General features: G+C 61.0%; 118 protein-coding genes, 1 tRNA gene and 1 riboswitch (2 of these 120 cut by a window edge). Of the genes, 70 read left to right on the plus strand and 49 right to left on the minus strand.

All coding sequences use genetic code 11. The features are described from left to right. Together mqo and ACQZ60_RS03895 are read right to left on the minus strand one after the other, a co-directional pair. Positions 1-1216: the 5' portion of a malate dehydrogenase (quinone) gene (gene mqo, locus ACQZ60_RS03890; RefSeq protein ID WP_448734785.1), read on the minus strand. The gene continues 533 nt to the left of window position 1, outside the view; 1216 of the gene's 1749 nt are visible here — the first part of the coding sequence; its start codon is at positions 1214-1216; its stop codon lies off the left edge, out of view. A 388-nt stretch (positions 1217-1604) separates the two neighbouring features. Beyond that, the gene (locus ACQZ60_RS03895; protein ID WP_080856053.1) at positions 1605-2027 is read right to left on the minus strand and encodes a hypothetical protein; all 423 of its coding nucleotides are present in this window, start codon (positions 2025-2027) and stop codon (positions 1605-1607) included. A 264-nt stretch (positions 2028-2291) separates the two neighbouring features. On the opposite strand from ACQZ60_RS03895, the gene ACQZ60_RS03900 reads away from it, so the two are divergent. After that, positions 2292-2368, plus strand: a tRNA-Pro gene (locus tag ACQZ60_RS03900). A gap of 106 nt (positions 2369-2474) precedes the next feature. On the opposite strand, the gene ACQZ60_RS03905 is transcribed toward ACQZ60_RS03900, so the two are convergent. The 4 genes from ACQZ60_RS03905 to ACQZ60_RS03920 form a co-directional block, all read right to left on the minus strand. Further along, complete coding sequence (locus ACQZ60_RS03905) at positions 2475-2960, minus strand: hypothetical protein (protein ID WP_448734786.1); 486 nt, start codon at positions 2958-2960, stop codon at positions 2475-2477. Positions 2961-3718: 758 nt separating this feature from the next. Next, positions 3719-5203, minus strand: a complete 1485-nt coding sequence (gene cysN, locus ACQZ60_RS03910) for a sulfate adenylyltransferase subunit CysN (protein WP_065654288.1) — start codon at positions 5201-5203, stop codon at positions 3719-3721. Beyond that, entirely contained in the window at positions 5203-6156 is a 954-nt protein-coding gene (cysD, locus tag ACQZ60_RS03915; protein ID WP_003520470.1) for a sulfate adenylyltransferase subunit CysD, read from the minus strand. Before cysD ends, cysN begins: the two co-directional genes overlap by 1 nt. A gap of 27 nt (positions 6157-6183) precedes the next feature. Then, positions 6184-6966 carry a phosphoadenylyl-sulfate reductase gene (locus ACQZ60_RS03920; RefSeq protein WP_161987652.1) on the minus strand — a complete coding sequence of 261 codons (783 nt, stop codon included), beginning with the start codon at positions 6964-6966 and terminating at the stop codon, positions 6184-6186. Positions 6967-7170: 204 nt separating this feature from the next. Here ACQZ60_RS03920 and ACQZ60_RS03925 point away from each other — a divergent pair, with 204 nt between their 5' ends. The 5 genes from ACQZ60_RS03925 to ACQZ60_RS03945 all read left to right on the plus strand — a co-directional run bounded on the left by ACQZ60_RS03925 (position 7171) and on the right by ACQZ60_RS03945 (position 11848). Then, positions 7171-7611: an RrF2 family transcriptional regulator gene (locus ACQZ60_RS03925; protein ID WP_003520468.1), complete on the plus strand. Its 441-nt coding sequence runs from the start codon at positions 7171-7173 to the stop codon at positions 7609-7611. 245 nt (positions 7612-7856) lie between these two features. Then, entirely contained in the window at positions 7857-8882 is a 1026-nt protein-coding gene (locus tag ACQZ60_RS03930) for a sulfate ABC transporter substrate-binding protein (protein ID WP_035262358.1), read from the plus strand. Between the two features lie 191 nt (positions 8883-9073). Continuing rightward, the gene (cysT, locus tag ACQZ60_RS03935; RefSeq protein ID WP_003494311.1) at positions 9074-9931 is read left to right on the plus strand and encodes a sulfate ABC transporter permease subunit CysT; all 858 of its coding nucleotides are present in this window, start codon (positions 9074-9076) and stop codon (positions 9929-9931) included. Next, complete coding sequence (gene cysW, locus ACQZ60_RS03940) at positions 9924-10796, plus strand: sulfate ABC transporter permease subunit CysW (protein ID WP_020812516.1); 873 nt, start codon at positions 9924-9926, stop codon at positions 10794-10796. Before cysT ends, cysW begins: the two co-directional genes overlap by 8 nt. Positions 10797-10807: 11 nt before the next feature. After that, positions 10808-11848: a sulfate/molybdate ABC transporter ATP-binding protein gene (locus ACQZ60_RS03945; protein WP_003520463.1), complete on the plus strand. Its 1041-nt coding sequence runs from the start codon at positions 10808-10810 to the stop codon at positions 11846-11848. Positions 11849-12550: 702 nt separating this feature from the next. On the opposite strand, the gene ACQZ60_RS03950 is transcribed toward ACQZ60_RS03945, so the two are convergent. From ACQZ60_RS03950 to ACQZ60_RS03975, 6 genes are all read right to left on the minus strand, one after another. Then, positions 12551-12916, minus strand: a complete 366-nt coding sequence (locus tag ACQZ60_RS03950) for an HVO_A0114 family putative DNA-binding protein (RefSeq protein ID WP_448734787.1) — start codon at positions 12914-12916, stop codon at positions 12551-12553. Continuing rightward, positions 12913-13194, minus strand: a complete 282-nt coding sequence (locus ACQZ60_RS03955; RefSeq protein ID WP_003520460.1) for a toxin-antitoxin system TumE family protein — start codon at positions 13192-13194, stop codon at positions 12913-12915. The genes ACQZ60_RS03950 and ACQZ60_RS03955 overlap by 4 nt, the downstream gene beginning before the upstream one ends. Before the next feature lie 62 nt (positions 13195-13256). Continuing rightward, entirely contained in the window at positions 13257-14270 is a 1014-nt protein-coding gene (locus ACQZ60_RS03960) for an NAD(P)H-quinone oxidoreductase (RefSeq protein ID WP_448734788.1), read from the minus strand. An 88-nt stretch (positions 14271-14358) separates the two neighbouring features. Next, complete coding sequence (locus ACQZ60_RS03965) at positions 14359-16161, minus strand: GGDEF domain-containing protein (RefSeq protein WP_020812512.1); 1803 nt, start codon at positions 16159-16161, stop codon at positions 14359-14361. A gap of 182 nt (positions 16162-16343) precedes the next feature. Continuing rightward, positions 16344-16580, minus strand: coding sequence for a ribbon-helix-helix domain-containing protein (locus ACQZ60_RS03970; protein WP_080852536.1), 237 nt, complete (start codon positions 16578-16580; stop codon positions 16344-16346). A 242-nt stretch (positions 16581-16822) separates the two neighbouring features. Next, a complete protein-coding gene (locus ACQZ60_RS03975) occupies positions 16823-17371 on the minus strand; it encodes an HdeD family acid-resistance protein (protein WP_168207980.1) in 549 nt (182 codons plus the stop codon). A 221-nt stretch (positions 17372-17592) separates the two neighbouring features. Here ACQZ60_RS03975 and betI point away from each other — a divergent pair, with 221 nt between their 5' ends. From betI to betA, 3 genes are all read left to right on the plus strand, one after another. After that, entirely contained in the window at positions 17593-18213 is a 621-nt protein-coding gene (gene betI / locus ACQZ60_RS03980; protein ID WP_035218469.1) for a transcriptional regulator BetI, read from the plus strand. Between the two features lie 12 nt (positions 18214-18225). Then, positions 18226-19698 carry a betaine-aldehyde dehydrogenase gene (gene betB / locus ACQZ60_RS03985; RefSeq protein ID WP_448734789.1) on the plus strand — a complete coding sequence of 491 codons (1473 nt, stop codon included), beginning with the start codon at positions 18226-18228 and terminating at the stop codon, positions 19696-19698. A 216-nt stretch (positions 19699-19914) separates the two neighbouring features. Beyond that, on the plus strand, positions 19915-21564 hold the full coding sequence (gene betA, locus ACQZ60_RS03990) for a choline dehydrogenase (RefSeq protein ID WP_448734790.1): 1650 nt from the start codon (positions 19915-19917) through the stop codon (positions 21562-21564). Between the two features lie 3 nt (positions 21565-21567). Here betA and ACQZ60_RS03995 read toward each other — a convergent pair whose 3' ends face one another. Further along, on the minus strand, positions 21568-21867 hold the full coding sequence (locus tag ACQZ60_RS03995) for a type II toxin-antitoxin system RelE/ParE family toxin (RefSeq protein ID WP_448734791.1): 300 nt from the start codon (positions 21865-21867) through the stop codon (positions 21568-21570). After that, positions 21864-22136 (minus strand): YlcI/YnfO family protein, encoded by a 273-nt coding sequence (locus ACQZ60_RS04000; protein ID WP_080833754.1) that lies wholly within the window; start codon positions 22134-22136, stop codon positions 21864-21866. Before ACQZ60_RS04000 ends, ACQZ60_RS03995 begins: the two co-directional genes overlap by 4 nt. Before the next feature lie 150 nt (positions 22137-22286). Between ACQZ60_RS04000 and ACQZ60_RS04005 the strand changes: the two genes are divergently transcribed. Beyond that, a complete protein-coding gene (locus ACQZ60_RS04005) occupies positions 22287-23630 on the plus strand; it encodes a chloride channel protein (protein WP_448734792.1) in 1344 nt (447 codons plus the stop codon). A gap of 4 nt (positions 23631-23634) precedes the next feature. Here ACQZ60_RS04005 and ACQZ60_RS04010 read toward each other — a convergent pair whose 3' ends face one another. After that, on the minus strand, positions 23635-24387 hold the full coding sequence (locus ACQZ60_RS04010; RefSeq protein WP_020812503.1) for a DUF3750 domain-containing protein: 753 nt from the start codon (positions 24385-24387) through the stop codon (positions 23635-23637). A 73-nt stretch (positions 24388-24460) separates the two neighbouring features. Here ACQZ60_RS04010 and ACQZ60_RS04015 point away from each other — a divergent pair, with 73 nt between their 5' ends. Both ACQZ60_RS04015 and ACQZ60_RS04020 read left to right on the plus strand, forming a co-directional pair. Then, positions 24461-25459: an asparaginase gene (locus ACQZ60_RS04015; protein ID WP_031234361.1), complete on the plus strand. Its 999-nt coding sequence runs from the start codon at positions 24461-24463 to the stop codon at positions 25457-25459. Between the two features lie 134 nt (positions 25460-25593). Then, positions 25594-26214 (plus strand): glutathione S-transferase family protein, encoded by a 621-nt coding sequence (locus ACQZ60_RS04020; RefSeq protein WP_020812501.1) that lies wholly within the window; start codon positions 25594-25596, stop codon positions 26212-26214. Positions 26215-26393: 179 nt separating this feature from the next. Here ACQZ60_RS04020 and ACQZ60_RS04025 read toward each other — a convergent pair whose 3' ends face one another. Continuing rightward, on the minus strand, positions 26394-27053 hold the full coding sequence (locus ACQZ60_RS04025; protein ID WP_020812500.1) for a glutathione S-transferase family protein: 660 nt from the start codon (positions 27051-27053) through the stop codon (positions 26394-26396). A 182-nt stretch (positions 27054-27235) separates the two neighbouring features. Next, positions 27236-27751: a MarR family winged helix-turn-helix transcriptional regulator gene (locus ACQZ60_RS04030; RefSeq protein WP_020812499.1), complete on the minus strand. Its 516-nt coding sequence runs from the start codon at positions 27749-27751 to the stop codon at positions 27236-27238. Positions 27752-27892: 141 nt separating this feature from the next. On the opposite strand from ACQZ60_RS04030, the gene ACQZ60_RS04035 reads away from it, so the two are divergent. The 4 genes from ACQZ60_RS04035 to ACQZ60_RS04050 all read left to right on the plus strand — a co-directional run bounded on the left by ACQZ60_RS04035 (position 27893) and on the right by ACQZ60_RS04050 (position 33513). Then, entirely contained in the window at positions 27893-29422 is a 1530-nt protein-coding gene (locus ACQZ60_RS04035; RefSeq protein WP_031234360.1) for an MDR family MFS transporter, read from the plus strand. A 309-nt stretch (positions 29423-29731) separates the two neighbouring features. Continuing rightward, positions 29732-30748, plus strand: a complete 1017-nt coding sequence (locus tag ACQZ60_RS04040) for a ligase-associated DNA damage response exonuclease (protein WP_020812497.1) — start codon at positions 29732-29734, stop codon at positions 30746-30748. A 1-nt stretch (position 30749) separates the two neighbouring features. Continuing rightward, the gene (locus ACQZ60_RS04045; RefSeq protein ID WP_031234359.1) at positions 30750-32375 is read left to right on the plus strand and encodes a cisplatin damage response ATP-dependent DNA ligase; all 1626 of its coding nucleotides are present in this window, start codon (positions 30750-30752) and stop codon (positions 32373-32375) included. A 172-nt stretch (positions 32376-32547) separates the two neighbouring features. Next, positions 32548-33513: an alpha/beta hydrolase family protein gene (locus ACQZ60_RS04050; protein WP_020812495.1), complete on the plus strand. Its 966-nt coding sequence runs from the start codon at positions 32548-32550 to the stop codon at positions 33511-33513. 85 nt (positions 33514-33598) lie between these two features. Here ACQZ60_RS04050 and ACQZ60_RS04055 read toward each other — a convergent pair whose 3' ends face one another. Both ACQZ60_RS04055 and ACQZ60_RS04060 read right to left on the minus strand, forming a co-directional pair. After that, the gene (locus ACQZ60_RS04055; RefSeq protein WP_020812494.1) at positions 33599-34381 is read right to left on the minus strand and encodes a glycosyltransferase family 32 protein; all 783 of its coding nucleotides are present in this window, start codon (positions 34379-34381) and stop codon (positions 33599-33601) included. Between the two features lie 153 nt (positions 34382-34534). Next, a complete protein-coding gene (locus ACQZ60_RS04060) occupies positions 34535-37186 on the minus strand; it encodes a heavy metal translocating P-type ATPase (RefSeq protein WP_448734793.1) in 2652 nt (883 codons plus the stop codon). Positions 37187-37353: 167 nt separating this feature from the next. Here ACQZ60_RS04060 and ACQZ60_RS04065 point away from each other — a divergent pair, with 167 nt between their 5' ends. After that, entirely contained in the window at positions 37354-38262 is a 909-nt protein-coding gene (locus ACQZ60_RS04065) for a L,D-transpeptidase (protein ID WP_020812492.1), read from the plus strand. Positions 38263-38417: 155 nt separating this feature from the next. Beyond that, the gene (locus ACQZ60_RS04070) at positions 38418-39143 is read left to right on the plus strand and encodes a L,D-transpeptidase (RefSeq protein ID WP_020812491.1); all 726 of its coding nucleotides are present in this window, start codon (positions 38418-38420) and stop codon (positions 39141-39143) included. Positions 39144-39340: 197 nt separating this feature from the next. Here the strand turns inward: ACQZ60_RS04070 and ACQZ60_RS04075 are convergent, their stop codons facing one another. After that, positions 39341-39799 carry a MarR family winged helix-turn-helix transcriptional regulator gene (locus ACQZ60_RS04075; protein WP_020009598.1) on the minus strand — a complete coding sequence of 153 codons (459 nt, stop codon included), beginning with the start codon at positions 39797-39799 and terminating at the stop codon, positions 39341-39343. Between the two features lie 192 nt (positions 39800-39991). Here ACQZ60_RS04075 and ACQZ60_RS04080 point away from each other — a divergent pair, with 192 nt between their 5' ends. The 3 genes from ACQZ60_RS04080 to ACQZ60_RS04090 all read left to right on the plus strand — a co-directional run bounded on the left by ACQZ60_RS04080 (position 39992) and on the right by ACQZ60_RS04090 (position 41627). Continuing rightward, the gene (locus ACQZ60_RS04080) at positions 39992-40414 is read left to right on the plus strand and encodes an organic hydroperoxide resistance protein (RefSeq protein WP_003509379.1); all 423 of its coding nucleotides are present in this window, start codon (positions 39992-39994) and stop codon (positions 40412-40414) included. Positions 40415-40522: 108 nt separating this feature from the next. After that, positions 40523-40906 (plus strand): MbcA/ParS/Xre antitoxin family protein, encoded by a 384-nt coding sequence (locus ACQZ60_RS04085; RefSeq protein WP_020813119.1) that lies wholly within the window; start codon positions 40523-40525, stop codon positions 40904-40906. After that, entirely contained in the window at positions 40866-41627 is a 762-nt protein-coding gene (locus ACQZ60_RS04090; RefSeq protein ID WP_059754004.1) for an RES family NAD+ phosphorylase, read from the plus strand. The genes ACQZ60_RS04085 and ACQZ60_RS04090 overlap by 41 nt, the downstream gene beginning before the upstream one ends. A gap of 23 nt (positions 41628-41650) precedes the next feature. On the opposite strand, the gene ACQZ60_RS04095 is transcribed toward ACQZ60_RS04090, so the two are convergent. The 3 genes from ACQZ60_RS04095 to ACQZ60_RS04105 all read right to left on the minus strand — a co-directional run bounded on the left by ACQZ60_RS04095 (position 41651) and on the right by ACQZ60_RS04105 (position 44521). Next, positions 41651-43165, minus strand: coding sequence for an ABC-F family ATP-binding cassette domain-containing protein (locus ACQZ60_RS04095; RefSeq protein ID WP_448734794.1), 1515 nt, complete (start codon positions 43163-43165; stop codon positions 41651-41653). A gap of 384 nt (positions 43166-43549) precedes the next feature. Next, complete coding sequence (locus tag ACQZ60_RS04100) at positions 43550-43972, minus strand: YciI family protein (protein ID WP_003522234.1); 423 nt, start codon at positions 43970-43972, stop codon at positions 43550-43552. A 102-nt stretch (positions 43973-44074) separates the two neighbouring features. Then, entirely contained in the window at positions 44075-44521 is a 447-nt protein-coding gene (locus tag ACQZ60_RS04105; protein ID WP_003522235.1) for a MarR family winged helix-turn-helix transcriptional regulator, read from the minus strand. Positions 44522-44670: 149 nt separating this feature from the next. Here ACQZ60_RS04105 and ACQZ60_RS04110 point away from each other — a divergent pair, with 149 nt between their 5' ends. The 3 genes from ACQZ60_RS04110 (at position 44671) to ACQZ60_RS04120 (ending at position 46800) form a co-directional block, all read left to right on the plus strand. Next, positions 44671-45399, plus strand: a complete 729-nt coding sequence (locus tag ACQZ60_RS04110; RefSeq protein WP_059753997.1) for a DUF899 domain-containing protein — start codon at positions 44671-44673, stop codon at positions 45397-45399. A gap of 27 nt (positions 45400-45426) precedes the next feature. After that, the gene (locus ACQZ60_RS04115) at positions 45427-45921 is read left to right on the plus strand and encodes a DUF1579 domain-containing protein (protein WP_020813114.1); all 495 of its coding nucleotides are present in this window, start codon (positions 45427-45429) and stop codon (positions 45919-45921) included. A gap of 99 nt (positions 45922-46020) precedes the next feature. After that, the gene (locus tag ACQZ60_RS04120; protein ID WP_142778864.1) at positions 46021-46800 is read left to right on the plus strand and encodes a VOC family protein; all 780 of its coding nucleotides are present in this window, start codon (positions 46021-46023) and stop codon (positions 46798-46800) included. A gap of 40 nt (positions 46801-46840) precedes the next feature. Here ACQZ60_RS04120 and ACQZ60_RS04125 read toward each other — a convergent pair whose 3' ends face one another. After that, the gene (locus ACQZ60_RS04125) at positions 46841-47737 is read right to left on the minus strand and encodes a LysR family transcriptional regulator (protein WP_448734795.1); all 897 of its coding nucleotides are present in this window, start codon (positions 47735-47737) and stop codon (positions 46841-46843) included. A 121-nt stretch (positions 47738-47858) separates the two neighbouring features. Here ACQZ60_RS04125 and ACQZ60_RS04130 point away from each other — a divergent pair, with 121 nt between their 5' ends. The 3 genes from ACQZ60_RS04130 to ACQZ60_RS04140 are packed head-to-tail and all read left to right on the plus strand — an operon-like array spanning position 47859 to position 49412. Continuing rightward, positions 47859-48581: an SDR family oxidoreductase gene (locus ACQZ60_RS04130; protein WP_142778866.1), complete on the plus strand. Its 723-nt coding sequence runs from the start codon at positions 47859-47861 to the stop codon at positions 48579-48581. 10 nt (positions 48582-48591) lie between these two features. Further along, entirely contained in the window at positions 48592-49065 is a 474-nt protein-coding gene (locus ACQZ60_RS04135; RefSeq protein WP_059753988.1) for a carboxymuconolactone decarboxylase family protein, read from the plus strand. Next, positions 49062-49412, plus strand: coding sequence for an Atu4866 domain-containing protein (locus ACQZ60_RS04140; protein WP_448734796.1), 351 nt, complete (start codon positions 49062-49064; stop codon positions 49410-49412). The genes ACQZ60_RS04135 and ACQZ60_RS04140 overlap by 4 nt, the downstream gene beginning before the upstream one ends. 56 nt (positions 49413-49468) lie before the next feature. Here the strand turns inward: ACQZ60_RS04140 and ACQZ60_RS04145 are convergent, their stop codons facing one another. Next, positions 49469-51040 carry a helicase HerA-like C-terminal domain-containing protein gene (locus ACQZ60_RS04145; protein ID WP_003522243.1) on the minus strand — a complete coding sequence of 524 codons (1572 nt, stop codon included), beginning with the start codon at positions 51038-51040 and terminating at the stop codon, positions 49469-49471. Between the two features lie 313 nt (positions 51041-51353). Between ACQZ60_RS04145 and ACQZ60_RS04150 the strand changes: the two genes are divergently transcribed. Beyond that, a complete protein-coding gene (locus ACQZ60_RS04150; protein ID WP_020813108.1) occupies positions 51354-51746 on the plus strand; it encodes a hypothetical protein in 393 nt (130 codons plus the stop codon). Positions 51747-51753: 7 nt separating this feature from the next. Here the strand turns inward: ACQZ60_RS04150 and ACQZ60_RS04155 are convergent, their stop codons facing one another. Next, positions 51754-52185 carry a winged helix-turn-helix transcriptional regulator gene (locus ACQZ60_RS04155; RefSeq protein WP_020813107.1) on the minus strand — a complete coding sequence of 144 codons (432 nt, stop codon included), beginning with the start codon at positions 52183-52185 and terminating at the stop codon, positions 51754-51756. Positions 52186-52288: 103 nt separating this feature from the next. Here ACQZ60_RS04155 and ACQZ60_RS04160 point away from each other — a divergent pair, with 103 nt between their 5' ends. From ACQZ60_RS04160 to ACQZ60_RS04170, 3 genes are all read left to right on the plus strand, one after another. Then, positions 52289-53047 carry an SDR family oxidoreductase gene (locus tag ACQZ60_RS04160; RefSeq protein WP_020813106.1) on the plus strand — a complete coding sequence of 253 codons (759 nt, stop codon included), beginning with the start codon at positions 52289-52291 and terminating at the stop codon, positions 53045-53047. A 70-nt stretch (positions 53048-53117) separates the two neighbouring features. After that, positions 53118-53924, plus strand: coding sequence for an AraC family transcriptional regulator (locus ACQZ60_RS04165; protein ID WP_020813105.1), 807 nt, complete (start codon positions 53118-53120; stop codon positions 53922-53924). A gap of 266 nt (positions 53925-54190) precedes the next feature. Next, entirely contained in the window at positions 54191-54802 is a 612-nt protein-coding gene (locus ACQZ60_RS04170; protein WP_020813103.1) for a LysE family translocator, read from the plus strand. A 24-nt stretch (positions 54803-54826) separates the two neighbouring features. Here ACQZ60_RS04170 and ACQZ60_RS04175 read toward each other — a convergent pair whose 3' ends face one another. Together ACQZ60_RS04175 and ACQZ60_RS04180 are read right to left on the minus strand one after the other, a co-directional pair. After that, positions 54827-55654: an aldo/keto reductase gene (locus ACQZ60_RS04175; RefSeq protein ID WP_020813102.1), complete on the minus strand. Its 828-nt coding sequence runs from the start codon at positions 55652-55654 to the stop codon at positions 54827-54829. A 111-nt stretch (positions 55655-55765) separates the two neighbouring features. Beyond that, on the minus strand, positions 55766-56692 hold the full coding sequence (locus ACQZ60_RS04180) for a bestrophin family protein (protein WP_020813101.1): 927 nt from the start codon (positions 56690-56692) through the stop codon (positions 55766-55768). Positions 56693-56879: 187 nt separating this feature from the next. Between ACQZ60_RS04180 and ACQZ60_RS04185 the strand changes: the two genes are divergently transcribed. Further along, entirely contained in the window at positions 56880-57587 is a 708-nt protein-coding gene (locus ACQZ60_RS04185; protein ID WP_031234494.1) for a helix-turn-helix transcriptional regulator, read from the plus strand. 48 nt (positions 57588-57635) lie between these two features. Then, the gene (locus ACQZ60_RS04190) at positions 57636-58004 is read left to right on the plus strand and encodes a VOC family protein (RefSeq protein WP_020813099.1); all 369 of its coding nucleotides are present in this window, start codon (positions 57636-57638) and stop codon (positions 58002-58004) included. Positions 58005-58006: 2 nt separating this feature from the next. Here ACQZ60_RS04190 and tam read toward each other — a convergent pair whose 3' ends face one another. After that, on the minus strand, positions 58007-58777 hold the full coding sequence (gene tam, locus ACQZ60_RS04195; RefSeq protein WP_020813098.1) for a trans-aconitate 2-methyltransferase: 771 nt from the start codon (positions 58775-58777) through the stop codon (positions 58007-58009). A gap of 338 nt (positions 58778-59115) precedes the next feature. Between tam and ACQZ60_RS04200 the strand changes: the two genes are divergently transcribed. Together ACQZ60_RS04200 and ACQZ60_RS04205 are read left to right on the plus strand one after the other, a co-directional pair. Further along, positions 59116-59997, plus strand: coding sequence for a branched-chain amino acid aminotransferase (locus ACQZ60_RS04200; protein WP_080856081.1), 882 nt, complete (start codon positions 59116-59118; stop codon positions 59995-59997). A gap of 171 nt (positions 59998-60168) precedes the next feature. Further along, entirely contained in the window at positions 60169-62526 is a 2358-nt protein-coding gene (locus ACQZ60_RS04205; RefSeq protein ID WP_448734797.1) for a methyl-accepting chemotaxis protein, read from the plus strand. 241 nt (positions 62527-62767) lie between these two features. Here the strand turns inward: ACQZ60_RS04205 and ACQZ60_RS04210 are convergent, their stop codons facing one another. Further along, entirely contained in the window at positions 62768-63655 is an 888-nt protein-coding gene (locus tag ACQZ60_RS04210) for a LysR family transcriptional regulator (protein WP_448734798.1), read from the minus strand. Between the two features lie 96 nt (positions 63656-63751). Between ACQZ60_RS04210 and ACQZ60_RS04215 the strand changes: the two genes are divergently transcribed. After that, on the plus strand, positions 63752-64294 hold the full coding sequence (locus tag ACQZ60_RS04215) for a GNAT family N-acetyltransferase (protein ID WP_304982322.1): 543 nt from the start codon (positions 63752-63754) through the stop codon (positions 64292-64294). Between the two features lie 4 nt (positions 64295-64298). On the opposite strand, the gene ACQZ60_RS04220 is transcribed toward ACQZ60_RS04215, so the two are convergent. Continuing rightward, a complete protein-coding gene (locus ACQZ60_RS04220) occupies positions 64299-64661 on the minus strand; it encodes a hypothetical protein (RefSeq protein ID WP_448734799.1) in 363 nt (120 codons plus the stop codon). Positions 64662-64881: 220 nt separating this feature from the next. Here ACQZ60_RS04220 and ACQZ60_RS04225 point away from each other — a divergent pair, with 220 nt between their 5' ends. Both ACQZ60_RS04225 and ACQZ60_RS04230 read left to right on the plus strand, forming a co-directional pair. Then, positions 64882-65484 (plus strand): superoxide dismutase, encoded by a 603-nt coding sequence (locus ACQZ60_RS04225; protein WP_003522258.1) that lies wholly within the window; start codon positions 64882-64884, stop codon positions 65482-65484. A 265-nt stretch (positions 65485-65749) separates the two neighbouring features. After that, positions 65750-66601: a metallophosphoesterase gene (locus ACQZ60_RS04230; RefSeq protein ID WP_448734800.1), complete on the plus strand. Its 852-nt coding sequence runs from the start codon at positions 65750-65752 to the stop codon at positions 66599-66601. Positions 66602-66801: 200 nt separating this feature from the next. On the opposite strand, the gene ACQZ60_RS04235 is transcribed toward ACQZ60_RS04230, so the two are convergent. Then, a complete protein-coding gene (locus ACQZ60_RS04235) occupies positions 66802-67503 on the minus strand; it encodes a helix-turn-helix transcriptional regulator (RefSeq protein ID WP_020810772.1) in 702 nt (233 codons plus the stop codon). A gap of 133 nt (positions 67504-67636) precedes the next feature. On the opposite strand from ACQZ60_RS04235, the gene ACQZ60_RS04240 reads away from it, so the two are divergent. The 6 genes from ACQZ60_RS04240 to ACQZ60_RS04265 all read left to right on the plus strand — a co-directional run bounded on the left by ACQZ60_RS04240 (position 67637) and on the right by ACQZ60_RS04265 (position 71636). Continuing rightward, on the plus strand, positions 67637-68266 hold the full coding sequence (locus ACQZ60_RS04240; protein ID WP_020810771.1) for a LysE family translocator: 630 nt from the start codon (positions 67637-67639) through the stop codon (positions 68264-68266). A gap of 118 nt (positions 68267-68384) precedes the next feature. Next, positions 68385-68819: a c-type cytochrome gene (locus ACQZ60_RS04245; protein ID WP_003522262.1), complete on the plus strand. Its 435-nt coding sequence runs from the start codon at positions 68385-68387 to the stop codon at positions 68817-68819. Between the two features lie 90 nt (positions 68820-68909). After that, positions 68910-69830: a c-type cytochrome gene (locus ACQZ60_RS04250; RefSeq protein ID WP_020810770.1), complete on the plus strand. Its 921-nt coding sequence runs from the start codon at positions 68910-68912 to the stop codon at positions 69828-69830. A 185-nt stretch (positions 69831-70015) separates the two neighbouring features. After that, a riboswitch (cobalamin riboswitch) is annotated at positions 70016-70251 on the plus strand. Between the two features lie 161 nt (positions 70252-70412). Next, entirely contained in the window at positions 70413-70595 is a 183-nt protein-coding gene (locus ACQZ60_RS04255) for a CbtB domain-containing protein (protein ID WP_003522264.1), read from the plus strand. Positions 70596-70606: 11 nt separating this feature from the next. Beyond that, positions 70607-71317 (plus strand): CbtA family protein, encoded by a 711-nt coding sequence (locus tag ACQZ60_RS04260; protein WP_020810769.1) that lies wholly within the window; start codon positions 70607-70609, stop codon positions 71315-71317. A gap of 4 nt (positions 71318-71321) precedes the next feature. Further along, the gene (locus ACQZ60_RS04265; protein WP_020810768.1) at positions 71322-71636 is read left to right on the plus strand and encodes a hypothetical protein; all 315 of its coding nucleotides are present in this window, start codon (positions 71322-71324) and stop codon (positions 71634-71636) included. A 192-nt stretch (positions 71637-71828) separates the two neighbouring features. On the opposite strand, the gene ACQZ60_RS04270 is transcribed toward ACQZ60_RS04265, so the two are convergent. From ACQZ60_RS04270 to ACQZ60_RS04285, 4 genes are all read right to left on the minus strand, one after another. Beyond that, positions 71829-72395, minus strand: a complete 567-nt coding sequence (locus ACQZ60_RS04270; RefSeq protein ID WP_020810767.1) for a type 1 glutamine amidotransferase family protein — start codon at positions 72393-72395, stop codon at positions 71829-71831. Between the two features lie 20 nt (positions 72396-72415). Beyond that, positions 72416-72904, minus strand: a complete 489-nt coding sequence (locus ACQZ60_RS04275) for a GNAT family N-acetyltransferase (RefSeq protein ID WP_003509304.1) — start codon at positions 72902-72904, stop codon at positions 72416-72418. Between the two features lie 204 nt (positions 72905-73108). Further along, positions 73109-73522, minus strand: a complete 414-nt coding sequence (locus ACQZ60_RS04280; protein ID WP_003522268.1) for a MerR family transcriptional regulator — start codon at positions 73520-73522, stop codon at positions 73109-73111. Between the two features lie 112 nt (positions 73523-73634). Next, entirely contained in the window at positions 73635-73997 is a 363-nt protein-coding gene (locus ACQZ60_RS04285) for a hypothetical protein (protein WP_020813181.1), read from the minus strand. Between the two features lie 127 nt (positions 73998-74124). Here ACQZ60_RS04285 and dmeR point away from each other — a divergent pair, with 127 nt between their 5' ends. Both dmeR and dmeF read left to right on the plus strand, forming a co-directional pair. After that, on the plus strand, positions 74125-74397 hold the full coding sequence (dmeR, locus tag ACQZ60_RS04290; protein WP_003509296.1) for a Ni(II)/Co(II)-sensing transcriptional repressor DmeR: 273 nt from the start codon (positions 74125-74127) through the stop codon (positions 74395-74397). A 20-nt stretch (positions 74398-74417) separates the two neighbouring features. Further along, a complete protein-coding gene (gene dmeF / locus ACQZ60_RS04295; RefSeq protein ID WP_080852499.1) occupies positions 74418-75425 on the plus strand; it encodes a CDF family Co(II)/Ni(II) efflux transporter DmeF in 1008 nt (335 codons plus the stop codon). 10 nt (positions 75426-75435) lie between these two features. Here the strand turns inward: dmeF and ACQZ60_RS04300 are convergent, their stop codons facing one another. The 5 genes from ACQZ60_RS04300 to ACQZ60_RS04320 all read right to left on the minus strand — a co-directional run bounded on the left by ACQZ60_RS04300 (position 75436) and on the right by ACQZ60_RS04320 (position 81942). Further along, on the minus strand, positions 75436-75723 hold the full coding sequence (locus tag ACQZ60_RS04300; protein WP_448734801.1) for a hypothetical protein: 288 nt from the start codon (positions 75721-75723) through the stop codon (positions 75436-75438). Positions 75724-76082: 359 nt separating this feature from the next. Continuing rightward, positions 76083-77174, minus strand: coding sequence for a quaternary amine ABC transporter ATP-binding protein (locus ACQZ60_RS04305; protein WP_448734802.1), 1092 nt, complete (start codon positions 77172-77174; stop codon positions 76083-76085). Continuing rightward, positions 77167-78075, minus strand: coding sequence for an ABC transporter permease (locus tag ACQZ60_RS04310; protein WP_003522273.1), 909 nt, complete (start codon positions 78073-78075; stop codon positions 77167-77169). The genes ACQZ60_RS04305 and ACQZ60_RS04310 overlap by 8 nt, the downstream gene beginning before the upstream one ends. Positions 78076-78334: 259 nt before the next feature. Then, on the minus strand, positions 78335-79345 hold the full coding sequence (locus ACQZ60_RS04315) for an ABC transporter substrate-binding protein (RefSeq protein WP_448734803.1): 1011 nt from the start codon (positions 79343-79345) through the stop codon (positions 78335-78337). A 497-nt stretch (positions 79346-79842) separates the two neighbouring features. Beyond that, positions 79843-81942 (minus strand): S9 family peptidase, encoded by a 2100-nt coding sequence (locus tag ACQZ60_RS04320; protein ID WP_448734804.1) that lies wholly within the window; start codon positions 81940-81942, stop codon positions 79843-79845. Between the two features lie 224 nt (positions 81943-82166). Here ACQZ60_RS04320 and ACQZ60_RS04325 point away from each other — a divergent pair, with 224 nt between their 5' ends. The 4 genes from ACQZ60_RS04325 to ACQZ60_RS04340 all read left to right on the plus strand — a co-directional run bounded on the left by ACQZ60_RS04325 (position 82167) and on the right by ACQZ60_RS04340 (position 85952). Continuing rightward, on the plus strand, positions 82167-82568 hold the full coding sequence (locus tag ACQZ60_RS04325; protein ID WP_059753914.1) for a DUF930 domain-containing protein: 402 nt from the start codon (positions 82167-82169) through the stop codon (positions 82566-82568). Between the two features lie 105 nt (positions 82569-82673). Then, positions 82674-83582, plus strand: a complete 909-nt coding sequence (locus ACQZ60_RS04330; protein WP_448734805.1) for a dihydrodipicolinate synthase family protein — start codon at positions 82674-82676, stop codon at positions 83580-83582. Between the two features lie 61 nt (positions 83583-83643). Then, positions 83644-84369, plus strand: coding sequence for a polysaccharide deacetylase family protein (locus ACQZ60_RS04335; RefSeq protein ID WP_448734806.1), 726 nt, complete (start codon positions 83644-83646; stop codon positions 84367-84369). A 491-nt stretch (positions 84370-84860) separates the two neighbouring features. Then, positions 84861-85952 carry a bifunctional transcriptional activator/DNA repair enzyme AdaA gene (locus ACQZ60_RS04340; protein WP_448734807.1) on the plus strand — a complete coding sequence of 364 codons (1092 nt, stop codon included), beginning with the start codon at positions 84861-84863 and terminating at the stop codon, positions 85950-85952. Between the two features lie 255 nt (positions 85953-86207). On the opposite strand, the gene ACQZ60_RS04345 is transcribed toward ACQZ60_RS04340, so the two are convergent. Both ACQZ60_RS04345 and ACQZ60_RS04350 read right to left on the minus strand, forming a co-directional pair. After that, entirely contained in the window at positions 86208-87392 is a 1185-nt protein-coding gene (locus ACQZ60_RS04345; RefSeq protein WP_448734808.1) for an AI-2E family transporter, read from the minus strand. A gap of 143 nt (positions 87393-87535) precedes the next feature. Continuing rightward, on the minus strand, positions 87536-88396 hold the full coding sequence (locus tag ACQZ60_RS04350; RefSeq protein WP_448734809.1) for a VOC family protein: 861 nt from the start codon (positions 88394-88396) through the stop codon (positions 87536-87538). Between ACQZ60_RS04350 and ACQZ60_RS04355 the strand changes: the two genes are divergently transcribed. The 5 genes from ACQZ60_RS04355 to ACQZ60_RS04375 all read left to right on the plus strand — a co-directional run bounded on the left by ACQZ60_RS04355 (position 88379) and on the right by ACQZ60_RS04375 (position 91128). Then, entirely contained in the window at positions 88379-88627 is a 249-nt protein-coding gene (locus tag ACQZ60_RS04355; RefSeq protein ID WP_448734810.1) for a hypothetical protein, read from the plus strand. The genes ACQZ60_RS04350 and ACQZ60_RS04355 overlap by 18 nt on opposite strands. A 47-nt stretch (positions 88628-88674) precedes the next feature. Next, entirely contained in the window at positions 88675-89085 is a 411-nt protein-coding gene (locus ACQZ60_RS04360; protein ID WP_003522284.1) for a universal stress protein, read from the plus strand. Between the two features lie 120 nt (positions 89086-89205). Further along, positions 89206-89526: a TraR/DksA family transcriptional regulator gene (locus ACQZ60_RS04365; RefSeq protein WP_448734811.1), complete on the plus strand. Its 321-nt coding sequence runs from the start codon at positions 89206-89208 to the stop codon at positions 89524-89526. A 319-nt stretch (positions 89527-89845) separates the two neighbouring features. Beyond that, positions 89846-90514: a PAQR family membrane homeostasis protein TrhA gene (gene trhA / locus ACQZ60_RS04370; protein ID WP_003522286.1), complete on the plus strand. Its 669-nt coding sequence runs from the start codon at positions 89846-89848 to the stop codon at positions 90512-90514. Positions 90515-90630: 116 nt separating this feature from the next. Beyond that, positions 90631-91128 carry a GNAT family N-acetyltransferase gene (locus tag ACQZ60_RS04375; protein ID WP_020813168.1) on the plus strand — a complete coding sequence of 166 codons (498 nt, stop codon included), beginning with the start codon at positions 90631-90633 and terminating at the stop codon, positions 91126-91128. 212 nt (positions 91129-91340) lie between these two features. Here the strand turns inward: ACQZ60_RS04375 and msrB are convergent, their stop codons facing one another. Continuing rightward, positions 91341-91748 carry a peptide-methionine (R)-S-oxide reductase MsrB gene (gene msrB, locus ACQZ60_RS04380; RefSeq protein WP_003522288.1) on the minus strand — a complete coding sequence of 136 codons (408 nt, stop codon included), beginning with the start codon at positions 91746-91748 and terminating at the stop codon, positions 91341-91343. 253 nt (positions 91749-92001) lie between these two features. Here msrB and ACQZ60_RS04385 point away from each other — a divergent pair, with 253 nt between their 5' ends. From ACQZ60_RS04385 to ACQZ60_RS04430, 10 genes are all read left to right on the plus strand, one after another. Then, positions 92002-94371, plus strand: coding sequence for a putative monovalent cation/H+ antiporter subunit A (locus tag ACQZ60_RS04385; RefSeq protein WP_448734812.1), 2370 nt, complete (start codon positions 92002-92004; stop codon positions 94369-94371). Continuing rightward, positions 94368-94787, plus strand: a complete 420-nt coding sequence (locus ACQZ60_RS04390; RefSeq protein ID WP_020813166.1) for a Na+/H+ antiporter subunit B — start codon at positions 94368-94370, stop codon at positions 94785-94787. Before ACQZ60_RS04385 ends, ACQZ60_RS04390 begins: the two co-directional genes overlap by 4 nt. After that, positions 94787-95164 carry a Na+/H+ antiporter subunit C gene (locus tag ACQZ60_RS04395; RefSeq protein ID WP_003509263.1) on the plus strand — a complete coding sequence of 126 codons (378 nt, stop codon included), beginning with the start codon at positions 94787-94789 and terminating at the stop codon, positions 95162-95164. Before ACQZ60_RS04390 ends, ACQZ60_RS04395 begins: the two co-directional genes overlap by 1 nt. A gap of 18 nt (positions 95165-95182) precedes the next feature. After that, a complete protein-coding gene (locus ACQZ60_RS04400) occupies positions 95183-96760 on the plus strand; it encodes a Na+/H+ antiporter subunit D (protein ID WP_448734813.1) in 1578 nt (525 codons plus the stop codon). Further along, a complete protein-coding gene (locus tag ACQZ60_RS04405) occupies positions 96757-97236 on the plus strand; it encodes a Na+/H+ antiporter subunit E (protein ID WP_003522293.1) in 480 nt (159 codons plus the stop codon). The genes ACQZ60_RS04400 and ACQZ60_RS04405 overlap by 4 nt, the downstream gene beginning before the upstream one ends. Continuing rightward, positions 97233-97619, plus strand: a complete 387-nt coding sequence (locus ACQZ60_RS04410; RefSeq protein ID WP_448734814.1) for a cation:proton antiporter — start codon at positions 97233-97235, stop codon at positions 97617-97619. The genes ACQZ60_RS04405 and ACQZ60_RS04410 overlap by 4 nt, the downstream gene beginning before the upstream one ends. Then, positions 97616-97948, plus strand: coding sequence for a monovalent cation/H(+) antiporter subunit G (gene mnhG / locus ACQZ60_RS04415; RefSeq protein WP_448734815.1), 333 nt, complete (start codon positions 97616-97618; stop codon positions 97946-97948). Before ACQZ60_RS04410 ends, mnhG begins: the two co-directional genes overlap by 4 nt. Positions 97949-98381: 433 nt before the next feature. Then, positions 98382-98810 (plus strand): MucR family transcriptional regulator Ros, encoded by a 429-nt coding sequence (ros, locus tag ACQZ60_RS04420; RefSeq protein ID WP_003509257.1) that lies wholly within the window; start codon positions 98382-98384, stop codon positions 98808-98810. Between the two features lie 391 nt (positions 98811-99201). Then, positions 99202-99624, plus strand: coding sequence for a helix-turn-helix domain-containing protein (locus tag ACQZ60_RS04425; RefSeq protein ID WP_448734816.1), 423 nt, complete (start codon positions 99202-99204; stop codon positions 99622-99624). Then, positions 99617-100444: a DUF6456 domain-containing protein gene (locus ACQZ60_RS04430; protein ID WP_448733720.1), complete on the plus strand. Its 828-nt coding sequence runs from the start codon at positions 99617-99619 to the stop codon at positions 100442-100444. The genes ACQZ60_RS04425 and ACQZ60_RS04430 overlap by 8 nt, the downstream gene beginning before the upstream one ends. Before the next feature lie 3 nt (positions 100445-100447). On the opposite strand, the gene ACQZ60_RS04435 is transcribed toward ACQZ60_RS04430, so the two are convergent. Together ACQZ60_RS04435 and ACQZ60_RS04440 are read right to left on the minus strand one after the other, a co-directional pair. After that, a complete protein-coding gene (locus tag ACQZ60_RS04435; protein WP_003522298.1) occupies positions 100448-100864 on the minus strand; it encodes a SufE family protein in 417 nt (138 codons plus the stop codon). A gap of 197 nt (positions 100865-101061) precedes the next feature. After that, positions 101062-101487 carry a DUF5330 domain-containing protein gene (locus ACQZ60_RS04440; protein ID WP_003522299.1) on the minus strand — a complete coding sequence of 142 codons (426 nt, stop codon included), beginning with the start codon at positions 101485-101487 and terminating at the stop codon, positions 101062-101064. 488 nt (positions 101488-101975) lie between these two features. Here ACQZ60_RS04440 and ACQZ60_RS04445 point away from each other — a divergent pair, with 488 nt between their 5' ends. From ACQZ60_RS04445 to ACQZ60_RS04455, 3 genes are all read left to right on the plus strand, one after another. Beyond that, positions 101976-103508, plus strand: a complete 1533-nt coding sequence (locus ACQZ60_RS04445) for a sensor histidine kinase (protein ID WP_035261148.1) — start codon at positions 101976-101978, stop codon at positions 103506-103508. Continuing rightward, complete coding sequence (locus ACQZ60_RS04450; protein WP_448734817.1) at positions 103480-104379, plus strand: peptidoglycan-binding domain-containing protein; 900 nt, start codon at positions 103480-103482, stop codon at positions 104377-104379. The genes ACQZ60_RS04445 and ACQZ60_RS04450 overlap by 29 nt, the downstream gene beginning before the upstream one ends. A 264-nt stretch (positions 104380-104643) precedes the next feature. Further along, positions 104644-104997 carry a DUF1491 family protein gene (locus tag ACQZ60_RS04455; RefSeq protein ID WP_448734818.1) on the plus strand — a complete coding sequence of 118 codons (354 nt, stop codon included), beginning with the start codon at positions 104644-104646 and terminating at the stop codon, positions 104995-104997. 56 nt (positions 104998-105053) lie between these two features. On the opposite strand, the gene ACQZ60_RS04460 is transcribed toward ACQZ60_RS04455, so the two are convergent. After that, positions 105054-105989: a DUF2336 domain-containing protein gene (locus ACQZ60_RS04460; RefSeq protein WP_448735313.1), complete on the minus strand. Its 936-nt coding sequence runs from the start codon at positions 105987-105989 to the stop codon at positions 105054-105056. 561 nt (positions 105990-106550) lie between these two features. On the opposite strand from ACQZ60_RS04460, the gene ACQZ60_RS04465 reads away from it, so the two are divergent. Further along, positions 106551-106739: a hypothetical protein gene (locus tag ACQZ60_RS04465; RefSeq protein ID WP_035261156.1), complete on the plus strand. Its 189-nt coding sequence runs from the start codon at positions 106551-106553 to the stop codon at positions 106737-106739. 19 nt (positions 106740-106758) lie between these two features. On the opposite strand, the gene ACQZ60_RS04470 is transcribed toward ACQZ60_RS04465, so the two are convergent. Continuing rightward, positions 106759-107307: a DUF1254 domain-containing protein gene (locus tag ACQZ60_RS04470; protein WP_142778898.1), complete on the minus strand. Its 549-nt coding sequence runs from the start codon at positions 107305-107307 to the stop codon at positions 106759-106761. After that, positions 107300-107887, minus strand: a complete 588-nt coding sequence (locus ACQZ60_RS04475) for a DUF1214 domain-containing protein (RefSeq protein ID WP_003522305.1) — start codon at positions 107885-107887, stop codon at positions 107300-107302. The genes ACQZ60_RS04470 and ACQZ60_RS04475 overlap by 8 nt, the downstream gene beginning before the upstream one ends. Positions 107888-107998: 111 nt before the next feature. Between ACQZ60_RS04475 and ACQZ60_RS04480 the strand changes: the two genes are divergently transcribed. Continuing rightward, positions 107999-109139: the 5' portion of a M20 family metallopeptidase gene (locus ACQZ60_RS04480; RefSeq protein WP_448734819.1), read on the plus strand. The gene runs 248 nt beyond the window's last position; the window shows 1141 of its 1389 coding nt (coding positions 1-1141); it begins with the start codon at positions 107999-108001; its stop codon lies off the right edge, out of view.

Here is a 109139-nt window from a genome sequence, read left to right on the forward strand (position 1 = left end):
CCATCGGCCAGGCATTGCTGGTGGTGACGGAGGAGACGAGATCGAAATAGGAGCCTTCCTTCAGGAACTTGGTGGAGAAGGTAGCGAAAGGCCCGAACAGGATGACGCGCTTGCCGCCCAGCACGCGGGTATCGAGATGCGGCACCGACATGGGCGGCGAGCCGACCGAGGCCTTGCCATAGGCCTTGGCGAGATGCTGCATCGTCACGTCGGGGTTCTCGTTGATGAGGAACGAGCCGCCCACCGGGAAGCCGGCATAATCGTCCGCTTCCGGAATGCCGGACATCTGCAACAGATGCAGCGCGCCGCCGCCTGCGCCGATGAACACGAATTTCGCATCCACCACCTGTTCGGCATCGGTCTTGGTGTTGGTATAGGTCACGCGCCAGCTGCCATCGGCATTGCGCTGGATGTCGGAAACCTCGCTATTGACCTGCAGGTCGAAATTCTGGTCGCCCTGCAGATGCGATACGAATTGCCGGGTGATTTCGCCGAATTCCATGTCGGTGCCGAGCGGCGACCATGTCGCGCCGATCTTCTGGGAAGGATCGCGGCCTTCCATCATCAGCGGCACCCACTTCTTGATCTGCTCGGGATCGGTGGAATATTCCATGCCGGCGAACAGCGGGCTGGCTTTGAGCGCCTGATAGCGCTTTTCCAGATAGGCGACGTTTTCATCACCCCAGACGAAGCTCATATGCGGCGTGTGGTTGATGAAGGAGCGCGGGTTCTTCAAAACGCCGTTGCGCACCTGCCAAGCCCAGAACTGCCGGGAAATCTGGAAGGATTCGTTGATGTTGACGGCCTGGGTGATCTTGATGTTGCCGTTGTCGTCTTCCGGCGTGTAGTTGAGTTCGGCGAGCGCCGAGTGGCCGGTGCCGGCATTGTTCCAGCCGTTCGAGCTTTCAAGCGCCACGCCATCCAGCCGCTCCAGCATCTGCATCGACCAGGTGGGCTCGAGTTCACGCAGCCAAACACCGAGCGTCGCGCTCATGATGCCGCCGCCGATCAAAAGCACGTCGACCTTCTTGGCGGCCGTATTGGCGAGAAGCGGGGAGGAGGGCAGCGCCGCTGCGGCAATGCCGGCGAGCGCACCGCCCAGAACCTGTCGGCGGTTCATCGGAAGCGCGCCGGGGGCAAATGCGTGGGAAAGGGTGGTTTCCTGGGAGAGATCAGTGAGCTGGGATTTGTCTTGATCGATGGGAGTCACGGCCATACCTGATTCTTGTTTTGTGTTAAAAACATTCCTCCCGTTCGCCCCGTTACAGCAAAGCGCAAACCGGCACAACCCGGACTCTTTCACTCCAGTTCAAGCGTTTTTGCAGGGATTTTGCAGGGACATATGGTCGCAACGGCCATTTTTGCGGTTTTGCCGATCGTCATTTTTATGACGGCGAAGATTAGCCGACGCTTTCAAACGGTTGAAAGGGTTCTGTGAGCGGGATATCACGGAAAGGCTCATATGACGCTGTTTCCGGCGCGTTACGGGTCGCAGGGCGCGGCTATAGGCAAAAATTTTTTCAGAAAAATGACAATAATCCCGAAAAAGTGAAAAGGCCCGCCGGTTCGGGCGGGCCTTGCTGCATCTGGCCTGTGGCCGAAGATCAGTCTGCGGCGAGGAATTCCGCGCAGTAGCTCGGGCCGTTGACGCCGGGGCGGTCGGAAACCGTGCGCACGGCGGTAATCTTGTAATCGCTGGAAACGACGAGCTGCACCGTGCAGGAGAGCGAAGCGGTGCGGGCGGGCGAGATCTGGCGACCCTTCTTGCCATCCTTGCCTTCTTCGAACCTGGCCGGAATGGTGGCCTTTCTGTAGCCGCCGCGCCAGTTATAGACGGTGGAGCTGCCGGTTTCCGTATCGCTCAGCGGCGGGCCGAATTTTGCGAAGAAAATGCCTGCGGACTGGCCGACCCAGCGGGTCTCAACGGGGCTCTTCTGGGTGAAAGAGGGAGTGGAGCCGCCCGTGGAAGTGGTGCAGGCCGAGAGCGCAATGGCAAACGCTGCAAGCGTTACGCTGCGAGATAGCATGGTGAAATGTCCTTTGTGCCGTGTCCGGCTTCCCGCCGGTCATTCCGTTCCCCTAGCAGATTTGGAGACCGCGGGCAGGGGAGGTATGCGGCTCGATGAAAATTTCCTGCCACAATTGCTTTTTTGTAACGTTTTGAGGCCTTCCCGCCGGTGCCACAGGCTCCTGGCAGGGTTGTTTCAACAGATGGGAAAAACTTGTCACAAAAAATGCAATAAGCCGCTTGTCGAATGCCGGAGGCTGGTCTATAGAAGCGCCGCTGGTCACGGAGTGTAGCGCAGTCTGGTAGCGCACCACGTTCGGGACGTGGGGGTCGGAGGTTCGAATCCTCTCACTCCGACCAGCTGTAACCTTCGGCAGTCACTGCCGAAAATCAGAGTTACAAATATTCCCCGAAATTTCATATCTAACGAACCTACCGTACTTTCCGGCTGCTGGGCTAAAACAAGCTACTTTGGTACCGGGAGGTCATGAATAATTTCGTCCCACATCTTTGACGCATCTGAGATGGCCTCGATTATGCACCACTTCCTTCCGTGAAACATGATATTGGCAACGTGCCTTTCTTTGCCCGTGACCTGAGATTCAAACGGCTGGTATTCCCGATAAGCCGACCAATCCTTATCTGTCGGTCGGTGCCGAAGTTCAAAATGTCGGACACGATTGGCGATATCTCTGCAAAGTGGCCATACCGGATAGCGAGTAAGTTTTTCAAACAGTATTGCCTTGTCCAGCGCACCGTCCTCGTGAAGCCATTCCGCTAGTGAATGGCACCAAACGAAATAGGTCAATGAAAAGTCAATGGCGTCATGAAAATCAGATTCAGGGAGATTTCGCAGGGCATCCAGACTTCGCTTTTCCCATCGCTGCATGCGCTGATAGTGGTTTCGCCATCCTCCGTTCGTGTCAGCACTTTGACCCCTTCCGAAAACCATGGATGTCTCCGACCATCGTAAAGCCAACTAAAACAGTGGCTTGCAAATTACCCCGAAACCCCCCGAAATTAAAGTTTTGTATCAACAACGGATGGTCGGAAACCTCATCCGGTTGGATGAATGCGCGCCTGCTGCTGAAAATCCGGCCGTGCATGTGAATTAGTCCGTTTCGGTGGCCGCTAAACGCCGTAGCTCATCACCCCAACAAAAGAGGCCCGTCGCTCCGCCAAGCGCCAGGCCTCAATGTCGCGGCCTGTTTCAGGGGACGCGCGACAGGAATCGTCTTAAAAGCCTCAATTCTTCTTCACAATCCAAGAAGTTATCCATCACCGTCATAGGCCCTGAATTTCAGGGGCATCGTCGCGATCAACTTATCGCGATCAAAAAAGAGGCCCGCTGCTTTTTCAAACAACGAGCCTCTGTTGGGCCGCTTGGCGGAGCGACCGCATGCAAATTCGCCTTTCGTGCATGAACGTCGAATGAACAAACAGCTTTTTATGCCGCCGAGAAACAACCCGTAAAAATCAGGAGAGCGGCATGGATCGGAAAGCCGCCTCAGCCGTTATCTAACCATACAACAATGGAGGATAGCATGCTGAAGGGTATCGCATTGTGGGCTATGGGCGTCCCGATCTTCGTGATCATTCTGCTTTATATGTTCGTGTTTTAAGCCACCCGAAGTCTCTGACACGGAAGAAACTCTGAAACGAAAAGGGCGACCGCTTTGACGGTCGCCTTTTGTTTGTTCGAGGGGCGTGTCAGCCCAGGTCGCCGATCAGCCGCGCGGCCGTTGCGCCGTCCGTGCGGCGGATGTCGATCTCGTCGCGGTGCTTGGCGAGCAGCTCGCTGGCCAGCAGCTTTTCGGCAAGATCGGCGGGCAGCGAGAGAATGACCCGGTCGCCCTTTTCTTCCGTCGCACCGACGCTGCGCTTGCCGGCGATCATGCCGCCCGCAACCGTATTGTTGGTGTCGGGGTCGATCAGAATGAAGGAACCGGTCGAGCGGTTCTGTTCATAGGGATCGAAGATCGCCGTCTCGTCGAAGGAAAGCCGCACCTTGCCGATGGCGTTCATCGGCAGCGAGGTTTCATGCGCCTGCCATTCGCCCTCCTTCAGGTTCAGCTGGCTGACAGGCTGCACGCTGACGCGCTGGCGGCGGCTGCCGCTTTTCAGCCAGTAGCGCTTGCCTGCCTCGATACCGCCCGGCTGCAGCGCCACGATCTGGGCGTCGAAGGCAAGGCCGGTCTGCGGCTGCGCCTCGATAGAGACGATCATGTCGCCGCGCGACACATCCACCTGACGGTCGAGGACGAGCGTGACCGCATCGCCCGCGACGGCGGCATTGCGCACCAGATCGAAGGTGACGATCTGCTTGACATTCGCGACCATGCCGGAAGGCAGGACAACGACGCTGTCGCCCGGCTTTACCGAACCGCCGGCAACCGTGCCCTGATAACCACGGAAGCTTTCACCGGGGCGTGAGACGCGCTGCACCGGCAGGCGGAAGCCGCCGGACTGCGCGGAGCGAACGGTGGCAAGCTCCAGCGTCTCCACCAGCGTCGGGCCTTCATACCAGGGCATGGAGGCCTTGCCCGATAGCACGACGTTTTCACCCTTCAGCGCCGACATCGGAATGGCGGTGATCTGCTTGATGCCGAGATTGGATGCGAAATCGCGGAACTCGTGGGCGATCAGCTCGAAACCGGCCTTGTCGTAATGCGTCAGGTCGATCTTGTTGACGGCCAGCACGAATTGGCGGATGCCCATCAGCGCCGCAATGGTGGCGTGACGGCGCGTCTGTTCCAGAATGCCGGTGCGCGCATCGACGAGCAGCACCGCGAGATCGGCGGTGGAAGCGCCTGTCGCCATGTTGCGGGTATATTGCTCATGGCCGGGCGTGTCGGCCACGATGAAGGCGCGCCGGTCGGTGGCGAAATAGCGATAGGCGACATCGATGGTGATGCCCTGTTCGCGCTCCGCCTGAAGACCGTCGAGCAGCAACGCGAAATCGGGCAGGCCGAGATCGTTCTGCTTGCCGCTGTCACGGTGCAGGGTTGCGGCCTGATCTTCCTTGACGGCCTTGGTGTCCCAGAGAAGACGGCCGATCAGGGTCGACTTGCCGTCATCCACGCTGCCGCAGGTGATGAGACGCAGCGGGCGCGTGTCGCGCGCTGCCTTCGAATGCTCGGCAAAGGGCAGAATGGTTGCGGAAGAGGAGGGGGTGTTGGCGGCGGCAGCGCTCATCAGAAATACCCCTCGCGCTTCTTCTTCTCCATCGAGCCGGACTGGTCGCGGTCAATCGCGCGGCCCTGCCGTTCGGAAACGGTGGCGATTTCGAGTTCCGCGATGACTTCCTGAAGCGTCGCCGCCTCGGACCGGATCGCGCCGGTCAGCGGGAAGCAGCCGAGCGTGCGGAAGCGGATCGAGCCATGCTTGATCTCTTCGCCGGGCAGCAGTTCCAGCCGCTCGTCTTCGGCAAGGATCATCATGCCGTCGCGTTCGACATAGGGGCGCTCGGCGGCGTAATAGAGCGGCACCAGCGGAATGTTTTCCGCCTCGATGTAACGCCAGATATCCACTTCGGTCCAGTTGGAGAGCGGGAAGGCGCGCACGCTTTCGCCCTTGCGGACCATGCCGTTATAGATGTTCCACAGTTCCGGGCGCTGGTTGCGCGGGTCCCATTTGTGGTCAGGCGTGCGGAAGGAATAGATGCGTTCCTTGGCGCGGCTCGCCTCCTCATCGCGGCGCGCGCCGCCGAAGGCCGCGTCGAACTGGCCGGCATCGAGCGCCTGGCGCAGCGCTTCGGTCTTCATGATGTCGGTGTAAAGCGCCGAACCGTGGGTGAAGGGCGTTACGTTTTCGCTCGCACCGCGCGGGTTGGTGTAGGAAATCAGGTCGAGATCGTATTCCTTGACGATATTGTCGCGGAATTCGATCATTTCCTTGAACTTCCAGCCGGTATTGACGTGCAGCAGCGGGAAGGGAATGCGGCCGGGGAAAAACGCCTTGCGCGCGAGATGCAGCAGCACGGAACTATCCTTGCCGATGGAATAGAGCATCACGGGCTTGTCGAATTCGGCGGCGACTTCGCGGAAGATGTGAATGGCTTCGTTTTCAAGCGCCTTCAGATGGGGATCGAGCGGCGGCTTGGATGCGACAGTATTCTTGCTGTCCGTCTCGTGGACTGCGTTGGACATTGTGAACTCCGGGAATGTACTGAATGATTATCGTTGCGGGATGGCGGAAACGGCGGATGTCTGCTCCGCACCGGCGACGTGAAGACCGCATTCGCGCTTCTCGTCGTTTTCCCACCACCATCGTCCGGCGCGCTCAGGCTCGCCGGGCTTGATGGCGCGCGTACACGGCTCGCAGCCGATGGAGGGGTAACCGCGCTGATGCAACGGATTGACGGGAATGTTCTCCTGGGCGACATGCGCCCGGATGAGGTCGATATCCCAGTCAGCCAGGGGATTGATCTTGATGAGATTGCGCTCCGCATCGAACTCGGCGAAAGGCGTCGTGGCGCGATTGCCCGACTGGCCGCGTCGGAGGCCGGTGATCCAGAAGGCGGCGCCTTCCAGCGCCTTGCCGAGCGGGATCAGCTTTCTGACATGACAGCAGGCGTGACGGGCTTCGACGCTTTCGTAAAAGCCATTGAGACCGTATTTTTCGGCATAGGCGTCGATATCGTCCTGCTCCGGGCGGAAGCGGCGGATTTCGATGCCGAAACGCTCTTCGGTTTCGTCGATGAGATCGACGGTTTCCTTGAACAGCCGGCCGGTTTCGAGCGTCACGACGTCGATCGGCAGGCGGTGCGTGCCGATGGCGGCCGTAATGACCTGATCCTCGATGCCGAGGCTGGTGGTGAAGACCGCCCGCCCGCCGAGGCCGGCGATAAACGAAAGCCGACCCGCCAGATCGAGCCCGGCAAGCGTGGCGTCGAGGGAAGCGGCATCGGCAGAGGCATTTGCTGAATTGATCGTCATTGTCACGTCCGGGATTTCCATGGCCGATTATTGTTGAAATCCGACCTTTGGAACAGAAATGACAGTCTTTGTGCGCTGCACTTGAGAGCAAAAATGCCTCACGCGCGCAGGGTATGAGCAAAAGATACCCGTTCACCTTCTTCGCAGCTTGGATTTGAATTGTGACAACTTCTGCGCTAAGCCGGAATTGCCGGGTTTCCGGGCTTGTGGTCTACTGGTTTTACGATGATTTCGCAGAAGGCAAAATATGCGCTGAGAGCGCTCCTTTCGCTGGCCAAGGCCGACGGGGCCTGTCCTGTGCAGATTTCCGACATCGCCCGCGAACAGGCCATTCCGAAAAAGTTTCTGGAGCAGATCCTTCTCGAAATGAAGAAGGAACGCCTCGTCGAAAGCCGGCGTGGCAAGCAGGGCGGTTATCTCTTGGCGCGTCCGGCTGCGGATATCACCTTCGGCGAGGTGCTGCGCCTCATCGACGGGCCGCTTGCCCCCTTGCCCTGCCTGTCGCAGACCGCCTATCGCCGCTGCGAGGATTGCGACGGCGAGAAGCAGTGCGAGATCCGCCACGTCTTTGCCCGCGTGGCCGATGCCACCCGCAACATCCTTTTCAACACCACCATCGCCGATGCCGTGGCCGGTGTCGAAGTGCCCGAGCTTTTGACGGCCTGACGAAAAAATCGTCTAAAACCCCATAATATTTTTCGCCGCCAGCGCAAAAAATCGTCAAAAATGTGAAACGGTTTTGCATTCAGCAAAGTTTTACACGACGCTTGTTGCGCCTTTCGCTTATGCTGCGCTGTATTTGTTGCCCGGGAAAACGCTCTCGGGAAACACTTTTTCGATCGTATTCGGCCTCATTGACCAACTCTACTCAACCAGTAGAGTTAAGCCATCGCAATCAGGAGGGAATACCGATGTCCAAGCTTCTGTCCGGTTTGAGCGTTGTTGCGCTTAGCCTCTCACTGGCACTTGGCGGCGCTGGCTCGGCCGCCGCGCAGACCAAGCTGCTCAACGTGTCCTACGATCCGACCCGTGAACTCTACAAGGACTTCAACGAAGCCTTCGCCAAGAAGTGGAAGGCCGACACCGGCGAGGACGTCACGATCCAGCAGTCGCATGGCGGCTCCGGCAAGCAGGCGCGCTCGGTCATCGACGGTCTGGAAGCGGATGTGGTGACGCTGGCGCTGCAGAGCGATATCGACGCCATCGTCCAGAACTCCGGCAAGATCAACAAGGACTGGCGCACCCGCCTGCCGCATAATTCCTCGCCTTACACCTCCACCATCGTCTTCCTGGTCCGCAAGGGCAACCCGAAGGGCATCCATAACTGGGGCGATCTGGTGAAGGGCGACGTGCAGATCGTGACGCCGAACCCGAAAACATCGGGCGGCGCCCGCTGGAACTATCTGGCGGCCTGGGCCTGGGCCAACGAAGAATTCAAGGGCGATCAGGACAAGATCAAGGCCTATGTCGGCGAGCTCTACAAGCGCGCGCCGGTTCTCGACACCGGCGCTCGCGGCTCCACGGTGACCTTCGCCCAGCGCCAGATCGGCGACGTGCTGCTGGCCTGGGAAAACGAAGCCTATCTCGCCGGCCAGGAATTCGGCGCTGACGCCTTCGATATCGTTGTGCCGCCGATCTCGATCCTTGCCGAACCGCCGGTCGCCGTGGTTGACGCCAATGTCGACGCCAAGGGCACCCGCAAGGCGGCGGAAGCCTATCTGCAATATCTCTATTCCGACGAGGGCCAGAATATCGCGGCGAAGCACTTCTACCGCCCGTCCAACCCCGCCGTGGTCTCCAAGGATCTGCTCAAGCAGCTGCCCGACATCAAGCTCGTCACCATCGACGACCCGCAGTTTGGCGGCTGGGCGAAGGCGCAGCCTGAACATTTCGGTGACGGCGGCATCTTCGACCAGATTTACAAGCCCGCAAAGTAAGCGGATGATGGGCTGAAAATCGCCCGTTCGCTGAGACAACAGAAAAAAAGCCTGATCGACCGGACACCGTGCCGGTCGATACTTTATAATAAACGCCGGGGAACACCGGCTCCCAGAGAGCATTTCCAGGAAAAGCGGACTCCGGTTTCCTGTCCGGAAATGCGCCAAACTAAAGATTATCCGGAGCCTTGATGAGCAACAATACTTCCGGAAACAGGTGGAAATGGCGGCAGTCGAGCGTCATACCGGGCTTCGGCCTGACGCTTGGTTACACAGTGACCTATCTGTTTCTCATCATTCTTATTCCGCTTGGCGGCCTTGTCTGGTCCACGGCGAAACTGGGTTTTTCAGATTTCATTGCGATTGCCACGGATAGCCGCACGCTGAATGCGCTGCGTGTCAGTTTCGGAACGGCATTTCTTGCCGCGCTGGTCAACGCGGTCTTCGGCGTCATCGTCGCCTGGGTGCTGACGCGTTACCGTTTTCCCGGCCGCCGCTTCGTCGATGCCATCGTCGATCTGCCTTTCGCCCTGCCGACGGCAGTGGCCGGTATCGCGCTTACTACGCTTTACGCCAATCGCGGCTGGGTCGGTTCGCTGTTCGAACCCTTCGGCATCAAGATCGCCTTTACGCCGACCGGCATCGTCATCGCGCTGATCTTCATCGGCCTGCCATTTGTGGTTCGCACCGTGCAGCCGGTCATGGAAGAAATCGACCGGCAGGTGGAGGAGGTGGCGGCGACGCTTGGCGCCAACCGTTTCCAGACCATCACCCGCGTTCTGCTGCCGAGCCTGACACCCGCGATCCTCACGGGTTTCGCGCTCGCCTTCGCACGCGGCGTCGGGGAATATGGTTCGGTCATCTTCATCGCCGGCAATATTCCTTATGTCTCGGAAATCGCGCCGCTCCTCATCGTCATCCGGCTGGAGGAGTTCAATTATGCGGCCGCGACCGGCATCGCCACAATCATGCTGATCATCTCGTTCGCCATGCTGTTCCTCATCAATCTCATCCAGGCCTGGAGCCGCAAGAGGTACGGTTATGTCTGAGACCGCTTCCCGCACGTCCCCGCGGCCGTTCCGCGACCCCGCCAGCGAGAGTTTTCCCGCCCGGCTGGCGTTGATCGCCATCGCCTTCGTGTTCCTCGCCGCCTTTCTGGTTCTGCCGTTGGTCTCGGTCTTCTTCGAAGCCTTCCGCAAGGGTGCGGAAAGCTTCTGGGAGGCGATTGTCGAGCCGGATGCGCTCTCCGCCATTCGCCTGACGCTGCTCGTCGCCGCCATTTCGGTCCCGCTCAACCTGGTCTTCGGGGTGATGGCCGCCTGGGCGATTGCGAAATTCGAGTTCAAGGGCAAGGCATTCCTGATCACGCTGATCGACCTGCCGTTCTCGATCTCGCCGGTCATATCGGGCCTCGTCTATGTCATCCTGTTCTCATCCCACAGCGTGCTCGGGCCATGGCTGAAGAGCTATGGTATCGAAATCCTCTTTGCCGTGCCGGGCATTGTGCTCGCCACCATCTTCGTCACCTTTCCCTTCGTCGCGCGCGAACTGATCCCGCTGATGCAGGATCAGGGCAATGGCGACGAGGAGGCGGCGATTTCGCTCGGTGCCTCCGGCTGGCAGACCTTCTGGTATGTCACGCTGCCGAATATCAAATGGGGCCTGCTTTACGGGGTGCTGCTCTGCAACGCCCGCGCCATGGGCGAGTTCGGCGCCGTCTCGGTGGTCTCGGGCCATATTCGCGGCGAGACCAACACCATGCCGCTGCATGTCGAGATACTCTATAATGAGTACAATATGGGCGCGGCCTTTGCGGTGGCGACGCTGCTCGCCGGTCTGGCGCTCGTGACGCTCATTCTCAAAACCATTCTCGAAATACGCTTTGGCGCGGGCAACGCAGCCGGCAAGCATTGAAAGGCATCTTCATGGAAGTGAAAGTTTCCGGCATCACCAAGCAGTTCGACCGCTTTCCGGCGCTGAACGATGTGTCGCTCGACATTCGTTCCGGCGAGCTGATCGCGCTGCTCGGTCCTTCCGGTTCCGGCAAGACGACGCTGCTGCGTCTCATCGCCGGTCTCGAACAGCCGACGACCGGCCAGATTTTCTTCGGCAACGAAGATGCCTCGCACCGCACGGTGCAGGAGCGCAATGTCGGTTTCGTGTTCCAGCACTACGCCCTGTTCCGCCATATGACGGTGGCCGACAATATCGCTTTCGGTCTCAAGGTGCGCCCCTCCGCCAAGCGTCCGCCGAAGGCCGAAATCCGCAGGCGGGTCTCCGAACTTCTCGACATGGTGCACCTCTCCGGCCTTGAGAAGCGTTACCCCTCGCAGCTTTCTGGCGGTCAGCGCCAGCGCGTGGCGCTTGCCCGCGCCGTCGCCATCGAGCCGAAGGTGCTGCTTCTCGATGAACCCTTCGGCGCACTGGACGCCAAGGTGCGCAAGGAACTGCGCCGCTGGCTGCGCGAATTCCACGACCGCACCGGCCATACCACCGTCTTCGTCACCCACGATCAGGAAGAGGCGCTGGAACTGGCCGACCGCGTCGTCGTCATGAGCCAGGGCAAGATCGAACAGGTCGGCACGGCGGACGATGTCTACGACACGCCCAACTCGCCCTTCGTCTTCTCCTTTATCGGCGAATCCTCCAGCCTGCCGGTGACGATCCGCGACGGCCACGTGCTGTTCCAGGGCGAAAGCATCGGCATCGACGAGAGCGGCTCTGGCGAGGGCGAGCTTTTCTTCCGTCCGGAAGATGTGGTGCTGACGCAAGAGAAGGACGCGCTTTACGGCAAGGTCACCACCTGTCGCCGCCTCGCAGGCACCCGCATCGCCGAAATCGACATCGCCAATAACGGCCATGAACCCTATCACCTCGAAATCGAGGTGCCGCTCAACGCCGCCGTGGCCGTGGGCGCGGAACTGCGCTTCCGGCCGACGCGATGGAAGGTGTTCGGGAAGAAATAAGGGAGACGTGACCGCAGTTGACGGTCGTTGATTTGTCGCTCTCCCCAGTTCTCCGTCATACCGGCCTCGAGCCGGTATCCTTTCAGCCCAAGTCTTTGGGCTGAAAGGAGTCCTCTCGTCGCGCAGACGCGCACCGGCTGGATGCCGGGTCATCCTCGGGCTTGTTCCGGGGACCGGCATGACGGCAGAGAGGTGCCACGAGCAACACAAGACGCCGAATTTACAGCGCTAGCATATCCCACACCCTCATTCCTGTGCTTGTCACAGGAATCCAGCCGACGCGCGTCTGCGCGGCGAAAAGACTCCTTCCAGCCCAAAGACTTGGTCTGGCTGGATCTCTGTGACAGGCACAGAGATGAGGGAGGAGGATGAGGCACAAAGATGAGGGAAGAAGCTACGCAGAGATGAGCCAAAGCATACGTACTCGCCCACAATCCAAAAAACGGAAAAGGGCCGCCAGAGGCGACCCTTCCATGAGTTTGGTCCTGTTTACAGACCCGGGACTGTTTCTCAACGTTCCGAAGGCAAGAGGTTTACAACGAGGGCTGCCCCGTCGAAAACACACCCTTTCCATTGCCTGCACCAGAGACCGAAATCTCACTAGACATTGGATCACCTCCTTCCGATACGTTGAACATAACTAGAAGGTAGTACGATTCGTCAGTAATGCAAGAGGGATTACTTTGAACGGGCGGCCGGCGCCTATGCCGCATCCGCGGCCTTTACGTCGAATTCGAAGTGGATGCTGTCATAGGGAAACTCGATGCCGGCCTCGTTCCGGTCGATAACGCCCGCATGGAGGAGCGACGTCACATCGCGATGAACGGCCTGTACGTCCCGTCCGACCCGACGGGCAACCTCCCGGATAGAAAGCGGCCCCTGTCCGGCCAGAGCCTTGACGATGGCAAGGCGAAGCGGCGCGAGAATGCGATGCAGGTCCTCATAGCTGGAAAATTCGACGGACGGTTTCGCCTCCACCGGCTTTCCGGACATGGCCAGATGACCGGCGGCAACAAAGCGGCTCTTGATATCCTTGATCGTGCTGAGACGGACGGTGAGTGCGGTCATGACAAAATCCTTTCCATATCCGCCTGAAAAGCATCAAACAGGGCTTCGAGCGTGGTGAAGGCGATGGTGTCTTCACGCCCGTCCATATGACGATGATCGCCTTTGCCGCGCTCATTGTCATAACGCAGAACACATTCCCCTTTGATCACCAGCGCCAGCCGATATTTGAACGGATGGAGACTTCCGGGAACAGGCTCAGGCAGATGCCACAGGACAACCTCGAAGAAGGCCGTCTCGTCGATCACTTTGCGCGTTTTTTCGAGCAGAATGGCCTTCATGTTGTTATTTTTGACAACACGTTGGTGTGTTGTCAATGAAAACAACGATCCAGCTCAAAGCGTCACGACACCCGCATCACGATCTTGCCGATATGATTGCTGCTTTCCATCAGCCGGTGCGCTTCCACGACCTCGTCCAGCGTAAAGACCCGGTTGATGACAGGTGCCAGCTGACCGCTTTCGATGAGCGGCCAGACCTCTGCGACAAGGTCGTCGCGGATGGCGCGTTTTTCGTCGGCCGTGCGGGGGCGCATGGTGGAGCCGGTGACGGTGAGGCGTTTGACCATGATGGGGGTAAGGTTGACCTTTTCGGCCACGGCGCCGCCGAGAAAGGCGATGATGGACAGGCAGCCGTCCTTGGCGAGTGCGGCAAGGTTCTTTTCGAAATAGGCCGCACCGATCATGTCGAGAACGACATCGACGCCCTTGCCGTCGGTTTCGGCCTTGATGACGGCGGCGAAATCTTCCTCACGATAGTTGATCGCCCGTCTGGCGCCGAGCTTCACGCAGGCCTCGCATTTTTCCGCTGAGCCCGCCGTCGCATAGACCTCCGCGCCAAAGGCTTTGGCAAGCTGGATGGCCGTCGTGCCGATGCCGCTGGTGCCGCCATGGATGAGGACGCTTTCCCCTTCGGTGAGGCCCGCCATCTGGAAGAGATTGGCCCAGACGGTGAAGAAGGTTTCCGGCAAAGCCGCCGCTTTGACGGCGTCGTAACCCCTGGGGAAGGGTAGGGCCTGCCCGGCCGGCACGGTGCAATATTGCGCATAACCGCCGCCATTGGCGAGCGCGCAGACCTTGTCGCCCAGCTTGAATTCGGTAACGCCTTCACCCAGCGCAACCACCTCGCCGGCGATTTCAAGGCCGAGGATCGGGCTTGCATCCTTCGGCGGCGGATAGATGCCCTGCCGCTGCGCCACATCCGGCCGGTTGACGCCCGCCGCCTCGACCTGCACCAGAACCTCGCCTTTTGCGGGCTTCGGCAAAGGCGCTTGCGAAAGCCGCATCACCTCCGGGCCGCCATGGGAGGGAAGGTCGATGAAGCGCATTGTTTCGGGCAGGGTCTTGGTGTCGGGCATGGCCAGGGGCAACTCCTCGCGTGTCGGCGTCGCCTGAAGATGTAGGTCAGATGCACCGCTTAGGGAAGGAGGCCGTTTGTCACGAGTGTCAATTTGTCTCGCCGAACACCCGCACCACGAGACCACCTTCGTTTTCCTTCGCAGCCGCCTTCACACCCGCGATCTCGCTGCCGATCCGCTCGGGATTGGCGATGATAAGCCCTTTCGGCAAGGTCAGAACGCCGATGGAGCAGCGCAGCAGTGCGAAGTCCCGCTCGTTGCCGTGGCGGTCCTGGCCTTTCATGCAGCCGGCGGCGCGGTCCTCGTCCGAATAGAGTTCGGCGACGTCGTCGTGAAAATCGCTGAGCAGCCGCTCGAGGATTTCCGTCAGCTCCTCCACCGTCCAGTCGCGCACGCCGATGAAGAAATCGTCGCCACCGATATGGCCGAGGAAACAATCGCCGGCAAAAAAGTAACGACGCATCAGGGCCGAAAACAGGGTGATGGCGTGGTCGCCGGCGTTGAAGCCGTATTTGTCGTTGAAGGGTTTGAAATTATCGAAGTCGCAATAGCAGAAGAAGCGCGCCTCGTCGCCGTCGCTGCAACGGTCGGCAATGAAGCCGCCAATCGCCCGGTTGCCGGGCAGCGCCGTCAGCGGGTTCTGGTCCTGCGCCATCTTCAGCTGTTTTTCGTTGATGACCTTGATGAGCGAAGCGGCGGAAACGATGCCGGCGTAACGCATGTTTTCGGTGAGGATGATGCAGGCGCTGCCGCCCATGCTGGCGAACATGTTCATCAACTGGTCGGCATCGGCATCGAGGCCGACAATCGGCGCGGGATCGACGAAATGGGAAATGGTGCGCTCGTAAATCTTGTTCTTGAGCAGGTCGCGGCCGAAGGGCCGGTAGATATATTCCTTGAGGTGATATTCGTTGATGACGCCGCGCGGTTCGCCATTGGCGTTGAGAACCGGGAAAAACGCCTGCTGCGGATTTCTGCGGAACAGTTCGAAGACGCTGTCGACGCTGTCATGCTCGAAGACGGTGGGAAGACGCTCTATTTCGCGGCGGATGAGAATCTCATCCAGCGTCTGGCTGCTGCGCCGCGCCACGCCGATGCGGTTGATGTGGGGAAAGCTCTCCGGCAGTTCGCTGGTGAAGACCGTGGGCCTCGCGATCAGCCAGCCCTGCACCAGATCGACGCCGAATTCGCGGCAGGTCAGAAATTCCGCTTCGGTTTCGATGCCTTCCGCAATGACCCTGACGCCAAGAACATGGGCGATGTTGACGATGTTGCGCACAAGGTGCTGCTTGCGCGGCAATTGGTCGACGCCGGTGATGAAATGCCGGTCGATCTTCAGGTAATCCAGCGGGAAGTCGCAGAGCAGTTTCATCTCGCCATGGCCGGCGCCGAAATCGTCGATGGCCAGCTTGAAGCCTTCCTTGCGCATGCGGGCAATCAGCGCCGTGAATTCCGGCACGCTGGTATTGTCGAAACGTTCGGAAAGCTCAAAGCAGATGGAGGAGGCGGGAATGCCCGCCCGTGCCAGATGGCCGACGAGCTTGTCGAGAATGGCGTCGCCATGCGGGATCAGCCGCACATCCAGATTGAGGAACAGGGTGGCGGAAGAAAAATCGGGCAGGGTGGAGAATTTCGCCAGCGCCCGGCTCGCCAGCATCTGCTCGAAGGCCTTCAGCTCGCCATCCGCGGCAGCCTGATCGAGAAGCGCCAGCGGATTGGAAAAACCGAGCCGGTCATGGCCGCGCATCAGCGATTCATAACCGAAGATCGTGCCTGTCGTCGCCTCGACAATCGGCTGAAACGCCGTTTCGAGCACCAGTTTCGCCATGGGAAACATGTGCCCGGAGGCAAAACGCCTTATGACATCGTTCTCCAGCGTGACGGCCTGCATTTCTATTCTCCGCTATTGCCGGTCCCTTTGGTGACGCGCCGTGTGGAATGCGCCATCGGGAACCCGTCTCTTTTGCGGCGAACAATCGCAGATTACAGGTCAACAAAAGCTTTCACGACTGTGAAGCTTTGATGAACGTTTTGTTACAACCCTTTCAATATGGAGGGTTGTTACGCCGGGCCTTATGCCCGGCGGATATGCCCGCTGTGTGCGGCATAAAGTTCCGCAACGTTCATGCGTTCCCGGTCCGCTTCGACAGGCTCCGTGGACTTTGCGCCCACGCCATGTTCGGCGGAGGCCGCCCATAGTCTCAGCGCTGCCCTGACGACCTCGCTGCCGGATGCGTAAGCGCCGCAATTCACGGCCTCGCGCATTCTCGCTGCCTGTTCCGGGGAAATCGATACTGTCACCATTGGCATGATATCACTCCCTTCTTTCCATGGCCGCCACGCGAACCCGATAAATGCCCGTTTTACGGACGGGGCGGGGGCGGTCTTTTATGGGCGGTCGTTTTTAAGAGCTTTCGTCTGGGCGCCGCTTCCAGCGAAATTGGTATCATCGCTTATCTTACCACGAAACGCGTTCCATACCCAATTTGCAGTATATTGGGGTTTAGTTTTTCCCTGATCGGCATGGATCCGATACGGGCCGTATACTACCCTCATGATCGCATGGCCATGGCCAGAGCGATCGTTGCAAAACCCTGCATGATAAGGTCTATCGCCAGAAACAGGCCCAGCACCCAGAGGCTGTTGACCGGCCAGCCGGCGGCAATCACCAGACCCGCCAGCGCCGTCACCGCGCCCGCCGTGGCAACCCAGCCCCAGCCCGTCGCCGGTTTCAGCCGGAAGCCGACGACGAGGCGGAAAATGCCGGCGACAATGAGCGAAATCGCCATCAGCAAGGTCAGCACGGCCGCCGTCAGATCGGGGTTCTGGAAAGCGATGACGCCGGCAATGGCGTAAAGCAGGCCGCTCAGCGTCCAGAACAGCGCGCTTTCCCACCCCTTCACCTGAAAGGCATGAAAAAGCTGCAGCACGCCGCCCATCAGCATCATGACCCCGACATAAAAGACGGAGGCGACGGTGGCGACCAGAAGATTGCCGAGCGCGATGATGCCGAAGGCCAGAAGAACGAGGCCAAGCGCCAGCAACCAGCCCCACTTTGCTTTCAGCGGTGAAAATCCAGATGCATTGAGACTCTGCGTCATGTCGCTGTCTCCCTGAACGGTCGGGGGTAACGCTATCACGAATGCACCGTAGCGCAATGCGCCTGTCGAAGATTTGATCCAGATCATGAGCCGGAAGACGGGAAAACCGCTTCGGTTTTCTCCCCCTGCCGCGCAGGCGCCAATCCGCGACATGAAATGGCGCGTTTTTTATTGATTGATCGATCAATCAAGAATATTTTGCCGCCATCAAGGAGACGCTTATGCCCAAGATCGGAATGGAGCCTCTGCGCCGCAAGGCGCTGGTGGACGCGGCGCTTCGCACCATAGGCCACCATGGTTCGCTGAATGTGACAATGTCTGACATCGCCCGGGAAGCGGGCGTGTCGGCCGCCCTTGCGCATCATTATTTCGGCAGCAAGCAGCAGCTTCTTCTCGAAACCATCCGCAGCCTGCTGCGTGACCTGCGGCGCGATGCGGTCGCGGCGCTGACCCGTGCTTCCGGCCCTCGCGCAAGGCTGAGCGCCATCGTCCATGTCTCCTTCCAGAGCGACCAGTTCACGCCCGAAACGGTGGCTGCATGGCTTGCCTTTTATGTCGAGGCGCAGCGTTCGGAAGAAACCCGCCGCCTGCTCGTGCTCTATTCGCGCCGTCTCAGGTCAAACCTCATGGCGAGCCTCAACCGGCTCTGCCCGCCGGACGATGCCGCGCGCATCGCGGAAGGGGCGGCGGCCCTGATCGACGGGCTTTATATTCGCCACAGCCTGCGCTCGGCGCCGCTCGGCCTTGCCTCCGCACCGGCGCTTGTCGAGGATTATTTCGACATGCAGCTCAAATCATTTCCCGATGGACAGCGCCAAAAGCCTTCCATCCGCGTTCTTTAAGGAGACTTCGACATGACCACGCTCAAGGCGCAGCCGAAAGCCTCGCATTTCATCGACGGGGATTATGTCGAAGACACGGCCGGCACGCCGTTCGAGAGCATCTTCCCGGCCACCGGCGAGGTGATCGCGAAGCTGCATGCGGCAACGCCCGCTATCGTCGAGCGCGCCATCGCCGCGGCCAAACGTGCACAGAAGGAATGGGCGGCGATGAGCCCGATGGCGCGCGGCCGCATCCTCAAACGCGCCGCCGATATCATGCGCGAGCGCAACGATGCGCTTTCGACGCTGGAGACGCTGGATACCGGCAAGCCCATTCAGGAAACCATCGTCGCCGACCCGACGTCCGGTGCGGATGCCTTCGAATTTTTCGGCGGTATCGCGCCTTCCGCGCTGAACGGCGATTACATCCCGCTCGGCGGCGATTTCGCCTATACCAAGCGCGTGCCGCTCGGAGTCTGCGTCGGCATCGGCGCCTGGAATTATCCGCAGCAGATCGCCTGCTGGAAGGCCGCTCCCGCGCTGGTCGCCGGCAATGCCATGGTCTTCAAGCCCTCGGAAAACACTCCGCTCGGCGCCTTGAAGATCGCCGAAATCCTGATCGAAGCCGGTCTGCCAAAGGGCCTGTTCAACGTCATTCAGGGCGATCGCGATACCGGGCCGCTGCTGGTCAATCACCCCGATGTGGCCAAGGTCTCGCTGACCGGCTCAGTCCCGACCGGCCGCAAGGTGGCCGCTGCCGCTGCCGGGCATCTGAAGCACGTGACCATGGAACTCGGCGGCAAGTCGCCGCTAATCGTCTTCGACGATGCCGATATCGAAAGCGCTGTCGGCGGGGCCATGCTCGGCAATTTCTATTCCTCCGGCCAAGTCTGCTCCAACGGCACCCGTGTCTTCGTGCAGAAAAAGGCGAAGGAGCGTTTCCTCGAAAACCTGAAGCGCCGCACCGAAGCGATGATCCTCGGCGATCCGCTCGACTACGCCACCCATCTCGGTCCGCTGGTTTCCAAGGCCCAGCAGGAGAAGGTCCTTTTCTATATCGAAAAGGGCAAGGCAGAGGGCGCGACGCTCATCACCGGCGGCGGCATTCCGAACAATGTTTCGGGCGAGGGCGCCTATGTGCAGCCGACCGTCTTCGCCGATGTGACCGACGACATGACCATCGCCCGCGAGGAAATCTTCGGCCCGGTCATGTGCGTGCTGGATTTCGACGATGAGGACGAGGTTCTCGCCCGCGCCAACGCCACCGAATTCGGTCTCGCCGGCGGCGTCTTCACCGCCGATCTCGTCCGCGCTCATCGCGTGGTCGACCGGCTGGAGGCGGGCACGCTGTGGATCAACACCTATAATCTCTGCCCGGTGGAAATTCCCTTCGGCGGCTCGAAACAATCCGGTTTTGGCCGCGAGAATTCGGCGGCCGCGCTGGAGCATTATAGTGAGCTGAAGACGGTTTATGTGAGCACGGGGAAGGTGGACGCGCCTTATTGACGGTCGGTGCGTGGGGCTTACCCCCCCTCTGTCCTGCCGGACATCTCCCCCTCAAGGGGGGAGATCGGCAAGCGGCGGCACCACCACTTCATTCGCTGACGTTGAGATGGGCGCAACCTCGCCGCATATCGATCTCCCCCCTTGAGGGGGAGATGCCCGGCAGGGCAGAGGGGGGTGAGCCACAGGCGCAGATGTTCATTCTGGAGATATTTCGAAATGCAAGCAGATTACGTCATCGTCGGTTCGGGTTCCGCAGGCTCCGCCATCGCCTATCGCCTGTCGGAAGACGGCCGTTATTCGGTGATCGTCATCGAGGCAGGCGGGTCGGATTTCGGCCCTTTCATCCAGATGCCGGCCGCACTCGCATGGCCGATGAGCATGAAGCGCTATAATTGGGGCTATCTCTCCGAGCCCGAGCCGAACCTCGACAATCGCCGCATCACGGCACCGCGCGGCAAGGTTATCGGCGGTTCGTCCTCCATCAACGGCCTCGTTTACGTGCGCGGCCATGCCGAGGATTTTAACCGCTGGGAAGAGCTTGGCGCGCATGGCTGGGCCTATGCGGATGTGCTGCCTTACTTCAAGCGCATGGAACACAGCCATGGCGGCGAGGAAGGCTGGCGCGGCACGGATGGGCCGCTGCATGTGCAGCGCGGCCCGGTCAACAATCCGCTGTTCCACGCCTTCATTCAGGCCGGCGCGCAGGCCGGTTTCGAACTGACTGACGATTACAATGGCTCCAAGCAGGAGGGTTTCGGCCTGATGGAGCAGACCATCCATAATGGCCGCCGCTGGTCCGCCGCCAATGCCTATCTGAAACCGGCGCTGAAGCGCGGCAATGTCACGCTGGTCAACGGCTTCGCCCGCAAGGTCGTCATCGAGAACGGCCGCGCCATTGGCGTTGAGATCGAGCGCAAGGGCGTGGTGGAAACCATCACGGCCAATCGCGAGGTCATCGTCTCGGCATCCTCCTTCAATTCGCCGAAACTGCTGATGCTCTCAGGCATCGGCCCCGCCGCGCATCTCAAAGACATGGGCATCGAGGTGAAGGCGGATCGCCCGGGCGTGGGCGCAAATCTTCAGGACCATATGGAATTTTATTTCCAGCAGGTCTCCACCAAGCCGGTCTCGCTCTATTCCTGGCTGCCATGGTTCTGGCAGGGCGTGGCGGGTGCGCAATGGCTGCTGTCGAAAGGCGGGCTTGGCGCCTCCAACCAGTTCGAGGCCTGCGCCTTCCTGCGCTCAGCACCCGGTCTGAAACAGCCGGATATCCAGTATCATTTCCTGCCGGTCGCTATTTCCTATGATGGCAAAGCGGCGGCGAAAAGTCATGGTTTTCAGGTGCATGTGGGTTACAACCTGTCGAAATCGCGCGGGAATGTTACCTTGCGTTCCGCAGATCCACATGACGACCCGGTCATCCGCTTCAACTATATGAGCCACCCGGAAGACTGGGAAAAATTCCGCCATTGCGTGCGCCTGACGCGCGACATCTTCAGCCAGAAAGCCTTTGACGATTTTCGCGGGCCGGAAATCCAGCCCGGCGAAAACGTGGAGACGGATGAGGAGATCGACGCCTTTTTGCGGGAACATCTGGAAAGCGCCTATCACCCCTGCGGCACCTGCCGCATGGGCGACAGGGACGACCAGATGGCCGTCGTCGATCCCGAATGCCGCGTGATCGGGGTGGAGGGCTTGAGAGTGGCGGACAGCTCGATCTTCCCGCATGTGACCTATGGCAACCTCAACGGCCCGTCGATCATGACCGGCGAAAAGGCGGCGGATCATATTCTCGGCAAGACCCCGCTGCCACGCTCCAATCAGGAACCGTGGGTAAACCCGCGCGCGGCCGTCAGCGACCGGTGAGGGTCAATGGTAATCATCCTCGCGCTGGTGGCGGATCGCGAGGATGGACACGGTTTCCGCATCTTCGATTTGAATGAGGACGATGTAACCGGCAGATCCGAACGGAACGATTAGTTCTCGTAAGAGTACGTTGTCCCCAGGCGCCTTGCGCGTTGCGAAAGGAAACTCGCTCAGTCCCTCAATCGTTGAAATGATGCGGTCCACGGCTTTTTCCGCCGTCGAAAAATCCTTTTCCAGTAAAAAATCATATAGCCGGGTTATGTCCGCTCGGGCCGCAATCGTGTACCGGAGATTGAAGGTCACTCGCCACGCTCAGCTTTCTTGGCGGCGAGCATCGCCCGCAATTCCGCATGCACCTCTTCGGCCGAATAAAAAATCCCCGTCCGTTTGGATTCTTCGAGCGAGGCCAGCCCGCGCGCAATGAACTCTGCCTGTGATTTACGGATTTCCACCTGCCTGCGCACGGAATCCTCAACGAAGGAAGAGAGCGTTTCGCCGTCCTTCAGCACGCTTTCTGCCGCCTCGCGAAAATCCGCCGTTACCCGCAGCGAAGGCAATGTCGCCGTTTTCATATTGCGTCTCCATGCGTTGCAATTGCGATGCGTAGAATGCGCCGATAGGGGCGGTCTGTCAAATGCAAAACCTTGCAATCCCCGCCCGAGAGGCGGATAAACGGGCATCCCGCCCGAGAAACAATACCGAAATCACCGATCTGGACCGCCATGCCCGTCGACTACAAAAAGCTGAAGATGCTCCGCCGTTCCCGTGTCGTGTGGGGCTCCTGGCGGGTGTGGAGGCCGAGGGCGGTTTTCTGGATTGGCGCGATTGCGGTCGGCCTTATCAGCGTTGGCTTTGCGTGGGCGTCGGATCGGGCCCAGCACCTTTTCTTTGCGGCAACCTCATCGGGCGAATGGGCGTTTCTGCTGCCGCTCATCATCACGCCGCTCGGCTTCACGCTCTGCGCATGGCTCGCGATCACGGTTTTCCCCAATGCCGGCGGCAGCGGCATTCCGCAGGCGATCGCCGCGCGGCACCTGCGGGAAGATGCGGACCGTTCGCGGCTTCTGTCGCTGAAACTCGCCTTTGGCAAGGTGGTACTGACGGTGGCCGGGCTTTTGTCGGGTGCCTCCATCGGCCGTGAAGGCCCGACCGTTCAGGTTGGCGCTTCGATCATGCTGCAGGCCGCCCGCTGGGGCGGCATGGCGCAGGCGAAGGGTCTCATCCTCGCTGGCTCGGCGGCGGGCATCGCGGCGGCTTTCAACACGCCGCTCGCCGGCATTGTCTTCGCCATTGAGGAAATGAGCAAGACCTATGAATCCCGCGCCAATGGTCTCGTCCTCACCGCCGTCATCCTGTCGGGCCTCGCTTCGCTGGCGCTGGTCGGCAGCTATACCTATTTCGGCACCAGTTCGGTGATGGCGAAAACGACCATGGACTGGCTGCTGGTTCTGGTCTGCGGCATTGGCGGCGGTGCGTTCGGTGCGCTGTTCAGCGCAGGCGCCTTGCGTCTTTCCGCCCGCATCCGGCGCTTCGCCCAGGCCATGCCGCTGAAGCGGATGCTGGCGATCGCCGCCGCCTGCGGCCTTGCTTCCGCCGTCCTCGGCATCGCAACGGGCGGCGCGACCTTCGGAACCGGTTACGAACAGGCGCGCGCGGCAATCGAGGGCGAGGCCGCGCCGGCATTCTTCTTCATCGAAAAACTGGCGGCGACGTTCCTTGCCATGATGTCGGGCATTCCCGGCGGCATTTTCGCACCGTCGCTGTCAGTAGGCGCGGGTTTCGGCAGCACCATGGCCACCCTGCTCGGCACCAGCATCGGCCTTGGCGCCATCGTCGGCATGGCGGGTTATTTTGCAGGCGTGGTGCAGGCGCCGATGACGGCCTTTGTCATCATCCTTGAAATGACCGGCAATCATGAAGGCGTCATGCCCATCATGGCCGCATCGATGCTGGGATATCTGACGTCGCGGCTTTTCTCGCGCGAGCCGCTTTATCACGGCCTGTCGCGGGTCTTCATCGCCCAGAGCATCCGCGCCAGACGCGCTGCTCAGGCCAGCGAAACCTAACCTTTTATGCGCGGATGCCCGCCACGCCGAAATAACCGAGCCCCGGTATCTTCACGCCGGGCCGGCTGAAATCGATGCCGGCGACAAGACCGAGAAAATTGATCTCGAAACCGCTGCGCGCACCGGCCGAAATGCCGAACAGACCGCCGAGCGAAACGCTCGCGTCCTTCCAGTCGTCGGCGATGTGGTAAAACGCGCCGTCCGGCAGATAATCGCGACCCACGGCATCCGGCGGCAGCACAACGCCGAGTTCCGGCACGCTGCGCAGCACATGGGCGACGAAGGTGTTGGAGTTGGGGCCGGGATAGATGCGGTAGCCGCCCGGCCGGCCATAGGGGTAATCGGCAATCGCCTTTTCGATCTTCGGGATCAGCTTTTCCGCTTCCGCGCCATGAATGGCCACCACCTGGCGCGGTGTGTTGGAATACCAGAAGGCATCCGCCGCATAGCCATTGCGGCGGATCGGCGTGCCCCAACCCACCTTGTCATAGCGGTCATAGGCTTTCGCGCCCGGCTTTTTCAGCACGATCCAGGCATGACTGGCGACAGAGCCCTTGAAGCCGCCCGTCATGGCGGAAAACACATAGACCGCAGCCTGTTCATCGGCGTCCGCCTGGGGAAGGACGCCGGACGAAGACCAGCGGGCATCGCGCCAGCCCTGCGGATGGTCCCGCATGGCCCACAGCCCGGCCGATGCCAGTGCGGGAAGCAGATAGATAACGGCAATCGCCAGCAGCAGACGTTTTGCAAATTTCACTGATAGCCCCGTGCATCGAAAAATCAATTGCGGTATCAACCACATGAAATCAGAATTTTTTGAGGCTGCGAAAATGAACAATTCCGTTACCGTCGAAGTCACCCGCGGCAACCTCGTGGAAAGCCGCCATCATGGCCTTGCCGTGGTGGTGGATGGCGATGGCGGCGTGCTGTTTTCGGCTGGCGATATCGAGCGCGGCATCTTCCCGCGTTCCGCCTGCAAGGCCATGCAGGCGCTGCCGCTGGTGGAAAGCGGTGCTGCGGATGCCTATCAGTTCGGCAACCGCGAACTGGCGCTTGCCTGCTCCTCCCATTCCGGCGAGGACGCGCATGTGGAGCTCGCCGCTTCGATGCTGGCGAAAGCGGGCAGGGATGTGGATACGCTGGAATGCGGCGCGCACTGGTCTTCCGACCAGAAAACCATCATCCATCAGGCCCGCACGCTGGAAAAGCCGACGGCGCTTCACAATAATTGTTCCGGCAAACATTCGGGCTTCATCTGCGCTTGCTGTCACACCGGCACTGACCCCAAGGGCTATGTCGGTTACGATCATCCGCTGCAGCGGGAAATCCGCGCCACGATGGCAAGCCTGACGGGTGCTGCTCTCGGTCAGGCCAATTGCGGCGTGGATGGCTGCTCCATCCCCACCTATGCCGTACCGCTCAAAGGGCTGGCGCATGGTTTCGCGAAAATGGCGACGGGCAGGGGGCTGGAAGCGGGCCGTGCGAAAGCTTCGCGCCGTCTCGTCGAGGCCTGCATGGCGGAGCCCTTTTACGTTGCGGGCACGGGCCGCGCCTGCACGAAACTGATGCAGATCGCGCCGGGAAAAATCTTCGCAAAGACCGGCGCGGAGGGCGTTTTTGTCGCCGCCCTGCCGGAAAAGGGAATTGCCATGGCGGTTAAATGCGAAGACGGCACGACGCGTGCGGCGGAAGCCATGGTCTCGGCACTGCTTGCGCGCTATTTCGATGAAGGCAGCGCCGAGCAGCAGGCTTTGAGCGGCATGGCGAACCGGCAGATGCGCAACTGGAACGGCATCCATGTCGGCGATATCCGCGTCGTCGGGCTTTAAATAACCTTTGACGCGGCCGGTTGCGGGCACGATGATGATGTGCCCTGCGTGTGACGGCCATCCCATGGCCGCCGAGGGGCGGCGTCCGCATGAGGAAGAAACGGGCGCTTCATTGCTTTGGAGGTCGCATATCCATGTTCACACTGTTCTTCTCCCCCGGTTCCTGCTCCCGCGCCAGCCATATCGTGCTTGAGGAAGCCGGCCTGCCTTACAAGGCCCACCGCGTCAATTTCGCGGAGGGCGAGCAACGCTCCGAGGCATTTTTAAAGATCAATCCGAAGGGCCGCGTGCCCGCACTGGCCACGGCAAGCGGCGTGCTGACGGAGACGCCCGCCATCCTCGCCTTCATCGCGCAGATGGCGCCGGAAAAGAAGCTCGCACCGCTCGACGATCCCTTTGAATTCGCGCTGATGCAGTCCTTCAACGCCTTCATTTCCTCCACCGTGCATGTCGCCCACGCGCATGGCCGGCGCGGCAGCCGCTGGGCGAATGAGGATAGTTCGCTGGCCGATATGAAAGCCAAGGTGCCGCAGACCATGGGCGAGTGCTTCGAACTGATCGAGCACGGCATGCTGCACGGTCCCTGGGTTCTTGGTACGGCCTATTCGGTTGCCGATCCCTATCTTTTCGTCATGTCCGGCTGGCTGGAAAGCGATGGCGTGGATATTGCCCGCTTTCCGAAGGTGCACGACCACTTCCGCCGCATGAACGACCGCCCGGCAGTGCAGCGGGCGCTGGAGGGCGAGAGGGGCTGAGAGGCCCCAACTCGGTCTTGTCCTGCTCCCTCATCCCTGTGCTTGTCACAGGGATCCAGCCAGCCCAAGTCCTTGGGCTGAAAGAACTCTCCCCGCCGCGCAGACGCGCGTCGGCTGGATTCCTGTGACAAGCACAGGAATGAGGGTGGAGAAAGAAGGATCGCGGAATGTTCTCCCGCTCAGGCCGCCTCGGCCGCGCGGGTATCCCACATCGTCTTGAACGCCGTGCGGGCCTGGCAACGATCCAGCCAGGCTTTCAGCGCCGGATGGGCATCGAACAGCGGCTTGTGGCCCTGCGCGTAACGAACGATTTCCGCCGCGTTGAGATCGGCGACGGTGAAACGGTCGCCCACCAGATAATCATGGCTGGAAAGATGCTGCTCCAGCACCCGGAAGGGGCGTTTCAGCAGGCGGGCGGCGACATCGATCACGGCCTTGCCGCTATCGCTTTCCGACAGGCCTTCGGCAATGGCGGAGGAAATCTTCAGCGAATTGGTTTCGACTTCGGTGGCGGCAAAGAAGGACCATTGCAGCATCGCCGCATCTTCCTTCAGATCGATGGGAGCCAGCGGTCCGCCATATTTGCGGGCGAGATAAAGATTGATGGCCATGGATTCGTAAAGCACCATGCCGTCATCCTCGATGCAGGGAATGGTGCCCATCGGGTTGACGGCGAGAAAGGCGGGAGACAGCGTGTTGAGCGGCGCATCCGCAGCCAGCGGATCGGCAAGGCGGCGGGCCTGTATGACTGGCACATGCTTGAATTCTATGCCCAGTTCACCCGCAAGCCACAGCGTGCGCGTGGCGCGGGAACGGTAGACACCGTAGATCGTCAACATCGAATTTACCCCCTTGAGAGCATTTCCAGTAAAAACTGCGCCGCAGTTTTACGTCCGGACAATGCGGAAAACAAAAAGCAGAATACGGCCGACGATGTCGGCAAACGGCGTGCTCCGGCCTTTTCGATGCGGCACGTTACGGTTTTGCACTTTTAAAGTGAAGTTGCAGATGACGGGGCCAGCTATGATTTTTTCTGATCCGTCAGAAAGTCCGTATCCGGCGACAACCGGTATTCGAAACGGTCGATGAAACGTTCGAACAGGCGCGCGAATGTCTCCACATCCTCCGCCGGCCATCCATCCATCACGTCCTCGATGACGCTCATCTTGGTCCGGCGCATTTCCTGCAGAAGACTGGTGCCGAGCGGTGTGATTTCGACAATGCTGCGGCGGCCGTCCTCCTGGGAAACGCCGCGTTTCAGCAGGCCGCGCCCCACCATGTCCGCCACCACCCGGCTGCCGCGCGAGGGGTCGATGCGCATGCCCTCGGCAATCGCACCCACGGTAACATCGCCTTCCGCCCGGCGCAGAATATCGAGAACGTCGATATGGGAGAGTTCGAGACCCGGAGCGAGCTTGGCAAGCGCCATGCGGCCGATGATGCGGCGGCCGATCATGATGCGCATGCGCGTCATCGTATTGCCGATCCGCTTGATGTCCTCGGGCAGATCCTCGTTCCAGTTTTCCTCAGTCGCCACGCTTCATCGTCCCTTTCGATGCTGTTTTCCGATCACATTTAGCGGCATTAACACAGATGTCAAAAACTTGCCATTGACATATATATGCTGATAGCACACAAATTGTCGCAGCAAAACTGCCGGAAGCCAACGAGATTTTTCATGGATATGTCCACCGCCCCCGTGGCGCCGCTTGTGTCGGATCATCGGCGCAGGCTTATCGTCTTTCTGTTCCTGATGCTGGCCATGTTCATGGCGACCCTCGATAACCAGATCGTATCGACAGCACTGCCCACCATCGTCGGCGAGTTCGGCGCGCTGGAGCGTTTCGGCTGGATCGGCTCGGCCTATCTTCTGGCGACCAGCGCGGTCATGCCTGTTTATGGTAAGCTCGGCGATCTGTTCGGCCGCAAATATGTGATGATCGCGGCGGTCGTCATCTTCACGCTCGGTTCGCTCGCCTGCGGTCTGGCTTGGTCGATGGATTCGCTGATTGCCGCCCGCGTTCTGCAGGGGCTTGGCGGCGGCGGCATCATGGTGTCGATCTTCTCCGTCAATGCGGATCTGTTCGAACCGCGCGAGCGCGCCCGCTACCAGAGCTATTCCAGCCTCACCATCATGGCGTCAGGCAGCGTCGGCCCGATCCTCGGCGGCACGATGAGCGACCTGTTCGGCTGGCGGTCGATCTTCCTCATCAACCTGCCGCTTGGCATTATCGTCATTGCAGGTCTGGCGCTGATGCTGCCCTATCGCCGCCCGGCGCGCCAGCCGAAGATCGATTATCTCGGCGCGGTCCTCTTGGCGGCCACCATTGCCAGCGTGGTCTTCTGGGCAGACAGCAGCGAATTGTTCGGCTCGCTGATCGCAGGCCCCAGCCTCGGCATCATCGCTTTCGCCGTCATCGCCGCTTTTCTCTGGGTGCAGGTGGAACGCCGCGCGCCGGAACCGGTCGTGCCGCTCAGGCTCTTCAAGGACAGCACCTTTCCGCTGTTGATGATCGTTTCGCTGACCAGCGGCGGCATCGGTATCGGCATGGTCAATTATTATGCCCTGTTCCTGCAGACCACGACCGGGCTTTCGCCCTCCCATGCCGGCCTGTTCTTCATCGCCGTCACCAGCGGCATCGTCATGGGCTCGCTTTCGGCGGGACGGCTGATTTCGATCACCGGTGTTTACAAGCCCTTCTCGGTGGCGGGTCTTTCCATCAACCTCGTCGCCATGTTGCTGTTCACGCAGATGCATGCCGGAACGCCGCTCTGGGTGATTGCGGTCCTCATGTTGGCACAGGGCTTTGCTGTCGGTCTCGGCCAGCAGGCGCCGATCATCGGCGTGCAGAATTCCGCACCCAAGGCGGATATCGGTGCGGCGAGCGGCGCGGTGACCCTGACCCGCATGGGTGGTGCTGCCATTGCCATTTCGGTCTATGGCGCCATCGTATCGTCGAGCCTCAAGGGCGTGGCGGTCGATATTCCCGGTGTCGGCAAGATCGAGGAACTGACGCCGAAAATGCTCTCCGAACTCCCCGCCGCCTCGCAGGCCGCCGTCGCCTCGCTCTATTCTGATGCGTTTACGCCGCTCTTCTTCGCCGCAGCGGCAACCGCCGCCATCGGCCTTGCGGCGGCGCTGATGCTGAAACCGGTGCGACTGCCGGCGGCGGTGCAGGCAAAGCCGGCGGAAGGGGCGGGGGAGTAAGAGCTGTCACCTAAGACGGTGCGATGGGATTGACGCACCTTGTTCACGTTGCTCACCATACCCTCATCCCTGTGCTTGTCACAGGGATCCAGCCAGCCCAAGTCCTTGGGCTGAAAAGACTCTTCCCACCGCGCGGACGCGCGTTGGCTGGATTCCTGTGACGAGCACAGGAATGAGGGAAAGGAGGGGCCGTGCAATGCGTCTCACCACCATGGGTCCCGTAAAACAAAAACACCGACACTGGAAATTTAACGCCCGTTCCGCGTTATTCTCGCAGCACTTTACATTCGCGCGGGCGGCCCTATCTCAATGAATATGAAGCCGGAACAGCTCCTGAATTCCACGCCCAAGGGCCTCTATTGTCCGGCGGGCGATTTTTATATCGATCCCGTGCGCCCGGTGGCGCGGGCGCTCATCACGCATGGCCATTCCGATCACGCCCGCGCCGGCCATGGCGCGGTGCTGGCCACGCGCCAGACGCTGGATATCATGCGTATCCGTTACGGTGAGGATTTTTGCGGCAGCGAGCAGGCGGTGGCATTCGGCGAGAGGGTGGAGGTGAATGGCGTCACCGTCGGTTTCCATCCCGCCGGCCATGTGCTGGGTTCGGCGCAAATCTCGGTGGAAATGAATGGCCTGCGCATCGTGGCATCCGGCGATTACAAGCGCGGCATCGACCCCACCTGCGCGCCCTTCGAGACGGTGCCCTGCGATGTCTTCATCACCGAGGCCACCTTCGGCCTGCCGGTGTTCCACCATCCGCTGCCGCGCGTGGAAATCGGCAAGCTGCTCACCTCCATCAAACAGTTTCCCGAACGGACCCATCTTGTCGGAGCCTATTCGCTCGGCAAGGCGCAGCGCGTCATCCGCTTGCTCCGCGACAACGGTTATTCCGATCCCATCTATATTCACGGCGCGCTGGCGCGGCTTTGCGATTATTACGTCTCGCAGGGCATCGATCTCGGCGATCTGCGCCCCGCAACGCTCGAAAAAAGCGATCCTTCCGCCTTCAAGGGCGCCATCGTCGTCGGTCCACCCTCGGCTTTTCAGGAACGCTGGGCGCGGCGCTTCAACGAACCGCTCATCGCCTTCGCTTCCGGCTGGATGATGGTGCGGCAACGCGCCAAACAGGGCGGCGTGGAGCTGCCGCTGGTGATATCAGATCATTGCGACTGGCCGGAACTTCTGGAGACGATCACGGAAATTTCCCCGCAGGCCGTCTGGGTCACCCATGGCCGTGAGGAGGCGCTGGTGCGCTGGTGTCAATTGCAGGGCATTGCCGCCAAGCCGCTGCATCTTGTCGGCTACGAGGATGAGGGGGATTGAGATGAAAGCCTTCGCCACGCTGCTCGACCGCCTCGTTCTCACTCCCTCGCGTAACGGCAAACTGAAGCTGCTGACCGATTATTTCCGCGATACGCCCGATCCCGACCGGGGTTACGGGCTGGCGGCGATTGCCGGCACGCTGGATTTGAAAAGCGTCAAGCCCGCCCTGCTGCGCGAGCTGGTGCTGGAGCGGATGGACGAGGTGCTGTTTCGCTATTCCTATGACTATGTCGGCGATCTTGCCGAAACCATTTCGCTGGTCTGGGGCAATATCGGCGGCGCGGATGACGCCGAGGCGCAGGACCCGCGCCTCGGCGATGTCGTGACACTGATGAATTCACTCGGCCGCACGGAGGTGCGCAGCGCGGTGCGCGATCTGCTCGACCGGCTCGATACGTCCTCGCGTTTCGCTTTCCTCAAACTCGCCACCGGCAGCCTGCGCATCGGCGTTTCGGCCCGGCTGGCACGGCAGGCGCTGGCGGATTTCGCCGGGAAAGACATCACCGAAATCGAGACCCTCTGGCACGGGCTGACGCCGCCCTATACGCCGCTTTTCGCGTGGCTTGAGGGGAAGTCCGGGCGGCCGGTACTGGCGACGCCCGCCATCTTCCATTCGGTGATGCTGGCGACGCCGGTTTCCGATGGCGATCTCGATGCGCTGGATCCGGCCGACTATGCCGCCGAATGGAAATGGGACGGCATTCGCGTACAATTGTCCCGCGCAGGCGTCACGCGAAAACTCTATTCCCGCTCCGGCGACGATATTTCCGGCGCCTTTCCCGATGTTCTGGAGGCGATCGATTTCGAAGGCGTGATGGACGGCGAATTGCTGATCGGCGGCACTGCGCGGTCCAACAATCTCACCCGCACCTTCTCCGACCTGCAGCAGCGGCTGAACCGCAAGACGGTGACAGCGAAGATGCTGGATGATTATCCCGCCTTCATCCGCGCCTATGACCTGCTGTTCGATGGCGAGAGCGATATTCGCGCCGAAAGCTACATGGAGCGCCGCGTCCGCCTTTCGGATATTATCGAGCACGCCCCGCATGATCGTTTCGACCTCTCGCCGCTGATCGGGTTTTCCAGCTGGCAGGAACTCGACACGCTGCGCGCCGCCCCGCCCGATCCGGTGATCGAGGGTGTGATGATCAAGCGCCGCGACAGCGCCTATCAGGCCGGCCGCGCCAAGGGGCCGTGGTTCAAGTGGAAACGCGATCCCTATAATATCGACGCCGTGATGATGTATGCGCAGCGCGGCCACGGCAAAAGGTCGAGCTATTATTCCGATTTCACCTTCGGTGTCTGGGCGGAAGGTGAGGACGGCGAACAGCTGGTGCCTGTCGGAAAGGCCTATTTCGGCTTCACCGATGCGGAGCTGGAGGTGCTGGACAAGTTCGTGCGCGACAATACGGTCGAGCGTTTCGGCCCGGTGCGGGCGGTGCGCGCCACGCCGGATTTCGGTTTCGTGCTGGAGGTGGCCTTCGAGGGCATCAACCGTTCCACCCGCCACAAATCCGGCGTCGCCATGCGCTTCCCACGTATTGCGCGGCTGCGCGCCGACAAGCTGCCGGCGGAGGCGGACAGGCTCTCGACACTGGTGGCGATGATCGATGGCGTCGAGGGGTAGGGTGCCTTGGCCGCCTCCTCATCCTCCGTGGCAGGCACAGGAACGGGGAAGACGCTGTCCAGAAATTGCCATGATGGCTGCGAATACATTGTTGTCATTCGCGAATCCGTGATTGGACAGCCTCCCGCCGCAGTGTTGAACTGCTGTTACAACCATCCCTTCAGGTGACCATATGGCAGACAAACGCTTTCTTTCCTCAGCCTTCGGACAGGAAGAGAGCGGCACCATCTTGCCGAGCCTGACGCGGCGAAGCCTGCTGGCCGGCGCCATGGGGCTGTCAGCGGCCGCATTTTTACCGCTGCGCGCGAAAGCGGGCGTTGCCGCGCCCGAGGTGTTGCCGCTGGAGCGGCAGGATTATGCGGAGGCACGCAAACGGTTCCACACCCATCTCTTGCGAAAAATGGCTGCGCCGGAAAAATCCTCGGCGCTCGGCACGCCGCCCGGGGCGGAACGTGTCACCTATCCCGGCGGACCGGATGGCTCCATCGAACTTGTCGCCTGGCTCTCCCACTACCAGCCGTCAAAAACGCTGAAACCCGCCGTGCTTTTCCTCCATGGCGGCAACGCCACCGGAGACGGCCATTGGGCGCTGATGAAGCCCTATTGGGAAGCGGGTTATGTCGTGCTTCTGCCGTCCTTCCGTGGTGAAAACGGCCAGAACGGCAATTATTCCGGTTTCTACGACGAAACGGCGGATGCGCTGGCGGCGGCCACCTATCTGGAAAATCTTCCCGGCATCGACAGAAACCGCTTCTTCATCGCCGGCCATTCCAATGGCGGCACGCTGACGCTTCTGGCCGCCATGAGCCGCAGGTTCCGCGCCGCAGCACCCATTTCCGCCGGCGTCAATTCCTGGCGTTATTTCAACCGCTATAGCGACGAGATCTGTTTCGACGAGACCGACGAGCGCGAATTCATCATGCGCTCCTCCGTCTGTTTCGGCCCCAGCCTCAAATGTCCGGCGCTGCTTCTGCGCGGCACGGAGGAGCGGCCTTTCGATGCCGATCACCAGCTTTTCGTGGATCGCGCCCTGACATCCGGCTTCAAGGTCGACAAGAAGCTGTTGCCCGGTACCCATAACGGCGTGGTGCCGCATGCGGTGGAGGAAAGCATCCGCCTTTTCAACGCCTTCGTCTGAAATGCAGACTGTGCCGCTGTTTTGGGGACACGTGAGGTTCAGGAGCGCGTTCGGCTAAAACCGCTTCGCACGTACCGGAGATGCCCTAGTTCTTGACGATGGACGTCTTGGCCTGCTCCGCCCACCATGCGCCGTCTTTTTTATCGGCATATTGGGCGCGCTTGTTGGTGAACTGACCCTGGGTGCACATTTCGCGGTAATTGCGAACCGGCAGGCCGAGCTCCTTGACGACGGCATGCACCACCGTCGGGCCGGTCATGTCGTAGACGCTGGCGAGCGTTCCGTCTTCGATATTCTGGGAAATACGGTCGGCCATCAGCCTGAGCGCCGGGTGGCCGGGCCTGGAGGCCATGAAGTAATTCGTGATCTCGCCGCTTTTCATGGCGATGAAAACGGCCTCTTCCTGCGGGCCGATCACATCCTCGGGGCGGGCCGCAAAATTGGAATCGATATCGAGATAGATGCCGCCTTCCTGCAGCAGCACCAGAATACGCCAGAAATCCGCCTTGGCGGCGCCCACCTGCAGGCGACGGAAGGCGTCGGCGTAACGTCCGGGAAAATGCCGGTCGATATAGGTCTGGCACGCCTCGTCATCATGGTAGCGATATTCGAATTCCGGCGTCAGCCAACGGTTGAACAGGAAATTCGCATAGATCGGCGTCGTTACCCGGTTGGAGTAATTCGTCTGCCAGATGATGCGGGGAATGGCCTTTTCCGATTTCGGGCTGCGTCTGGCAGGCTGATACTGCGGAAGCGTTTTTCTTCTGCCGGGCCGGATGAACAAATCGATGGAAAAGATGACTTTGGCGATGTTTCCACCGATCTTGATCGCGCGGTACGCGATGCGGTTATAGCCATGCTTTGCCAAGTTCAGCGCTCCTGCGCGTGGAATCGATTGTCACGCGCGTGGAAACGGCGGTACGCGGTATTTATTGGACGCAATTAGTTTGTCAATATGCCGTAAATGAGACGGCCGGGCCTCGATTGACGAGACCCGGCCGTCTTGCACGCAAATGGAATGTCAGCCCTTGTTGCGGTTGAAATAGCCGAGCAGCCGCATGGCATTGGCGGTGACCAGAACCGTCGCGCCGGTATCGGCGAAAACGGCGAGCCACAGGCCCGAAACGCCGGTTACAGTGGTGACAAGGAAGACCGCCTTCAGGCCGAGCGCGATGGTCACGTTCTGGCGGATATTCAGCATGGTGGCGCGCGACAGGCCGATCAGGCGGGCGGCGTCGCCGACATTGTTGCGCATCAGCGCCGCATCCGCCGCTTCCATCGCTACATCGGTTCCGGAACCGATGGCGACGCCGACGCTGGCCGCCGCAAGGGCCGGCGCATCGTTGATGCCGTCGCCCACCATCACCACGGTCTTCTTTTCGGCAAGCTTGCGGATTTCCTCGACCTTGTTCTGCGGCAGCAGTTCGCCGCGCGCCTCAAGGCCCAGCTTGTTGCCGATGGCACGCGCCGTGCGGGCATTGTCACCCGACAGCATCAGCGAGGAAATGCCCATTTCCTTCAGCGCTTTCACGCCTTCCGCCGCATCCTTACGTGGCTCATCGCGCATGGCGAAGAGGCCGCTTGCCGCCCCGCCGACTATCACGACAGCCACCGTCTTGCCTTCGCTTTCCAGTGCGGAAATGCGATCGGCCAGTTCCTTCGAGAGGGTGCCGACTTCCGTTGCAAAGCGCGGTGCGCCGATGAACAGGTCTTTCCCGCCGACATTGCCCTGCATGCCGCGACCGGAAATCGCCTTGATGTTGGAGCCGGGCAGGGGCTTCACGCCGCTCTTTTCGGCATGATTGACGATGGCGCGGGCGAGCGGATGGCTCGATTCGTGCTCGATGGTTGCGGCTTGCGCAATCAGCTCGGCCTCGTTGCCGTCAAGCGCCACCACGTCGGTCACGACAGGTTCGCCGAGCGTCAGCGTGCCGGTCTTGTCGAAAGCGACGGTTTCGGTGCGCGCCAGCATTTCGATGACCGCGCCGCCCTTCACCAGCATGCCATGGCGTGCCGCTGCCGAAAGGCTGGAGGCGATGGCCGCGGGAACCGAGATGACCAGCGCGCAGGGGCAACCGATCAGCAGCAGGGCAAGGCCGCGATAAATCCAGGTATCCCAGTCGCCGAGGCCGACAAGCGGCGGCACGATGATGGTCAGCACCGAGATCGCCACGATCAGCGGCATGTAATAACGCGAGAAGCTCTGGATGAAGCGCTCGGTCGGCGCACGCGCATCCTGCGCTTCCTCGACGAGCGTGATGATGCGGGCAATGGTGTTGTCTTCCGGCGCGCGGTCGACGCGGATGCGCAGCGAGCCGTCATGGTTGATCGAGCCGGCAAAGACGCGCGCGCCCTTTTCCTTGGCGACGGGAATGCTCTCTCCGGTCATCGGCGATTCGTCGACGCTCGACTGGCCTTCCATGACAACGCCATCGGCGGCGATACGGTCGCCGGGACGCGCCACGACCACCTGGCCGATGCGCACCTGATCGGCCGCGACCTGTCGCAGCGCGCCGTTTTCCTCCACCAGAGCCGTTTTCGGCAGCAGCGAACCGAGCGCCTTGATGCCCGAGCGGGCGCGGGCGGCGGCGAAACCTTCCAGCAATTCGCCGACGGAGAAGAGCAACACGACGATGGCCGCCTCTTCCGCCTCGCCGATGATGATCGCGCCGATGGCGGCAATCGTCATCAGCATTTCGATGGTGAAGACCGCGCCGAAACGGGCGGCGTTGAAAGCGTTCTTCGCGATGGGGAAGAGCGTGACCAGCGTGGCGATGATGAAGGCGTAACCGCCCCATGCCGGGAAGCTCAGTTCCGCCGCATAGGCGATGGCGACCAAAACGGTGCCTGTGAAGGTGTTGCGCGCCTTTGCGGTGCGCCACCACGCGCCTTTTTCATCCGCACCATGGGCATGTCCTACTTCCGCGCTCTGGGCTGCAGCCGCCGGAGCGGAACCATGCGAATGGCCCGCATGGTCGTGGCCGGAATGGTCATGATCTGAATGGTCATGGTCGTGGTGATGGCCGCTGCATGATCCGTGGTCATGATCGTGATTGTGATCTGCGGCTTTTTCTCGCGCGGTCTTTTCCTGCGGCAGCAGGGCCGGCTTGAAACCGAGCTTGCGCAGCGTGTCCTCGATTTTTTCGACCGGGGTTTTGCTCTCGGCCAGCGAAAGGTTCAGCCTTTCGCGCGCAACGGAAACCTTGACGTCGGCAACGCCGGGCAGGCGGGAGAGCGCCGTCTCGATCTTGGCGGCGCAACTGCCGCAATCCATACCGCCGACCGAAAAGGTCAGCGCATTGCTGTTGTCGGCGCTCGCTCCGGTATCGGCATGGTGGCCGCCGCAGGACGAATGATCGTGGTCATCATGGTCGTGGCCGTGATGATCCGCCTCGACTTTTGCGCGGGAGACTTTTTCCTGCGGCAGCAAGGCGGGTTTGAAACCGAGCTTGCGCAGCGTGTCTTCGATTTTTTCGACCGAGGTTTTGCTTTCGGCCAGCGAAAGGTTCAGCCTTTCGCGCGCAACGGAAACCTTGACGTCGGCAACGCCCGGCAGGCGGGAAAGCGCGGTTTCGATTTTCGCCGCGCAGCTGCCGCAATCCATGCCGCCAACGGAGAAGGTCAGTTGCTCGCCGTCTTTGCCCTTGATGTTTATGCCTGTCGAAATATTCATGGTTTCCGCTCCTGAATTCCAGTCGACGGTCAATCTCGCACCTCTAGCAACTAGAGCTTCAAGAGCAAAAATGCGGTTTTTCGATTTTTTTTGAAAAACCGACGCCAGCTTCGCGCCAGCCGCACGGTTCATCATGCCGTCAGATTGGATTCCATGAAGCGGTTCAGATGATAGCACTCCTTTTGAAAAACGGTCGCCGGGCGGCCTCTCTGGTCGGGCTTGCCCTGCTGCCTCTCATGAGCGGCTGCCTTTTCGTGACGGATACGACCCGGATGGACCCGGGTGTTTTCGTCAGGGAAACGGCGCCGGTATTCAATTTCAACTCCGTCAGCTCCAATCGCCAGCCGGAACTGCCGCCGCAGCCGGGCCAGCTTTCGACGCGCCCGCCGGATCTGTTCAGAACCCGCTTCCATCAGGAATACGGCCCGCCGGTGCGCGGGCAGGGCCTCAATGCGCCGCAGGTGCAGGGTTTTAACGCGCAGCAGCCGCAGGGCCAGGCGATGGCCTATGGCCTGCCTGTCTCCAATCCGCTGCACCGGGTCATGTATGGCCCGATCCGCGATGAGGACCGCTCGCTGCCGGCCATTCCCTATGGCCGCATCGATCCGCGTTATCTCAGGCAGGAAGTGAGCTACCAGACGGCGGAAGCCCCCGGCACCATTATCGTCGATACCAGACAGCATTTTCTCTATCTCGTGCAGTCCGGCGGCAAGGCGATCCGTTACGGCGTTGGGCTGGGGCGCGACGGTTACGCCTGGTCGGGCCGGGGCAAGATCCAGTGGAAGGCGAAATGGCCACGCTGGACGCCGCCCGATGAAATGGTCAAGCGCCAGCCGGAACTCGCCTCCATCTCCGCCGCCAATGGCGGCATGACGCCCGGTCTCAACAACCCGCTCGGGGCGCGTGCGCTTTATATCTTCAAGGATGGCAAGGACACGCTTTACCGCGTGCATGGCACGCCGGACTGGCAATCCGTCGGCAAGGCGACGTCCTCCGGCTGCGTGCGCATGCTCAATCAGGATGTGATCGATCTCTACGAGCGTGTGCCGCAAGGGGCGCAGATTGTGGTTATCTGAACACTTTCTAAAAGAAAGAGATATTGGACCCATTCCGCCAGCGCCTTGTGACTGGCTTTTAGCGGTCGGTTAACTATTTTCGCAATACGCATGACATGGAACAAATGACGTACAACGGCGATATAGCCGTTCGAAATGTGGGACAAACCGGCCTTATGACAAGCACCGACACAGATCTTTCCAGACGCACCTTCCTTTCCCTTCTCGGCATCTCCTCCGCTTCGCTTCTCGCAGGCTGCGCCTCGTCGGGCACGGGAGAAGCCATTCGCCAGCAGGCAAGCGCCATCGGCAGCGATTTCCGGCAGATGTTCTCGCCGGGCGTCAGCGATGCGGAACTGGCCGTCATGTACGGCTCGGTTGAGGATGGCGGTTACGTCATTCCCGCCGTCCCCTATCAGAAAATCGACCGCCGTTATTACCGCCAGCGGGTTGTCGACCCGACCGGCGAACGTCCCGGCACCGTGGTTGTCGACACGCGTTCGCGCTTCCTTTATGTCGTGGAGCAGGGCGGCAGCGCCATGCGTTACGGCGTCGGCATCGGCCGCGAAGGTTTCGCCTGGTCGGGCGAGGGCGTCATCCAGTGGCGTCAGAAGTGGCCGAAATGGACCCCGCCGGACGAAATGGTCGCCCGCCAGCCGGAACTGGTCAAATATTCCTCCAAGAACGGCGGCATGCCGCCGGGCCTGAAGAACCCGCTCGGCGCACGCGCCCTTTATATCTTCCAGAACGGCAAGGACACGCTCTACCGTCTGCACGGTTCGCCGGAATGGAACTCCATCGGCAAGGCCGTCTCTTCCGGCTGCGTGCGCCTGATGAACCAGGACGTCATCGATCTTTACGACCGCGTGCCGCAGAAGGCGCGTGTGGTGGTCTGGCAGTAAGCCGAAAACGCTTCGAATAAAAAGGCGGCCCTGTGCCGCCTTTAATTTAAGGAAAACCTGTCCCCATACTCGACGTCATCCTCGGGCTCGTCCCGAGGATCTAATCACGTCGCACTAAATCAATACGTTGCAGATGCTCGGGACAGGCCCGAGCATGACGGAAGAGAGATTGTCAGCCCTTGTGACTTGCCGGAGGGTTAGGGCCGGCTGAGACTGTCCTTCAGCGCATTCACCCGGTCGCGAATCTGCACCAGCTCTTCCAGCCCGCAGCCAGTCGCGCTGCCGATTGCCGCCATGATTTTCACGCCCTCTTTTTTGAGGTTCGCGCCCTTCGGCGTCAGGGCCACCAGCACCTGCCGCTCATCCACCGTGCCGCGCTTGCGGGTGATCAGCCCCGCATGTTCGAGCCTCTTCAGCAGCGGCGACAGCGTGCCCGAATCGAGGCCCAGCATTTCGCCGAGCGCCTTGACGGTGGATGTCTCTTTTTCCCATAGCGCCATCATCACCAGATATTGCGGATAGGTCAGCCCGATCGGGTCGAGCAGCGGCTTATAGGCGCGTGTGAAGGCGTGTGCCGCGCCATAAAGGGCAAAACATATCTGCTGGTCCAGCCTCAACAGGCTTTCCATCTTCTTCTCGTCGCCCTCTGCGTCCATTTTCCTGCTCCAAAATCAACCGGGAAGGGAACAATCAGCCCCCGCTTTCGGTTCCTGCCGCATGGATGCGCGGCGAAATTTCGTGAAAATTATCGCAAAAAACAAAATTTCATTCAATGCGCAAAACTATATTGCGCACAATTTAATTGTGCGTTATAAGATGCCCAACACCAACCCGAAGGAGTAAATGTCATGCCCATTCTCTACACGACCAAAGCATCCGCCACCGGTGGCCGCGCCGGCAACGCCAAGTCGGAAGACGGCGTTCTCGACGTGACGCTGACCGTTCCGAAGGAGCTGGGCGGCGATGGCGCCCGTGGCACCAATCCGGAGCAGCTTTTCGCAGCCGGTTATTCCGCCTGCTTCCTGGGCGCGCTGAAATTTGTCGCCGGCAAGGAAAAGGTAAAGATTCCTGAAGACACGACTGTGACGGCAACCGTCGGCATCGGCCCGCGCGAAGATGGCGGCGGCTTCGGCATCGAAGTGTCGCTGAAGGCCAATATTCCGGGCGTCGAGCGCGAAGTCGCCGAAAAGCTGGTTGCCGCCGCTCACATCGTCTGCCCTTACAGCCACGCCATGCGTACCTCCACGGAAGTGCCGGTCTCGGTGGCCTGATCCAATTCGCGTGAGTAAGCTATCTGAACAATGAGGTCGGGTTCATCCCGGCCTTCTTGTTTTCAGAAAGAAAAATGCTATATTCTTTCCAAGGAAAGGATATGCGTCATGAATATTCACGCCAAGAGCGCCATGGATCCCGCCTCGCAGGGCAGGGTCGTCACCAAGGCCGTTATCGCCGCCGCCGAGCGGCTGGGCCTGAATGCCGCGCGCACGGCCGATATTCTTGGCGTTTCCGCCCCCACCGTGTCGCGCATGAAACGGCTCGATTTCCTGCTGGAGCCGGGCGCCAAATCCTTCGAGCTTGCGGTGCTGCTGATCCGGGTTTTCCGCTCGCTGGATGCGATTGCCGGCGGCGATGAGGCCGTGGCGAAAAACTGGCTGCGCAATCACAATGTTGCGCTGAACGCCGTGCCTGCCGACAAACTGACCACCATTACCGGATTGATCGATGTCCTCTCCTATCTGGACGCCCGACGCGCTCCTGTCTGAAAAACGCGCCGTATCGGGAAAATACTGGCGGCTGGTGGAGGCGCAGCATCAGGTCTCCACCATGAAACTGGTGGATACGGTGGAGGAGCAATCGCTGCTGGAAGATATTCTGGAGACGAGCAAGCGGCCGTTTCCGCCGGAATGCGCCGGTTTCGATTATCTTCTCGCCACGCCCTTCCGGTATGGAGCCGCCTATCCGCATGGTTCGCGCTTCCGCCGCGCGGGCTATACCGAAGGCGTTTATTACGCCGCCCAGAAGGTGGAGACGGCGCTGGCCGAAATGGCCTTTTATCGGCTGCTGTTTTATGCCGAATCGCCGGGCACGCCGCTGCCCGCCAATCCCGCCGACTATTCCGCCTTCGCCGCCCGTATCGCCACCGATGCGGCGCTCAACCTGACGAAACCGGAACTGAGCCGGGATGCTCGCCTGTGGACCGATCTGCAGAATTACGAGCCGTGCCAGGCGCTGGCCGATCAGGCGCGTCTGGCGAAGATCGAGGCTATCCTCTATCGCTCGGTACGCGACCCCGCCGGCGGCCTCAACATCGCGGTTCTGTCGCCGAAGGCTTTTGCCGCGAAGACGCCGGTGGAACGGATGAGCTGGCGTATCCACCTGTCGAAAACGGGGGTGCAGGCGCTCTGCGAATTTCCGATGCGCAGAACGGGTTTTGCGGTTTTAGATTTCGCCGGCGATCCACGCCTCGCCAGCCTTTTGGGCTGACGGGCGTTTGCTTTTCAAGACCATCAGGCCGAGGCGAAAAACCCTTCGGGATCGTCGACTTCCACCAGCCTGCGCTTGTCGATCAGCCAGAAGCGGGTTCCGACAGCCCGCACGAAACTCCTGTCATGCGAGACGAACACGCAGCTGGCCTCGCGGCCGATGATTTCCGCCTCCAGCGCTTCCTGCCCCTCAATGTCCAGATGGTTGGTGGGCTCGTCCAGCAGGTAGAAATTCGGCTCCGCCAGCCGCAGCGCCAGCATGGCAAGCCGGGCCTTCTGCCCGCCGGAAAGGGCGGCGATGCGGCGCTTCTGCATTTCCATGTCGATTCCAGCGCCCGCGAGCAGGCCGTGGATGCGCTGGTCGCCAATATCGAAGCGGCGGGACAGCAGTGCAACGGGCGTGCTGTCGTCATCGATCTCGGCGAGCGACTGATCGACATATCCGGCCACCAGCGAGGGCGTGGCCTTGATGCCCTCCTGTATCTGGCCTGCACCCGATACAGCCGCCTGCAGAAGCGACATCAGCCGTGTCTTGCCGACGCCGTTGCGGCCGAGAATGACGATGCGGTCCCCCTGACGGATAAATTGCCGGCCGGTGCGAAACAGCACTGTTCCGTCCGGCGTCGAGACCGGTGCATCTTCCAGAGTGACCAGAACCCTGGCATGGGTGCCGCGATTGGCGAGCTGGATCTTGCCGGCGGATCGCTCGATATGGGCGGGCCGCGCCTTTTCTTCAATCTTTTCCGCACGCTCACGCAATTGCTTGGTCTTGACGGTCAGAAGATCGCTGCCGGAATTGATGCCTATATTGTTCAGCTTGGCGGCCTGCCGGCGCAATTGCTGGGCGGTTTTCATGTCGCGCTGGAAACGCCGCTCATCGGCGGCATCCTCTTCTTCCAGCACCGTCCGTGCGTGGCCATAGGGCAGCCGGAACAGCGCCGAATTTTCCGGCCGCAGGAACAGCGTGCTCCTGGTGACATTGTCGAGGAAGGCGCGGTCATGGCTAACGATGATGACAGCCGTATCGCGCGGCAATTCACCGAGCCAGTTTTCCAGCACATTGATCTTTTCGAGGTCGAGATGGTTGGTCGGCTCGTCGAGCAGCAGCACATCCGGCTCGGTAATCCATGCCCGCGCCAGCATGGCAAGCCTCTGCCAGCCGCCGCTCAATTCTTTCAGGCGGCGCTCGCGGAACGGCTCCGGCACCAGCATGGCGTCGAAAATAATGTCGGCGCGCCAGCTCTCGCTGTCGATCGTGTCCGCCGGCAGGGCGGAAAGCACGGCGTTCCGCATCGTCTGTTCCATCAGCGGTGAGGGCAGATGCTGGTGGACGATGGACTGCGTCAGCCCGCGCAGCCGGGTGATATCACCGCTGGTGGGCTCCATGTCACCGGAAAGGCAATGGAGCAGGGTGGATTTGCCGCAGCCATTGGCGGCGACGATGCCGATGCGGTCTCCCGCATTCACCGTGAGGCTGAGATTGGAAAAAAGCGGCTTGCCCAGAATGATTCCGAGGTTTCGAAGCGTGATGATGGTCATGAAGTCGTCTCTGGCAAGACGGACCCGCGACGAACCGTGGTCTGCCGCAGGCAGTACGGGGTTTCGGTTCGGGGTGATCCGTCGTGAAAACATGCGCAACGGCAGACAAGCTGCATTCTGCGCGGCCTTTTGGGCAAACCAGAGTGTTGGTGTTCCGGTCAGCCCTGCAAACGTGTCTGCAGGGCAAAAAGGTGGCAGAGCTGACGATTGCGCCAGAAGCAGGAAATATCCATGCGAAGCCTCCTTTCTTGAAACGGGTTGAACCGCTTCACCATTAACAGCGGCGGTTGTTCGAGGCAACGGCTTTTGCAATGGCAGGCGGTGGGGGAGAGTGCGGCAAGCCCGCACCCTCCCGTTTTAATCCGGCCTTCGCTTGAGCGGCCTTTATTGCTTCGCGACACGCGCGCGCAGTTCTTCCACATGCGCGGCGATTTCCGGCGTTACCGCGTCGCCGAAGTCTTCCATTTCGAACATCGGGCGAATTTCGATTTCGCTGCGCTCCAGCATCGGGTTCGGGCAGCGTTTCACCCAGGCCACGGCCTCGTCCATGTCCTTCACAGTCCAGATCCAGAAGCCGGCGACCAGCTCATTGGTGTGCGGGAAGGGGCCGTCGATCACCGTGCGGCTGTCACCGTCGAACACAACCCTCTTGCCCTTGGAGGAGGGATGCAGGCCGTCGCCGGATTGCATGATGCCGGCATTGACCAGTTCCTCGTTGAATTTTCCCATCGCCTCGATCAGCTCGGTCGTGGGCATGACGCCGTCTTCGCTGCTTTTGGTGGCTTTTACAAAAACGATTGCACGCATGATCATTCCTCCTTGATTGCGCTTTCTTCGTAGTGTCGCTCCCCGGCACGACGGCCGGATGACATTGTCGCCGACAAAAGTGGCGCCATGCCGTCAATCCTGTCAGCCGAGATCGATAAGGTCGCGGCGCAGCCGGTCGGGGTCGCCGCTGCCGATGCGGGCTTCGATTTCGGCATGGGTCTGTTCCCAGATGGGGAAGGCGGCGGCGAGCACAGCCATGCCGTCCGCCGTCAGCCGCAGCCGTTTGCCGCGCTTGTCCTTCGGGTCCTGCTCGATGCTGACCAGCCCGCGCCGCTCCAGCGGCTTCAGCGCTGCCGTCAGCGTCGTGCGGTCCATGGCCAGAAGATTGGCGACCGGTCCCATCGGCGGCGGCTCCGGCCGGTTGAGCGACATCAGCAGCGAAAATTGTCCATTGGTGATGCCGACCGGCTTCAGCGCATTGTCGAACAACCGCGCCAATGCCCGTGCGGCGCGCTGCGCATGCAGGCACAGACAGGCATCCCGCACGAAAAGAGTTGTCGAAAAAGGAATCACGCTGGCGTTTGACATGGGATAAATATGTTGATATCAACCTAATTAGTCAAGCGGAACTTGATGCCCCGCAGACTGTTTATTGACTTTCAGCACAGAAATAGCCGGCGCCCACCGTTAAAGCGGGGCGGTGTCGTGGTGAAAGACGGATCCAAGGAGGAAAGATCATGTCTCATCCCGTCGTTTCGAAAGAGGAGTGGCTTGCGGCCCGCCGCGATCTGCTGGTGAAGGAAAAGGAAATGACCCGCGCCCGCGACAGGCTGAACGAGGCCCGGCGTGCGCTGCCCTGGGAGGAGGTGACGAAGGATTATATCTTCGATGCCCCTTCCGGCCCCAAATCGTTGAAGGAACTGTTCGGCACCTGCAGCCAGCTCATCGTCTATCACTTCATGCTGGCGCCCGACTGGGAGGAGGGCTGCGTCGGTTGCTCCTTCTTTGCCGACCATGTCGATGGCGCGCTGATCCACCTCAAGCACGGCGATGCGGGTTTCGTTGCGGTTTCGCGCGCGCCGCTTGAGAAGATCGAAAGCTACAGGAACCGCATGGGCTGGAAATTCCCGTGGGTTTCGGCCGAAAGCAGCGATTTCAACTACGATTATCAGGCCTCGTTCCGTGACGAGGACATGGCCAAAGGTGAAATCACATATAATTACCGTGACATGGCGCCCTATGGCGACCTGAAGGACCTGCACGGCATCAGCGTTTTCGCCAGGGGCGATGACGGCAAGATCTACCACACCTATTCCACTTACGCCCGCGGCGCGGAGCAGACGCTCGGCACGCTGATGCTGCTCGATCTGGTGCCAAAAGGCCGTAACGAGGAGGAGGTAATGGATTGGGTGCGCCGCCACGACCAGTACGAGGATGCGCCGAAGGCGGCAGCCTGCTGCCACTGAAAACGGACGGACGAGGAGGAAACAACAATGGAAATGGAAATCGCCAAGCCGCAGAAGGAACATGAGTTCCTGAAGAGGATCGTCGGAGACTGGGTCATGACCTCCAGTTCCGGCCATGAGGGCTACGATGCCGACGACCCGTCGCAGCAATTCACCGAGACCGTCCGCTCCGTCGGCGGCTTGTGGATCATCGGCAACGGCACCGGCAAGATGCCTGACGGCACGGATATGACGGCTGTGATCACGGTCGGCTTCGACCCGGCCAAGGGCAATTTCGTCGGCACCTGGGTAGGGTCGATGATGACCAATCTCTGGGTCTACAAGGGCTGGCTGGAAGAGGACGGCAAGACCCTGACGCTGGAAGCGGAAGGCCCGGCCTTCGACGGTTCCGGCCGCACCGATACCTATCACGACGTGCTGGTGCTGCATGACGACAATCACCGCAGCTTTTCCGGCAGCGTCAGGCAGCCGGACGGCACATTCAAGACCTTCATGACATCGGAATTCCGCCGCAAGGCCTGAAGCCCTGCGAAAATTTCACCCGAAAACCACCGGCGCCGCCGCATCCTGCGGCGGGCGCTTGCCGAAAAACACCCGCCAAACCCTCCATAGGAGACGACAATGTCCGATACACATGGAAAATTCATCTGGGTCGAGCTGATGACGCCCGACATGGAAGCGGCAGCCCGCTTTTATGGTCATGTCGTCGGCTGGCAGACCAAGGATTTCGGCTCGCCGGAAATGCCCTATCTGGTGCTGGAGGCCGATGGCAAGGGCATGGGCGGCGTCATGGAGCTGACCGACGAGCACAAGGGCCAGGGCATTCCCCCGAACTGGACCGCCTATGTCGATGTCGACGATGTGGACGCCACGGCGAAACAATTCGCTGAAAAGGGCGGCGCGGTCAGACGTCCGCCGCAGGATATTCCCGAAATCGGCCGCTTCGCCGTGGTCGCCGATCCCTTCGGTGCGGTGCTGTGCATCATGACGCCGCTGCCGATGGAAACCGGCGGTTTCCCCGAGGATATGCAGGAAAAGCAGGGCCATGTCGGCTGGCACGAGCTCTTCACCGATAATGTCGACGAGGCCATGGCCTTTTACGGCGATGTTTTCGGCTGGACCAAGGACCATGATTTCGACATGGGCGACATGGGCCCGTACCGCATCTTCGCCTACAGGGGCAAGGCTGTCGGCGGCATGATGAAACGCATGCCGCAGGTCCCCGTCTGTCACTGGGGTTATTACTTCAATGTGGACGGTATCGATGACGCCATCACCCGCGTCAGCACTGGCGGCGGCAAGGTCGTCAACGGTCCGATGGAGGTTCCCGGCGAGAGCTGGATCGTCAATTGCGTCGATCCGCAGGGCGCTTATTTCTCGCTGGTTTCGCAGAGGAAATAGCCCTGTTTTCTAACAATCTGCCGGGGCTCGCTCCGGCAGATTACCGCTCTCTTGACAGGCGAACGTGATCGATGAAGGCGCGCAGCTTCGGCGCAAGATTGCGGCGGCTGGGATAATAGAGATAAAATCCCGCAAAGCTCGGGGAGTGGTCTTCCAGCATGGAAACGAGCTGTCCGCTCTCCAGATAGGGGCGGAATGTCTCTTCCATGCCGAATGTGATGCCCGCACCGGCGCAGGCCAGCTTGATCATCAGCTGCATGTCGTTGGTGGTGAAGGCCGGCTCCACCGCCACCGCAAATTCACGGCCGTTTTCCGCAAATTCCCACCTGTATGGCGCCACACCCGGACGGGGTCGCCAGCCGATACACCTGTGTCCTATCAATTCGCGGGGCTGCGTCGGCAGGCCGAAGCGGTCCCGATAGTGCGGCGAGCAGACGGCGAGCTGCCGCTGCGGAGCGGAAACCGGAACCGCAATCATGTCCTGCGCGATCAGTTCTCCAAGACGCACGCCGGCATCGTAGTGCTCGGCGACGATATCGAATTCCTCGTCCGTCACGACGATATCGAGCTGCACTTCGGGATGTATTTCCGCAAAGCGCGCAAGCAATGGCCCGGATAAAAAACGCTCGGCTATCGAGGACACCGCAAGGCGCAACTGCCCGCGCACGGCGCCGCTCAGGGATGACGCGGCATTGGCAGCCTCAACGAGATTGCCGATGGATGGCGAGACATCCGCATAAAGCTGCTGTCCCGCTTCCGTCAGGCTGACGCTGCGTGTCGTGCGTTGCACCAGCGCTATTCCCATCGTTTCTTCAAGCTTGCGGATGGTCTGGCTGACGGCGGAGCGGGTCACGCCGAGCCTGTCTGCGACAGCCCGGAAGTTACGTTCCTCGGCAACCATGCAGAATGTCGAAAGCGCGTTGAGATCGATGTTCATTGGTTAGAAATTCTACCCATTGAGGTTATGATTGAGGCGGTTATCACGACAATGCCCAAGCTTTATCTTGTCTGCAATGGCCGCTTCCAGAAAAACCGGCCGTAACACCAAGGAGAAAGCCATGACATTGAACAAAGTCGTTCTCATCACAGGTGCATCGAGCGGGATCGGTGAGGGTATCGCAAGGGAACTGGCCGCCGCCGGGGCGAAGCTGGTGCTGGGCGCGCGCCGCATGGATCGCTTGCAGGCGCTTGCCGAAGAATTGCGCGGGAAGGGCGCCGAGGTCATCATCCAGCCGCTGAACGTGACGGACAGACAGAGCGTCGAGGCCTTTGCGGAGACGGGGCGCAAGGCCTTCGGGCAGGTCGACGTCATCGTCAACAATGCCGGCATCATGCCGTTGTCGTTAATGTCGTCCCTGAAGGTCGATGAATGGGACCGCATGATCGACGTCAACATCAAGGGCGTGCTTTATGGCGTCGCCGCCGTTCTGCCCGAGATGACCACCCGCGCTTCCGGCCACATCATCAACATCGCCTCCATCGGTGCGCTCGCCGTTTCGCCCACGGCTGCCGTCTATTGCGCGACGAAATTCGCGGTGCGGGCGATTTCGGACGGGCTGCGGCAGGAAAACCGCGACTTGCGTGTCACCTGCATTCACCCCGGCGTGGTGGAAAGCGAACTTGCCCACACCATCACCGATCCCGCCGCTGCGGAACTGATGCAGACCTATCGGGCCATCGCCCTGAAGCCCGACGCCATCGGCCGCGCGGTGCGTTACGCCATTGAGCAGCCCGACGATGTGGACGTCAATGAAATCGTCGTCCGACCCACCGCCGCCTGAGGAGAGCGACATGAAAGCGATTTTTCCGACCGTGCTTGCAATTGCCATGCTTGCGGCAAGTGCCGCCATCGCCAATCCGCAACGACTGGATGACAGGCTGAAGCGTGGCGATGAAGTCGTCCGCAGCCTCAATAATGGCCAGCCCCAGTCCAATCTGGAACGCTTGCGGCAGGAGTTTCCTTTCCTTGCCGATGCGACCGAAGGCTACGCCCTGGGGGAGGTCTGGTCCCGGCCGGGTCTGGATAACCGGACCCGCCAGCTGGCCGCCGTCGCGGTCATGGCGGCCCTTGGCGAGCGTGATCTGATGAAGGTCCATGCCGGTTATGCGCTCAATGTGGGCGCAACCGACGAAGAGCTGAAGGAAATGGTCTATCTGATCACCGTTCCCGCAGGTTTTCCCAAAGCCATCGCCGCATCCCGCACGCTTGCCGAGCTGTTCGAGGAACGCCGCGCCAACGCTGCATCGGGAGGGCAAAAACAATGAACATTGTTTCGACATCCGTTGCGCTTCTGCTCGCAACGGCTTCCGCCGATACGGGTTCCCGCAAAGCGAGCGACGCCATGGACGTGAATATGACCGAAACGTCTCAAACCCGGAACCACCCCTATATCGGCATGTGGGTCACCGGCGATGGCCACATTCGTCAGGAGCTTCTGCCCAATGGCCGGTATGACGAGGCGCGGGGCAACCGCAAAAGCGCCTATCAGGGACGCTATGAGGTGAAGGGAAACCATATCGACTATTGGGACGATACCGGCTTCACCGCCGACGGCGAATTCGTCGACGATGTGCTTTATCACGGCGGCATGATCTTCTATCGCCAGAAGTAACCGGGACGCCAATCAAGCGCCGCCCGCCCCATCGAGGGTGGGCGGCGTATCCGTTTTTATCGCTTCAAACTACCGAGAATCCCGCGCACGATGGCGCGGCCGACCGAGGTGGCAACCGAGCGGGCAGCGCTTTTCATTGCCGCCTCGATCACCGTTTCGCGCTGGTATCCGGTCTTGCGTGCGCCGCCATTGCGCGAGCCGGTGGAGGCCGGTGCGGGTTCTTCATCGCCAAAGCCGGGCAGGCGCCAGCGGCCGGAAGCGCTCTCGGACTGGCTGGCGGCGTTTTCTTCTTCCGCACGTCTGGCGGCTTCTGCATCGGCAGCCTTCTGGGCGCGGGCGGCGAGGATTTCGAAGGCCGATTCCCGGTCGATATCCTTGTCATATTGCCCGGCGACGGGGCTCACATCGATCAGGGACTTGCGCTCCGCATCGGTGAGCGGCCCGACACGGCCCGATGGCGGGCGTACCAGCGTGCGCTCGACGATGGAGGGAGCGCCCTTGTCGTGCAGGGTGGAAATCAGCGCCTCACCGGTGCCGAGCGTGGTAATGGTGTCGGCGGTGTTGAAGGCCGGGTTCTGGCGGAAGGTGTCGGCCGCGGTGCGCACCGCCTTCTGCTCGCGCGGCGTATAGGCGCGAAGCGCGTGCTGCACGCGGTTGCCGAGCTGGGCGAGAACGGTTTCCGGCACGTCGAGCGGGTTCTGCGTCACGAAATAGACGCCCACGCCCTTGGAGCGGATGAGCCGCACAACCTGTTCCACGCGTTCCACCAGCACCCGCGGCGCGTCGTTGAAGAGCAGATGCGCCTCGTCGAAGAAGAACACCAGACGCGGTTTTTCCGGGTCGCCCACTTCCGGCAGCTCCTCGAACAGTTCCGAAAGCATCCAGAGCAGGAAGGTGGCGTAAAGGCGCGGGTTCATCATCAGCCGGTCGGCGGCGAGAACCGAAATCGTGCCAACCCCATCCGTGCCCACACGCATGATGTCGGCGATCTTCAGCGCCGGTTCGCCGAAGAAATTCGCCGCACCCTGCTGTTCGAGAACCAGCAGCCCGCGCTGCAGCGAACCGACCGAGGCCTTGGAAATCAGGCCGAACTGGTTGGAAAGCTCGGTTGCGTTTTCGCCCATATAGTTCAGGAGCGATTGCAGGTCCTTGAGATCGAGCAGCGGCAGCCCGCCCTGATCGGCGATCTTGAAGGCGATGTTGAGCACGCCTTCCTGCGCTTCCGAAGCATCCATCAGCCGGGCGAGCAGCAGCGGCCCCATTTCGGCGATGGTGGCGCGGACGCGATGGCCTTTTTCACCGTAGAGATCCCAGAAGATCACCGGCGATTTGCCATAGGCAAAATCGGTGAAGCCGATCTGTTCGGCGCGTTTCTGCACCCAGTCCTTGGCTTCGCCCTGCGCGGCGATGCCGGAAAGGTCGCCCTTGATATCGGCGCAGAAAACCGGCACGCCGGCCTTGGAAAAACCTTCGGCCAGCACCTGCAACGTCACGGTCTTGCCCGTTCCCGTCGCGCCGGTGATGAGGCCATGGCGGTTGCCGAATTTCAGTTCCAGATATTCGCCCTTGTTCAGGCTGTCGTCCGGATTGCGGCTGGTCCCGATATAGAGCTGTCCGTCCTGCAACATCGACCATTTTCTCCTGCGGCTGGTGCATGACCTTAAAATCGCGGTGGATTTTGCAAAAGTCATGTCCGAATTTAAAGCGTCACTACCATGTTGTGGCCACTTCTGACGATAGCGGCCTTTTCATAGTTTGGTTGTGATGATCTTATAAGGACAGTTTCAAGGCGCAACAACTGCTTGATGGCGATGAAGAAAAACCGCTTGATGAAAGTTGCCGCACCTGACCCTGGCCGCTTGAATGCGGCATGATATTGTTTTACGTTGACGTTAACGTCAGTTATTCGATGTTGGCGTCGTTTTTCAACAGGAGGCAAGAATGAACGAAGTCGTGAGCCAGATCGCCGAGAAGGCGGGAATCAGCCCCGAACTGGCCGAAAAGGCCATTGGTATGATTCTCGGTTTTCTTCAGCGTGAGGCGGAAGACGGCCCGATCGCCCGCATGATCGAAGCCATTCCCGGCGCCAGCGAACTGGTGGCGCAGTATAATGGCGAAGGTGCCGGCGGCGGCGGTCTGCTCGGCGGCCTGATGAGCGCGATCGGCGGCGGCGGCATCATGGGGCTGGGCCAGCAGCTGATGAGCCAGGGCCTCGGCATGAGCGAGATTTCCACGCTCGCCAAGGAAACCATCTCCGTTGCTCGCCAGCATGCGGGCGATGAGGTTGTCGATCAGGTGATCGCCTCGGTTCCGGGCCTCAGCCAGTTCGCCTGAGGCGAAACTACTCCATAGCGGGGCGCGGCGGCTGTTCATTGAACAGGCGCCGCGCCTCTTCTATTTCGGCATGGTGCGTTTCCGCCCATATCCACACGCCGCAAAAGGCGCTGCCCAGCGTGCGGCCGAGGTTCGTCAGGCCGTAATCCACATGCGGCGGGATGACGGGATGCACGGTGCGGCGCACCAGCCCGTCGCTTTCCATCTGCCGCAGCGTTTTCGTCAGCATCTTCTGGCTTATATTGCCGACCAGCCTGCCGATCTGCGTGAAGCGCAGCGTGCCATGCTCTTCCAGCACTTCCAGAATGAGCATCGTCCATTTGTCGGCCACCTTGGCAATGATGTCCTGAACCAGCGCCTCTATTGCCGGATCGGTATCCGCGGGTGGCGGAACCTTGCGCCGGCTTTCGATGGCCGGGTCGGCGGCGTGCCGCTTCATCTTACACTCTCCTTTGGGTAAGTATAAATCTTTTGGGTGCCTACTTTCGATTGGAGAGTATCATAGCTAACTTCCTTTCAGCCAACAAGCAAAGGATGCTCCAATGAAAATCGCTGATAACACCATTCTCATCACCGGCGGCGGTTCCGGCATCGGCCGGGCGCTGGCGGAGGCGTTTCACAAGGCCGGCAACCGGGTCATCATTTCCGGCCGCCGCAAGGCCGTGCTCGACGAGGTGACGGCCGCCAATCCCGGCATGGCCTCGATGGTGATGGACGCGACGGACGCCGCAGGCATCCGCGCGTTTGCCGAAGCTCTGGTAAAGGCCCATCCGACCATCAACGCTGTCATCAACAATGCCGGCATCATGCGGCCGGAAGACATCGCCGCAGCACCGGATTATCTCGACACGGCCGAAGAAACCATCGCCACCAATCTTCTCGCACCCATTCGCCTGACGGCGGCGCTTTTGCCGCATTTCCTCAAGCAACCCGCAGCCACTGTGCTGACGGTTTCCTCCGGCCTCGCCTTCGTGCCCATGGTGCTGACCCCCACCTACAGCGCCACCAAATCGGCCATCCACGCCTATTCGGTCGCGCTGCGCGAGCAACTGAAGGAAACGCCGGTGGATGTCGTCGAAATCGTGCCGCCCTATGTGCAGACGACGTTGATGGGCGAGGGGCAGGCGAGCGACGAAAGGGCCATGCCGCTCGACGCCTTCATTTCCGAGGTGATGGATATTCTTGAAAATCGTCCGGACGAGAAGGAAGTGGTGGTGGAACGCTGCAAGCCGCTGCGTTTCGCCGCGCAGAACGGCAATTTCGATCAGGTCTTCGCCATGATCAACCATATGCATCCGTAAACGGCCGCATCTGTCGCGACTGGGCATCCTGTGATAGCGTCGCGCTCTTATCTGCGGAGCGCGCGCTTTCATGGCCCAAGGCCGGTTCCTGATGCCGAAAACCATTCTGCCCGGTGTCGTCGCCGTGGCGGCGGATAGCGACCGTTCCTTTCCGCGCCACATGCACGATCAGTTCGGCATCGGTCTCATCGAACGCGGGGCGCAGAAATCGCTCTCCGGCCGCGGCATGGTGGAAGCGGGCGCCGGCCATCTCATCACCGTCAATCCGGGCGAGGTGCATGACGGTATTCCGCTCGGGGAGGGCGGCCGCGCCTGGCGGATGCTCTATCTCGACATCGGTATCGTCCGCGACGCCATTGCCGATATCGGCGAGACGGATCGCGGCGCGTTCGAATTCGCCTATCCCGTCGACATCAGGCCGTTGGCGAAGCGGTTCAACGCTGTCTTTGCAGCCATGACGGCAAGAGAACGGCCGGGCGAAACCCTTCGTGGCGACGAGACCCTGCTGACGCTTCTGGCGGGGGCGATGGAGACGGCGGCGAAGCCGGGCGAAATCGCCGCACCCGAGAATATAAAGCGGGCGAAAAGCCGCATCGACGACGAGCCCTCCCGGCCGTTCCGCCTTGCCGATCTCGCCGCGGAAGCCGGCATGAGCCAGTTCCGCTTCCTGCGCGCTTTCGCCCGGGCCACTGGGCTTACGCCGCACAGCTATCTTCTCCAGCGGCGCGTCCATGCGGCGCGCCATGCACTGGCCAGAGGCACGCCGCCCGCCGAGGCGGCCTTCGCAGCCGGTTTTGCCGACCAGAGCCATCTGAACCGGTTCTTCGTGCGGCAATTCGGGGTTACGCCGGCGGTTTACCGGGCGGCGCTTTCGTAGATGTTTTCTCCGCCCTCATTCCTGTGCTTGTCACAGGGATCCAGCCAGCCCAAGTCCTTGGGCTGAAAGGACTCTCCCGCTGCGCAGACGCGCGTCGACTGGATTCCTGTGACAAACACAGGAATGAGGACGGAGTGTGCTGGCCGATACCCTGACCCGCCACTTCGGCGCGCGCCGACGAGCGTCTGCGCTGCAATTTCATCCAAGACACCCACTCCACGCACCCTCATGCTGCTGTCCTCCACCCCACAGGACACACCCGCACCATGACACCCGAATTCCTCATCACATCCTTCATCGTCGCAGCCTCTCCCGGAACCGGCGTGGTCTACACGCTGGCCGCCGGTCTTTCGCAGGGGGCAAGGGCGAGCGTCGTTGCGGCCTTCGGCTGCACGCTTGGCATCGTGCCGCATCTGCTCGCCGCCATCACCGGCCTTGCCGCCATCCTGCACACCAGCGCGCTCGCCTTCGGTGTCGTCAAATATCTGGGGGTCGCCTATCTTCTCTACATGGCGTGGAACACGCTGCGGGAGGACGGTGCGCTGAAGATCGACGATACCAGAGAGCCCCGCAAGGCCGCCCGTATCATCGGCGAGGCGATCCTCATCAATTTGCTGAACCCGAAACTGTCGATCTTCTTTTTCGCTTTCCTGCCGCAGTTCATCGCGCCGGATGAGGCTTTGCCGACATGGCGCATGATCGATCTCGGGCTGATCTTCATGGCCATGACGTTTCTGGTGTTTGCGCTTTATGGCTGTTTCGCCGCCTCGGTCCGGCGGCAGGTGGTGTCGCGCCCGGCGGTCCTCGCCTGGCTGCGGCGCAGCTTCGCGGCCGCTTTCGTGGCGCTGGGTGCGAAGCTGGCCCTGACCGAGCGATGAGACCAGAGCGGAGGGAAGGCCGCCTCAGTCGTCCCAGTCGGGCGCGAGGTGGCCGGGATTGACGATGCGGCCATTCGGCTTTGCAAGCGCGTGGATCGCCCGCATTTCCTCTTCGGTCAGCGCAAAATCGAAAACATCGAAATTCTCTTTCAGGCGGCTTTCCGTCGCCGTCTTGGAGAGCGCCACGATATCCGGCTGCTGCACCGCCCAGCGCAGGGCCACCTGCGCGGCGGTCTTGCCGTGTTTCGCGCCGATATCCTTCAGCACGGGGTCGTTCGGCACCTTGCCATCGGCCATCAGATAATAGGCCGTCACAGACATCCCGTGCTTGCGCGCCGCCGAAATCACCTTCGTCTGGTCGAGATAGGGGTGATATTCGATCTGGTTGGTGGCAAGCGGCGTGTCGGAAAGCTTCACCGCCTCTTCCGTCAGCGCCACATTGAAGTTGGAAATGCCGATATTGCGCGCCTTGCCGGCCTTGCGCACCGCGTTCAACGCGCCCATGCGCTCGGCAAGCGGCACATCGCTCTTCGGCCAGTGCAGCAGCAGCAGATCGACATAGTCGGTCTTCAGCTTCGCAAGGCTTTCATCGACGGAAGCGAGAAAATCGTCGTGGCGGAAGCGGTCCACCCAGACCTTGGTGGTGAGAAATATATCATGCCGGGAAATGCCCGATTGCGCGATGACCTCGCCGACGGCACCTTCGTTCTTGTAGATCTGCGCGGTATCGACATGGCGGAAGCCGAGTTTCAGCGCCTCCGGCAGAATGCGCCTGACATCGTCTTCCGGAATGCGGAAGGTGCCGAAACCGAGGGCGGGAATATTCGCGCCATTCGCGCTGACGTCATACATGGGATGTCTCTCCTGTTTGCTGAAAACATGGCCGGCGCGGGATGCCGGGCGGGGAAGCCGTCTTTCATTAACTGGTGTCCGCGCGATCGGTTTCAACCCGGCGGGACGATATCACATCAGCACGTAGTCCACCGGGCGCGGATCGGCCGGCAGATCGGTCTCGCCCATCGCCTCGCGAAGATTGATCTCGATGGTGGTGGCGAGCGAATTGATCGGCAGCGCATTGAGGCCGGTGCCGAAGGGGTCCTCCAGCTCGTCGGACAGCGCATCGAGACCGAAGAACGTATAGGCGATGAGCGTGGCGGTAAACGGCGTGGCCCAGCCGAGCAGATCGGTGAAACCGAACGGCAGCAGCAGGCAGAACAGATGCGCGGTGCGGTGAAGCAGCAGCGAATAACCGAAGGGAACCGGTGTCTGGCGGATGCGCTCGCACGAAGCCTGCGCCGCCCCCATCTGCTGCACGGTGGCATCCAGCATCTGTAGCTGGATATCGCTGATCTGCCCCTTGCCATGGGCGGAGACGATGGCGCCGGATATTTCGCGCAGCAGCATGTCCGGCCGGTTGCGGCTGCGGTCGTAAATATCCCTGAGATCATCCGGAACGAGGCTGGCCGCAGTGGCGGTCGCATCGCCGGGGCGCAGATGCGAAACCAGCGCGTGGCAGAAGGCGATGGCAAGATCGGTGATCCGCCGGCGGGTGACGGGATCGGCGACATCCTGCCGGCTATCGAGCATGAGGCTCTGGCGTGAAAGCGCGCGGGCGACGGTAATCAGCGCACCCCATTGCTTGCGGGCTTCCCACCAGCGGTCGTAACAGGCATTGGCGCGAAAACCGAGAAACACCGAAAGCGCGATGCCTAGCAGCGAAAAGGGCGCTCCGTTCAGCGCCTGCACCAGATCAGGCCTGTCCTTGTGCGCCCAGACAACCAGCGTCGACAGCAGGAAAACCGCAAGCACCTGCGGAAAGATGCGGACGATGATGGAGCCGCGCACGATGAGGAAAAGCTGCAGCAGGTTCGGTTTTGGACGAACGATCATGGCGGAAACTCGAAATGCCTGTGGCGGATGGGAGGGGCGTGAAAGAGCCTGACCCTATCTACATGCTGGCGACGCCGCCTTGTCCACCCTTTTTTGCATGGTTGCACCCGGCGGCTGGCGGCGCTACGCGTCTATCGCCGAGATCGTCAACGCCACGGTCTGGCTATGCGGTGGAAGGAAATATCGCGTGTCACGCTCACAACGGCTTCTCGATCTGTTGCAGATTCTGCGCTCCCACCGCATGCCGGTCAGCGGCGCGGCCCTTGCCGCGCAAACCGGCGTCAGCCTGCGCACGCTCTACCGCGATATAGCGACGCTTCAGGCGCAGGGCGCGGATATCGAGGGCGAAGCGGGCGTGGGTTATGTGCTTCGCCCCGGTTTCCTGTTGCCGCCGCTGATGTTTTCGCAGCAGGAAATCGAGGCGCTGGTGCTCGGCTCGCGCTGGGTGGCGGGCCGCGCCGATGCGGGGCTGGCCGAGTCTGCCCGGGCCGCTCTCGTGAAGATCGGCGCCGTGCTTCCCGATGCCCTGCGCGAGGAACTCGATCATTCCACCCTGCTTGTCGGGCCGGGGCAGGGCCTTGCCGCCATCCATGTCGATCTGGCCGCCATTCGCGATACGATCCGTAAGGAAAGCAGGGTCCTCATCACCTATCGCGATGAAAAGGGAGAGGTGACGGAACGGGTGATCTGGCCCTTCGCGCTCGCTTTTTTCGATCTGGTGCGGGTGGTGCTGGGCTGGTGCGAGACACGGCAGGACTACCGCAGTTTCCGGGCCGACCGCATCGAAGATTTCCGCCCTCTCGACAGCCGTTATCCGCGCCGACGCCAGGCGCTGCTGAAAGAATGGCGCGAAAGGGAAAAACAGCGGCGGCGGCATCATGCTGACAAAAACTGACAGCAGCAGGGTCTAGAAACCGTTCATCCGCAACACAGGAGAACAGCCATGACCCACCCCGATTTCACCATCCTTTACGTCGACAACCCGCCGGCCAGCACCGAATTTTACAAGGCCCTGCTGGGCGCGGAACCGGTCGAAGCCTCGCCGACATTCTCGCTCTTCGTGCTTCAGAACGGGATGAAGCTCGGCCTCTGGTCGCGGCATACCGTGGAGCCGAAGGCATCGGTCACGGGCGGCGGCGGCGAGCTTGCCTTCCGCGTTGAAAACGATGCGCGGGTGGACGAGATTTTTGCGGATTGGAAGGCGAAGGGTATCGACATGCTGCAGCAGCCGGCGGGCATGGAATTCGGCTACACCTTTACCGCCGCCGACCCCGACAATCACCGTCTCCGGGTCTATGCTTTCGCGGGCTGAAGCTACTTCTTCACCGCCACCACAAAAAGGCGGGGAAAGCGCAGAAGCAGGCGGCCGTCCGCCATCGGCGGATAGGCCGCCGTGATGCGCCGCGTATAGTCGGCGAGGAAGGCTTCGCGGTTTTCCTCGCCGGCGGCGGTGAGATAGGGGCGCAGCCCCGTGCCCTTGACCCATTCGACGATGCTTTCCGCATCCTTCATCGGATGATTATAAATCGTGTGCCACACATCCACCCGCGCGGATTTCGGCGTCAGCGCATCGAAATAATCCGAAGGCGCGGGCAGGGGTTTGCGGCGCAGCCTGCCATCTGCAAACGTGTCCTTCCAGGAACCGTTCGCTCCGGTTTCCTCCATGGCGCGATGCGTCGGCTCCTGCAGATTGTCGGGCATCTGCACGGCCAGAACGCCGCCGCTTTCCAGCTGGTCCATCAGTTGCGAAAGAACGGTGAGATGATCCGGCACCCATTGGAACACGGCATTGGCGTAAAGCAGGTCCGCCTTCTGCGCCGGCTTCCACTGGGAAAGATCGGCCTTGCCGAAGCGCGTGGTCGGCAGCCGGTCCGCCGCCTTTTCCAGCATGTCGTCATCGCTGTCGATGCCGGTAATGACATTGACGCCGTAACGGTCGGTCAGAAGCTCGGTGGAATTGCCGGGGCCGCAGCCGAGGTCATAGCCATTCAGCACCCGCTCCAGCGGCACCTGCGCCAGAAGATCCCGTGCGGGGCGCGTCCGCTCGTCTTCGAATTTCAGATATTGGTGGGCGGACCATGCCATGATTTTCCTCCTGCAAAATGCCGTCAGATCGCCAGCATCGCATGGGGCAAATCGCGCCGCTATCGTCCGATGCATGAATTATTGTGATGAATCTATTCATCAACCTTTTGTTTCGCCTCATAAAACGTGCTTGCGGGGCCGTCGCTTTGTTATTTTCCATCAAAATCAGAAATCGCTGCAATTAAAACTTGACCTCGTCAGGGGAGAGGCATTCACTCCGGCCGATTTCCAGAACATGCCCCGTTGAGAGCGCGCAGCGCTCTTCATCCGGCAATGCATCAGAACAAAAAAGACGGAGCGTTTTTACCGAACGAAAACGCTTGAGACAGGAGACCACCATGAGCGTCGATACCGCACCCCGATCAACCACCTGGACCTATGTTGACGGTCAATGGCTGCCCGGCAATCCGCCGCTCATCGGCCCGACCTCGCATGCCATGTGGCTGGCTTCCACGGTGTTCGACGGTGCGCGCTGGTTCGATGGCGTGGCGCCCGATCTCGATCTGCACTGCCAGCGTATCAATCGCTCCGCCGTCAATATGGGCATGAAGCCGACCATGACGGCCGAGGAGATCGAGTCCCTGGCGCTCGAAGGCGTCAAGAAATTCGACGGCAAGATGGCGATCTACATCAAGCCGATGTACTGGGCCGAACACGGCATGCCCGGCAGCGTCGTGGCGCCCGATGCCGGTTCCACCCGGTTTGCACTCTGCCTTTTCGAAGCGCCGATGGATGCCGGCAAGCCGCTGACGCTAACCGTTTCGCCGCTGCGCCGCCCTTCGCCGGAAACCGCCATGACCGACGCCAAGGCCGGCAGCCTCTATCCCAATAGCGGCCGCGCCATTCTGGAAGCCCGCTCGCGCGGTTTCGACAATGCCCTGATGCGCGACATGAACGGCAATGTCGCCGAATCCGCCTCGGCCAACATCTTCATGGTCAAGGATGGCGTCGTCCTTACCCCGGTTCCGAACCGCACCTTCCTTGCCGGCATCACCCGTTCGCGCGTGATCGGCCTTCTGCGCCAGGCCGGTTTCGACGTGCGCGAAGCGACGCTTTCGGTCGAGGATTTCCGCGAGGCCGATGAAATCTTCTGCTCCGGCAATTATTCCAAGGTTTCGCCCGTCGTGAAGCTCGACGATCGCGAATTGCAGGCAGGCCCCGTCGCCCGCAAGGCGCTCGATCTCTATATGGACTGGGCGCGTCTCGGCGCGGATGTTTAAGGCCGGGTAAACCCCATAGTTTCAAAAGGCCGCGGCAGGCTCATCCCTGCCGCGGCCTTTTGTTTTGAACCGCATTATTTCCCATAAAAATTCAGGGGGAATTTAATCCAATTTTAGAGGACCACAGGCTAGCTTGCGGCAATACCGATCCGGGCTAGTGGGGGCCGCCAAATGTCTTTCAGCATACGCAATATACTTGTGGGATTTTTTCTGCTCGTCGGCATCGCGCTGGCAGGCTTCGTGGGCAACGGCATGTTGCAGTCCGTGCAGCGTGCCCGCAGCTTTTCGGAGGTGGCGCAGCTCGTTTCGCTGGACAGGCTGCTTTTCAACGCCTTGCTGAACTTTCGCAGTGAACGCGGCAACAGCGCCTCGGCGCTGACGGTCGATCCGGCGAAGACGGCCAACACCATCGCCAGCGTGCAGGCGTCGCGCCAGAAGGTGGATGCCGCCATGGGCGCCTTTCTCGAACAGTCCGCCGCGCTCGATCAGGCTGGCCTCAAGGCCCCGCTTGCCCGCGTGAAGGATATCTACACGCAATTCCTGGAGCTGCGCAAAAAGGTTGACGCCAACGTCACCCTGCCGCTCGACCGTCGTGAAAACGGGCTGGACAAGACTGTGCTGGCGCTCGGTCAGGATTTCCTGACGGCGCTCGAAGCGGGCTCGACGGCGGTGGAAGGCGAGGTTCGCTCGCTGGACCAGAGCCTGACCGGCCTCATCCAGTTGCGGTCCTATGGCTGGTCGGCGCGAGCGCTCGGCGGCAGCGCCACCGTTGTCATCAATGCGGTCGTGGCCCAGCAGCGGCCGCTGACCCCGCAGGAAACCCAGCAGCTTGGCAATTTCGATGCCGGCGCGGCCTTTGCCTGGAAAGCCACCGGCGACCTCGTCGCGCACGAATCGACGCCGCAGGCTCTGAAGGATATCTATGCCGTTGCCGACAGGACCTATTTCAAGGGTGATTTCGTCGCGCAGCGCGCAAAGCTGATCGACGATCTGAACAACGGCCGCACGCCTGCCTTCACCATCGATACATGGCGCAATACCGTCACCGAAAGCCTCGATACGGTCGCGAAAATCGCCTCCGAAGCGATGGATGTTCTCAATGCCAATGCCGAAAAGGCCAGACAGGACGCCTTTATCGGCGCGATGATCTATCTCGCCGCGTTCATCCTCACGCTTGGCGTCTGCATTCTCTGCCTTGCCGTCATCGTCGGTCGCGTCACCCGTCCCATCAGCCGCCTGACAAAGGCGATGATGGAATTGTCCATCGGCAACCTGACCATCGATGTGCCCGGCGCAAAACGCGGCGACGAGATCGGCGAGATGGCCCGCGCCGTGGAAATCTTCCGCGAAGCAGCCATCCGCAACCGGCAGCTTGAGGACGAAGCCGTCGGTAACCGCGAGCAGGCCGAGCGTGACCGTATCGAGCTGCAGCAGCGCGCCGAGGCCGAGGCCGAAGAGCGTCTCAATCAGGCCACGGGGTCGCTGGCTGGCGGTCTTCGCCGGCTTGCGTCCGGTGATATGGTCTGCGAGATCGCCACGCCGTTTGCGCCGCAATTCGAGACGCTGCGGCACGATTTCAACAGCTCCGTGCATCAGCTGCGCGAAGCGCTCACCAGCGTTGGCCAGTCCGTGCAGACCGTGAATGGCGGCGCCCACGAGGTATCCTCCGCATCCGACGATCTTTCCCGCCGCACCGAACAGCAGGCCGCTTCCCTGGAGGAAACCGCCGCAGCGCTGGAAGAGATCACCGCCAATGTTTCCGCCACCTCCAAACGGGCGAGCGATGCGCGCGACACGGTGCGCGAGGCAAGGACAAAGGCCGATCTTTCCGGCAAGGTGGTGCGCGATGCCGTCGCCGCCATGGAGCGCATCGAACATTCCTCGCGCCAGATCGGCCAGATCATCGGCGTCATCGACGAAATTGCCTTCCAGACCAACCTTCTGGCGCTGAATGCCGGCGTCGAGGCAGCAAGGGCGGGCGATGCGGGCAAGGGCTTCGCCGTCGTCGCACAGGAAGTGCGCGAACTGGCGCAGCGCTCCGCCAACGCCGCCAAGGAAATCAAGCAGCTCATCACCGCGTCAGCCGTTGCGGTGGGTGAAGGCGTGAAGCTGGTGGCCGATACCGGCGTTGGGCTTTCCGAGATCGAACAACTGGTGCTTTCCGTCAACACCCATATGGATGCCATCGCCACGGCGGCGCAGGAACAGTCGGCCGGTCTTTCCGAGGTCAACACCGCCGTCAACCACATGGATCAGGCCACGCAGCAGAACGCCGCCATGGTCGAGGAAATGAATGCGGCCGGTGCGGGTCTTGCACAGGAATGCACCAACCTCCACGCCCTGCTTGCGCAATTCCAGCTCGGCCAGCAAAGCTCCGCATTGCGGGAGACGGCACGGCATATGCAGCGCGCCGCAAGCCCGGCCCACGCGCCCGCCGCACCGGTCGCACCGGTACCGAAGGCCCGCCCCGTCGCCGCACGCGGCAATGCGGCGCTGGCCGTGAAGGGGGATGAGTGGACGGAGTTTTGAAGACAAATCCAGCGTTGGATGTGGCGAGGAACTAGCATCCGCACTTCGTCACCCCGGACTAGATCCGGGGTCCAGCGCGATCAAGTCCTTGATCGCGAAAGACTCTTCTCACGGCGCAGACGTGCCGTGGCTGGATGCCGGATCATCCTCGGGCTTGTTCCGGGGACCGGCATGACGGAGGAGAGAGTACAGTTCCTTCTCTTCAACAAGTCTAGGCCCGCACCTGAAACCGGCGCGGGCTTCACCGTTTCCGCACATCCGGCAGCGCAGCGGCAAGCGCCCGCAGCGGTGCGGTCATATGTTTGTCGCGCCGCATAGCCAGCGCGATCCGGCGCTCCAGCGGCGGTTCGAGCGAGCGCCATTCGAGCCCGGATGCCGCGCCTTCATGCTCCATCGCCATGCGCGGCACGATGGCAAGGCCAAGGCCCGCGCCTGCGAGCTTCTTGATCGCCTCGACGCTGCCCAGTTCCATGGCGGGCTGCACGGTGCGGCCGCTTGCCGAAAACCATTGATCCACCAGCCGGCGCGTATTGCCGCCCTCGTAAAGCAGCAGCGGCCGCGCCGAAAGCGTCTCGGCGTTGAGCACGGTTGCGTCAGAGACGGAGCCTTGCGGGAAAACCGCGACCAGCTCGTCGAGATGGATGTCGCTGATGTCGAGGCTGCGGCCGCTGGCGGGCAGGGCCACCACCGCCGCATCGATGGTATTGGCCTCCAGAAGCCGGAGGATATCGTGGGTATTGCCGGTCTGCACGACGATCTCGATGCCGGGCATGGCCTGCCGGATTTTCCCCAGCACCGGCGGCAGCAGATAGATGCAGGCGGTGGCGCCGGTGCCGATGCGCAGGCGTCCCGTCACCCCGCTGCGATGCGGCGCTACGGTATCGATGGCATGCGCCACTTCTTCCGCAATCCGCCTTGCATGGATGAGAAAGTCGCGCCCCGCAGCCGTCGGCTGCGCGCGCCTGCCCACCCTTTCGATCAGCCGCACACCGAGCTGTTTTTCGAGCAGCCTTATATGCAGGCTGATGGCCGGCTGCGTCAGCCCCGCCTTGTCGGCGGCGGCGGAAAAACTGCCGAGATCGGCCACATCCATGAAGCTGCGCAGCTGCCGCAGATCGAGGTCCATCATCAAAGAAAACCTTATCGTTTGTATAAGACAGATAATCTTTATTTTGGCTGCGCCGCAATGCACAATGACGGCGTGAATGATCCGCAGGACAAGAGAATGACCCTTTCCACCGTTTCCAGCCTTACGATCCGCCCCTGCGAAGAGGCGGATATTCCAGCCATTGCCGAAATCTACCGGGACGCCGTGCTGCACGGCCGCGCGAGCTTCGAGATCGATCCGCCAAGCGTGGAGACGATGCTGGAGCGCCGCCGCCTTCTGGTGGAAGGCAATTACCCCTATCTCGTCGCCGAATGCGATGGAAAGATAGCCGGATATGCCTATGCCGGCGCCTATCGCCCGCGCCCGGCCTATGGCGCGGCGGTGGAGAATTCCGTCTATATCGATCCGGCCATGAAGGGCATGGGCATCGGTCGCAAGCTGCTCGATGCGTTGATCGAGGCGGCGACGGCAGGCGGCTTCCGGCAGATGATCGCCGTCATCGGCGATTCGGCCAACGCCGCCTCGATCGGCGTGCACCGCGCCGCCGGTTTCGAACATGTCGGCACCTTCAAATCCATCGGCTGGAAACATGGCCAATGGCTGGATACGGTGCTGATGCAGCGTGCGCTGGGCGAGGGAGACACCACGCCGCGCTTTTGAACGATCAGGGCTTGGTGGAGCCGGGGATTTCCACCTTCAGCGTATCGCCGGAAAGCTCGCTGCCCAGCTCCACGGCCTTGGTTTTCTTGTCGTAGACGCAGATATGGCTCACGGTCGCATCCGCGCCGCCACTCTTCCCGGTGAGTTTGGCCTTGCCGGTGAGGATGGCGAGGCCGTAATTCTCGCTGCCGACGGGATCGACCACGGCCTTCGCGTCCTCGATCATGTCTTTGGCGCCGGCAAGACAGGCCGTCTGCACATCCGCCACGAACTCCTTCCAGGCGTCATCCGACGATGCGGCGGCGGGGAAGGTGAGCGACGAGAAGGCCGCAAGGAGGAGGATGGTGCGGGGGATCGGGCGGGTCATGGAATTTCCTTCCTGCAATCTCGGCAAAAGCGAACCGATAGGGTGGAAAACGGTACGCCAAAGGTGTGAAACAAATGTGGTGGCGGCCGCGCGGAGAGGAATTTTCTCTTTTGTCGGAACATTTTGATATTTCGCAGGTTGCCCAAATTGAGGTTCGCTCCTATGGTCCGCTCACACGGTTTCTAGGAGCGGTAACCCGCTGCAAAAAGGAGTAAAAACCATGGCCTTCGAACTTCCCGAACTCCCCTACGACTACGACGCGCTTGCACCCTACATGTCGCGCGAGACGCTCGAGTTCCATCACGACAAGCACCACAAGGCATATGTCGACAACGGCAACAAGCTGGCGGCCGAAGCAGGTCTTTCCGACCTGTCGCTCGAAGAAGTCGTGAAGAAGTCCTTTGGCACCAATGCCGGTCTCTTCAACAATGCTGCCCAGCATTACAACCACGTCCATTTCTGGAAGTGGATGAAGAAGGGCGGCGGCGGCAACAAGCTGCCGGGCAAGCTCGAGCAGGCATTCGCCTCCGATCTCGGCGGCTACGACAAGTTCAAGGCCGATTTCATCGCTGCCGGCACCACGCAGTTCGGCTCCGGCTGGGCATGGCTCTCCGTCAAGAACGGCAAGCTTGAAATCTCCAAGACCCCGAACGGCGAAAACCCGCTGGTTCATGGCGCCGATCCCATCCTCGGCGTCGACGTATGGGAACATTCCTACTACATCGATTACCGCAACCTGCGTCCGAAGTACCTCGAAGCCTTCGTCGACAACCTCATCAACTGGGACTACGTCCTGGAGCGTTACGAAGCCGCCGCCAAGTAAGGCTTGCGGAACGCGTGGTTGCTGATCGAAGCAGCCTCCTCCCGCGCGACGTCATCCTCGGCCTTGTGCCGAGGATCTGCGCCGTCTCTCAAAACGCGACGTGGCAGATGCTCGGGACAGGCCCGAGCATGACGACAGTGGAAATATCCACACACTTGAGACGCCCGGCTTCAAGCCGGGTGTTTTGCATTTGTGATATGGCGATACGGCCTGTCGGATTTTATTGTCACAAGCCTGTCATCCGCCGGGTTTATCGCGGCGCATCATGACTGAAAAAACCACGCCTCTCTTCTCCTTCGGCATCGTCGCCGATCCCCAATATGCCGATGCCGACCCCCGCCCGGAAATGGGCCGTTATTATGCCGAGAGCCCGAAAAAGCTCGCAGACGCGGTCGACGCCTTCAACCGCGAAGACCTCGCCTTCGTGGTGACGCTCGGCGATATCATCGACCGCGGCTTCGACAATTTCGATGCGATCCTTGCCGTTTACGACGGGCTTCGCCATCGCTCGGTCCTGCTGCCGGGCAATCACGATTTCGCCGTCGCCGCCGAGCATTTGCCGGCTATCCACGCCCGCCTCGGCATGTCCGCCCCCTGGCATGATTTTTCCATCGGTGACGTCCGTTTCGTCGTGCTTGACGGCAACGAGGTCAGCCTGTTCGCCCCGCCGCCCGGCGATCCGCGTCGAGCGCTTGCCGCAGACCGGCTGAAGCGCCTGGCGGATGCGGGTGCAATCAATGCGCAGGACTGGAACGCCTCGCTCAGCGACGAGCAGTTCGAATGGCTGCGGGCCGTTCTGCAAAAGGCGGATGCGGCGGGCGAAAAAGTGATCGTTCTCTGCCACTATCCTGTCTACCCGGAAAACGCCCACAACATGTGGGACGCGCCGCGTATCCTTGAGCTCCTCGGCTCCCACCCCTCGGTCGTCGCGTGGTTCAATGGCCATAATCACGAGGGCAATTACGGCCTATTGGGCAATACCCACTTCGTGAACTTCAAGGGCATGGTCGATACGCCTGACCAGAACACCTTCGCCATCGCCGATGTCTTTTCCGACCGGATCGTCATTCGCGGTTTCGGGCGCGAGGAGGATCGCCTGCTGGAGTATTTCCTGTAGGAAATAATGCCTTGCTGTGATGCCGGACCTCTCTCGAAGCCCTCATTCCTGTGCTTGTCACAGGAATCCAGCCAGCCCAAGTCCTTGGGCTGAAAAGAGTCTCCCGCCGCGCAGACGCGCGTCGACTGGATTCCTGTGACAAGCACAGGAATGAGGGCGGAGAGGGGTGCTCCGACACATAACAGAGGCTGCGAGCTGCACTAAATTCTGTTTCCCAACTGGTTGCTCTGCCAGCCGCTCATCCACAATTGCCGCAGCTTCTCGCCTTCCAGCTTGAAGAAGCTGCCGGTCGTTTCGCAGCTCAGCACCCGGTCCGAGCGGAAATTGCGAATCGCCTGCCGCAATTCGCACCAGGCGACGATATTCACCGTCTCCGAATAATAGATCACCGCAATCGGCCGAACCCGCCGCTGCGTTTGCGCGCCGGCTTCATCGCGATAGGTGATCTCCAGCTTCTCCTCGTCGCGCACCGCCCGCCGGACCGTCGCAAGATCGACGCCGGCGGGGGAGGGCGCGATGCTGCCCCAGGCATGTAGGGCATTGGCGGAGAGGGTTTTCGACAGGGGTTCGGGCAGGGAGGCGGCAATCTTGTCGCTGACCTGCCTTGCCGCCTGCCGCAACTCGCTATCGCCGGTGCGGGCCACCATGGCGAGCGCCAGCACGATCGCCTCCGTCTCTTCGATGGAAAACATCAACGGCGGCAGGTTGAAGCCGGGACGCAGGATATAACCAACGCCGCGTTCCCCTTCGATGGGCACGCGCATGGTCTGAAGCGCTGCTATGTCGCGATAGACCGAGCGCACCGTCACTTCCAGCGCCTCGGCAATCGTCTGCGCGGTGACAGGCCTGCGCGCCACCCGCAGGATCTGGATGATCTCGAACAGTCTCGACGCCTTGCGCATTGCCGTTTTCCCGGTGGATTTCCCCACGCAACTGACACAACGCTGTCAGTTGGCTTTTCCTATAAACGAAGAAACACATTGAGAAACATGGGATTTCCCGAATGTGTCGTGAACCGTTTTGGGAGATACTGACATGAGTTACGCCGAAAATCTCTGGCTTTTCTTTCTGGTCCTGTTCGGCATCATCATCCTGCCGGGCATGGATATGCTGTTCGTACTGGCAAGCGCGCTGACGGGGGGAAAGAGAACCGGCCTTTCCGCCGCAAGCGGCATGAGCGCCGGCGGCATTGTGCATTCGCTTTACGGCGCCCTGGGCGTCGGCATGCTTGCCGCCTGGATGCCGTCGCTGTTCCTGCCGCTTCTGGTTTTCGGTGCCGCCTATATGATCTGGATCGGCATCGGCCTGATGCGCAGCGCGATTGTCGTGAACGGCGATGAGGCGCAGGCGAGCGCTTCGGTCAGAAAAGCCTTCTGGCGGGCGGTGCTGACCTGCCTTTCCAATCCGAAGGCCTATCTGTTCATGATGGCGATCTATCCGCAATTCCTCAAACCGGCTTATGGCCCGATCTGGGTGCAGGGGCTGGTGATGGGCGCGATGGTGGCGGTCACGCAGTTTACGGTCTATGGCGCGCTGGCGCTGACGGCGGATAAAAGCCGGGCATGGCTGGTTTCTTCGCCCGCCGCCACGATCTTCATCGGCCGCGCCGCCGGTTTCATGCTGATTGCCGCAGCGCTGCTGACACTGTGGGAGGCCCTGTCTTAGGCTTCTGTTTTCACGATGGAATTCACCGCAATGTGACTTCTTTTCGCCATCCGGAAAGGGCATCCTCGCGCCGTTCCATATAGCGCCCGGTGTCCCGGCCGGAATCAAGGAGAGTTGCATGAAACTGAAAACCATCACCGCGGCCATGCTGTTCGGCTGTCTTTGCGCCGGAGCGGTCTACGCTGCCGGCGAAGTCGAAAAACGTGAAGGCATGATGAAGCAGATCGGTGGGGCGATGGGTTCGCTCGCCGCCATCTCCAAGGGCGAAAAGCCCTTCGACGCCGATACCGTCAAGACTGCCGTAACCACCATCGGCACCAACGCTAAGGCTTTCCCGGACCAGTTCCCCGCCGGCACCGAGACCGGCAGTGCGGCTGCCCCCGCCATCTGGGAAAATTTCGACGACTTCAAGGCCAAGGCTGCCAAGCTCGGCACGGATGCGGACATGGTTCTCGCCAATCTCCCCACCGATCAGGCGGGCGTCGCCACCGCCATGAAGACGCTCGGCGCCGATTGCGGCACCTGCCACCAGACCTATCGTCTGAAGAAATAATCGCAACACTTTGGAAACGCCGCGTACCGGCGGCGTTTTCTCAGGCACGAAAGACATCTGACCGGGTCAGGTGAGAATGGGGAGAGGGGCATGTCCTCCATCTGGACGAAACTCGCGGGCGGGGCCGTCGTCGCGGCCATTGCGGGCTACGGCATATTCGCCTGGGTCACCGCGCCTCAGCGGCAGGCGCCCAGCCACTGGGTCAGCCTGGGCGAACCGGATCTGGCCAACGGCGAAACGCTGTTCTGGGCGGGCGGCTGCGCAAGCTGCCATGCCGCGCCCGATGCGAAAGGTGAGGCGCTGTTGACGCTTTCGGGCGGGCAGGCGCTGAAAAGCCCCTTCGGCACCTTCCATGTCCCCAATATTTCCTCCGATCCGCAGCATGGCATCGGCGGCTGGACGCTGGCGGAATTCGGCGATGCGATGACGCGCGGTGTGGGCAGGAACGGCGAACATCTCTACCCGTCCTTTCCCTATGCCTCCTATGCCCGCATGACGCAGAAGGACATCAACGATCTCTTCGGTTATCTGAAAGCCCTGCCGGCCAGCCAGAACGATGCGCCGGATCACGAGTTGCCGTTTCCCTTCAATCTGCGCATGGCGCTGGGCGGCTGGAAATTCCTTTATTTCGACCCCTCGGCGCGGCCCCGCGTCGAGCTTGCCAATGCCAATGCCGAATTGCTGCGCGGCCAATATCTGGTGGAAGGGCCGGGCCATTGCGGCGAATGCCACACGCCGCGCAACGCGCTTGGCGGTTTCGTGAAAGACAAGTGGCTGGCCGGCGGGCCCAACCCGGAAGGCGAGGGCCGCATTCCCGACATTACCCCCGGCTCGCAAAGCATCGGCAGCTGGGCCGAGGCCGATATTGCCAGCTATCTGGAAAACGGCTTCACCCCGGAATTCGACAGCGTCGGCGGCTCCATGGTCAAGGTGCAGCAGAACATGGCGCATCTGACGCCTGAAGACCGCGATGCGATTGCCGCCTATCTGAAGGCCATACCGTCGCGGTAATCCTCAGCCGTCATGCCGGACTAGATCCGGCATCCAGCCACGGCGCGGCTGCGCCGTGAGAAGAGTCTCTTGCGATCAAGGACTTGATCGCGCTGGACCCCGGATCTAGTCCGGGGTGACGGAGGTGCAGGCGACGGCGTGCAGTTCGAAGTCAGGCCCACCATTGACTCCCGACCCCGCCCATCGGATAACAATCCTGTGATGGTTCCTTCCGGGCGTTCCGGAAGGTGAAAAGGGAACACGATAGGGAGAAATCCTCATTCGTGGCTGCCCCCGCAACTGTGAGCGGAGAGCCTGAAACGAAATGCCACTGGCAAGCCATCTCGCCGGGAACCGAGGGTTTCCAGAGAGGGTGACGCCGGGAAGGTGTTTCAGGTTTTGACCCGTAAGCCAGGAGACCTGCCATCGCGGAAATATCCATGCCGGCGGGGTGTCCGGAAGAGCGGAATTTCAGGGTGGCGGGATCGACGCCTCCCTGTGTCAGTCTCGTATCCCCGTGGTGAAGTGTATCGTAGCGGCTCGACGGCCCTTTGCCGTGCGGCCGCGTCCAAAGGCGCGGGGTCGCGCCGGAGAGGGGTCACCATGTCCATCAACCAGAATACGGCCAACGCCGCCGTTTCCGCAAAAACAACCAGCTTCGCGCAATCGCTGACGGCGATCGTGCTTGGCCTGTTCGTTGTCGGTTTTGTCGGCTTTTCCCATGTGGAGGCCGTTCATAACGCCGCGCATGACACGCGTCATGCCAACGCCTTCCCCTGCCATTGAGGGGAAACGGCATGTCGTCTTTTCGCAATATCGTCTTTACCGCCGTTCTCGTCGGCATTCTCGGCGGTTTCGCCGTTTCGGCCATGCAGGCTTTCGGCACGACGCCGCTCATCCTTCAGGCGGAAACCTATGAAAGCGCCGGCGAAGCGCCCCACAGCCATGATGCGACGGCCCCCGGTGCTGCCGTTCCCGCCCATGAGCACAATGACGAGGCCTGGGCTCCGGCCGATGGCTTCGAGCGCACCGCCTATACCGTCGCCGCTAATGTGCTGACCGCTATCGGTTATGCGTTGGTGCTGACCGGCCTCATTTCGCTGCGTGGCACGAATGGCGGCTGGCGCGAAGGCCTTCTCTGGGGCGTTGCTGGCTTTGCCGCCGTCATGCTGGCCCCGATGATCGGCCTGCCGCCGGAACTGCCGGGCAGCCCGGCCGCCGCACTTGAGGCGCGGCAGATCTGGTGGCTTGCGACGGTTGCCGCAACCGCGGGCGGCATTGCGCTGATCGCGTTCCGCCGCGAACCCTGGGCAATCGTATTGGCGCTGGTGTTGATCGTCGCACCGCATGTGGTCGGCGCACCCTTGCCGCCGGAAGGCGAACATGCGCTGGCGCCGCTGCCGCTGGAGCGTCAGTTCATCGTCGCCGCCACCGTGACCAGCTTCGTTTTCTGGGCTTTGCTCGGAACATTGAGCGCGTTTTTCCTGAAGCGCTTCCAGTCGGCGTAAATCCATGCAGGACGCAGCGGAATGGAGTGAGGAGCTCGATGCGCTGCGTTTTGCCGTCCCCGGTCACGGCGCTTTCTGCGCCGTGCACCGCCTTGCCTTCAAGGCAGTCCTTGGGGCGACCCCGGATCGCGAGGCGGCTCTTGCCTGTTTTCATGAACACGAGGCCGCTTTTATCGCTGCGGCGCTCACCAAGATAAAACGTGCAAATTTACCCGCCGGCCGCAGCCTGCATCTGAACAGCCGCGATATTCGCCGGGCGATTGCCGGGGAGGGTGAGGAGCCAGCGGCGCGCGTATGCCGGGTGCTGGATCGGAGGTGATGAGTGAGGGTGCCAAGACGCTTGTATTTTGCACCACCTCATTCCTGTGCTTGTCACAGGAATCCAGCCGACGCTCGTCCGCGCGGCGGGAAGAGTCCTTTCAGCCCAAGGACTTGGGCTGGCTAGATTCCTGTGACAAGCACAGGAATGAGGGCGGGCGGGCTTACGTGGCCCACAATATCAGCGTCCGCCTCAGCGATGCTCCGCCGCAAAAACCTGAAGTTCCGCCTCGGCTTCCGGACCAAAGAGGCCGAGGTGTTTCAGGATTTCCACAGCGAAACTGACCGGCGCGCTGCCGGCGGCGGTGATGATGCCGCGATCGCTAACCGCTTTCGGCTGGTCGCGGTAGAGCGATTCGCCGCTATAGACGGCATAGGCCTTGTGCGATGCCAGCGAATTGCCGGTATGGGCGACATCGTTCAGCACGCCCGTGCCGCCGAGCGCGCTTGCCGCCGCGCAGATGCCGGCAACCAGCCGGTTCCTGTCGCGAAACCGGTGCACCAGCCCGCCAAGATCGACAGCCGTTCCCTTTTCCCAGCTCAAGCCGCCGGGAATGACGAGCGCATCGATGCCGGCCGGATCAAGCGCGTCATAGGATGTGTCAGGCGTCACGGTCAGCCCGCCCATGGACGTTACCGGCCGGCCATCGGGCGTGGCATAGACGATCTCGACGCCGAGATAGCTGCGGGCTGCCGCAGCAAGCAGCGCCGGTTCCCAGTCCGCAAAATCCTGCGCCAGCGCAATGGCGATCCGTGTCATGGCCGTCTCCGTGGTTTTAATCAGGCGATGGACTGCATGTAGCGCATGCCGGTAACCGGCCGGGGCGCGAAATCCATGTTTTCGTAGAAGCGATGCGCCGCGACATTGCCGGTCGTGGCGCTGACGGAAAGATAGTCGCAACCGAGGCGTTTGGCGATATCGCGGGCGCGGGAAACCAGATGCTGGCCGGTGCCATGGCCGCGATGCCCGTCACGCACGAAGAGATGATGCAGCTCAAGCCCGCGCCGGCCTTCCTGCGCCCTGTAGAGCGGCAGAAGCAGGGCGTAACCGATCAGCGCGCCATCGGCTTCCGCAACCAGCCCATGCACCCAGGGCAGCGGACCGAACAGGTCGCGTTCCAGTTTCGCCGGGGTGATCGCCGCCGCATCGCCGTGGTAGGAGGCAAGCAGCGTGATCATCTCGTTGAGCTCGGGCAAATCCGTCTTGCGTGCGCCACGAATGATGACGACGGGCGGTCTTTCCAGTGTAAGGGAGCTATCTTCGGTCATTTTTTCGGTCCTTTGGTCTTATCGGTGCCGTCAGGACGCTTGAGAAACAACAAAGCCGCCTGACGGCGGCTTGTTGACAATATGATCTGTCGAGCCGCCCTTAGAGGTAGGCCCAAAAGTACGAGCAGGAGATGGGTGCGCGTTCGTTGATCATGGGACATGCAATGCGCCCGAATCCGCAATCTGTCAAGCCCGGTTTTCCGATCAATGTTCACCCTCGCACATGCCGTGATTGGAAAGCGCGCGGATGACGTAGCAATCCTCGATCGAATGGCCGTGGCAATGGGACACGATGCGCTCCAGCTCGTGCTCCAGCTTCTTCAGGCTGGCGATCTTCTCGCGCACATGGGCGAGGTGTTCGGCGGCGATGCGGTCCGCGCCTTCGCAGGGCATCTGCCGGTGCTGGCTAAGCGCGATCAGTTCGCGGATGGCGTCGATGTTCAGCCCGAGATCGCGCGCATGGCGGATGAAGGCCAGCCTTTCGAGGTCGGTCTTTTCGTAACGGCGCTGGTTGCCGTCCGAACGGTCGGCTTCGCGGATGAGGCCCATCTGCTCGTAATAACGGATAGTCGGCACCTTGACGCCGGTGCGTTTGGACAGTTCACCGATGGACAGCATCTCTTTCTCCATATCTCGGGTGCAGCGACGGCAGAACGGATGGCTCGACCGTTCCGGGTGCGATGCTCTAGTCTCTAGAGATATGGCTTTTCAGCCTGCCGTTCAATGGGTCTCAGGCGGCTTCATCCACACCGAGCGCCTGGGCGAGCGCCTTGAGGACATCGTTCTCGATGCTGGATGCGGTTTCCGGCTGTGCCGATGCGGCCATGTCGCCCATGTCCAGAGCGGGTGCGGTCGTCGTGGAAGCGCCGCTGTCGAGGTTCCAGAGCGCTGCGGCAAGGCCGGTCGAAACGCTGGCGGCGGCCGGCGCGACGGCCGTGGCGATGCTTTCGACGCTCGAAATGGTGCGATGCGCGGCGCGCGTCAGCTCCAGCAGGGCTTCGGTGGTGGAGTGGGTTTCCTTGCCCTTTGTCGGCTCAAGGCTCCGGATCGGAGTGGGATGATAGCTGCTGATGGTTGCTGCAATAGTCGTCATGACTGAGTCCCCTAGGTTTCATGAGGTATTTTTAGCGGCCGAAACATTCGCGAGGATTGCGTCGCACGGGGCTTGAACGGAAAAACTCGCTCATATAGTATACCCCCCTATAGTATATGAGGTGCCCATGTCCCATACGATCCGCAACAAGGAGAAGCTTCTGGCCCGCATCCGCCGCCTGAAAGGGCAGATGGAGGCGGTGGAGCGTGCACTGGATGATGCCAAGCCCTGCGGCGAGGTGCTGCAATTGCTCGCTTCGGTGCGCGGCGCGCTTTCCGGCCTGACCGGGGAGGTGATGCAGGAGCATCTGCACGAGCATGTGGTGCATGCCGAAAACGAAGACGAGCGGGCGCGGGCGGCGGAGGAGCTGGCCCAGGTACTGAAGACCTATATCCGGTAAAATCGAACAGGATTAGCGACATGACGACGACATCCGAACACCGTGCAGCAGCCGGTCACGACCATGTTTTCCTTGGCCAGAACCATGAGCGCAACGAAAGGCGTGTCTGGATGGTCATTGCGCTGACCGCGGCCATGATGGTGGCGGAAATCGTTGCCGGCCACTGGTATGGCTCCATGGCACTGACAGCGGATGGCTGGCACATGTCCACCCATGCCGGCGCGATGCTGATTTCGGCGCTCGCCTATCTTTATGCCCGCCGCGAGGCGCGCAATCCGCGCTTCACTTTCGGCACCGGCAAGTTCGGCGATCTGGCGGGTTTTGCCAGCGCCATCGTGCTGGCGGTGGTGGCGCTGCTGATTGCCGTCGAAAGCGCGATGCGCCTCATCAATCCCGTCGAAATCGATTTCAATCAGGCTATCCTCGTCGCCATCATCGGCCTTGCCGTCAATCTTCTCAGCGCCGTGCTTTTGAAGGATGACCATCACCACGATCATGGTCACGGCCACGGCTCGCATGCCCATCATGGCCATGGCAGCCACGCCCATCACGATCACGGCTCCCATGCCGGTCACCATGCGGACCACGGCGCAAAGGGCGGCCGGGACAATAATCTGCGCGCGGCCTATCTGCATGTGCTGGCGGATGCGCTGACTTCGGTTCTCGCCATCGTCGCGCTGCTGCTCGGCAAGTGGAACGGCTGGTCGTTCCTCGATCCGTTGATGGGTATCGTTGGCGGTCTGGTCATCGCCCGCTGGTCATGGGGCCTGATCCGCTCCACGGCGACCACGCTCCTCGATGCGCTGCCGCCGGCGGAGGATTTGCCGCAGGAAATCCGTGAAAGCGTGGAGACGGAAGAGGATCGCATCACCGACCTGCATGTCTGGCAGGTAGGGCCGGGGCATCACGCCGCCATCGTGGCGATCCATTCGCAGGCGCCGAAAGCGCCGGCTTTTTATAAGCAGAAACTTGCCGCCATACATGAACTCTCGCATGTGACGGTGGAAGTCAGCCCGGCAAGGGCCTGATTGGAATCGCCTATTCGGTATATTCCGAATAGGCGCTGCGCACCCATTCCACCTCGGCTTCCGCCTTATCCTCGGGGGAAGCCGCGGCCGTATCCTGATAAGCGGGCGCACTGCCATTGCCGACGGCCCACAGAACATTGGCCAGCGACTGGGAAAGAATGGTGCTGGAAACGGTGGGGTTGCCGGGGCCGCGTTTTACCGCCTGCTCCTCCGGCGCGCTTTGAGTGTTGCCAGCTTTTTCGATGTCGCGGATGCGACCCTGATAGTTATATCCGCCAATATTGCTTTCGATCTGCATGTCGGTGATTCCGCGTTCAAAAGTTAACGAATGGTTAACGGCGGCGACTTGTCCGAAACTTGCGCTTGCTGCGCTGCAGCGACTGCCGAGGGTTGACAGCCGGCGAAGTAGTGCTTCGTTTTTGCATCGGGAGCATGCAGAACTGCACAGGGTGTTTGTTCTTGCGGCGTCATGCCGGTGGCGCCAGAGGCACGCCATTTCCCGTCATTCCGGACTTGATCCGGAATCCAGCCGACGCGCGTCTGCGCGGCGAGAGAGTCCTTTCAGCCCAATGACTTGGGCTGGCTGGATACCGGCTCAAGGCCGGTATGACGGAAAGAGGAAATCTCGCGGATGCGGCCAATCCGTCCAGTGCCGGATTACGCTGTTTCCTTCTCCACCGGCATAACCGTTTCCTGGAGCTTCTCCGGCTCCTCCGCCTCAACCTCCTGCGGCGCGGGCGTCACCATCGCAGCCACCAGCGTATCTAGGCCGATGCTGCCGACCGGCTTGCCGTCCTCGTCCACCACATGGGCGGTGGTCTCGTTGGCTTCCGACATGTCGCGGGCAATCGTTTCCAGCGTCGCGTTTTCCGGCACGGGCATGCCCTCGGGGCGGCTTTCGAGCGGCTCCATCACCGTGGTCGCCTGCAGCACGCGGCCGCGATTGACGTCGCGCACGAATTCGGTGACGTAACCATCCGCCGGGGAGAGGATGATGCTCTGGCCGTCGCCCTGCTGCACCACTTCGCCGTCTTTGAGAATGGCGATATGGTCGCCGAGCCTGAGCGCCTCGTCGAGATCGTGGGTGATGAACACCACGGTCTTCTTCAACTCCTGCTGCAGATCGAGCAGCATGGTCTGCATATCGACACGGATCAGCGGATCGAGCGCCGAATAAGCCTCGTCCATCAGGAGGATATCGGCGTCATTGGCAAGCGCGCGGGCAAGGCCGACACGCTGCTGCATGCCGCCGGAAAGCTGGTTCGGATAATAATCTTCGTAACCGGCAAGGCCGACGCGCTCCAGCCAGTAACGACCCTTTTCCTCGCTTTTGCTGCGCGGCACGCCCTGGATATCGAGGCCGTAGACGCTGTTTTCCAGCACGGTGCGGTGCGGCAGAAGGCCGAATTTCTGGAACACCATCGCCGTCTTGTGGCGGCGGAATTGCCTGAGCGCCGAAGCGCTCATGCCGCAGATGTCCTCGCCATCGTAAAGCACCTCGCCGGCGGTGGGGTCGATCAGCCGGTTGATGTGGCGGATGAGCGTCGACTTGCCGGAGCCGGAAAGGCCCATGACGACGGTGATCTTGCCGCCCGGCATGGTGATGTTGATGTTGTTGAGACCGAGAACGTGGTTGTGTTTGTCGTTCAGTTCGGCCTTGTCCATGCCGGATCGCACCGCTTCGAGGTACTTCTCGGGATGCTTGCCGAAGATCTTGTAAAGGTTGCGGATTTCGATGCTTTTAGCCATGGGAGACCTCGCGGTACTTCTGCAGGCGCTTGCCGAAAGCCTGGCTCGCCCGGTCGAACATGATGGCGATGGCGACCAGAGCGAAACCGTTCAGGAAGCCCACCGTGAAGAACTGGTTGTTGATGGCCTGCAGCACGTTCTTGCCGAGCCCGCCGACGCCGACCATGGAGGCGACGACGACCATGGCGAGCGCCATCATGATGGTCTGGTTGATGCCGGTCATGATGGTGGGCAGCGCCAGCGGCAGCTGCACATTGAACAGCTTCTGGCCATTGGAGGAACCGAAAGCGTCCGCCGCTTCCAGCACCTCCCGGTCCACCAGGCGAATGCCAAGGCTGGTGAGGCGAATGACGGGCGGAATGGCATAGATCACCACTGCGATCAGGCCCGGAACCTTGCCGATGCCGAAAATCACCACCACGGGGATGAGATAAACGAAGCTCGGCAGGGTCTGCATCACGTCGAGCACGGGATTGATGAGGCGTTGCAGGCGTTCCGAACGTCCCATCAGGATGCCGAGCGGCAGGCCGATGACGATGGCGATCAGGGTGGCGATGGCGACGATGGACAGTGTCGTCATGGCATCGCGCCAGAGGCCGACGGCGCCGATCATCAGCAGGGCGAGCGCCGTGCCGCCGGTGATCCTGAAGCTGCGACCGGCCAGATGCACGATGGCGAGAATGATGAGGAGCGTGATGATCCACGGCGTCTGGATGAACAGCCGCTCCGAGGAATTGAGGAAGAGCTGCAGCGGGTGCACGATCACGTCGATCGCATCGCCATAGTTGCGCACGATGTCGCGAAAACCGTCATCGATGGTCTTGCGTGCCACACGCATCGTGGAATTGTCGATGGCCGGGAACTTGCAGAGCATGTCCGGCAGGTAATTGCAGAGGGCCATTATTGTTGTTTTCCCTTTGGGTTTTGGGATGGGGTGGACGGTGTCGGTCGGTGCGTGGGGCACCCCCCTCTGTCCTGCCGGACATCTCCCCCACAAGGGGGGAGATCGATCTGCGGCAAGGTCTCGCCCATCAAACAGGTTGCGGATTTGTGAGAGGGTGCGCCCAGCCGATCTCCCTCCTTGTGGGGGAGATGCCCGGCAGGGCAGAGGGGGGTAAAGCCACGGATACCGACCGAAGCCTTCCTCCCCCACTAACCAATCACATCGAAGCCTTGATCTTCTCCGCTACCTCGGCCGGAACCCACTTGGTCCAGATGTCCTCGTGGTTCTCGAGGAAATACTCCGCGCCGTCCTCGTTGGTGCCCTGGTTCTCATCCATCCAGGCGAGGATTTCGGCGACCGTCTTGTTGTCCCAGTTGCGGGCCTTGATGTAGTCCAGCGTCACGCCGGCCTTGCTTTCGAAGTTCTTGGTGATGACGGTATAGACATCGGCAACCGGATAGGCATTGACCTTGGCATCGGCGCAATCGACCTTGGCCGTGCATTCGTCGAAATGGGCGCGGTCGAGCTCGACACCATCATCCAGCTTCACCATCTCGTATTTGCCGAGAATGGCGGTGGGCGACCAGTAATAGCCGAGCCAGCCCTGCTTCTTTTCAAACGCATTGGCGATGGAGCCGTCGAGGCCGGCGGCCGAGCCGGTGTCGACCAGGGTGAAGCCCTTTTTGTCGCCCTCGCGCGCCTTGTAAAGATTGGCGGTGGTCACCTGGCAGTTCCAGCCGGATGGGCAATTATGCACGGCGCCCTTGCTGGCGTCTTCCGGGGCGGGGAAGAGTTCGGGATGTTTCAGTGCATCCTCGACGGTTTTGATATCAGGGTGTGCGTCGGCGATGAATTTCGGGATCCACCAGCCTTCGATGCCGCCTTCGCTCAAAATCTTGGAAGCCTCGATCATGCGGCCTTCCTTGACGGCGGCGTCGAGCGGCTCGCGCACGGCGTTCACCCACAATTCGGGCGCCATGTCCGGCTGGCCCTTTTCGTTCATGGAGGCGAAGGTCGGCATGGTATCGCCGCTGACGACATTGACCGTGCAGTCATAGCCGTTTTCCATGATGAACTTGTCGACGTAAGCCGCGACACCGGCGGATGCCCAGTTCATTTCGGCGATGGTGATGCTGCCGCACGCTTCGGCGGCATTGGCGGAATTTGCTGCACCGGCAGCGATGGTAAAGCCCGTTACGAGAATGGTCGAGGCCAGGAGTTTCTTCATGGTGTAAGACCCCCAAGTCTGATGCAGTGTTTTCAATTGGCAAAGCGGGAGCACTGCAAAGCCCGGATTGCCAAGGGCGAACTGACATGGCGCGTGGAAAAGCCGAAAAATGACGGCAGGAAGAATATCCGCAGAACACGCTGCGGCATTGCCGCAGGAGATGCGGCGAAAAGGCGCATGAATATGTCAACGACCGGCATAATACGGCCAAAAAGTGATATTGCAACGCGAAATGGCGCATCGCAGCCATGCGTTCGATTCCCGGAACATTTTTCCGTCTGGCGTAATACTGAAAATATATTTGTAATTTACTGAGGTGTATTTTGAATTTCAGTAGTTTGAAATAAAAATCCGTTATGCAGTAAAGTGGTATTTAAAGAAAAAATACGGGCGCGATTTTGTGGAAAAAATATTCAGAAACGGGTTTTCGAAGGGTATTTTTATACTGTTTTCGGAACGGGCGACGGCTCTCCGCCGCCCGTTCCGCCATCAGCGGGTCATGCGGCGTCCTTGCCGGCCACCTTCAGCGCGAAGGCATATTCGAAGGCAATTTCCTCCAGCCGCTGGAAACGGCCCGACTTGCCGCCATGGCCGGCCGCCATGTTGGTTTTCAGCAGGATGGGCGCTTCCCCCGTGGTCTTCTCACGCAGCTTCGCCACCCATTTGGTCGGCTCCCAATAGGTCACGCGCGGATCGGTGAGGCCGGAAAGCGCCAGGATAGGCGGGTAAGGCTTCGCACCCACATTGTCATAGGGGCTGTAGGCGGCGATCCAGCCATATTCCTCTGCCGATTCCAGCGGATTGCCCCATTCCGGCCATTCCGGCGGGGTGAGCGGCAAAGTGTCATCGAGCATGGTGGTGAGCACGTCCACGAAGGGAACGGCGGCGATGATGCCGGCGAATTTTTCCGGCGCCATATTGGCGACAGCCCCCATCAACATGCCGCCGGCCGAGCCGCCTTCGGCGATAATGCCATTATAGGAGGTGAAACCTTCCTGAACCAGATGATCGGCGGCGGCGATGAAATCCTTGAAGGTGTTCTGCTTGGCTTCCATCTTGCCGGTTTCGTACCATTCGAAACCCTTGTCCTTGCCGCCGCGAATATGGGCGATGGCATAGATGAAACCACGGTCGGCGAGCGACAGCGTTGTGGTGGAGAAAGAGGCGGGAATGGAGATGCCGTAAGCGCCATAACCATAAAGCAGGCAGGGGGCGGAACCGTTAAGCGCCACATCCTTGCGATAGAGCAGGGAGACCGGCACCAGCTCGCCATCATGGGCAGGGGCCATGATGCGACGGGTGATGTAGTCATCCGGATTGTGGCCGGAGGGTACTTCCTGCGTCTTCAGCAGCGTGCGCTCGCGCGTCACCATGTCGTAATCGAACAGCTGGCTCGGCGTCGTCATCGAGGAATAGGAGAAGCGGATGACATCGGTGTCATATTCCGCCGCGCCATGCAGGCCGAGCGAATAGGCCTCTTCGGCAAAGGCGATGGAATGTTCCTCGCCGGTGCGGCGGTCACGAATGACGATGCGCGGCAGGCCGTCGCGGCGTTCCAGCCAGATCAGGTGGCGGGCATAGGCGTCGACGGAAAGAATGAGACGGCCCGGCTCATGCGGCACGACTTCTTTCCAGTTTTCCTTGCCGGGCGCTGTCACCGGGGCTTCCACGATGCGGAAATCCTTGGCGTCGCCGTCATTGGTGAGGATGAAGAAGACATCGCCGCCTTCGCACATCGAATATTCGATGCCCTCTTCGCGCTCCGCTACGATAGCAGGCTCGGCGGTCAGGTCTTTGGTGGAGAGAATGCGATATTCGCTGGTCTCATGGTCGTGAATGTCGATGAAGATGAAATCGTCGAGAACCGACGCGCCGACGCCCATGAAGAAGCCGGGATCCTTTTCCTCATAGACCAGACGGTCCGCCGATTGCGGCTCGCCGATAATGTGGTGAAAGACTTTCGAGGGGCGGTGGTTCTCGTCCTGTAGCGTATAGAAGAAGCTCTTGCCATCGGGCGCCCATGCGCCGCCGCCGCCGGTGTTTTCCACGATATCGGCAAGGTCTTCGCCGGTTTCGAGGTTGCGGATGCGCAGGGTGAAATATTCCGAGCCCTTGTCGTCGTAACCCCAGATGCCGTGGCTATGGTCGGAGGACTGGTCGAGACCGGCGAGACGGAAATAATCCTTGCCTTCCGCCTCCTTGTCACCGTTCAGCAGCACATGTTTTTCGCCGCCGCCGCGCGGGGTGCGGAAATAATGCGGCTGCTCGCCGCCGGTCACAAACAGCGTGCCATAGGCATAAGGCCCGTCATTGACCGGCACGGAGGAATCATCCTGCTTGATGCGGCCCTTCATTTCCTCGAACAGCTTTTCCTGAAGTGCCCTGGTGTCACCCATCGCCGCTTCCATATAGGCGTTTTCCGCTTCGAGATGGGCGCGGATCGACGGGTCGAGCAGGGTCGGGTCCTTGAACATGGCCTGCCAGTTATCGGCCCGGAACCATGCGTAATCGTCGGTGCGGGTAATGCCGTGATGCGTATCCAGAACGGGCCGTTTTTCGGCGGTCGGGGCGGCGGGCAGGTTCTTGAAAATCGGCAAGGGAAACTCGCTTTCGTATGAAGAATTCTTGGGCGGCACCAAGATGTAGAGCGGGCCTTGCGGCCGATCAAGTTTCAAATCTCCACAGGCGGAATGCGGCTTGGGCACAATTTCGTCAGCTTTCGATCACATTTTGGCAATATCCGGCAAATCAGCGATGATGGATGCAGGCCGCCCGGCCTGCCGCCCACCACAAGAACAAACGAAAAAACTGACAGGATCCCATGCGAAAGCTTCTTCCCGCTGCCCTTTCTGCCTTTTTCCTTGGCTTGCAGACCTTCACCCCCGCTTTCGCGATCGACGCCAGCGTCATGCGGCAGTTGAACGCGCTTGCCCCCGAAGAGCGGCTGGAACAGCGCTGCGATATCGAGGCGATGGAAAGGATAGCGACCGAGCAGAAGGGCATGCGGCCGGACAAGGTCATCGCTTATACTTTCGGCGATCCGGAGGTCGGCAAGAACTCCATCAAGGCGCCCGGCGCGGTCTTCAGGAGCGCGGGCGAATGGTACAAGCTCAAATACAAGTGCCAGCTGAAGAGCGACAGCCTCAGCATCCAGTCCTTCGATTATCGTGTGGGCGATAAAATTCCCGAGGAGCAGTGGAAGAAGTTGTATCTTTATGACTAACCAAGGATTTTTTCGGTTGCCGGTAGGCGTTTAGCCTCCGGTTTTCTTGCCGCTCCGCCACCGGCTCTGTAACCCTGCTTGCCGATCAAAGCGAGGGAGACGGGCATGGCGACACGATTCAAGGGACTTTCGGCTTTTCCGATCACGCCGGCCGACGAGGCCGGGCAGGTCGACACAGAGGCCTTTTCCGCGCTGATCGAGCGGCTGGATGTGGCGGAGGTCGATTCCGTCGGCATTCTCGGTAGCACCGGCATCTATATGTATCTCACACGGGAAGAGAGACGCCGCGCCATCGAGGCGGCAGCCGCCATCCTCAAGGGCAAGCGCATATTGATGGCCGGCGTCGGCGCATTGCGCACCGATGAGGCGGTGGCACTGGCCAGGGATGCGGAAGCGGCCGGCGCCGATGCGCTGCTGCTCGCACCCGTCTCCTACACGCCGCTGACGCAGGAAGAGGCCTATCACCATTTCGCCGCCGTGGCCGGCGCGACGGCCCTGCCGCTTGCCATCTATAACAACCCGACGACAACCCGCTTTACCTTCAGCGACGAGCTTCTGGTGCGGCTTGCCTATATCCCCAATATCCGCGCCATCAAGATGCCGTTGCCGGCCGATTCCGATTATGCCGGTGAGCTTGCGCGGCTGAGGCCGAAGCTGGGGCAAGATTTCGCCATCGGTTACAGCGGCGACTGGGGCTGCGCCGACGCCACGCTTGCCGGCGGCGACACCTGGTACAGCGTCGTCGCCGGCCTGCTGCCGGTTCCGGCCCTGCGGCTGATGCGGGCGGCTCAGGCCGGCAATGCGGAAGAGGCGAAGAAGATCGATGCGGCCTTCCAGCCGCTCTGGGCGCTGTTTAAGGAATTCGGCAGCATCCGCGTGGTTTATGCCGCCGCCAACATCCTGTCGCTGACGGTCAGCGAACCGCCCCGGCCGATCCTGCCGCTCACCAGCGCCGAACGCCAGCGGGTGGAAGAGGCGCTTGAAGCCCTGTCCGCGCTGGAAACCGCGCCATAATTCGGGCGCTTTGCGGGCGGATTGCCACGGAATGATACTGCATTCACTGCGGAAAATGAAAATGATACGTCGCTTCCTCCTTGCTGCCCTGTTCGCTTCAGCCGCGTCCGCCGCCTTAGCGGGGACTGGCCTTGTCGAACCGACACTAAAAATGTCGCCGCAGCATGACGGCAAGGTGCGGGTGGCGATGACGCTCGATGCCTGCATGGGCAAGACCGACCACCGCATCCTCGATACGCTGGTGCGTGAGCGCATTCCGGCGACGATCTTCGTCACCGCCCGCTGGCTGAAACACAATAGCGAGGCGCTGGCCACGCTCATGGCGCATCCGGATCTGTTCGAGATCGAAAACCATGGCGAAAACCATGTGCCGGCGGTGGACAAGCCGGTTTCCATCTACGGTATCGCCGCCGCCGGTTCGGAAGCGGCGGTCGAGCAGGAAGTGGAGGGGGGCCGTCAGGCCATCGTCGCCGCCACCGGCCTCCAGCCGCAATGGTTCCGGGGTGCCACCGCCAAATATACCAGGTCCTCCATGACCACCATCAACCGGCTCGGCATGCGGGTCGCCGGTTATTCCGTCAATGGCGATGGCGGCTCGCTGCTAGGTGCGGCCGCGACGGCGAAACACATCGCTTCCGCCAGGGATGGCGATGTCATCATCTCCCACATCAACCAGCCCACCCATGAAGCGGGCGAGGGCGTGGTGAAAGGCCTTCTGGCGCTGAAGGCGCGCGGCGTGATTTTCACAAGGCTGGACGACCCGTCCTTCGCTCCGCCGGGGAATTGAGGTGCAAGGTCGCCGCCCTTTCTTCTCCCCGCCGGGGAGAAGATGCCCGAAGGGCAGATGAGGGGCAAGCTCACTGGATATCGCCGGCCTTGCCCCCTCATCCCGCTGCCGCGGACTTCTCCCCGGCGGGGAGAAGAAACAAGCGGTACCGGCTCGCTCATCATCACCAAGCGTGTGGGCGGCGGCGTGCACAGTTTCGAGGTGATCAGGCTGATGAAGTCCAGGATGAATTAACCGCAGACCTTGCGGCCATTTTCTTCTCCCCGCCGGGGAGAAGATGCCCGAAGGGCAGATGAGGGGGCAAGCTCCCCGCATCTTTCCACCGTCGCCCCCTCATCCGGCGCTGCGCGCCACCTTCTCCCCGGCGGGGAGAAGAAATATGCCGCACCGGGTTGGCCGCGAAACGGCGCGGACACGAGCCGACAACATCCCTCACATCCATGCCCGTTTTTCGGCGGCGTGCCGCTTAAATTTGCGCTAGCATCCTCCCCATGATGCTGTTCAAACGCCCCGACACCGAAACACTCTATTCTGCCCTTGTGAACAAGGACCCCGCCTATGAGGGCGTGGCCTATGTGTGTGTGACGTCGACGAAGATTTTCTGTCGCTTCACCTGCACGGCGCGCAAGCCGAAAATCGAAAACTGCCGGTTCCGCGAGACCATCGCCGAATGCCTGGAAGCCGGTTTCCGCCCGTGCAAGCGCTGCAAGCCGATGCTGTCCTATGGCTCCGCCGATGAGACCGTGACGTCGCTGCTGACGGCGCTTGAAAACGAACCGGCGCGGCGCTGGCGCGAGGAGGATGTGGTGGCGATGGGCCATGATCCGTCCACCGTGCGCCGCACCTTCAAGCGTCGTTTCGGCATGAGCTTTCTGGAAATCGCCAGGTTGCGGCGGGTGGGCGGCGCGGCGGAAAGCATCGCTTCCGGCGAAGCGGTGATCGGCGCGCAGATCGATGCCGGTTACGAATCCGGCAGCGGCTTCCGCTCTGCCATCAACCAGTTCTTCGGCTCTTCGCCCGCCGCCATGAAAGGCAAGGGGTTTTTGAAGGGTGACTGGATCGATACGCTGATCGGCCCGATGCTCGCCGTCGTGGACGATCACGCCCTGCATCTCCTCGAATTCGCCGACCGGCCGGCGCTTCCAGCCGAGCTGAAGCGGCTGAAGACGCGCACCGGCGCGGATATGGTGCTCGGCCGGACGGCTGTGACCGGCCAGATCGAAGCGGAACTCAAGGCCTATTTCGCCGGGCATTCGGCCGCCTTTGAAACCCGGCTTGCCGGCCATGGCACACCCTTCGAGCGCGACGTCTGGCGCAACCTGCGGGAAATACCGGCGGGCGAGATCGTCAGCTATTCCTCGCTCGCAACCGCCATGGACCGGTCATCCGCCGTGCGTGCAGTGGCGCGCGCCAATGGCGCGAACCAGATCGCCATCGTCGTGCCGTGCCACCGTGTGCTCGGCGCGGATGGCAGCCTGACCGGTTATGGCGGCGGGCTGTGGCGCAAGAAATGGCTGATCGAGCACGAGCGCCGCATGGCGAGCGCGCAGGGGGAGGCGCAGGGAATGCCGCTCGCTTCCTGAGCGGCCTGGCTGCTGGTTTTCAGGAGGTTGTTCATTGATAGTGGAGCGGGGCGCGTGGGGCTTACCCCCTCTGCCCTGCCGGGCATCTCCCCCTCAAGGGGGGAGATCGGCAGGAGGCGCTACCGCCATTTCATTCTCAACGTTGAGATGGGCGAAACCTCGCCGCAGATCGATCTCCCCCCTTGAGGGGGAGATGCCCGGCAGGGCAGAGGGGGGTAAACCCCACGCGCCCGCGCCTGCCGTTGAAGCCGGTGCTTAATCCGGCAATTTGGGCACCACCCGGCGCGACGGAAACAACTCCCGCGTCACCGTCATGGCGATCAGCGACAGCGGCAGGGCGAGCATCGCCCCGGCAGCCCCCCACATCCACGTCCAGAAGATGATCATCACGAAGACGAGGAAGGGGTTTATCTCCATGTTGCGGCCCACCACCGCCGGAAAGGCGAGGTTTTCCATCAACAGGTGAATGGTGAAGAAGATAGCCGCGGGCAGAAGCGCCAGAATGATGTTGTCATGGGTGATGATGCCCGCCACCGTCAGCGATATCGTCATGGCCGTGATGCCGAGAAACGGCACGAAGCTGGAGAGGAAGGCGAACAGCCCCCACAGAAGCGGCATGGCCAGTCCGCCGAAATAGGCGATGATCACCATCGTCACGCCAAGCCCGGCATAGATCAGCGCCGCCGTGGCGAAATAGGTGCCGAGCACCTCTTCCACCGAACCGATGATGCGGATGGTGCGCAGCCGCTGGTGACGGGCCGGAAAGGCCATGATGATCGCCTTGCGCAGCCGCAGCCGGCTATAGAGAAACATCAGCAGCGCGGCGAGGAAGATCAGGCCCTGAATGACGGCCGGGGTGACGTTGGAGCCGAGCACGGAAATGATTTCGCCGCTGCGCGAAATCAAAGATTCCATCGACATAGAGCCCAGACTGAAGCTCGCCGCCGAAATGTTCAGCCATCTGAGGCTTTGCAGATAGGGCAGGAAACGGTCGATGCTACGCTCCACCAGCGCCGGCCCTTCCGAAGCGAGAAGCGAGAGCGGCTCGGTCAGCGAATTGACCACGAAGAACATCACCGCCGCCACGAGGCTCGACAGAATAAGCGCGACGCCGAAGCCGGGAATGCCGTAGGAACCGAGCTTTTCGGCGGCGATGCCGAGGATCATGCCCACCACGATGGCCATCACCACCGGAATGAGGATGAGCGACAATTCGTGGATGACCGCCATCAGCATGATGAGGAAGATGCCGATCACCGACCAGGCGACGACGACATCCAGCGCTTCGCGGCCAAGCGGCTGCTGGCTGCGCGCATCGTCGCGGCGCGACGTGGATGGCGGGGCCTCCAGCGGGTCCGCCCTCGTGATCGGAACGGTTCCGGTTGTGGCGCCGGCTACGACCGAGTTGCCGGTCTTGTCCGGTCTGGCATTTTCATTCATCGAACGGTCCCCCAATCAGGTGACAAACGTTCGAAAAATGTGGCGGTTCCGGGGCGGCGCAAATTTCCGCCGACCCTTTTTGCAATTGGAGCATGCCGAGCAAAAATGGAGCCCGGTTTCCCGGCCGCAAATGCGGCGATGCTTTAGGCGGAAAGCTTTAGCCCGATGCCCCACGGATCTTTGAGGACAATGCCGTCACTTTGCCTTTCGGTGGCGATTTCCAGCCGGTCGAGCGCGGCAATCGCCGTCTCAAGCGCGGCCGGCTCGTTGAATGTCAGCGAATAGCCGGAAAGGCCGGTCATATTGTCCTTGCGGGCCGCGGCACCCCGGCTGTTCCAGATATTGGCGGCGACGTGGTGGTGATAGGCCCCGGAACCGAAGAAGCTCGCGCCGGGATAACGCGCCATGATCTTCAGCCCCAGCACATCCTGATAAAATTCATCCGCCTGCGGAATATTGCCCACCTGCAGATGGATATGGCCGATGGCTGTTCCTTCCGCCGCACCGGTAAAGGCCGTCTTCGGCGCGCTGTCGTAAAGCGCCTGCAGGTTGAGGCCGAGGGTGGCCATCTCCACCGTGCCGTCCTGCTGGTAGGTCCATTCATCCGGAGAACGGTCGCGATAGACTTCGATGCCGTTGCCTTCCGGGTCGGCAAGATAGATCGCCTCGCTGACCAGATGGTCGGACGCGCCCTGAAACTGGACATTGTTATGGGCGGCATGCGCCAGCCAATGGGCCAGATCGTTCCGGCTCGGCATCAGGAAGGCGGTGTGGAACAGGCCTGCCGCGTTGCGCGGCGCGCGTTCCGCCATGCCGGAGGTGGAGAGTGTGAGCAGCGGCTGGCCGCCGACACCCAGCACTTCACCGCTCGGGTTCTTTTCAAGAACGGAAAGACCGATGATCTTCTGGTAGAAATCCGAAACGCGCGGCAGATCGTGAACGACGAGATGCGCCTGGCCGACATAGGCCGGCCGCGTCAGGGCGAATTGTTTGATTTCACTCATCATGATCTCCATATTGAATCCGAAGCGCCCTGGGGCGGATCGGTCGCCGAAACTATCGGCCGACGCCGCTTTGCGGCGTTTGTCGAAGGCGAATATGGGCTGGTTTCGTCGTTCAGCAAAGATCGTCGTCTGGCGATTGACCGTCCACTATTCGTTGACAATGCCCCGTTCCGGCCCGGCTCCGGCTTTGACTTCGATCAAGGTGAAGGCCGTTCCGAAGGGGAAATATAAGCCTAGCCCGACACGCTAAACGGCGGATCAAGCCAAAGGAGACAGCCATGTACAAGAAGATCATCGTACCGGTAGACCTCAGCGCCACCGACAAGGGGGAAAAGATTCTCGAAAAGGCCAAGGCGCTTCTGGATCCTGATGGCGAGATCGTTCTCATCAATGTTGTCGAGGAACTGCCGGGCTATATGGCGATCGACCTGCCTGTCGACCTGATCGAAAACGCCATCAAGGACGCCAAGACCAAGCTTTCGGACATCAAGACGAGAGCCGGTTTCAAGGGCAGCCAGGAAATCAGAAGCGGCGCGCCCGCGCGTGAAATCATCGCCGCCGCCGAGGAACACAAGGCCGACCTCATCATCATCGCGTCGCACACGCCGGATTTCAGCAATTATTTCATCGGCGCCACCGCCGACCGCGTGGTGCGCCACGCCAAATGCTCGGTGCTGGTGGACCGATAAAAGCCTGACGTTTCAGGGTTGCGGGCGGGTTTTCCGCCCCCAAGCATTCCCAGGAAAAGTGGAATCCGGTTTTCCGTCTGGGAATGCGGCGATACAAGAAGATGGGCTGGAGGAAAAAACATGAATGTCGAAAGTTACGAGAAAATCCTGCGTGACCGCCAGCGCGAGCTTTATCGCCGCGTGCACAAAATCGAAGCCGATTTCGAAGAGCCTCGCAATCCCGATGACGAGGATCGCGCCACCGAACGCAGCAATGACGAGGTGCTGGACGAGCTGGGGCAGGTGGGTCAGGACGAGCTGCGCGCCATCGACGCAGCCCTCGACCGTATCGCCAGCGGCACCTTCGGCACCTGTGTCAAATGCGGCAAGCGGATTTCGGAGGATCGGCTGAAGGCGGTGCCCTATACGCCGTTTTGCCAGGAATGCGCTGCGGCGTTGTGAGGGTAGGGGGAAAGCGTGACTGGGTTTCTTCTCCCCGCCGGGGAGAAGGTGGCCCGAAGGGCCGGATGAGGGGGCAAGCTCTCCGAACACATCCACCCTTGCCCCCTCATCCCGCTGCCGCGGACTTCTCCCCGGCGGGGAGAAGAAACAAGCGTCTACCGCTCGCTCCGCAGGCAATTGTTCTGGCCGCAGGGCAACCTGCACCTCTCCTTTCGCAACAGCCTCGAACGCAATTTGATTGTCGTTAACCGGGCGCTGTCTTGTTCCTGTCTAATATTGTCTCCATGCTTTGAGGACAGCACGCAGACGGGATTGGACTATGAGCGATTTATGGCGGTTCGGGCGCCAGTATGATTTTCATGAGATTGTCGCCGATGGCATCGTCCATGGTGTCGGCATCGTGTTTGCGCTTATCGGCGCCACGGCGCTGATTTTCTACGCGACCGCCTGGGGGACGCTCAGCGCGATCGCCGCTGCGTGGATTTACGGTCTCGGCCTCGTCGCCTGTCTCTCCGTGTCCTTCACCTATAATATCTGGCCGCACTCCAGGGTGAAATGGTTCCTGCGCCGGCTGGATCATTCGGCGATCTTCATCCTCATCGCCGCCACCTATACGCCCTTTCTGATGCGCGGCATCCACGATCCGCTGATCGCCGTCATGCTGGGGCTGATCTGGCTTGCGGCGCTGTGCGGCATCCTTCTCAAATGCCTGTTTCCCGGCCGTTACGACCGGGTCGCCATCGGCCTTTATCTCGCCATGGGCTGGAGCGGCGTCATGGTGGTCGGGCCGCTGTCGTCGCATCTGGCACCCGTCACGCTCTGGCTGATCGTCGCCGGCGGCGTCATCTATTCGCTCGGCGTCATCTTCCATGTCTGGGAAAAACTGCGCTTCCAGAATGCCATCTGGCACGCTTTCGTGGTCGCTGCCGCCGCCGTTCATTATTTCGCCGTGGTCACCTCCTTCAGCCTCGTGCCGCTGGCATCCTGAAGAATGCGCCCCGATGGCGCATGGGTACTGGACAGCCATTCGCATCATCGCCTAATCCTCGTGCAGATGGCGGCTGAAAATTCCGCCGCTGCAAGCAGGAAAAAGGGTGAACGACAATGAGCGTGCAATTGCGCGACGCGACCGTGGACGATCTCTCCGGCATCATGGAGATTTACAATGATGCGGTGCTGAATACGACCGCGATCTGGAACGACGTGCTGGTCGATCTGGAAAACCGCAGGGAATGGTTCGCCGCCCGCAAGTCACGCGGTTTTCCGGTCATCGTCGCAATCCTCGACGGCAAGGTCGCAGGCTATGCGTCCTATGGCGACTGGCGCGCTTTCGACGGTTATCGCCACACCCGCGAACATTCGGTCTATGTGCATAAGGATGCGCGCGGCCACGGCATCGGCAAAAAGCTGATGCAGGCGTTGATCGATCATGCCTCCGGCAACGACGTGCATGTGCTGATCGCCGCCATCGAGGCGGAAAACACCGCCTCCATCCGCCTGCATGAAAGCCTCGGCTTCAGGGTCGTCGGCCGGTTTTCGGAAGTCGGCACCAAGTTCGGCCGCTGGCTGGATTTGACGTGCATGGAGCTGAAGCTGAACTAGTTCCCGGGCGGGTTGCCTAGAGAAAGTGGCCCCGGCGCGGGACGTCCAACCTCTCCTCCGTCATCCTTGGGCTTGTCCCAAGGATCTAACCACGTCGAATTAAATCAATCGGTTGCAGATCCTCGGGACAAGCCCGAGGATGACGCTGAGTGCTTGGGGTGGACGTCCGCAAACCGACGTCGCATGCCATATAGGCGTTACCCATTGCCCAATCAAACCGGCTCGAACACCATCGAATGGCCGTTGATGCAATAACGCAGGCCGGTGGGCTTCGGGCCGTCGGGGAAGACGTGGCCGAGATGGCCGCCGCAATTGGCGCAGCGGATTTCCGTGCGCACCATGCCGTAGCTGGCGTCGCGATGTTCCGTCACGGCGCCCGGCTTTACCGGCTCGAAATAGCTCGGCCATCCGCAGCCGGCATCGAATTTCGTATCGGAGAGGAACAGCGGCTCGTCGCAGGCCGCACAGCGATAGAGGCCTTTCTGGAATGTATCCCAATAGGGCCCGGTGAAGGCGCGCTCGGTGCCGTGTTCGCGCAGGATGCGATATTGCTCCGGCGTCAGCTGCTCACGCCATTCGGCATCGCTTTTTTTGATTTTTGGGGATGTCAGATCGCTCATGGAATGATCCTTTCTGTTCCCGCCTCAAATAGTCATCGCGGAGGCGGATTGAAAGGGGATGGGCGTCATAACGCGTTCGTTATGGGCCGGGAGTACCGATTTGGGTTGAGATGGCTTTGTCTATGCCTTAGAGCATTTCCAGGAAAAGTGGAGCCCGGTTTTCCGTCCGGAAATGCGCTCTAACTGAAAAAACGATTTGAAGAAGAACGCCATTATTGGCGCGCAGGGATGGGGGACATCCCGGGAGATGTGAATGACATCAGATGTCACGCCGTTGACATTCCTGTCGCTGTTTCTGCCGTTTCTGGCAGCGCTTGCCGCACCCGTCCTGGTTAAAAGGTTCGGTCACAATGCGGCGTGGGTCCTGGCGATTGCGCCTGCTCTCGCCTTTGCGCATTTTGCGCTGATGCTGCCCGAGATCGCGGCAGGCGGGGTGGTGACCGGCGGTTATGCCTGGGTGCCGAGTTTCAATCTCAGCTTCTCCTGGTTCATCGACGGCCTGTCGCTGACCTTTGCGCTGCTGATCACCGGCATCGGCCTGCTGATCGTGCTTTATGCGGGCGGTTATATGAAAGGCCATCCGCAACAGGGCCGGTTCCTGTCATTCCTGCTACTCTTCATGGGGGCGATGCTGGGCGTCGTGGTTTCCGACAGCCTGCTGATGCTGTTCGTTTTCTGGGAACTCACCTCCATCACCTCCTTCCTGCTGATCGGCTTCGACCATGAGCGCGCCGCCTCGCGCCGCGCCGCGCTGCAGGCGCTGGTGGTGACGGGCGGCGGCGGTCTGCTGCTGCTCGCCGGGCTGATTTTCATCTGGGACATCAGCGGCGTGACGCAACTGTCGATGCTGGTGCGCGGCGGCGATGTCTTGCGCGACAGCCCGTTTTATCTGGCCGCGCTGCTTCTGGTTCTCGGCGGCGCCTTCACCAAATCGGCGCAGTTTCCCTTCCATTTCTGGCTGCCCAACGCCATGGAAGCGCCAACGCCGGTGTCCGCCTATCTGCATTCGGCAACCATGGTGAAGGCCGGCGTCTATCTGCTGATGCGCCTCAACCCGGTTCTCGGCGATACCGCCGCCTGGCAGATCCTGCTGCCCTTCTTTGGTGGGCTGACCATGCTCACCGGCGCGCTGCTGGCGGTGCGCCAGACCGATCTCAAGCTGATGCTCGCCTATACGACGGTGTCGTCGCTCGGCCTGCTGGTCATGCTGACGGGTTTCGGCTCCGACCATGCCATCGAGGCGGCGGTGCTTTATCTGGTGGCGCATTCGCTGTTCAAGGGCGCGCTGTTCATGGTCGCCGGCATTATCGACCATGAGACCGGCACCCGCGACGTGACGAAGCTCGGCGGCCTGCGAAAAGCCATGCCGATCACTTTTGCGGCGGCGCTGGCGGCCGCGATTTCCATGGCCGGCCTGCCGCCCTTCTTCGGTTTTCTCGCCAAGGAAGAGATTTATTACGCGCTGGCGCATGGCAATCCGCGCGCCGTGCTGTTCACTGGCATCGCTATCCTCGGCAACGGGCTGATGTTCGCCGTCGCCTTTGCGGTGGCGCTGAAACCCTTCCTCGGCAAGCCGGTGAAGACCCCGAAACACGCGCATGAAGGCCCGCTGCTGCTCTGGCTCGGCCCGGCGCTTCTGGCGCTGAAGGGGCTCACGATTGCGCTCTTTTCCGGCATCGCGCATGTCTACATCTCCACCCCGATGGCGAGCGCCATTGCCGGTGAGGCGCGCCCGGTGGAAATCGCGCTCATTCCCCATATCGGCGTGCCGCTCGGCCTGTCGCTGCTCACCATCGCGCTCGGCATCGTCCTTTATACGCAGCTTTCCGCCGTCCGTGGACTGATCGACCGCACCTTCAAGGCGCTGGGGGCAGGGCCGGACAGGGGCTTTGACGTCTTCATCGACATGCTGGTGAAAGTCTCGTTCCACATCACCCGGCTCATTCAGCCGGGCAGGCTGGAATTTTACGTCACCGCCACCTTCGCCGTCATCGCCGCCGTGCTGCTGGTGCCGCTGTTCCTTTATGGCGAATTGCCGTCCATGCCGTCATGGCCGCGCGATATGCCCATCCATGAGCTGACCTTCATCGCCATTGCCGTGGCGGGGCTCATCGCAGTGCTGACGGCGTCGAGCCGGCTCACCGCCATCATCGCGCTCGGCATTCAGGGCTTTGCCGTGGCGGTCATCTTCCTGCTCTTCGGCGCGCCCGATCTGTCCTTCACGCAATTCATGGTCGAGACGCTGTCGGTGGTCATTCTGACGCTGGTGATGACGCGGCTTCGCCTGTCGCCGTCAGACCATCGCGGCCTTGGCCAGAAGCTGCTGGACAGCACCATCGCCATCGCCTGCGGAACCGGCTTCGCTTTGTTCCTGATGCGCGCGACCGAGGCGAGCTTCGACAACCGCCTGACGGACTTCTACAACACCTATTCCAAGGTCATCGCCCACGGCGCCAATGTGGTCAACGTCATCATCGTCGACTTCCGTGGCACGGATACGCTCGGTGAAATCGCTGTCGTGATGATAACGGGTCTCGCCATTCTCGCGCTGATCCGCATCCGCCCGGCTGCTGCCATCAAGGGACCGGCCAAAACCGCGAAGAAGAAAGGAGCGCGCGCATGAACACGCTCATTCTGCGCACCGTCGCCCCTGTCGTCACCAGCCTCATGGTGCTGTTTTCCATCTTCGTGCTGCTGCGCGGCCATAATGAGCCCGGCGGCGGCTTCATCGGCGGCCTGATCGCGGTCTCGGCGCTGGCGATCTATGGCATCGCTTATGGCGTCACCGCAGTCAGGCGCGCCATCATGTTTCATCCGCTGTCGATTGCGGGGGCGGGGCTGCTGCTGTCCATGCTTTCCGGCCTCGTTTCCATCGCCGCCGGCGTGCCCTTCATGACCGGGCTGTGGGTTTATCCGAGCCTGTTCGGTGTCGAAATACCGCTCTCCACCGTCATGTCCTTCGATATCGGTGTCTATCTCGTCGTGGTCGGCGCCATCACCTCCATTGCGCTGGCGCTGGAAGAAAGGGAAAGCGACTGATGGAAGCGGTCTTCTCCATTCTCGTCGGCATCTTCTTTTCGGTGGCGATCTATCTCATGCTGTCGCGCCACAGCATCCGCATGCTGCTCGGCATCGCCATTCTCGGCAATGCGGTGAACCTCTTGCTGTTCACGGCGGGCAGGCTGACGCGCGAAGTGCCGCCGATCATTCCGCCCGGCATGGATACGCTGCCCGCGGGTGCGGCCAATCCGCTGCCGCAGGCGCTCATCCTCACCGCAATCGTCATTTCCTTTTCCTTCTTCTGTTTCCTTCTGGTGCTGACCTGGCGTGCGTTTCAGGAACTGCAGACCGACGACACGGACGAAATGCGCACCGCAGAACCCGCAGGCGAGCCCTTGCCGCCGCTCGGTTATTGAGCGGCGAGGCTGAGACACATGGCATCCTCCACCCCTTCCGCAGTCACCGATCTTTCCGCAGCGCTCGTCACGACGCCCGTGCCGCTGTCCGACTGGCTGATCATTCTCCCCATTGCGCTCTGCATTGGCGCAGGCGCGGTGCTGATGATGATGCGCCACGCCATCCGCCACCACGCGACCGTCGCCATCGCGGCGCTGTTCCTGCTGGTGCTGCTCGATGCCGCGCTTTTGTGGAAGGTCGCCACTCATGGCCCGTTCACCATGGTCATGGGCCGCTGGCTGCCGCCCTTCGGCATTGCCTTTACCGCCGACCTGACGGGCGCGCTGCTGTCGCTTGCCGCCGCCATCGTCGCACTTGCGGGCGCCATCCATGCCGGCGCGGATATCGACGCCAGCGGCAGGCGCTACGGTTTTTATCCCTTCCTGATGCTTTTGATGGCCGGTGTCACCGGCGCTTTCCTGACCGGCGACATCTTCAACCTCTATGTCTGGTTCGAGGTGCTGCTGATCTCATCCTTCGGCCTGATCGTGCTCGGTTCGACGCGCGAGCAGATCGACGGCGCGCTGAAATACGCCATTTTGAACCTCATCGGCACGACGCTGTTCCTGATAACTGTGGGTTATCTCTATGCCATCTTCGGCACGCTCAACATGGCCGATATCGCGCAGAAGGCGACCGGGCTGCGCGGTTCGGCGCCGCTGATGACGCTTGCGAGCCTGTTCGCGCTCGCCTTCGCCATGAAGGCCGCCGCCTTCCCGGTGAACTTCTGGCTGCCCGCTTCCTATCACACGCCGCGCATCGTCGTTTCCGCCCTGTTCGGCGGCTTGCTCACCAAGGTCGGCATCTATTCGCTGCTGCGCGTCATGGTCATGCTGTTTCCGGTCGAGCGGGAAGAACTCAGCATCGTCATCGCCATCTCGGCGGCGTTGACCATGGTGCTCGGGGCCATGGGCGCGCTCGCCCAGAACGATATCCGCCGCATGCTCGGCTATATCGTCATATCGGGCATCGGCTACATGATGGCCGGCATCGCCATCGGCACGCCGTCGGGTGTCACCGGCGCCATTTTTTACGCGCTGCATTCCATGGTGCTGATGACGGCGCTTTATCTCGCCGCCGGCCATGCGGCCCGCCTCGGCGGCGGTTTCAGCCTCACCTCACTCAGAGGCCTTTACCAGCAGGCTCCGTGGTTTTCGGCGCTGGTGCTGGCGCTGTTTTTCGCCGGTTCCGGCCTGCCGCCCTTTTCCGGCTTCTGGCCGAAGGCGGTGCTGGTCAAGTCGGCGATCGATATCGGCGCATGGTGGCTCGCCGGCGCCATTCTCGCCTCCGGCTTCATTGCCACCATCGCTTTCGGGCGGATCTTCCTTTTGTGTTTCTGGCGTCCTGTTGCGGCATCCACCGGTCAGCCTTCTGTGCCGCAGGCGTCGCCCTCGGCAGCGCCGTCTTTCGCGCCGCTGGTGGGGCTGACGGTGCTGGTGGTATTCTTCGGCCTGTTTCCAGAAAGCCTGCTCAATCTCAGCCAGCAGGCGGCCGCAGGCCTCGCTAATCCGCAGGCCTATATCCAGTCGGTCTTTACCGAAGGGGGCAAACCATGAGCCTCTATCTCGTACAATTGCTTTTCGTTGCCGTATGGCTCGCCGTGACGGGCAGTGTCACGCTCGCGAACATCATTTTCGCCCTTGTCGTTTCGACGCTGGCGCTCGGCATTATCCGCCACCAGCTTCCGGGCGGGCGTAACCACTGGCTCAGGCTTGTCCGCGTGCTGTCGCTGGTGCTGCTGTTCTTCAAGGAGCTGGCTCTTTCCGCATGGAAGGTCGCCGTGCTGGTGACCCGGCCGAAGCTCGACGTGCAGCCCGGCATTTTCGCCTATCCGCTGACGGTGACGACGGATTTCGAGATCACGCTGCTCGCCAATCTCATCACGCTCACGCCAGGCACGCTCTCGGTCGATGTTTCGGCGGACAGGAAAACGCTTTACGTGCACGCGATCGATTGCAGTGATATCGAAGCCACGAAAAACGACATCCGTAACGGCTTTGAAAGAAAGATCATGGAGGCGTTTCAGATATGACGCCGGAACAAATAGTTTCATTTGCAACTATACTTGCATCGGTTGTTCTGTCGGCCGCCTTTTTGCTGACAGTATATCGCGTCGTCGTCGGCCCCACCTTGCCGGACCGTATCGTTGCGCTCGACATGCTGGCGGGCATCGCCATCGGCTTTATCGCAGTCATCGCCATCCGCACCGGCTTCAATCTTTACGTCGATATTGCCATTGCGCTCGGCCTGGTCGGTTTTCTGGCAACGGTTGCCTTCGCCCGCTTCGTGCTGTCGCGCGGCCCGGACGGCCGGCGCAGGCCGGCGGCGGTTCTTGATGGTGAAAGGGCATCTGAAGCCATTGAAAAAAATATGGAAAAAGGTGTCGCCAACAGAAAAGGAAAGGGCAGGCGATGATGGCTTGGATCGTGGCTATTCTGGTTGCGGCGCTGTTGATCTCTGGCGCCATTTTCTCGCTGATTGCGTCAATCGGCCTCAATCGGCTGCCTGATGTCTATACCCGCATGCATGCGGCTTCCAAGGCGGGAACGGTGGGGTCCGGCCTGCTGCTTCTGGCGGTCGGCATCCATTCCATGGAAATATCGACGCTGGCGCGGGCGCTCGCCGGTTTCTTCTTCTTTGTGCTTACCGCGCCGGTCTCGGCACATCTTCTTGCCATGGCCGCTCACAAGGCAGGTTATCCGCTTGCCGTTAAATCGGTAGTTGATGACATCAAGAAAATTTGAAGTTGAAAATCCCCCTAATAATTGGGGGTATTCATTTTCAATTACTACTTGGCATAGTATTTTATTACCCGTAATTTTTTGTATTCCGATTAGACTGTTTTGAACTGAAAAATTCACAATAGGAATTTGACTTTTGCTGTTTTGCTGTTATCCAAATTAAGTGTAAAGTTGCTAATCGCGATTTGCATCTAGCCTCTTCATAGTCGGCATAGGCATTTTATTAATGTCTAATCTATGGCCCATCGGACCATTGCTGCCCATGTCGCGGGCCATAAGTTGAATCTCGGACCAATTCGTTTCCGGTTTTCGCTCGAAATCTAGGGGTAGGTTTCATGTTGGTTTCAACAAGGCGAAGGTGGGGCACCGGGTAACTTCACATCGCTCGATGCGGCGTTCGCCCGCGTCAGGGGATCAATAAACAGGAGATACTTAAATGACGGAAACTGCATACGGTAACGCCCAGGATCTGCTGGTCGAACTGACTGCGGATATTGTGGCTGCCTATGTTAGCAACCACGTCGTTCCGGTAACTGAGCTTCCCGGCCTTATTTCGGATGTTCACACGGCACTCAGCGGAACATCGGCACCGGCATCGGTGGCGGTCAATGTCGAAAAACAGAAGCCTGCCGTCTCCGTCCGCAAGTCGGTTCAGGATGACCACATCGTCTGTTTGGAGTGTGGCGGCTCGTTCAAGTCGCTCAAGCGGCATCTCACGACGCATCACAGCATGACGCCGGAAGAATATCGCGAAAAATGGGACCTGCCGGTCGACTATCCGATGGTTGCGCCCGCCTATGCCGAAGCCCGCTCGCGGCTCGCCAAGGAAATGGGTCTCGGTCAGCGCCGCAAGGCCAGCCGCTGATTTTAAAGACGGTCCGGCTGCTGTCCTGACAGATAGCCGGAAGTCGCAAGGCAATACGGCCGGTCCTTTGACCGGCCGATTTCGTTTCTGGGGTTCGAAGACCTCACCTCCGTCCTGCCAGCCCATATCCGGCATCCAGCTACGGCGCGTCTGCGCCGTGAGAGGGGTCTTTCGCGATCGAGAACTGCATCGCACCAGACCCGGGAGCCGTTCCCTCGACCGACTTTTTTGTCGCGCAAAATTTCGATTGAGGAAAAAAATCCTTTATCGCACACATCAATTCTGCAAAAATAAAGCCGTATCAATCGCATAATCCTCCACGTCAAATTTGCACTTCCCCATGCTGGCTCTCAGGTGTATGAATTAATTCCTATTCGTAGAGGAGTTGCATATGCCGTCGGATACTGTGTTTCTGCCTGCCGCCGCGCGGCCTTGCGTGCGGCTCGGTGATCGTCCCTTTCGTCGTTGGCCGTCTGCGGCCGGGCGGGATGAGATTTCCCGTCTTTGCCGTCTGGTACGGCAGCTCACCGGCGAGATGGTGCAATTGACGGGCGACCGAATGCTGGTGCGCCGCGACAGCCGGCGCACGGAATGCCACATCCGCCAGATCGCCATGTATGTTTGCCATGTGCAGCTGGGCATTCCCATGTCGGATATCGGGCCGTGTTTCGGCCGGGACAGGACGACGGTGGGCCATGCCTGCCAGGTGGTGGAGGACCGGCGTGACGAACCGGCATTCGATGAGTTCGTCGCCGCGCTCGAGCGGCTCACCGGCAGTATCTTCAACGCGATGAAAGGCGCCCGGGATGAGTGAGGAAAAAAGCATCCCGGTTGCCTCCCCGAACCCTCATCTCCTGCGGCTGCTGCGCTGCATCGCCGCGGGCGCGGCCGAGATGTCGCAGGAGGGCGGGGATATCGTCCTGCGCCGGGCGCGGGCAGGCCACACGGCGCTGCGGTTTCCGGCCGCGACGGTGCGGTTTGCCATTTCCTCCGGGCTGGTCGAGCAGCGGGACAACACCCTTTCCGCCGCACCGCCGCTCGCCTCCTGCCTGAAACGTGCAATGGCGAAAGACCGGGACGAGGTTTTTCAGGAACAGCACCGGCATATGCAGACGGTTGTTGTGGATGTCGGCGATGCGAAGCAGCAGGCCCGGCGCAATCTCAACACCTCTCCCCTGACCAGCCTTGCAAGGTTGAAGGAACGGGACGGTGCGGCGTTTTTCCCGGCGGATGCTCTGGAGGCGGGCGAGCGCCTCGCCGCCGATTTTCATCGCGGTCACCTCAACCCGAAGGTTACGGCGACATGGGAGCCGAGAATAGCGAACCGCACAAAAGGCGAGGCGGGAGGCGCGCTCGATCTCACCGAGGCGGCAATGGCCGCAAGAACGCGGTTTTCCCGCGCGGCCGATGCGATGGGGCCTGAACTGTCGGGCGTCGCCATCGATATCTGCTGCTTCGAAAAGGGGCTGGAGACGGTGGAGCGCGAAAGGCAATGGCCGGCGCGGTCGGCAAAACTGCTGCTGCGCGCCGCACTGCTGGCGCTTGCCCGCCATTATGCGCCGCCTGCGGCCCGCGCCGGCAGAAAGGAACACCATTGGGGCGATGCAGATTATCGCCCGTCGATGGCGAGGTGAAGGTCAGGCGGCCAGCAGCCGGGCTTCCTCGCGGATGCGCTTGATCATGGAGCGCAGGCCGTTAGCGCGCTGCGACGACAGATGTTCCACCAGCCCGATCCTGTCGAATACCTCAATGGCGTCGAGACCGGCGATTTCGGAGGCTCTCTTGCCGGAATAGACGGCGAGCACGATGGCGACGAGGCCGCGCACGATATGTGCATCCGAATCGCCTTCGAAGGTCAGGAGAGGGTCTTCCGCACCATTGCTGTGGCTGACGAGCCAGACCTGGCTTGCACAGCCATGCACCTTGTTCTCGGCCGTGCGCTTGTCTTCCGGCAGATCGGGAAGCGCCTTGCCGAGTTCGATGACATAACGATAACGATCCTCCCAGTCATCGAGGAAGGCGAAGTCGTCAAGGATCGTTTCGAGAGAGGCCATTTGCGCGCCGTATCATCCATTATTGCAGGTCTTTGTTAGGATATAGGCGAAGTGCGGCCGGTTTTGAACCATGGCCCATGAAAAAGCCCACGGAAAACAGGTTTCCGTGGGCAAGTCAGGCAGGCAATCGGCAGCCGGATATTTTCGGCTGCAAAAGAGGTGCGGCGCGGTGGCCGGCAAGGATCAGGGCAACAGTATCAGGGGGCCGGGCGCTTCTGCGGCAGGGGAATGACGGTGCCGGTCTTCAGCATGTCGGCATCCTTCGGAAATTCGACGCTGACGACCGGGGCTTCGGCCAGTTTTTCGGTCTCGGCCGCGAGTTCAGCGGCGGGGGCGGGCTTGTCACCGGAAGCAAGCTGCTTGTCCAGCAGCTCATAGGCGACCTTTGCGCCTTCCTTTGCCCGCTCGCCGAGCGCATGGAAGGTTTCGGCGCCCTTGACGCAGACATCGGGCTTTTCGATGCAGATGGCGCTGACATAACGATAGGCTTCACCGGCTGCCGAAACGGCGCTGGGAATATCGAAGGCCGAAGGTTCCTTGGCCGGATCGTTGCTGCTGCCGAAATAGGACAGCGCCACCAGCACCAGCGAAAACCAGAATGTTCCCTTGATCAGAAACCACATTGTCAGACTACCCTGCCAGATGATCTTTGTTTTCTAAAGCCCCGCCCGGTTTCGGGTCATCGGCCTTTGTCCCGTTTTTCGGGCTTGTGAAGAAGCTACACGCGACCGGCGAACAGCCGATTGCAAAAAGCGGCGCAATTTAATTCAAATTGTATCTATTCTCCTCGTATCGGTACGCCTGCCATCAATTCATTCGCATTTTAACAGTCCATGTTAAGCATAATTGCGACAGAGGCCGCGCGTTCCGGGCGAAAGCGGCGCAAAGCTTTGCCACAAAAGTTAACGCGATGGCAAAAATGAAGCGAAATCCGTCGCTTACCCGTCATTAACCATGATTGGCAAAGCTTCGAAGAAATGCCCCGTAATGGGACTGCGAGGCATTTGACGGGCCTTTGAGGCCATTCTTTTTATCCATTCCTTAAGCCGCCGCCTTCTATTGTCGGAGCCGTTAGAACCGCCTCAGGGATTCGGTGTTGGTATTGCGTAATATGAGAGAAAAAGCGGTCGCATTGGTCGACCATGCCGCAGGCAGATGGCTTGCGCGCATGGAAGAGGACGCCGAAAGGCGCGCCGGAACCGTTGCGCGCCTGCGCCGGCTGATCGCCTTCAGCGCCGTCGGACTTCTGGTGGTACCAGCCCTTTTCAGCCTCGTTTTCAGCCCCGCCATCGCGCTGCCCATCGGCGCTGCCCTGGTGCTGGCGCTGTTTCTGGCCGCCGCAGCATTGCTGATTGCCTTTTCGCGTCCCGCGCGCGGTGCGTCCTCCTTTTCCGCCTTGTCTGGCGATAACGACCTGATCGCCGCTACGCAGGTGCCGGGCCTCGTGCTCATGATCGGTGATACCGGCTTCGTCGAACACGTCTCCGGCCGCGATCTTACGACCTTCCCGGCCGATCTGCAGGCCAGCAAGGACCATGCCCTCGTTGAATATGTCTATGTCTCGGACCGTATCGAATTGATGCAGGCTTTCGATCTGCTGCGGCAGGGCGAGGACAGGGCAACCGCCGAACTCCGTTTCGAGACCGGTGCAAAGTCGCGTCAGGCGCAGTTCATGCATGCGCGTATCGAGATGACGGCAATCCGCAGCGCCAGCGGCCGGCTGCGCCGCATCGTCGCGCAGCTTTCCGATGTCACCGAGATGGAACGCCTGCGCCGCGATGTCGCCCGCAAGGCGGCCGAGGCGGAATCGGCCAATGATGCGAAATCCCGCTTTCTCGCTGCCGTCAGCCACGAGTTGCGCACGCCGCTCAACGCCGTCCTCGGTTTTTCCGATATTCTGGCCGGCGAATATTTCGGCCGGCTGGAGAACGACCGCCAGCGGGAATATGTCGGCCTGATCCGCCAGTCCGGCGCCCATCTTCTCTCTGTCGTCAACACCATGCTCGATATGAGCAAGCTGGAAGCCGGCCGTTACGAGCTGATGATGGAAAGCTTCCCGATTGCCGAAACCATCTCGTCCTGCGAGGCCATGCTCGGCCTGCAGGCGAAGGAAAAAGGCCTGACTTTGACCAGCCGCATCCAGCGCGGTATCGGCGAAATCTCGGCCGATCAGCGCGCGATCCGGCAGGTTCTGATCAATCTTGCCGGCAACGCCATAAAATTCACCGATGCCGGTGGTGTGGTGTCGATCGACGCCGCGCGTGAGGGTGCGATGCTGAAGCTTACGGTGAGCGATACCGGCATCGGCATCGCTTCCGACAAGATCGAACTCCTGGGCCAGCCTTTCATGCAGGTTCAGAATGAATATACCCGTCGCTATGAGGGCACGGGTCTCGGATTGTCCCTGGTCAAGGGGCTTGTGGCACTGCATGGCGGCACTTTCGCCATCGCCAGCAAGCCCGGCGAGGGAACGGTCGTAACGATCACCCTGCCTGCCGACGGTTCGGGCATGGCGGGTGGCGGCGAAAGCGCCGAAGCCGAAAGCATGGTGGAATTTCCGCCGCGCATCCGGCAGCTCGGCGATATGGCCGCAATGATGAAAAAGGATGGTGACGATGGCCCCGCGAAAGCGAAAATCGCCTAAGAAAACAACGGCCCAGATTGGCGCCGGGATTGTTTCCTTGGTGGTTTCGGCCATCGGGCGCGAAATCCTGCGCCATCCGAAACTGGTCGGCAGTTGCGGCGCCTTCGCGGTCGTCTTCGGTTTTGTCGCCGCCAATGCGCTCTGGTATCAGCCGGGCGTGCACCCGTCGCCTTTCCTGCGCACGCGCGATGCGGAAAACCCGAACGGGATTGCCGGTTATCGCCCGGCCGAGCCGCTCGGCACGCAGGGCAACGTCACCACCTTCCGCATAGAACGACCGGCGGAGACGCAAAACGCGCAGCAGCCGGTGGCCGAAACGCCGGCGCAACCTGTCGCTGAAAACCAGAAACCGCAGCAGATCGTTGCCGATATTCAGGCCGAACTGAAGAAACGCGGGCTTTACGAAGGCGAGGCGGATGGCCGCATGGGCCCACGCACCGCAGCCGCGATCATGTTCTTCGAAGAAACGCTCGGCATGGAACAGACCGGCGAGCCGACGACCCGCGTGCTGGCGGCGCTCAGGATCGATGGCGCGACGGTTGCGGCGATCCCCAGGGACCGGCCTGCCGATACCAGCGGCGGCGTCGAGATCGACCCCGTGGCTGCCGCCATCCGCAAGGCGGAAGCGCCGCGCCCGAAGGCCGAACCGGCCTCCCTCAACAGCGCCGCCAAACCGGCAAGCCGCGATTTGATCGCCAAGATCCAGCAGGGGCTGATCAATATCGCCTATGCCGACGTGAAGGTGGACGGCGTGGCCGGCCAGCAGACCCGCAACGCCATCCGCGCGTTTGAGAAGCACTATCGCCTGCCGGAAACCGGTGAGCCGAGCGAGGCCGTGTTGAAGAAGCTGAAGTCGATCGGGGCGCTTTAGATTTTTACAGCGGCTGAGGTGCGTGGGGCTTACCCCCCTCTGCCCTGCCGGGCATCTCCCCCTCAAGGGGGGAGATCGGCAAGAGGCTCTTTCGCGGCACCATTCTCAAACGTTGAGATGGGCGAGACCTTGCCACAGATCGATCTCCCCCCTTGAGGGGGAGATGCCCGGCAGGGCAGAGGGGGGTAAAGCCCCGCGCACCTTCGTCCGCCTAAAATCAGCATTGCGAAGCCCGCCCCACCATTTCCATTCGAAAGCACCCCCATGCGCCTCAAATCCGAAATGTTCGTCTCAGCCCTCATCCGCCGCGTCTTCGCCGCCGGCGGATTTGCGGCTGTCGAAAAGAAGGGGGCGGAGGAGGCGGGGGCGATTTTCATTCGTCAGCGCTTGCGCGATGGCCGAGAAAATCTCTATGGACCCGCGCCGCAGAGCTTTGCCGATGACGAGGACATCCGCGCCGAGCGCCGTTTCGAAACGCGCCTTGCCGGTGCGGATGGCGAGGAAAGCACCGCTCTTCTTGAGAGGGAACGACGCTTCGACAGCGATCTGTGGGTGGTGGAGATCGAAACCGATGAGATCGGGACTCTGCTGACGCTGGTGGATCAGCCCAGGGCCTAGAATCGTCCGGCAATGGCCCGCTTCTTCAATCCGTGAAGGTGCGAGGCCAGCCGCGCTTACCCTTGCGTCCCGGTTCTCTGCGCAGCCGGTGCGCTGCGGTCCGGCCGTTCGCGGCCATGCGTATAGCTGTCGGCCCGCCGCCAGCTTTCCAGCCGCTCTTCGCATTCCACGATGTCGAGACGGTCGAGCAGGGCTTCGGCACGGCTCATATCGCCTTCGGCGGCGGAAAGATGCGGATAGAAGCATTGCAACACGAAAGCCGCCTCGGAAAATTCCATGCCAAGGCCGGTCAACGTCGTTGCAAGCTGCGCGCCTGATATATCGAGCATGATGCGCTCCGACAGCCAGTAGCTCGACGACAGCGAATCCGCCAGCGCCACCGCGAATTGCCGGGCATTGCGCTCGCGGGCGAAACGCACCAGCAGCGCTTCCTGCACCTCGCTCAACCGGCGAAGGCCGAGAACGTCGCTTTCCGGGCGGTTGAGGTGATGCGCCATCTGCTTGATCCGCTGACGCATTTCCTCTTCGAGTGCGGAAGCGGCGGCGATGGTGTCCGTCTTTTCTTCCGCTTTCGGCTCTTCGGGGCTTTCCGCCGCCTGCGGTTCGGCAGCCGCCGTCTCTCCATCCGGCCGCTTCAGATCTTCGGCGTGACGCAGCCCGACAAGCGCGTCGATGACGGTGGGGGAGAGGTCTTCGCGCCGCACGATGGCGCGCGCATGCGCCGCCCCTTGCGTGCGGGCAATGGTGATCAGCGTGTCGTCATCGAGGCATCTGGAGGAGATGAGGAAGGGCGCCGCAAGCGAAATCGGCTGGCAGGCGATGAAGAAGGCGACAGCCGAAGGCACGCTCGGATGCTGGGAGAGCGCGGCGATGGCCTCCCGCTTGGCTTCGTCGGTGGAGGCGTTGAAAAGCGGCATGAAAAGTTCGGCGAACTGCCGAAGGTCCGTTTTTGACGGATGGGAGACATTCTCGAAATTCGTCACGGTGGCCATCAGCACCACATCTTTCTTCCTCACGGCTCTTGGCCTCTCAAGTTCTCGAAACCGGTCGGTCAACGCACTACCCAACAAACGCAAACACAATATCGGCTCAAATTAGAGCAAATGCGTTGACGTCCTGTTAACTATGGGGGGTGGCAAGAGAGAATCCGCCTCTATCAACAAGGAAATTTTAAAACCTTGATGACGGACGAAATGCCGTGGAACTTTACCGCATCGCCTTTGTTTTCAAGGGGTGCGGCTCCGGCCGGAATAAGTTGGGGTCCGGCAATTAAGGTTAACGGATCATTAACCTCTGTCTGTTTGTAATTTCATGGGCAGTATTAGGATTCCATGTTATTCTTATCGACGGAATAAATGCAAAAATGGCATGCGAAGCCTGAATCTGCGCACGATCCCCTTATAAGAATCGCTTTGGATTTTTGGATCGTGCGAAAACCAGTCTGTGGACTGGCCTATGCGCAATGTGATGGTGATGAAATTCCCGACGCAAGACGAGGCTTGCGCGGTTCCCATGGGCAACATTGACAATCATGTCCCGAAGAGGAGATGAGCATGGCAGAGATTATTCCAATCGGCGACGCCCGACGAAGCCTGCGCCCCGCCGGCGCGGTGGCAACGGTGATCGGCCCGGCGAAAGTCGTGCTGTTTACCGGCGTGCGCTATGAAAAACGCGATACCGAGCCGACCGGCAAAGTCGCGCGCAAAGGCAAATCCGCAGCGGAAACCGCCCTCAAATCCTGACTGCAAAGAATAACCGACGTTATTTCCACGCCGTCGGCTGGCATTTCGCCTCGTTCAGGAACCGTTCCGCCTCTTCGCCGAAACTCGGCTGCGGTACCATGGTCCGCAACACAACATACCCTTCCGTCTGATCCGATTCCGCCAGAATGGCCTGCGAAAGCGCGGGTGGCTGCGCCTTGCGGATGGCGGCGATCTGCACCGCATCCGCCACCAGAATATCCATCACCCCGCCGGCGGATGTGCGGTCATTCATGCTGAACACCTCATTCGAGGCCTTGTCGTAAACCGCGACCGACCAGAAGGGCACGGCCCCGATAGCGGTGAGCCTGACCGGCTTGTCCTCGATATCGAAGGTGCAGACCGCGACCCGCATGAAGGGATCGCCGCTGCCCAGCGTCTTTTTCTCCGTCGTCTCTTCGAGCAGATGAAACAGATGCGGCTTTCCTTCCGCCACCGCGCGCGTATAGGCGTCGCGATTGCTGAAATGCGGTATCGCCAGAAGAATGATGACATGCAGCACGGCTGCGCCGACGAGACCGGTGAGGATGGCGAGCAGGACCCTAAGCATTGCCACACCCCAGCTTGCGGATTTGCGGCATGGAAATATCGATCAGGCCGGAACTGCCCGCGACGGGCGTGTCGAGCAGGGTCATGACCAGCCTGAAGGTCTGGCCCTGCGGCACCGACAGCCAGTTATAGGTCTGGGCGTCAGCGGCGATGGTGATGTCGATGCCGCCATCGGCGCTGCGCAAAAGCGTACGGGAGTTGAGCGCGAATGGCCGCCCCGCATCCTCCGCCAGCACATTGCCCTGCTGGTCGGCGGTGTAAATCGTCCAGAAACGCGCAGGCGGCACGGCGCCGGCCAGCCGGTATCGGCATTCGCCGCTCAGGCGTTGCCCATCGCTGTCGACGGAGGCGGTAAAAGCCAGCCCTTCCGCGGTTCCGTAAAGCAGCTTGCCGGCGTCGGCGCGGTGCGATTTGGCGTAAGGATCGGCCTCGATCGTCTGCGCTTCGGGAAAGGCATCCCAGGAGCCGATGCGGATCGATCCAAAGCCGGATGTCGCCTCAAGGGCTGCCAGCGTCGCGGCAATACCGCCGCCAAAGGCGATCAGAAGGGCGATGCCGACAAGGAATGGAACTCGGAACACGCTGTTTTCCCGTTTATGAACAGGTCGAGGACTATCACTGATTCCCTGTTTGGAAAATGGCGCGGCTTGTTTACTCTCCGTGAAAATGATCACAACCGGGGATATTCCATCATGTCGCGACAATCCGCAATCGACCGTGCCGCCGCCTGTTTCGACGATGGCAGCTTCGAGCGGGATTTGTCGCGACGCGTTTTGCGACGGACCGAAAGCCAGAATGAGGAGCAGGGCGAGGAGCTGACGCTGTATCTGGAACAGGAAATGTTGCCCGCTTTCGCCGCCATGGGTTTCTCCTGCACCATCCTGCGTGACCCGACGGCGGATTTGCCGTTTCTGATCGCCGAGCGTTTCGAAGGCGACACGCTGCCGACCGTGCTGGGATACGGCCACGGGGATGTGGTGCGCGGTCAGGACGAGGGCTGGGCCGAGGGGCTTTCGCCCTTTGTGATGGCTGAGCGCAATGGCAGGTGGTATGGGCGCGGCACCGCCGACAACAAGGGGCAGCATTCGGTCAATATGGCGGCGCTGAAAGCCGTGCTCGAGACACGCGGCAGGCTTGGTTTCAACGCCAAATATCTGATCGAGATGGGCGAGGAGAGGGGCTCCCCCGGCCTGAGGGAGATTTGCCGGAACCATGGCGAGCGGCTGAAAGCCGATCTTCTGATCGCTTCCGACGGTCCGCGCCTGAATGCGGAACGGCCGACGGTTTTTCTCGGCGCGCGCGGCGGCATCACCTTCGATCTGGTGATCGAGGCGCGTGAGGGCGGCCATCACTCCGGCAATTGGGGCGGGGCGCTCTCCAATCCCGGCGTGCAGCTGGCCCATGCCGTCGCAAGTCTCGTCGGCCCGACCGGCCAGATCCGCGTGCCGGAACTGGTGCCGGATGAATTGCCGAAAGCGGTGCGTGAGGCCCTTGCCGATTGTGAAATCGATGGCGGGCCGGACGGCCCGAAGATCGATCCGGACTGGGGCGAGCCCGGCCTTTCCACCGCCGAGCGGGTTTTAGGCTGGTGCGCGCTGGAAGTGCTGGCTTTCGAGACCGGCAATCCGCGTGCGCCGGTCAACGCCATTCCGCCACGGGCATGGGCGCGGCTGCAATTGCGCTTCGTCGTTGGTATCGATCCGCAAGCGGTTCTGCCCGCCGTGCGGCGTCACCTCGACCGGCAGGGTTTCGCCATGGTGGAAATCGCGCCCGCCGGCGACGAGATTTTCCGCGCCACCCGGCTCGATCCGCAGGATCCATGGGTGGATTTCA

The sequence above is a fragment of the Agrobacterium sp. 22-223-1 genome (assembly GCF_053522385.1).

Bases quoted from the DNA above. Each gene is read 5' to 3' on its own strand.
- ACQZ60_RS03895 (WP_080856053.1), bottom strand. From the start codon at position 2,027: ATGCTATCTCGCAGCGTAACGCTTGCAGCGTTTGCCATTGCGCTCTCG.
- ACQZ60_RS03905 (WP_448734786.1), bottom strand. From the start codon at position 2,960: ATGGTTTTCGGAAGGGGTCAAAGTGCTGACACGAACGGAGGATGGCGA.
- cysN (WP_065654288.1), bottom strand. From the start codon at position 5,203: ATGAGCGCTGCCGCCGCCAACACCCCCTCCTCTTCCGCAACCATTCTG.
- cysD (WP_003520470.1), bottom strand. From the start codon at position 6,156: ATGTCCAACGCAGTCCACGAGACGGACAGCAAGAATACTGTCGCATCC.
- ACQZ60_RS03920 (WP_161987652.1), bottom strand. From the start codon at position 6,966: ATGGAAATCCCGGACGTGACAATGACGATCAATTCAGCAAATGCCTCT.
- ACQZ60_RS03925 (WP_003520468.1), top strand. From the start codon at position 7,171: ATGATTTCGCAGAAGGCAAAATATGCGCTGAGAGCGCTCCTTTCGCTG.
- ACQZ60_RS03930 (WP_035262358.1), top strand. From the start codon at position 7,857: ATGTCCAAGCTTCTGTCCGGTTTGAGCGTTGTTGCGCTTAGCCTCTCA.
- cysT (WP_003494311.1), top strand. From the start codon at position 9,074: ATGAGCAACAATACTTCCGGAAACAGGTGGAAATGGCGGCAGTCGAGC.
- cysW (WP_020812516.1), top strand. From the start codon at position 9,924: ATGTCTGAGACCGCTTCCCGCACGTCCCCGCGGCCGTTCCGCGACCCC.
- ACQZ60_RS03945 (WP_003520463.1), top strand. From the start codon at position 10,808: ATGGAAGTGAAAGTTTCCGGCATCACCAAGCAGTTCGACCGCTTTCCG.
- ACQZ60_RS03950 (WP_448734787.1), bottom strand. From the start codon at position 12,916: ATGACCGCACTCACCGTCCGTCTCAGCACGATCAAGGATATCAAGAGC.
- ACQZ60_RS03955 (WP_003520460.1), bottom strand. From the start codon at position 13,194: ATGAAGGCCATTCTGCTCGAAAAAACGCGCAAAGTGATCGACGAGACG.
- ACQZ60_RS03960 (WP_448734788.1), bottom strand. From the start codon at position 14,270: ATGCCCGACACCAAGACCCTGCCCGAAACAATGCGCTTCATCGACCTT.
- ACQZ60_RS03965 (WP_020812512.1), bottom strand. From the start codon at position 16,161: ATGCAGGCCGTCACGCTGGAGAACGATGTCATAAGGCGTTTTGCCTCC.
- ACQZ60_RS03970 (WP_080852536.1), bottom strand. From the start codon at position 16,580: ATGCCAATGGTGACAGTATCGATTTCCCCGGAACAGGCAGCGAGAATG.
- ACQZ60_RS03975 (WP_168207980.1), bottom strand. From the start codon at position 17,371: ATGACGCAGAGTCTCAATGCATCTGGATTTTCACCGCTGAAAGCAAAG.
- betI (WP_035218469.1), top strand. From the start codon at position 17,593: ATGCCCAAGATCGGAATGGAGCCTCTGCGCCGCAAGGCGCTGGTGGAC.
- betB (WP_448734789.1), top strand. From the start codon at position 18,226: ATGACCACGCTCAAGGCGCAGCCGAAAGCCTCGCATTTCATCGACGGG.
- betA (WP_448734790.1), top strand. From the start codon at position 19,915: ATGCAAGCAGATTACGTCATCGTCGGTTCGGGTTCCGCAGGCTCCGCC.
- ACQZ60_RS04000 (WP_080833754.1), bottom strand. From the start codon at position 22,136: ATGAAAACGGCGACATTGCCTTCGCTGCGGGTAACGGCGGATTTTCGC.
- ACQZ60_RS04005 (WP_448734792.1), top strand. From the start codon at position 22,287: ATGCCCGTCGACTACAAAAAGCTGAAGATGCTCCGCCGTTCCCGTGTC.
- ACQZ60_RS04015 (WP_031234361.1), top strand. From the start codon at position 24,461: ATGAACAATTCCGTTACCGTCGAAGTCACCCGCGGCAACCTCGTGGAA.
- ACQZ60_RS04020 (WP_020812501.1), top strand. From the start codon at position 25,594: ATGTTCACACTGTTCTTCTCCCCCGGTTCCTGCTCCCGCGCCAGCCAT.
- ACQZ60_RS04025 (WP_020812500.1), bottom strand. From the start codon at position 27,053: ATGTTGACGATCTACGGTGTCTACCGTTCCCGCGCCACGCGCACGCTG.
- ACQZ60_RS04035 (WP_031234360.1), top strand. From the start codon at position 27,893: ATGGATATGTCCACCGCCCCCGTGGCGCCGCTTGTGTCGGATCATCGG.
- ACQZ60_RS04040 (WP_020812497.1), top strand. From the start codon at position 29,732: ATGAATATGAAGCCGGAACAGCTCCTGAATTCCACGCCCAAGGGCCTC.
- ACQZ60_RS04045 (WP_031234359.1), top strand. From the start codon at position 30,750: ATGAAAGCCTTCGCCACGCTGCTCGACCGCCTCGTTCTCACTCCCTCG.
- ACQZ60_RS04050 (WP_020812495.1), top strand. From the start codon at position 32,548: ATGGCAGACAAACGCTTTCTTTCCTCAGCCTTCGGACAGGAAGAGAGC.
- ACQZ60_RS04060 (WP_448734793.1), bottom strand. From the start codon at position 37,186: ATGAATATTTCGACAGGCATAAACATCAAGGGCAAAGACGGCGAGCAA.
- ACQZ60_RS04065 (WP_020812492.1), top strand. From the start codon at position 37,354: ATGATAGCACTCCTTTTGAAAAACGGTCGCCGGGCGGCCTCTCTGGTC.
- ACQZ60_RS04070 (WP_020812491.1), top strand. From the start codon at position 38,418: ATGACAAGCACCGACACAGATCTTTCCAGACGCACCTTCCTTTCCCTT.
- ACQZ60_RS04075 (WP_020009598.1), bottom strand. From the start codon at position 39,799: ATGGACGCAGAGGGCGACGAGAAGAAGATGGAAAGCCTGTTGAGGCTG.
- ACQZ60_RS04080 (WP_003509379.1), top strand. From the start codon at position 39,992: ATGCCCATTCTCTACACGACCAAAGCATCCGCCACCGGTGGCCGCGCC.
- ACQZ60_RS04085 (WP_020813119.1), top strand. From the start codon at position 40,523: ATGAATATTCACGCCAAGAGCGCCATGGATCCCGCCTCGCAGGGCAGG.
- ACQZ60_RS04090 (WP_059754004.1), top strand. From the start codon at position 40,866: ATGTCCTCTCCTATCTGGACGCCCGACGCGCTCCTGTCTGAAAAACGC.
- ACQZ60_RS04095 (WP_448734794.1), bottom strand. From the start codon at position 43,165: ATGACCATCATCACGCTTCGAAACCTCGGAATCATTCTGGGCAAGCCG.
- ACQZ60_RS04100 (WP_003522234.1), bottom strand. From the start codon at position 43,972: ATGCGTGCAATCGTTTTTGTAAAAGCCACCAAAAGCAGCGAAGACGGC.
- ACQZ60_RS04105 (WP_003522235.1), bottom strand. From the start codon at position 44,521: ATGTCAAACGCCAGCGTGATTCCTTTTTCGACAACTCTTTTCGTGCGG.
- ACQZ60_RS04110 (WP_059753997.1), top strand. From the start codon at position 44,671: ATGTCTCATCCCGTCGTTTCGAAAGAGGAGTGGCTTGCGGCCCGCCGC.
- ACQZ60_RS04115 (WP_020813114.1), top strand. From the start codon at position 45,427: ATGGAAATGGAAATCGCCAAGCCGCAGAAGGAACATGAGTTCCTGAAG.
- ACQZ60_RS04120 (WP_142778864.1), top strand. From the start codon at position 46,021: ATGTCCGATACACATGGAAAATTCATCTGGGTCGAGCTGATGACGCCC.
- ACQZ60_RS04125 (WP_448734795.1), bottom strand. From the start codon at position 47,737: ATGAACATCGATCTCAACGCGCTTTCGACATTCTGCATGGTTGCCGAG.
- ACQZ60_RS04130 (WP_142778866.1), top strand. From the start codon at position 47,859: ATGACATTGAACAAAGTCGTTCTCATCACAGGTGCATCGAGCGGGATC.
- ACQZ60_RS04135 (WP_059753988.1), top strand. From the start codon at position 48,592: ATGAAAGCGATTTTTCCGACCGTGCTTGCAATTGCCATGCTTGCGGCA.
- ACQZ60_RS04140 (WP_448734796.1), top strand. From the start codon at position 49,062: ATGAACATTGTTTCGACATCCGTTGCGCTTCTGCTCGCAACGGCTTCC.
- ACQZ60_RS04145 (WP_003522243.1), bottom strand. From the start codon at position 51,040: ATGTTGCAGGACGGACAGCTCTATATCGGGACCAGCCGCAATCCGGAC.
- ACQZ60_RS04150 (WP_020813108.1), top strand. From the start codon at position 51,354: ATGAACGAAGTCGTGAGCCAGATCGCCGAGAAGGCGGGAATCAGCCCC.
- ACQZ60_RS04155 (WP_020813107.1), bottom strand. From the start codon at position 52,185: ATGAAGCGGCACGCCGCCGACCCGGCCATCGAAAGCCGGCGCAAGGTT.
- ACQZ60_RS04160 (WP_020813106.1), top strand. From the start codon at position 52,289: ATGAAAATCGCTGATAACACCATTCTCATCACCGGCGGCGGTTCCGGC.
- ACQZ60_RS04165 (WP_020813105.1), top strand. From the start codon at position 53,118: ATGGCCCAAGGCCGGTTCCTGATGCCGAAAACCATTCTGCCCGGTGTC.
- ACQZ60_RS04170 (WP_020813103.1), top strand. From the start codon at position 54,191: ATGACACCCGAATTCCTCATCACATCCTTCATCGTCGCAGCCTCTCCC.
- ACQZ60_RS04175 (WP_020813102.1), bottom strand. From the start codon at position 55,654: ATGTATGACGTCAGCGCGAATGGCGCGAATATTCCCGCCCTCGGTTTC.
- ACQZ60_RS04180 (WP_020813101.1), bottom strand. From the start codon at position 56,692: ATGATCGTTCGTCCAAAACCGAACCTGCTGCAGCTTTTCCTCATCGTG.
- ACQZ60_RS04190 (WP_020813099.1), top strand. From the start codon at position 57,636: ATGACCCACCCCGATTTCACCATCCTTTACGTCGACAACCCGCCGGCC.
- tam (WP_020813098.1), bottom strand. From the start codon at position 58,777: ATGGCATGGTCCGCCCACCAATATCTGAAATTCGAAGACGAGCGGACG.
- ACQZ60_RS04200 (WP_080856081.1), top strand. From the start codon at position 59,116: ATGAGCGTCGATACCGCACCCCGATCAACCACCTGGACCTATGTTGAC.
- ACQZ60_RS04205 (WP_448734797.1), top strand. From the start codon at position 60,169: ATGTCTTTCAGCATACGCAATATACTTGTGGGATTTTTTCTGCTCGTC.
- ACQZ60_RS04210 (WP_448734798.1), bottom strand. From the start codon at position 63,655: ATGATGGACCTCGATCTGCGGCAGCTGCGCAGCTTCATGGATGTGGCC.
- ACQZ60_RS04215 (WP_304982322.1), top strand. From the start codon at position 63,752: ATGACCCTTTCCACCGTTTCCAGCCTTACGATCCGCCCCTGCGAAGAG.
- ACQZ60_RS04220 (WP_448734799.1), bottom strand. From the start codon at position 64,661: ATGACCCGCCCGATCCCCCGCACCATCCTCCTCCTTGCGGCCTTCTCG.
- ACQZ60_RS04225 (WP_003522258.1), top strand. From the start codon at position 64,882: ATGGCCTTCGAACTTCCCGAACTCCCCTACGACTACGACGCGCTTGCA.
- ACQZ60_RS04230 (WP_448734800.1), top strand. From the start codon at position 65,750: ATGACTGAAAAAACCACGCCTCTCTTCTCCTTCGGCATCGTCGCCGAT.
- ACQZ60_RS04235 (WP_020810772.1), bottom strand. From the start codon at position 67,503: ATGCGCAAGGCGTCGAGACTGTTCGAGATCATCCAGATCCTGCGGGTG.
- ACQZ60_RS04240 (WP_020810771.1), top strand. From the start codon at position 67,637: ATGAGTTACGCCGAAAATCTCTGGCTTTTCTTTCTGGTCCTGTTCGGC.
- ACQZ60_RS04245 (WP_003522262.1), top strand. From the start codon at position 68,385: ATGAAACTGAAAACCATCACCGCGGCCATGCTGTTCGGCTGTCTTTGC.
- ACQZ60_RS04250 (WP_020810770.1), top strand. From the start codon at position 68,910: ATGTCCTCCATCTGGACGAAACTCGCGGGCGGGGCCGTCGTCGCGGCC.
- ACQZ60_RS04255 (WP_003522264.1), top strand. From the start codon at position 70,413: ATGTCCATCAACCAGAATACGGCCAACGCCGCCGTTTCCGCAAAAACA.
- ACQZ60_RS04260 (WP_020810769.1), top strand. From the start codon at position 70,607: ATGTCGTCTTTTCGCAATATCGTCTTTACCGCCGTTCTCGTCGGCATT.
- ACQZ60_RS04265 (WP_020810768.1), top strand. From the start codon at position 71,322: ATGCAGGACGCAGCGGAATGGAGTGAGGAGCTCGATGCGCTGCGTTTT.
- ACQZ60_RS04270 (WP_020810767.1), bottom strand. From the start codon at position 72,395: ATGACACGGATCGCCATTGCGCTGGCGCAGGATTTTGCGGACTGGGAA.
- ACQZ60_RS04275 (WP_003509304.1), bottom strand. From the start codon at position 72,904: ATGACCGAAGATAGCTCCCTTACACTGGAAAGACCGCCCGTCGTCATC.
- ACQZ60_RS04280 (WP_003522268.1), bottom strand. From the start codon at position 73,522: ATGCTGTCCATCGGTGAACTGTCCAAACGCACCGGCGTCAAGGTGCCG.
- ACQZ60_RS04285 (WP_020813181.1), bottom strand. From the start codon at position 73,997: ATGACGACTATTGCAGCAACCATCAGCAGCTATCATCCCACTCCGATC.
- dmeR (WP_003509296.1), top strand. From the start codon at position 74,125: ATGTCCCATACGATCCGCAACAAGGAGAAGCTTCTGGCCCGCATCCGC.
- dmeF (WP_080852499.1), top strand. From the start codon at position 74,418: ATGACGACGACATCCGAACACCGTGCAGCAGCCGGTCACGACCATGTT.
- ACQZ60_RS04300 (WP_448734801.1), bottom strand. From the start codon at position 75,723: ATGCAGATCGAAAGCAATATTGGCGGATATAACTATCAGGGTCGCATC.
- ACQZ60_RS04305 (WP_448734802.1), bottom strand. From the start codon at position 77,174: ATGGCTAAAAGCATCGAAATCCGCAACCTTTACAAGATCTTCGGCAAG.
- ACQZ60_RS04310 (WP_003522273.1), bottom strand. From the start codon at position 78,075: ATGGCCCTCTGCAATTACCTGCCGGACATGCTCTGCAAGTTCCCGGCC.
- ACQZ60_RS04315 (WP_448734803.1), bottom strand. From the start codon at position 79,345: ATGAAGAAACTCCTGGCCTCGACCATTCTCGTAACGGGCTTTACCATC.
- ACQZ60_RS04325 (WP_059753914.1), top strand. From the start codon at position 82,167: ATGCGAAAGCTTCTTCCCGCTGCCCTTTCTGCCTTTTTCCTTGGCTTG.
- ACQZ60_RS04330 (WP_448734805.1), top strand. From the start codon at position 82,674: ATGGCGACACGATTCAAGGGACTTTCGGCTTTTCCGATCACGCCGGCC.
- ACQZ60_RS04335 (WP_448734806.1), top strand. From the start codon at position 83,644: ATGATACGTCGCTTCCTCCTTGCTGCCCTGTTCGCTTCAGCCGCGTCC.
- ACQZ60_RS04340 (WP_448734807.1), top strand. From the start codon at position 84,861: ATGATGCTGTTCAAACGCCCCGACACCGAAACACTCTATTCTGCCCTT.
- ACQZ60_RS04345 (WP_448734808.1), bottom strand. From the start codon at position 87,392: ATGAATGAAAATGCCAGACCGGACAAGACCGGCAACTCGGTCGTAGCC.
- ACQZ60_RS04350 (WP_448734809.1), bottom strand. From the start codon at position 88,396: ATGAGTGAAATCAAACAATTCGCCCTGACGCGGCCGGCCTATGTCGGC.
- ACQZ60_RS04360 (WP_003522284.1), top strand. From the start codon at position 88,675: ATGTACAAGAAGATCATCGTACCGGTAGACCTCAGCGCCACCGACAAG.
- ACQZ60_RS04365 (WP_448734811.1), top strand. From the start codon at position 89,206: ATGAATGTCGAAAGTTACGAGAAAATCCTGCGTGACCGCCAGCGCGAG.
- trhA (WP_003522286.1), top strand. From the start codon at position 89,846: ATGAGCGATTTATGGCGGTTCGGGCGCCAGTATGATTTTCATGAGATT.
- ACQZ60_RS04375 (WP_020813168.1), top strand. From the start codon at position 90,631: ATGAGCGTGCAATTGCGCGACGCGACCGTGGACGATCTCTCCGGCATC.
- msrB (WP_003522288.1), bottom strand. From the start codon at position 91,748: ATGAGCGATCTGACATCCCCAAAAATCAAAAAAAGCGATGCCGAATGG.
- ACQZ60_RS04385 (WP_448734812.1), top strand. From the start codon at position 92,002: ATGACATCAGATGTCACGCCGTTGACATTCCTGTCGCTGTTTCTGCCG.
- ACQZ60_RS04390 (WP_020813166.1), top strand. From the start codon at position 94,368: ATGAACACGCTCATTCTGCGCACCGTCGCCCCTGTCGTCACCAGCCTC.
- ACQZ60_RS04395 (WP_003509263.1), top strand. From the start codon at position 94,787: ATGGAAGCGGTCTTCTCCATTCTCGTCGGCATCTTCTTTTCGGTGGCG.
- ACQZ60_RS04400 (WP_448734813.1), top strand. From the start codon at position 95,183: ATGGCATCCTCCACCCCTTCCGCAGTCACCGATCTTTCCGCAGCGCTC.
- ACQZ60_RS04405 (WP_003522293.1), top strand. From the start codon at position 96,757: ATGAGCCTCTATCTCGTACAATTGCTTTTCGTTGCCGTATGGCTCGCC.
- ACQZ60_RS04410 (WP_448734814.1), top strand. From the start codon at position 97,233: ATGACGCCGGAACAAATAGTTTCATTTGCAACTATACTTGCATCGGTT.
- mnhG (WP_448734815.1), top strand. From the start codon at position 97,616: ATGATGGCTTGGATCGTGGCTATTCTGGTTGCGGCGCTGTTGATCTCT.
- ros (WP_003509257.1), top strand. From the start codon at position 98,382: ATGACGGAAACTGCATACGGTAACGCCCAGGATCTGCTGGTCGAACTG.
- ACQZ60_RS04425 (WP_448734816.1), top strand. From the start codon at position 99,202: ATGCCGTCGGATACTGTGTTTCTGCCTGCCGCCGCGCGGCCTTGCGTG.
- ACQZ60_RS04430 (WP_448733720.1), top strand. From the start codon at position 99,617: ATGAGTGAGGAAAAAAGCATCCCGGTTGCCTCCCCGAACCCTCATCTC.
- ACQZ60_RS04435 (WP_003522298.1), bottom strand. From the start codon at position 100,864: ATGGCCTCTCTCGAAACGATCCTTGACGACTTCGCCTTCCTCGATGAC.
- ACQZ60_RS04440 (WP_003522299.1), bottom strand. From the start codon at position 101,487: ATGTGGTTTCTGATCAAGGGAACATTCTGGTTTTCGCTGGTGCTGGTG.
- ACQZ60_RS04445 (WP_035261148.1), top strand. From the start codon at position 101,976: ATGAGAGAAAAAGCGGTCGCATTGGTCGACCATGCCGCAGGCAGATGG.
- ACQZ60_RS04450 (WP_448734817.1), top strand. From the start codon at position 103,480: ATGGCCCCGCGAAAGCGAAAATCGCCTAAGAAAACAACGGCCCAGATT.
- ACQZ60_RS04455 (WP_448734818.1), top strand. From the start codon at position 104,644: ATGCGCCTCAAATCCGAAATGTTCGTCTCAGCCCTCATCCGCCGCGTC.
- ACQZ60_RS04460 (WP_448735313.1), bottom strand. From the start codon at position 105,989: ATGGCCACCGTGACGAATTTCGAGAATGTCTCCCATCCGTCAAAAACG.
- ACQZ60_RS04465 (WP_035261156.1), top strand. From the start codon at position 106,551: ATGGCAGAGATTATTCCAATCGGCGACGCCCGACGAAGCCTGCGCCCC.
- ACQZ60_RS04470 (WP_142778898.1), bottom strand. From the start codon at position 107,307: ATGCTTAGGGTCCTGCTCGCCATCCTCACCGGTCTCGTCGGCGCAGCC.